Here is a 113,420-nt window from a genome sequence, read left to right on the forward strand (position 1 = left end):
CCGCGTGTTCGCGGGCCGAACAATACGGAGAGGTGGCAGAGTGGTTGAATGCGCCGGTCTCGAAAACCGGTAACGGGTTTTCCCCGTTCGAGGGTTCGAATCCCTCCCTCTCCGCCACTTTGAAAGTACAGCGTTGTGGCGTTTGAGACGGAGCTATTGCCCCTTCGGGATTCGAACCCGATCAAGAGGGATCGAACCGAGCCGAAGGCGAGCTCGCTGACGCGAAGCGTCAGCCCGAAGGGCAAGCCCGCGGAAGCGGGCGCAGCAATCCCTCCCTCTCCGCCACCCTTTACACGATCGTTCCACACCCGCAAGATGGCGCTATCGGGTCCGAACCAACGGGAGGCCGGCCGATCAGGCCCTGATGATATGCCGGACCAGTCACCATGAATCGGATCAAATGTGCCGTCATCGGCGTGGGCTACCTGGGCCGCTTCCACGCCCAGAAATACGCCGCGCTGGACAACGCGGAACTCGTTGCAGTCGTCGATATCGACGAACAGGCGGCGCAACAATCCGCTCGCGACTGTGACTGCCGCGCACTGACCGATTATCGCGACGTCATCGGCCAGGTCGAGGCCGTCTCGATCGCCGTTCCCACCGTTCGTCACTACGACATCGCCCGTGATTTTCTGGAAGCCGGTGTCCACGTGCTGCTGGAGAAACCGATCGCCAGTACCCTCGACGAGGCCCGTGCGCTGACGCGACTGGCAAGAGAGCGCGGCGTCGTATTCCAGATCGGTCATCTCGAGCGCTTCAATGCCGCCTTCCTCGATCTGGGTGGTTTCCAACTCAACCCGCTGTTCATCGAGTCGCACCGTGTCGCTCCCTTTAAGCCACGCTGCACCGACGTCAATGTGGTGCTCGACTTGATGATTCACGACATCGACCTGATCCTGGGCATGGTCAAGAGCCCCGTGCGCTCATTGGCAGCCAACGGCACCTCGGTGCTTTCCGACGAACTGGATATCGTCAATGCCCGGCTGGAGTTCGAGAACGGCTGCGTCGCCAACGTCACCTCCAGCCGCGTGAGCGTCAAGTCCGAAAGGCGCATGCGCATCTTTCAGCCCGAGGCCTATATTTCCATCGACTTCCAGAACTGCGGCCTGGCCGTGCACCGTATAGGCGACCGCGAGATGTTTCCGGGCGTTCCGGAGATTCTGCGCGAGGAATCGTCGTTCGAGGAAAACGATGCGCTCAAGCGTGAAATCGAGTCGTTCGTCTCGGCTGTCCGTGATGGCACTCCGGTGGTCGTGACCGGCGAGGACGGCCTGCGTGCGCTGGAGACGGCCATGCACATCAGTGCCATGGTTGACGGCGCGCCGGTGACCGGGGAAGTGCGTTCGGCATGAAGCCGATCCCCATGGTGGATCTCGGCGCGCAGTACGAGCGCCTCAAGCCACAGCTCGATGCCGCCATTGCCGAAGTCATGGCCGGAACGCGTTACATCCTGGGTCCGAATGTCCAGGCCCTGGAGGTCGAATTGGCCGAATACCTGGGTGTGCGTCATGCATTGAGTTGCGCCTCCGGCACCGATGCACTTCATCTGGCGCTGCGTGCGGCCGGGGTCGGCCCCGGCGACGAGGTGATTACGACGCCGTTTACCTTCATCGCTACAGCCGAGGCGATCTGCTACTGCGGCGCCGAGCCGGTATTCGTCGACATCGACCCGCGCAGCTTCAACATCGATCCCCGAGGCGTGGCCGCTGCTGTCACCGAGCGAAGCAGGGCAATCCTGCCCGTTCACTTGTTCGGCCAGCCGGCGGACATGGCGGCCCTGCGGTCCATCGCCGACGAACATGAGCTGGGGATCATCGAAGATTGTGCCCAGAGTTTTGGTGCGACCATCGACGGCCGGCAGACCGGGGCTTTCGGCCTGGCCGGCGCATTCAGCTTCTTTCCCAGCAAGAATCTCGGTGCCTGCGGCGATGCCGGGTTGGTCACGACCAGCGACGATAGGGTAGCCGACGACGTCCGCATGCTGCGCAATCACGGCCGGCGAGTGGATGGCTACGAGCACGAGGTGGTCGGCTACAACAGCCGCCTGGACGAAATCCAGGCCGCGATCCTGCGTGTCAAGCTCACCCACGTCGAGGAGTTCAATCGGCAACGTCGGCGCGTGGCGGCATACTATCGCGAGCAGCTGTCGGATTCCGGACTGGAGCTGCCCTTCGAAGAGGACCGCGGCCGACATGTCTATCACCAGTTCACCACCCTGGTGCCGGACGGCCGGCGCGATGCGATTCAGGCAGGGCTCAAGCAGGCCGGCATCGCCAGCGCCGTTTATTATCCGACACCGCTGCACCGTCAGCCGGCGTTTTCCGGCTACAGTCGAGCGGGTTCCCTCGCTCACAGCGAAGCGGTGGCCGCACGCTGCCTGTCGCTGCCAATCTTCCCGGAAATGACCGAGAAACAGATCGAGCGGGTGGCGGAGAGTTTGAAGGCCGCTCTCTGAAGCGCGTATTCTGCCCCTGAACCTTGAACCCTGAAACGTTGAAGCCCATGACCCCAAACGATTTCGTCCAGCAGCTCGGCCAGCTCCGAGCTTCCGCTATCCTTCGCACCGACGACGCCGATGCCGCGCAGAAAGCCATGGAAGCGGCCATTCGCGGCGGTTTCCGAATCTGCGAATTCACGCTTACCGTTCCCCGCGTCTACGAGTTGATCGCCGACTTTTCGAAGCGCTATCCGGATGTGGTGTTCGGAGCAGGGACGGTGTTGACGGTCGAGGAGGCCGAAAAGTCAGTGGAAGCCGGGGCGAAATTCCTGGTCTCGCCGGTCACCGACGAGGTGGTCATCGAGGCGGCGTCTCGCCTGGGCGTGGCAGCGATGCCGGGCACGCACACGCCGACCGAGATGCTGCGGGCACATCGCGCCGGCGCGGGCTTGCAGAAGCTGTTTCCAGCACCCGGCATCGGCCCGGATTTCGTGAAGGCCTGCCTGGGACCGATGCCGTTTCTCAATATCGTGCCCACGCACGGCGTTACGGAAGGCAATGCCGCCGACTGGCTGGCCGCCGGCGCGCACGCAATCGGCTTTGTGGCCCCGCTGTTCGACCCGCAGCTTGTGGCAGCGGGTGATTTCGAGGGGATCGAGGCGCGGGCCGGGCGCCTGCTGGCAGCGCTGGGCTAGCGGAGCCGATCGAGCGCCGCAACGAACGGCTCGACGGGTCGCGCCAGGCCTTCGTTGCGCTCTGCGATGCGGCCGTCCGGTCAGTTGTTCCAGTCGAAAATCATTGCCCGCCTGCGTGAGCCACTCGGCATCGAGATGAAACAGGGAGTGTCCGTGGGTCACGTCCCCGGCGTGTGGTTGGCGTGCGCATCGTGACCGCCATGTTCGGCATGCGGTTTTTCGGGAAGAAATTCGTCGCGTTCGAGGGGCTTGCGACGAGCAGACGGGAAAACTTGCCGGGACCGCGGATTGCGGCGCTCAATCCGCATCAGTCGGGATCAGTCGCCGGGCAGCACGTCGTCTCCATCCTGGCACAACGGCAGGTCGGGCCGGCGCTTGCGCTCGGGAAGCTGGCGGCGAATATCGTGGAGGGCGGTGCGCATGCCTTCCTCGAGTACGGGGTGATAGAAGGGCAGCTGCAGCGCCTCGATCACGTTCACTTGCTGCTGGACCAGCCAGGCCAGTTCGTGAGCCAGGTGCTCGGCGCCGGCACAGGCCATTTCGGTGCCGACCAGGCGGCCGTTGGGGTCAGCGTACACCTTCATCAGGCCGTGCTCGTAGCCCTTGATGATGGACCGGCCCTGACGGCTGAAGTCACACTCTCCGATGAGGTTGTCGTCGGAAAGATCGTCACGGCGCAGTCCCGCCCAGGCCACCTGGGGCTCGGTGAAGACGATGCCCATGGGGGTTCGCCGGCTCATGCACTCCGCGTCGGGGTGCAGGGCGTGCCAGGCTGCCAGTCGTCCCTCGTCGGCGGCCTCGTGCATGATCGGCCGGATGCCGTTGATGTCGCCGGCAAACCAGACCGGCGCGTCGCCGGCGCGCAGGCTGACGGGGTCGATCTGCGGCAGACCCTGGTCGTCTGTCGGTACATCGAGTCGGTCGAGTCCGAGCTCCTCGATCGGAGCGCGACGGCCGATGGCGGCGATCACGAGATCGACTTCGATCCGCTCCTCACCGAAGTGGATGGAAACCCCGTCCGGCGCGGGCTCAGGCTGGGCATCGTCGCCCAGGTGGAGATGCAGCTCACCGCTTAAAGCCTCGCGCATGACGTCGTTGATCTGGTGGTCCGCGATCCCCGCCAGGCGCCGATCACGGCCGAACAGGTGGACCTCCGAGCCGAGCATGGACAGGCCCTGTCCGATCTCGCAGCCGATGGCGCCGGCGCCGATCACGCCAACCCGCAGGGGAATGTCGGGCATCTCGAACAGATCGTCGCTGGTCAGCAGCCGATCACCCAGCGCTCGCCAGGGTTCCGGGACGAAGGGTTGGGTCCCGGCGGCCACGACGAAGGCCTCGGCGCTGTAGCGTGTGCCGTCGACCTCGAGGCCGTCGGGCGCTACAAAGCGCGCGGCGCCGCGAACGAAGCGTTCCCCCATCTTGTCCACAGCACGAACGGGACCGGCGGTAAAACGATCCCGCAGTTCGCGCACGCGTTGCATTACTGCCGTGCTGTCGAGTTCGCCGCATGCCCCGGTCAGCAGGCCGTCGCGGTGGAGATGGCGGGCGGCCCGGTGGTCGAGGGCGATCTGTAGCAGCGACTTCGACGGCATGCAGCCGACCCGGGCGCAGGTCGTCCCCAGCGGGCCGGGGTCGATCATCAGGATATCGTCGGTGAAATCGCGTGCCTGTTTCCAGGCGCTGAGGCCGGCGGTGCCGGCCCCGAGAATGATCAGTCGATGATGCGGCATGTCTGGTCCTCGAAACAGCAATCAGGAAACCAGATTACCGCGTTCAATGATGCCAGGTGAGGCTGAGCATTCCCCAGCGCCCCGGTTCGGCCAGCAGGGGCAGGGTCGGATCGTCGGGTGTGCGGCCCAGTACCTGGCCCGTGCGCCAGTACTGACGGTCGGACAGGTTGAACAGGCCCAGGCCGATTTCCAGGTCCCGGCGCGGGAACCAGCGCGTCAGCCAGTCGACCGTCGTGTAGCCCGGCGGGGAGAACAGCGGCTCGTCTTCCTCGTCGACCAGTTCGCGCTGGCCCCGTGTCGCCGTGGCAACAAGGCGGGTATCCAGACTGCCGTCGGGCGACTGCCAGCCGAGCTCGGCAATCAGGCTCGGCGGCGAAATGCCGGGCAAGTTGCGACCGGTGTCGCGGTCTTCGCCGCGCGACCATTCGCCGGCCAGCTCGGCGCTGAAACCGGCCCCGAGGCGCTGTCGCCAGCGCAGCTCTCCGCCTTCGATGCGAACGCGGTCCCGGTTGATCGACTGGAACAACAAGAAACCGGAAGCCGGGTCGAAGCCCAGCGGTGCCCGGGTCTGGATGAAGTTCTTGTAGTCGTTGCGATAAAGCGCCAGCTCCGTCAGCGTATCGGCACCGCGCCAGCGCAGGCCGGCTTCCAGCGTGCGCCCTTTCTCGGGGTCGAGGTCCGGGTTGGCGATCGCGCGGACCCGGAACTGCGGCAGCTCCAGGCCGATATTGACGTCCTCGAAAGGCGGGGCGCGCAGGCCGCGAGCGTACTGGGCGAAGAATTCCATGCGTTCGCCCATGGGCCAGACAAGTCCCAGCCTGGGCAGCCAGCTGCTGGTGCTCAGCTCGGTTGTCTCGGCGTCGGGAAACGACGATTCGAACAGCGGATCGTCGAGTACGGAGAGATCGTAGTACTCGTAGCGGATCCCGGGGCTGAGCGTGGGGCCGTCTTCCCACAGGCGGATTTCGTCATGCAGGTAGACGCCCAGTTCGGTGATCTCGCTGCGCGGAAAATCGCGCAGCGGGAAGCTTTCGCCAAGGACGGTGCGAGTCGATTCTCCGGTGGTCAGGTTGGTCTGCAGGCTGTCGCGCTTGCTGACGACTTCCGATCGACTCAGCTCGAAACCGTAACCCAGGCGCTGCGAAAGCCCCAGTGCGTTCAGGTCGGATTCCAGATCGGTACCGACGCCGGTCGTTTCCTGCCGGAATTCGAAGCGCCGAAATACGTCGACCGGCGGCTCGGCGCCGGGTCGTTGGTCATCCGTTCGCTGGAGAACGTCCGCCTCCTGGCGCCAGATCCGCCAGTGGCCGCGGCTTACCGGTCCGATGGGTGCCAGCTCCTGGTCAAGCAGGATGCGCCACTGGTGGCGCCGATCGTCGCCCAGCAGTGCTTCGGTCGCCGCAAATCTACCCTGGCCGATCATCGCCCGTATGTCGGCGTCGCGCGTCTCGCGCATGCCGTCAAGCGTCAGGCGGATGCGACCTTGATTGGTGTCCAGGCCGCTGCGCACGAGCACCGCGTGATGATCACGATCGAGGAGGTCCAGCGGAACGTCATTCGGTCGGCCGGCAACATCGGTCTCGGAGGAACGCTGGGCTGCGCCCGCGATGAGCATGTCGAAGTCGCCCTTGCGGAAGGCAGTGGCCGCCGTGAGCCGGGCGCGGTCGCTGTCGGTGGCGCCCCGCAACCCGATCCGGGTGCCGCGCCTGCCGTCGGTAATGATGTCGTCGGCGTCGATGGTCGTCACGGCCACGACACCGCCCAGTGCCTTCGAGCCGTAAAGCGTCGAGGCCGGGCCGCGCAGGATTTCGACGCGTCGGGCCATCCCGAGTTCGAGCAGGCCGCGCCCGGTGTTGGCGAAGTTGCCGATGTCGAACTGGTCGGAGACCGGTACGTTGTCGATCACGACGGCGGTGCGGTTGCCGCCGATGCCGCGGATGCGAAAACCGTTGAAGCCGAAGCGCGTGCCGCCCCCGTCGAGCGCCACGCCGGGCTCGTAGCGCACCAGGTCGGCGGCGTCGAACACCATGTCGCGGGACAGTCGTTCTTCACCGATGACGGTGACGGTGCCGGCCACCTCGGAAAGTTGGCGCGGCTGGCGGTGGGCGACGACGGTGATCGGATCCAGTTCGTACTTGTCTGTTTCCCTGTCAGCCTGCGCTTGCCCTTCGGGTTGGGCAAAGGCGTTCGGCGTGAACAACAGGGCGATCAGAATGAAGCTCGTTCGATGCATTTTTGCTCGTCTCTATATCGAAGCGCCCCGGAGGACCGGGGCGCTGGGTCAATGCATTGTGCAAGGCGGTTCGGTCAGTAGATTTCCTTGCGCGTGTTGTAGTTGTTGAACTTGCCGGTCGGCGTGACGATGCGCTCGCCCTTGATGACGTGCTTGAGCTCGCGCGTCTTGTCGTCGACGATGACGATCGCCGATTCCTCTTCCATGCCCGACCAGACTGAGAACCAGACCTCGTCGCCGCCCTTGTTGTACTCGGGCTGGACGATACGCTTCGGTCCGGGCCCCAGATCGGCCCATTCCGCGATCGGCAGAACCTCGTAGCCGGCATCCAGGTCGTTGATGTCGAACACTGCGATGCTCTGGGCCTTGTCTTCGTCCGGGTGCAGCGGGGTGTCGACCCACAGGTTGGTCGACTCCGGGTGCGTCTTGACGAACAGCGAGCCGCCGCCCTGGCCTTCGAGTACCTGCACGGCCTTGAAGGCGTGCTCCGGATGGTTCTCCGGATCCGTGCCGATGAGCGTGATGTCGGCGTTGCCCAGGGCGCTGGTGACCCAGACCGGCCCATACTCGGGATGGACGAAGTTGGCGCCGCGGCCCGGGTGGGGGATACGCTCGACATCGACCAGGGCTTCGAGCTCGCGATCCTTGGCGTCGACCACAGCGATCTTGTCGGACTCGTTGGCAGCGGTGAGGAAGTAGCGCCCGCTGGCGTCCCAGCCGCCGTCATGCAGGAAGGGGGCCGCGCCGATCGTGGTGACCTGCAGGCTGTCGATGTTCTCGTAATTGACCAGCAGGATCTGCCCCGTCTCCTTGACGTTGACGATGAACTCCGGGTGCTGGTGCGAGCCGACGATGGCGGCCACGCGCGGCTCCGGGTGGTACTCCTGCGTGTCGACCGTCATTCCGCGGGTGGAGACGATCTTCTTCGGCTCGAGCGTCTGGCCGTCCATCAGCACGTAATGCGGCGGCCAGTAGGCGCCGGCGATGGCGATCTTGTCCTCGTAGCCCTTATAGCGCGAGTTCTCGACCGAGCGTGCCTCCATGCCGATCTTGATCTCGGCAACGACCTGCGGCGGATCCATGTAGAGGTCGATCAGGTCGACCTTGGCGTCGCGGCCGATGGTGGTGAAGTAGCGGCCTGAACTCGAGGCGCGCGAGATGTGCACGGCATAGCCGGTCGGCACGAAGTTGACGACTTCCTTGCTGTCGCCGTCGATGATCGCGACCTCACCGGCATCGCGCAGCGTCACGGCGAAGAAGTTGTCGACGTCGTAGTCATGCTGCGGGGAGTCCGGGCGGTCTTCGGGTGCGACGTGGACGGTCCAGCTGTCGGTCATCTCCGGCATGCCCCATTCCGGCGGCTGCGGCGGATCGTGCTGCAGGAAGCGCGCGAGCATGTCGATCTCCTCGTCGCTGAGCTCGCCCGAGGTGCCCCAGTTGGGCATGCCCGCCGGCGAGCCGAAGTTGATCAGCGCCTTGAGGTAATCGGACCCCTTTTCCTGGGTGATGTCGGTGGTCAGCGGCTTGCCGGTCGCGCCCTTGCGCAGAACGCCGTGGCAGCCGGCGCAGCGTTCGAAGTAGATCTCCTGCGAGCGCTCGAACTCTACCTCGGTCATGTCCGGGGCGCCGGGCGTGACCACCTGCTTGCCCCCCTCGATGGGCGAGGGCGCGCCGCGGTAGGCCATTTCGCCTTCAGAGGCTCCGGAGTGGCGCTCGCCCTCGGCCCGGTCGGTCAGGCCCAGCTCGACTCGCTTGTTGGCGACCTGATCCGTGCTGACGCTGGCGTCGTCGTTGCCCCAGGTCTTCATCACGAAGGTGACGATGTCGGCCACTTCCTGGTCGGAGAGGTAGCTCATCGGCGGCATCACACCGTTGTAGGTCTCGCCGCCGACATCGATTTCACCGGAGCGCCCCGACAGGACGTTCTCGATCACCATGCCGGCGTTGTCGACGATATTGGGATTGTCGGCCAGCGGGGGGAAGGCGCCCGGCAGTCCGGACCCATCGGCCTGGTGACAGGACTGGCAGTGCGTCTTGTAGCCTTTCTCGCCGGCGTCCATGTCCCCTGCGGCCGCCTTGGCGACCTCGGCGGAATGCACCTCGGTATCGTCCTGAGAGGATGCGTTTGGTGACGTATCGGCACCGCAGGCCGTGGTCACGGCCAGCGATAAGCCGATCGCCCCGAGCCAGTGGGTGATGTAAATCGGTCTGTTCATGATGTCTGCCCTCCATGGGTGTCTCGGCAAGATGCCTGCGTCCATATTAAATGCGTCAGAAATACACCTTTTGAGCCAGATCAAAAACGCCCCTCTTTTCGTACTGGATTGATCTCGCGAAAATATGCCCCTGATACTCATATTGCCACAAAGCGAATTCGGCTATCGACCTTGACAGCGCCGACCCCGTTACCGATAATGCCCCGCTTCACAACGCGCCTGTAGCTCAGCTGGATAGAGTACCTGGCTACGAACCAGGCGGTCGGAGGTTCGAATCCTTCCAGGCGCGCCAAATAACGAAAAAGCCCCGCTTCGTGCGGGGTTTTTTCGTTATTTGGCGCACCTGGAAGGCCCCATTCGGTTCTCCCAGGTTCGAACCGAGCGGCGGGGCGCGTTAGCGGCCCGGCGCGAGTTCGCTGAAGTGCCAAGCGCTTCAGCCCGAAGGGCAAGCGGCCGCAGGCCGCGCAGCAACCGAGCCGCGCGAGCGGCGAGCTCAACGCAGCGAAGCGAAGTTAATCCTTCCAGGCGCGTCCCCCTCAGCCTGAAGGGGCAGTTGTAGTACCTTAAGTGGTGAATTCGAAACCGCACGGCGAAACGAACCAATGCCCTTCCTGCTCCGAACAATCCAGTCATTCGCGTTGGCACTGCTGCTGGTGCCGGCATGCTTGCCCGCTGCGCAAACCGAAGAACTCCGAAGCCCCGCCGGCCCCGACAGCCTGGCGCCGTCCTTCGCTTCACTCGGTGATGGCAGCCTGGTTCTGACCTGGCTCGAGCCCACGGGCGAGGGCCACGCTTTGAAGTTCTCCGTGCTCGACGGGGACGAATTCGGGCCCGCACGGACGATTGCCAGCGGGGAGAACTGGTTTGCCAACTGGGCCGACACGCCCGGCCTGTTCGTGCTTCCCAATGGCGATTGGGTGGCGCACTGGCTGGTCAAGTCCGGCCCGTCGACGTATGCCTATGACGTCGTTTCGGCGCGCTCTTCCGATGGCGGCGAGAGCTGGAGCAATCCGGTTTCGCCGCATCGCGATGGTACGCAGACCGAGCACGGGTTCGTCAGCTATTTCGCCGAATCCCCCGGTGCCGCCGGCATGGTCTGGCTGGACGGTCGCCGCATGGCCGATGAGGAGGGCGAGGGCGCGATGACCCTCCGCACGGCTGCCGTGTCGGCCGACGGGGGGCTGTCGGATGCGGCACGGCTCGACGAGCGGGTCTGTGACTGTTGCCAGACGGCTTCGGCCATGACGTCGCAAGGGCCGATCGTGGCCTATCGCGACCGAAGCGAGGACGAAATTCGCGACCACTACATTGTGCGGCGAACGTCGGACGGCTGGAGCGAGCCGCAGCTTCTGCACGCCGACAACTGGCGCATCGGCGGCTGCCCGGTCAACGGTCCGGCCATGATCGCCGACGGTGAGCGTGTGGCGGTGGCCTGGTTCACCATGCCGGAGGGGAAAGCGCGCGTTCATGTCGCCACTTCCGGCAACAGCGGTCAGAGCTTCGAGCTTGCCGACACCCTGGGGCAAGGTTCGGCGCTCGGGCGAGTGGATCTGGCACTGACGACGCGAGGCTTCGTGCTGGCCTGGGTTGACCAGGTGGATCGGTCCGGCGAGTTGGTCGTAATCGGGTATGGCTGGGGCGGTCAGGAACTCTGGCAGCATCGAATCGGGGGGGTCGACACCGGCCGTGCCATCGGCTTCCCGCGCCTGGGTCTGCTGCAAGGTTGCAACCCTGTGGTGGCCTGGACGGGCCGCGAAAAAGGTGTACAAAGGGTCCGCATTGCGCGCATTGATGCGGACCGGGCCTGCGAAGACGGTTCTAACGGTTGACCAGTTGGGGCCGAGTCCGTACCATTGACCGGCTTGGAATGTCGGGGTGTAGCGCAGCCTGGTAGCGCAACTGCTTTGGGAGCAGTAGGTCACAGGTTCAAATCCTGTCACCCCGACCAAGCTAAAGAAAGGCGCCCGTAGCTCAACCGGATAGAGCATCGGCCTTTGGGCGTGGCGGATGTATCCGCCACATGGAAGGAGCCCCTGTCGGAAAACAGGAACCGGCAGGGTGGACTGCACTGTAACGGGGAAACCTTAACGGCTGGAATTCCAGGCCGATGGCAATCCCGTGGAAACCAGCGGTCAACTCCTGCGGAGGTGTATACTTGTACAGTAGTTCACGAGGTTAGTGGAGTGCCGTGCATCACACCAAGCAGAAGGGTGACCTGGGAGTCTTGAAGGCTCAACTCGATCTTTTCGAGCAGGGGTTCACGATATTGAATCCCATGACGGAACACGCCCCGTTCGATTTGGTGGCGTATCGAGATGGAGTGTTTCATCGAGTTCAGGTGAAACACAGAAAGGTTGACTGCAACGGCAAGATCGAAATCAAGTTCTCGACTTGCTGGGCGGATCGGAATGGAACGCACTCTGTTCCGATCGACAAGGACGAAGTCGATCTGTTTTGTGTTTACTGTCCTGATACCGGTGAATGCTACTACCTTGATCCGAAGTGGTTCGAATCGAGTGCCAGTTTGAGGGTAGAGGCTCCCAAGAATGGTCAGCAAAAGGGCGTGCGACTCGCCGCTGACTTTCGCAGGGTTCCGTAGAGACTATACGTGCGGCGCCTGAGATGGCGAAGAGATAGTCCAGACCACAAACCCCGGGAATCCGGGGGCCGCGAAAGCGGTAGCTGGTACGCTAAGCCGACGGTTGCAGGTTCGAGTCCTGCCGGGCGCGCCACCCCGCTGCTGAACGGGTTATAATTCAGGATTGCCGGCCGCGGGTCGGTGGACAATTTGTTTGATGGTGGGCGTAGCTCAGTTGGTAGAGCACTGGATTGTGGCTCCAGAGGTCGCGGGTTCAATCCCCGTCGCTCACCCCACCCGAGGGCCGTTAGCTCAATTGGTAGAGCAGCTGACTCTTAATCAGTAGGTTCGGGGTTCGAGTCCCTGACGGCCCACCAATTCTGCAGCTGGCCGGGTTCACCGACCGGCTTCACTCAATACAGACTGACACTTCTAAAAGACACGAACATGCAGGTATCCGTAGAAAAGACCGGCGATCTCGAGCGGCGAATGACCGTTCAGGTGCCCGGCGACAGCATAGACAGCAAGGTTTCGGGACGTCTCAATGAGCTGCGTCGCCAGGTGCGGCTGAAGGGGTTTCGGCCGGGACGCGTGCCGATGAATATCATCCAGAAGCGTTACGGCGAACAGGTGCGCGACGAGATCCTGCAGGAAGTGATGCAGTCGAGCCTGCAGGAAGCGATCGGCGAGCAGCAAATGCGCGTCGCCGGCGTCAGTCGTATCGAACCCAAGCCGCGCGAGGACGAGGGTGACTTCGAGTTCACCGCCGAGCTGGAGGTGTTTCCCGAAATGCCCGAGATCGAGGTTGCCGATCTCGAAATTGAACGGCCGGACGTCGAGATTTCCGAGGAAGACATCGACAACATGATCGAAACGCTGCGCGAGCAGCGTCGTACCTGGAACGAAGTCAGTCGCGCTGCTGAAGAGGGCGATCGGGTGCGTCTGGGCTATGTGGCCGAGCTCGACGGCGAGACGATCCCGGATGTGGGCGAGCACGAAATCGCACCGGTGCTCGGCCAGTTGTCTTCCTTCCCGGAGCTCGAGGAGCTGCTGCGCGGCGCTCAGGTGGGCGACGAGAAGGAGGCCGATTTGACGTTTCCGGACTCGTATCGCCACGAAAGCCTGGCCGGCAAGACCGCCCCGGTGAAACTGCGTGTCAAGGCGGTCGAGGAATCCGAAGCACCGGAGATCGACGACGCTTTCGCCGAGAGTTTCGGTGTCGAAGGCGGCGTCGAGCAAATGCGCGCCGACGTCAAGAAGAACCTGGAGCGCGAAATGCGCCAGGCCGTTACCAATCGCGTCAAGCAGGCGGTGACGGATGGACTGGCGGAGCGTTACGGCGACCTCGGTCTGCCTGCCAGCGCAGTCGACCAGGAAGCGCGCCAGATGCAGGAGCAGCTGCAGCAGCAGACCGGCCAGCAGCCGCCGCCGGCCGATCAGTTCCGCGAAGGCGCCGAAAAGCGCGTTCGCCTGGGGCTGCTCCTGGCTGAAATCGCCCGCCAGCACGAGATTTCGATCGACCCGGCCAGAGTACAGGCCAAGATCGAGGAAATGGCCGAAACCTATGACCAGCCCGAGCAGGTGATCGAACTTTACCGCTCCGAACCGCGTCTGATGGATCAGGTCGAGAACATGGTGCTCGAGGAACAGGTGGTTGACTGGGTGCTTGAAAACGCCGAGGTCAGCAACAAGACCATGTCATTCAATGAGTTAATGGGTCAGGCATGAACGAGAAAGCGCTCAATCTGGTCCCGATGGTCGTCGAGCAGTCCGCTCGCGGCGAGCGGGCCTACGATATCTATTCCCGCCTCCTCAAGGAGCGGGTCATCTTCATCGTCGGCCCGATCGAGGACTATGCGGCCAACCTGATCGTCGCGCAGCTGCTCTACCTCGAGTCGGAGAATCCCGACAAGGACATCAACATCTACATCAACTCGCCCGGCGGATCGGTGACGGCCGGGCTGGCCATTTACGACACCATGCAGTTCGTCAAGCCCGACGTGGCCACGATGTGCATCGGCCAGGCTGCCAGCATGGGCGCTCTGTTGCTCGCCGCCGGGGCGAAGGACAAGCGCTATGCGCTGCCTCATTCGCGCGTGATGATTCACCAGCCGCTCGGCGGCTACCAGGGTCAGGCGTCGGATATTGATATTCACGCGCGCGAGATTCTCAAGATGAAGGACACGCTCAACCAGATCCTGGTCAAGCACACGGGGCAGGATATGGAGACGATCGAGCGCGATACCGACCGAGACAAGTTCATGTCGGCCGAGGACGCTCGCGAATATGGCCTGGTGGACGATGTTCTCAGTGATCGGCACTCACAGTAGCCGAAGGCATTTTCGGTTAAACTCGACTCTATGAGTGGAATCGGCAAAACGTACGCATCATGAGCGAATCCCCCAGCGACGGCAAAATTCTCTACTGTTCTTTCTGTGGAAAGAGCCAGCACGAGGTGCGCAAGCTGATTGCGGGTCCCAGCGTCTATATCTGTGACGAGTGCGTCGAGCTGTGCAACGACATCATCCGCGAGGAGCTCGAGGGCGCCGGCGAAGCCGAGCGCGAGGAGCTGCCGACGCCGCATGAAATCCATGATTTCCTCGATGGCTACGTCATCGGGCAGCAGCCGGCCAAGAAGGTGCTTTCGGTGGCGGTCTACAACCACTACAAGCGCCTGGAGTCCTACAAGCATCGCGAGGATGTCGAGCTGGCCAAGTCGAACATCCTGCTGATCGGCCCGACCGGCTCGGGCAAGACCCTGCTGGCCGAGACGCTGGCGCGCATGCTCAATGTGCCGTTCACGATCGCCGATGCCACGACTCTGACCGAAGCCGGCTACGTGGGCGAGGACGTCGAGAACATCATCCAGAAACTGCTGCAGAAGTGCGACTACGATGTCGACAAGGCGCAGCAGGGCATCGTCTACATCGACGAGATCGACAAGATTTCCAAGAAGGCCGAGAATCCCTCGATTACCCGGGATGTATCCGGCGAAGGCGTGCAGCAGGCGCTGCTCAAGCTGATCGAGGGCACCATGGCGTCCGTGCCCCCTCAGGGCGGGCGCAAGCATCCCCAGCAGGAATTCCTGCAGGTCGACACCCGCAATATCCTGTTCATCGTCGGCGGTGCCTTCGCCGGTCTGGACAAAGTCATCCAGGAGCGGTCACAGTCCGCCGGCATCGGGTTCCACGCAGAAGTTCGCAATCCCGAGACCGAGGATGTATCGAAAATCCTGACCGAGGTCGAGCCCGAGGACCTGATTCACTACGGCCTGATCCCCGAGTTCGTCGGCCGCCTGCCGGTGGTCGCTACCCTGACCGAGCTTGACGAGGAGGCGCTGGTGCGCATTCTGACCGAGCCGAAGAACGCCGTGGTCAAGCAGTTCCACAAGCTTTTCGAAATGGATCATTGCGAGCTCGAGGTTCGCGACGACGCCCTACACGCCATCGCTCGCAAGGCCATGGCCCGAAAGACAGGCGCACGCGGCCTCCGCACCATCATCGAGAACGTGCTCCTCGACGTCATGTACGACCTGCCGTCGACCCAGAATGTCGCCAAGGTTGTCGTCGACGAGGCCGTGATCAACGGCGAGTCCGCTCCCTACCTGATCTACGAAAACCAGCCCCAGCGCGCCGGCGCGGAATCCTGATTCCGTACCACCAAGGATTTGCCCGCCGGGTTGAATAGACCCGGTTCGGCGCCAATATCTGATACCAGTTCACACCAGGCTGGCCGGGTTGCCCGGCCCGCATCGAATCCAGAGAGACTCCATGGCCGACTACGACGTCAGCAATCCGAGTGCACCCCGTCAGCCCGTGCCAGTTCTGAGCCTGCGCGACGTGGTGGTTTATCCGCATATGGTCATTCCCCTGTTCGTGGGCCGCGACCGCTCGGTCAGCGCCCTCGAGGAGTGCATGAATGTCGACAAGCAGATCCTGCTGATCACCCAGAAGAACCCGGAAGTCGAAGAGCCGGGCCCGGAAGACTTGTTCGACTGCGGCACCATGGCCACGGTGCTGCAGATGCTTCGTCTGCCCGACGGCACCACCAAGGTCCTCGTCGAGGGCGGCCAGCGCGTGCGTGTCGATGAACTGGACGACAGCGGTGAATACCTTGCCGCTCGCTACTCCTCGCTGGAAGACGAAGAGGAGGATTCGCGGGCGCTCGAGGTGACCACGCGCAGTCTGACCAACCTGTTCGAGCAGTACGTCAAACTCAGCCGCAAGGTGCCGCCGGAACTGATGACCACGCTGTCGGGCATCGAAGACCCGAGCAGGCTGGCCGATACCATCGCCGCGCACCTCGCGGTGCGCATCGAGGACAAGCAGCGCGTGCTCGAGATTGCGCCGGTTTCCGATCGCATGGAGTTCCTGATGGGGCTCATCGAGGGCGAAATCGACGTCCTCAAGCTCGAAAAGCGGATTCGCGGTCGGGTCAAGAACCAGATGGAGAAGAGCCAGCGCGAGTACTATCTGAACGAGCAGATGAAGGCGATCCAGAAGGAGCTCGGCGATCTCGACGAGTCGGGCAACGACCTGGGCGATCTCGAGGCGAAGATCGAGAAAGCCGGTATGCCCAAGGAGGCGCTGGAGAAAGCCCGCACCGAATTCAACAAGCTCAAGATGATGTCGCCGATGTCGGCCGAAGCCACGGTGGTGCGCAACTACCTGGACTGGATGCTGATGCTGCCCTGGAAGAAGCGTAGCAAAATCAGCCACGACATCAAGGCTGCCTCGGACATTCTCGAGGCCGATCACTACGGGCTCGAGCGGGTCAAGGATCGTATTCTCGAATACCTGGCCGTGCAAAAGCGCGTCAAGAAGCTCAAGGGCCCGATTCTTTGCCTGGTCGGGCCGCCGGGCGTGGGCAAGACCTCGCTGGGTCGTTCCATCGCCAGGGCCACGGGCCGCAAGTTCATCCGCATGAGCCTGGGCGGCGTGCGCGACGAGGCCGAAATTCGTGGTCATCGCCGTACTTATATCGGCTCGCTGCCCGGCCGCGTGCTTCAGAGCCTGAGCAAGGTCGGCACCCGTAATCCCTTGTACATGCTCGATGAGCTCGACAAGATGTCGATGGACTTCCGAGGCGACCCTTCATCGGCATTGCTCGAAGTGCTCGACCCGGAGCAGAACAACACCTTCTCTGATCACTACCTGGAAGTCGATTTCGACCTGTCGGAAGTGATGTTCATTGCGACGGCCAACTCGCTGCACATTCCGGCGCCGTTGCTCGATCGCATGGAGATCATCCGGATTCCCGGCTACACGGAAGACGAGAAGCTCAACATCGCCACGCGCTATCTGCTGCCCAAGCAGCTTGAGCAGCACGGCCTCAAGGAAGGCGAACTGCAGATCAGCGAAGGCGCGATTACCGACATGATTCGCCATTACACGCGTGAGGCCGGCGTGCGTAATCTCGAGCGAGAGATCGCCAAGGTATGCCGCAAGGTGGTCAAGCAGCTGAGTATCGACGACAAGCTCAAGAAGCGCCATGTGACCGTCCAGAACCTCGACAAGTACCTTGGCGTGCGCCGCTTCCGATACGGTCGGGCAGAGGAGCAGAACGAAATCGGGCAGGTCACTGGCCTGGCCTGGACCGAGGTCGGCGGTGAACTGCTGCAGATCGAGGCGACGGCCTTGCCGGGCAAGGGCAAGCTGACGCACACGGGCCAGCTTGGCGACGTGATGAAGGAATCCGTGCAGGCGGCACTGTCGGTGGTACGATCCCGCGCGGCCGCGCTGGGCATCCCCGAGGACTTTCACCAGAATCGCGATTTGCACGTGCACGTTCCCGAGGGCGCCACGCCCAAGGACGGGCCCAGCGCCGGCATCGCGATGGTTACCGCTCTGGTTTCCGTACTGGCGAATATTCCGGTCAAGGCCGACGTGGCCATGACCGGAGAAATCACCCTCAGGGGCAAGGTGTTGCCCATAGGCGGGCTCAAGGAGAAATTACTGGCCGCGCTGCGTGGTGGTATCCGCCTGGTGCTGATTCCCGAAGAGAACATGAAGGATCTCGAAGAGATTCCCGACCGCATCAAGAAGGGTCTGGAAATCCGGCCGGTCAAGTGGATTGACGAGGTGCTCGAGCACGCGCTGGCTGGCATTCCGTCGGCCGATCAGGCGGCTGAAAACGAGGCTGCCAAGGGTGGACGTGATTCAACTACGGGTGTAAGAGCGCACTGAATGCCCATTTGACGGCCTTTTCGGGGGTTTTTCTCCCGCAGGCTATTGATGCAGGGGTGTGCGTGATATACCATCGTTGACCAACAGACGGTCGGTTGCTGCCCATGGGGGTCGACTCACGCAGCAGCGCGGGGACTGGCCGCTGCCACCCACTAATATAGATAATGTCTGGAGCGACAGTAATATGAATAAATCCGAACTGATTGAAGCAATCTCTGATTCTGCTGGACTGTCGAAGGCTGACTCCCAGCGCGCGCTGGATTCCACCATCGAGTCCATTACCAAGGCACTGAAGAAGGGAGACACGGTGTCGCTGGTTGGATTCGGCACTTTCTCTGTCAAGAAGCGCGCAGCTCGCACCGGCCGCAATCCGGCCACCGGGGAGACGATCAAGATCAAGGCGTCGAAGACTCCTGCATTCAAGGCTGGTAAAGGCTTCAAAGACGCGATAAAATAACGGGCTTGTGCCCGGGGTGCTTAGCTCAGCTGGGAGAGCATCGCCCTTACAAGGCGAGGGTCGGAGGTTCGAGCCCTCCAGCACCCACCAGGATTAGGAGTGGTAGTTCAGTTGGTTAGAATACCGGCCTGTCACGCCGGGGGTCGCGGGTTCGAGTCCCGTCCACTCCGCCAACTAATCTGCAGGGCGCCCGCTGGGCGCCCTGTTTGTTTCTGACAACCTAACTAGTGCGGTCGCTACTCGGCAGGCAAGCTGAGTGCCTGCCGAATAGCGACCGCATCAGTTAACCAACCGGGGTCTTTCAAGGATCATGCTTCAGGTCATTCGTGAACGCGTAACCGGGATCGTCGCCATTTTCGTGCTCGGCCTGCTGGCCATCCCCTTCCTGTTTTTCGGTCTCGATAGCTACATGGGGGGCGGCGTTTCGCAAAACGCCATTGCCACGGTCGGCGGCACCGATATTTCGGCCAGCGAATTCGAGACCAGTTTCGCCCAGTATCGTGCGCGCCTGCGCGACCAGCTCGGCGATCGGTACAGCGATATCGACACCAACCAGCCGGCTGTCCGACGCGAGCATCTGGAGCAAATGATCGATCAGGTTTTGCTGCGCCAGTACGCCGAGGACCTGGGGCTGCGGGTCAGTGATCGTGCCGTCGCCGAGATCATCCGGGGTATTCCGGCGTTTCAGATCGAGGGACAGTTCAACCCGGATGTCTATCAGCAAGCGCTTCGAGGCGCGGGCGAAACGCCCCGCAGTTTCGAGCGTGATCTGCGCGATGATATCCAGACCAGTCTCGTGCCTCAGGCCGTTTCGGAGTCGGCTGTGGTAACCGAGACCGAGATTGATCGCATGATCAGCCTGCAGGGGCAGACACGCCAGGTCAGTTTCATCCAGATCGATGCCGCCCAGTTCGAGCAGCAGGTGGAAGTGACCGAGGCAGACATCGAGACCTACTACGAGGAAAACCTCGACTCGTTCACGAGCGAAGAGCGCGTTCGGCTGGCCTACGTCGAGCTTCAGCCCGAGGCGCTTGTCGAGGAGGCTTCGCTCAGCGAAGAGGAACTGCGACAGCGTTATGAGGCGGCCAAACAGCGCTATATGACGCCCGAAGCGCGGCGTGCCTCGCACATCCTGATTGCGTCCGGGGAAGCCGGTGACGAGACCTCTGCCCAGGCCCGGGCCGAGGAGTTGCAGGAGCGCATTGCCGATGGCGAGTCATTCGAGGAACTGGCCGCCGAATATTCGGATGATCCTGTATCGGCCGAGCAGGGCGGCGATCTCGGCTGGATCGAGCCCGAGGATATGGTCGGCGCATTCGAAGATGCCCTTTATGACCTGAGTGATCCGGGTGATGTATCCGAGCCGGTCGAAACCCAGTTTGGCTGGCATCTGATCCGGCTCGACGAAATCCGGCCGCCGGAAGGCATGAGTTTTGAAGAGGCGCGCCAGGAGATCCTCGATGAACAGCTCCAGCGCCAGCGCGAGGAGCTCTATATCGAGCTGTCCGAACGCATGGTCGACCTCGTCTATGCCGACGACAGCAGCCTGGAGCCGCTGGCCGATGAGCTCGACCTGGAGATCAAGGAAACCGACTGGTTCAGCCGGTCCGGTGCCGAAGATGGTATCGCCTCGAACGAGGAAGTGGCCGAAGCTGCCTTCTCCGACCTCGTGCTGCTCGACGAGGCCGTCTCTGACCCGATCGAAATCGATCGCAATCACATGGTGGCCGTTCGGGTGATCGAGCACGAACCGGCCGAGCCGCGGCCGCTGGAAGAGGTTTCAGACCAGATCCGGCAGCGTCTGATCACTGAGCGTACTCGCGAGATGGCCCGGGAACGTGGCGAATCACTTCGCGAGCAGATTGTCTCGGGTGAGGCGACGCTCGAAAGCCTGGCCGAGGCCGAGGATCTGGAGCTCGTCTCGGTTGAGTCGCTGGGTCGGCGGGACTTCCAGCAAGGCCCGGGCTTCGTGCGGGAAGTGTTCCAACTGAGCGCGCCGGGCGAGGAGCCCTCGCTGCATGTTCTGGCCCGTCAGGGCGGGCAAGCACTGGTGCGCCTCGAGGGCGTCCAGCCGGGCAATCCCGCCGAAGCGGGCGAGTCGGAGCGTGAGATGGTACGCCGGCAGCTTCGCACGAGTCGTACGCAGGAGGCGATCGAGGGACTGCTGGCGCGGTTGCGCGAGGAGACCAGGATCAGCGTGGACGAAGAGCGGCTCTGACGTCCTGAAAGGGTTCAGGGTTCAGGGTTCAGGGTTCAGGGTTCAGGAGAAAGCCGGGCGATGCCCGGCTTTTTTTCGTTGCAGCTATCTGGTTTGCCGAAAGAAGCCCCTGAAAGAGCAGCGAGTGGGCAATAGCCGTTCAGCGACTTTTTTACTCAAGTCCGGCCATGCCGACGATGTTATAGCCCCCGTCGACATAGGTAATCTCGCCGGTGATGCCGGCGGCCAGGTCGGAGCACAGAAAGGCGGCGGCGTTGCCAACATCTTCCTTCGTGATATTGCGGCGGATGGGCGAGGTTTCCTCGACGTGGTCAAGCATGCTGCGCAGCTTGGAGACGCCCGAGGCGGCCAGGGTCTTGATCGGGCCGGCGGAGATGCCGTTGACCCGAATTCCCTCGCTGCCCAGGCCGTGGGCCAGGTAGCGCACCGACGCCTCGAGCGAGGCCTTGGCCAGGCCCATGACGTTATAGCTGGGCATCGCGCGTACCGCACCCAGATAGCTTAGCGTGAGCATGGCGCCGTTGCGGCCCTCCATGAGATGGCGCCCCGCGCGCGCCATGGCGGCAAAGCTGTAGCTGGAAATATCGTGCGCGATCCGGAATCCTTCGCGGTCGATGACGTCGGCGAACTCACCCTCGAGTTGTTCGCGCGGTGCGTAGCCGACGGCATGCACGATGATATCGAGTTCGCCCCATTCCTTTTCGATGGTTTCGAATACGGCCTGGATCTGCTCGTCGCTGCCGACATCCAGCGGCATGACCAGTTTCGATCCGGTCTGGTCGGCGATCTTCTGGACGCGCGACTGCAGCTTTTCGTTCTGGTAGGTGAATGCCAGTTTCGCGCCTTCGCGATGCATCGCTTCACCGATGCCCCAAGCGATCGATCGCGGGCTGGCGACACCCACGATCAGGGCCTTCTTGCCTTCGAGCATGCCCATAGATGGCAATCCTTGTGTCGTTGTTGGAGGGGGACGATTGTAACGGTCCCTGAAGGAACTGTCGCGACGGCGCAAGCAGCCTGTGTTAATATGCAGACCGATCGGTCGGTCGGGTCGGCGCCTGATGAGAGAACCCAAGCCCTTGTGAATTCGAAACTGCACGACTGTTCTGGATCAGACTCGGAGGATACGCCTGCGACCGGGCGAGACCGCCTGCTCGGCGCGGCCGAGACCGAGTTTGCCGAGCGTGGTTACTCGGGCGCCTCGATAGCCGGAATTGCCCGTCGCGCCGAGGTTGGCAAGTCGACGGTGTTTCATCACTTCGAGTCCAAGGAAGCGCTCTATCTGGCGGTCATATCACGAGCGGCGGCGGACTTCGCGCACACGCTCGAGCATGTGCTCTCCTCGTCGCAGAGCATCGGCGAGGGGCTTGCGCGGTTCCAGGCCGCCCATCTCGACCATATGCATCAGAATACCCAGGTTGCCCGCCTGATTCTGCGCGAACTGCAGGACGAGCGTTTCGGGCACGACCGCCCGCTGATTGCCGAAGTGCTGTCGGCCAATTACACGCGCCTGCTGCGATTTTTGCAGGCCGCCCAGTCCCGCGGCGAGATACGCGCCGACGCCGACTGTGAAGTGGCGGCCATCGCCATGTTCTCGGCCAATGTATTCCACTTCCAGTACGCTGAGGCGATGGCGCGCACCCCGGAGCTCGCCGCAGCCAGCGACGGCGCGCGTTTCACCCAGTCCATTTCCGATCTTGTCCTCAACGGCCTCAATGCCCCCGAATCAGGAAGCGTTTGACCATGCGTTCGAAGACCCAGTTTTCATTCCTCTGCATTCTCTCTCTCCTGGTTGTCGCCTGCGGGCAGGATGATTCGGACGGCGGTTCCGAGCGATCAACGCCGGTGACCGTCACCGAAGCCGTCGTCCAGCCCGTCGAATGGATCGAGCGATCCGTCGGTCGACTGCACGCCAATAGCGCGCCGCACGTGGCCGCCGAGACGGCCGGCCCGGTCGCCGCCGTCCATCACGATGCCGGTGATGTCGTCGAGGCTGGAGAGCGGCTGGCCGAACTCGATGACCAAGTTCAGACCATCGCGGTTAATTCGGCTCGCGCCGAGCTGCGTCGTCTCGAGGCCCTGCTGTCCAACGAGCGTCGCCGCGTACGGCGCCTGACCAACCTGCGCGAACAGCAGTCGGTTTCCCAGGATCAGCTCGATGAGGCCGAAACCAATGTTGAATCGCTGGAGGCGCAAATCGAGTCGGCGCGATCCGCACTGGACGATGCCGAGTACAACCTGGCGCGTACCCGAATCGTCAGCCCGGTCAGCGGCATTGTTCAGGAGCGCCTGGTTAGTGCCGGCGACTTCGTCAATCGGGGGCAGGTGATGTTTGAACTGGTCTCGCCGGCGGCGTTGCGTGCATTCGTTCCTTTGCCCGAACATCTGCAGAATCGCGTCGAGGTCGGCCAGCTGGTGCGGCTTTGGGTGCCTTCCCGGCCCGACGACGTTCACGAGTTCGAAGTGACGGAAATCCGCCCGCAGGTGGGCTCGGGCTCCAGGGCCATCGAGCTCATCGTGGATCTCGACAATCCCGGCGGCTGGCGGGTCGGCGGTTCGGTGTCCGCCGAAATCGTAATCGAGCGTCGTGACGGCCTGATCGTTCCGCCGGGAAGCGTGGTCCGCAGGCCGGATGGCCGCGTGGTCTACGTGGTCGAGGACTCGCGCGCCCGTGAAAGGCCGGTGGAAGTCGGCCTTCGTGATGCCGACTGGATCGAGATTCTCGAAGGCGTGAGCGAAGCCGAACGCGTGGTCGTCGACGGTGCCGGCTTCATGACCGATGATGCCAGGGTCACGGTCGAGGAAGGCGGAGAAGCACGATGACATTGCCGGAGCTATCCATTCGCCGGCACGTGCTGGCCTATATGGTTTCGGCGGTGATGGTGCTGTTCGGTATCCTCGGATTCCAGCGCATCGGCATCGACCAGTTCCCGGAAATCGAGTTTCCGCTGGTTTCGGTCACCACGGTGTTGCCCGGCGCCAGCCCGGAGATCGTCGAGGCCAGCATTACCAGCATCATCGAGGGGTCGGTCAACAGCGTTCCCGGCATCGACTATATCCAGTCCAGTTCCTCGCCGGGCGTTTCCAACGTCACGATCAACTTCCAGCTGTCGAAGGACATCGACGTCGCCTTCAACGAGGTCCAGGCCAAGGTCAACCAGATCGTGCGCCAGCTGCCCGAGGATGCCGACCCGCCGGTGGTCGCCAAGGTTGAGGTCGGCGCCAGCCCGGTCATGTGGCTGGCGCTGCAGGGCGATCGCACCATGCAACAGCTCAACCAGTATGCCGAGAACGTTATCAGCAAGCGGTTGGAGACGATCAATGGTGTGGGCGAGGTGCGCATCGGCGGCCGGCGCGAGCGCACCATCCGCGTGGAGGTCGATCTCGAGCGCATGAATGCCCTCGACATCACGCCACAGGACATCCGTCGGGCGTTTGCCTCCGAGCATGTCCAGTTCCCCGGCGGGTTCCTCGTGTCCGGCCGCACCGAGTCGCTGATCAAGCTGGACCTTGAATATCACAGCCCCGAGGCGCTTTCCGAAATGGTCGTGGCCCATCGCGACGGTGCGCCGGTCCGGCTCGACGATATCGCCGAGGTCGTCGACGGCCTGGCGGATTACCGCTCGGTCGCCCGCTTCAACGGCGAGCCGACGGTGGGATTGGGGATCGTCAAGATTTCCGGATCGAACACGGTGGCCATCGTTGACGAGGTCCAGCGCCGGCTCGAGGAAGAGATCATCCCGCAGCTGCCGCCGGGCATGAGCATCCAGGTCGCCTCCGATGACTCGGAACTCATTCGTGAGATCGTCCGCGCGCTGCAGGATCACTTGTGGGAAGGCGCGCTGCTTGCGGCCATCATCGTGCTGCTGTTCCTGCGCTCGTGGCGCGGCACCATCATCATCGCGCTGGCCATTCCCGTTTCGCTGCTTGCGGCGATGGCGGCAATCAACCTGATGGGTTACACGCTCAACACGATGACCCTTCTGGCGCTCCTGCTGCTCATCGGCGTCGTCGTCGACGATGCCATTGTCGTGCTCGAAAACATCTATCGACACCGACAGGAAGAAGAGCCCGATCCGGAGAAGGCGGCCATTGCCGGTTCCAACCAGGTCTTTTTCGCCATCATCGCGACCACTCTGACGCTGGTTTCCATTTTTGCGTCGGTGATCTTCCTCGGCGGCATCATCGGCCGGTTCTTCGAGTCGTTCGCGGTCACCGTGACGGTGGGAGTTCTGGCCTCCTCGATCGTTGCGCTGACGCTCACCCCCGTGCTGTGCGCGCGCTTTCTGCGCGTGCGCCGTCAGGACAGTGAGCACGGCCGTGTCTACCATCAAATGGACCGCTTCTTCGACGGCATGAACCGCGGCTATCGCCGCCTGCTCGACGGTTCGCTTAAGCGGCGCTGGACGGTCATCCTCGTGGCCCTGTTGGTGGTGGCCAGTTCCGGCTTTTTCTTCGCCGCCATCGACAAGGAGTTCGTTCCCGAGGAAGACGAGGGCCGGTTCCAGGTCTTCTTCCGCGCCCCGTTGGGTACCGGCATCGAGGCGAGCAACGAGTACATGAAGGAGATCGAGTCGGTACTCGCGTCCAAGGACGTCATCCGCAGCTACTTCACGGCCATCGGCCTGGGTGCCGCCGGAGAGGTCAACCGCGGCATTGCTTTTGCCCGCATGGTCGAGCGCTCCGAGCGCGACATCAAGCAGCAGGATTTCCTCGATGAGTTGCGCGGCGAACTGGCCGGTATTCCGGGCGTGATCGCTTTCGCCGCGCCGCCGTCGATCGTCAGCGGGCAGCGCGGCGACCCGCTGCAGTTTTCCATCACCGGTCCCGATCTCGACACCGCCGCCGAGCTGGGTGAAACCATGAAGTCCCGGCTGGAAGAGATCGAGGGCATGGGTCGCCTCGATCTCGATCTGCAGCTCAACCTGCCGCAGATCGACGTCGAGGTCGATCGGGTGCGTGCCGCCGACGCCGGCGTCAGCTCGGCCGACGTCGCCTTTGCCGTGAACATGCTCGTCGGGGGGTTCGACATCGCCCGCTACAATGATGAACCCGGTGACGGCGAGCGCTACGATATTCGCGTCAAGGCACGCGACGGCCAGTTCGACAGTCCGGACGACCTCAACCGCATCTATCTCCGGGGCAGAGACGGCTCGCTGGTGCGCTTCGACTCGATTGCCGAGGGCGTCGAGCGGCTGGGACCGGCGGTGATTACCCGCTTCGACCTGAACTACTCGGCCGATTTCTTCGGCAACCCCGAGATGCCCCTGGGCGAGGCCATTACCGCTATCGACGAGATTGCCGAAGATATCCTGCCCCTGGGTTACCGCGTGGCCTACAAGGCGCAGGCCCGGGAGTTCCAGCAGACGCAGCAATACGTGATGTTCGCCTTCGTGCTGGCCACGATCCTGGTGTTCATCGTGCTCGCGAGCCAGTTCAACTCGTTCATCCAGCCGCTGATCGTCATGGTCGCGCAGCCGCTGGCCGTCATCGGCGGCGTGCTGCTGCTGTGGCTCACCGGCAATTCACTCAATATTTATTCGATGATCGGTATGGTGCTGCTGGTCGGGTTGGTGGCCAAGAATTCCATCCTGCTGGTGGATCTGACCAACCAGTTCCGCGCTCAGGGACAGGGCGTCGACGAGGCGCTGAGTAACGCCTGTCCCATTCGCCTGCGCCCGGTGCTGATGACCTCCCTGACGGTCATCCTGGCGCTGACGCCGCCGGCGCTTGGCTTCGGGGCCGGTTCCGACACCAACGGCCCGCTGGCCATCGCCGTCATCGGCGGCATGCTCAGCTCGACGTTGCTGACACTGGTGGTGGTGCCGGCGGTCTATTCGCTGATCGAAAACAGCAATTTCCTGGGCTCGAGACAACAGGACGTGGAGTCGACATGAAACTGATCATCTTATCGGGAAGCCTGAGAAAGCGCTCGTTCAACACCCGGCTGGCCCGCCTGATGGCCGAACGGGTGCCCGAAGGCGTCACGGCCGAAGTGGCCACGCTGCACGGCATTCCCCTCTACGACGGCGACCTCGAGGAGGCCGACGGTATTCCGGAGACGGTCGAGTCGCTACGAAGCCATATCAAGACGGCCGAGGGCCTGGTTCTGGTGACACCCGAGTACAACGCGGGCATGCCCGGCGTGTTCAAGAATGCGCTGGACTGGCTGACGCGTCCGGGAGAGGAAATGAAGCCGACGTTCGGCGGCCGGCCCACCGCTCTGGCTGGCGCCACCCCGGGTGCCTGGGGCACGGGATTCGCCCAGGCCGGCGCGCTCATCAACCTGCGGCAGCTTGGCTGCCATCTGTTTCCGGACCACCTGCGCGTCTCGAAGGCGGGAGATCGTTTCGACGGTGAACGCGCCGACGATGAGTTGAAGGAGCAGGTGGCGAACTGGCTGGATAAATTCACCACCTTCGCCGGAGGCAGTTGAAGCAGGATTCTGTGATCTGTACTTAGCCTTCTGCTGTCTCAGACTTCAGTCCACAGACTGCTGATCACCGAAAGATGGCGCCCCGGGCAGGAGTGCTGCGCGGCCTGGCGGCCGCTTGGCCTTCGGCCTGAAGACGCTTCGCGCTTCAGCGAGCTCGCGCGTAGGGAGCCTCTGAACAACTCTGCGCGGAGCGCGTTTCAGTCGGAAATGCCGCAGATCGTGTGATGCGACCCGAGTGACAGTAGCCGTAGCTACGGCCGAGGGGCGCAACGCGCGAGATGCGGCATTTCCGGCGAAACCCGGAGGGCCGGCGCCTTTGCGGGGTCTCCGCTTCGTTTCGGCTCGCTCATTTGGAATGACCAAACCACGCTCGCCGAAGCCAAACCGGAGCCTCCCGCAAAGGCACCGTCGCGCCCGCGCAGAGCTGTTCAGAGGCTCCCGCCGGCGCTCGGTTCGAACCTTTGTTGTCATTTTGTCGCAGGTTCGAATTGTGCCACCGGCAAGTGATTCGGGTTACATTCTGAGCTTGCAGTGGCTTGTACTATTGGCGCCCCGGGCAGGATTCGAACCTGCGACCTGCCGCTTAGGAGGCGGCTGCTCTATCCTGCTGAGCTACCGGGGCGTTGCTGGAATCACGAGGCCGAAATACTAACAGACGCGCTCTCCAATCGCCCGTCGAGAATCCGGCCCCGCCAGCCGTTGAGCCAGTCGGGACGTTCGCCACGAATCAGGCGGGTCAGTTCCTTCTTGCTTGCGATGACGGCCGGTTCGACTTCCAGTTCTTCGGCAATCGTCCGGACCGACTGCTGAGCCTCTCGTAACTGATCACGCTGTTCGGGCGTAAGCGAATCCAGCCAGTTCGGGCGCATAAAATCTTCAGCTCGGACCTCGTCGAGCACACACTCGATGGCCTTGCCGAAACGTTTGCGTTGTCCACCCGGCATCCGGCTGATGGCCTGGTTCAGCCGGCCCTGACCGGCAGCCTGGGCGAGTTCGATCAGTGTGTCGTCGGCGATCACGAAACGACGCGGAAGGTCTTTTTCCTGAGCGGCTGTTTCGCGCCAGCGGGCGAGGGCGTCGAGGCGGGCGACGTCCGGTGTTTCCAGTCGGCCGGCACCCTTGACCCGGCTCAGCGGCGGCGTGATGTCGCCGGCGCGGGCGGCGTCCACGATCCGTGCGCAGTCTTCCCGGTGCCACTCGAGGCGGCCGGCTTCCTCGAGCAATTCCTCGAGCCGGTGCTTGAGTCGCGGCAGCCAGATGACGTCCTCGGCGGCATAATGCAGAAGCTCCCTGGCCAGCGGACGCCGGCACCAGTCGTTGCGCGCCTTGCCGCCGACCAGGTCGACATCGAGCGCGGCCTTGACCAGATGTTCGTAGCGAAGCTGGAGGGGCATGCCCAGAAGGGCGGCGGCGACCTGGGTGTCGAACAACGGTTCCGGCCAGCAGCCGCCAACCGCGTGCAGGATTTCCAGGTCTTCACCGACGCTGTGAAGGACCTTGACGATGCCGGAATCGGCCAGGAGGTCGCCCAGGGCAGCTGATTCGGGAGCCGCCACGGCATCGAGCAGCCACACCTCGCGGCCGTCGCTGAGCTGTATCAAGCCAGGGCGGGCGTGAAACGTACGCTCTCGTACGAACTCCGTATCCAGGCCGATGGTGTGCGTGGATGCGCAGCTTGAACACGCTTTTTCGATAGCGGTCTCGGATGCGAGAAGCGTAGCGTCCTCGACGGCTTTCTGTGCTGCGCGAATCTCTTCGTCTCCTGCGGCCTGGCAGGGCAGTTCCTTCGGCATGGGATTCGAGTCTCCGTTACTGGCGGTGGTTGTCGTGGGCGTCTCGATACGCTATTTTCACACATTCGATTGGTGTGCCTGTTGCCGCGAATGGGCCGGGGGAACCTGAAGGGAAGACGCCAATCCTTCGTTTTACCAGCAATGGGAGCTGAGATTTAGATGAGATATCTGCTGCTTGCAACGAGCGTTGTTTTCGCGTTTTCGCCCTGGGCGGCCATTGCCCAGGAAGATGCCGAGACGACGGAAGGGGCCGAAGCCGAGGCGCAGACCGAGGAAACTGAGGAGCAACGAAGTGTGAGGCGCCTCGGGGATGTCGTGGGTTCGGGAGATGAGTTCGATATCGATTTCGACAATCTGAACGTACCCGAGCAACCGGTCGAAGACGTCCCGGAAGTGAGTCTGCCCGATCCCGAGCAGGATGAGGAATTGCAGACGCTGCTGCGAAGGCGCGCATTCGTGCCTAACGATCAGGATACGCTCGATGCCCTGAGTGACTTGATCGACCAGGTCGAGGCCGACATCAGCGAAGCGCTGGGTCAAGGCGATCTGGCGACGGCGCAACAGCTCGCAGGCGTTGTGGCCGAAGTCGAGCCCGAGCGCGAAATCATTGGCGAGGTCGAGTCGGCGGTTGAGCAACGGAACTCGATCGGCCAGGCGCTCGAGCAGGCAGCGGCCGCACTGGAAGCCGGGCGCCTGACGCAACCGGCCGGAGACAATGCGGCTGAGTTGTTTGCCCGCGCCCTGGAACTCGATCCCGGAAACGAGACGGCTGAGGCCGGTCTTGTGGAAACGCACCAGGCCATCGTTGCCAGTGCCGTCAGCATGGCTCAAGAGGATCTGGACTTCGAAGGCGCCGAGGCCCGACTGGCCGAGGCAGAGGACGTTCATGAGTCGCCCGAAGTCATTGCCGAAGCCCGTGACAGCATCGCCGAGTTTCGGACGCGTCACATTGAGAACCTCCACGATGAAGCATTGACGCATATCGATGAAGGTCGCTACGACCAGGCCGACGAGACGATTACGGAACTGGTCGCGCTTGGACACGAGCGCGATAGCGTGGAATCACTTCAGGCATCGTTGGCCGATGCCCGCCTTTACGGCAGCTTCGAGCCGGGGCAGGCCTTCAACGATGAAATCGAAGGGCTGGGTAAGCCGGGGCCGGAAATGGTCGTGGTTCCCGCTGGCAGCTTCATGATGGGGTCGCCGGAGGATGAAGAAGATCGGATGGCCAACGAAGGGCCCCAGCACCGGGTCAGCTTCGACCGGGGATTCGCGCTATCCCGAACGGAGATCACCGTTGGTCAGTTTGGCGATTTCGTCGATGCGACGGGCTATCGGACCGATGCCGAGATTTCGGGTTCTTCCCGGATCTACAACCTGGAAACCGGGCGCATGGACGACCGTGATGACGTCAACTGGCGGCTGGACTTCGCCGGGGAGACGGCTGACGACGATCTGCCCGTGATTCATGTCTCCTGGCGCGACGTCACGGCTTATATCGACTGGCTATCCGAAGAGACCGGGCGCAACTACCGTCTGCCGTCGGAAGCCGAGTTCGAATATGCCTTGCGCGCCGGTAGCCAGAGTCCGTACTGGTGGGGCGAGGGCCCGCCGCCGGAAGACGATATGGAAAACGTCACCGGTGACGGGGATACCTCGCCAACGGGTGCTCGCTGGAACGTGGCGTTCCGTCGCTATTCCGACGGTCACTGGGGCCCTGCGCCGGTGGGTAGCCTCGTACGCAATCCTTTCGAACTCAACGACATGGGCGGCAACGTCATGGAATGGGTGGAAGACTGCTGGCATGACAGCTTCGTACGGGCGCCCGATGACGGTTCGGCCTGGGTGAACCCGGGCTGCGAGCGACACGTGATCAAGGGCGGCTCGTGGTCGAGCACGCCGGCCATGTCGCGGTCGGCGTTCCGCATTTCCAGCAGTGCGGAAAGCACCGACATGCGCGTCGGCTTCCGCATCGCGCGCGGCCTGTAACGCCTTTTAGCGCCGGGTCCGCGGGGCCCGGCGCGCCCATACATCATTCCGATTCGGGTCGCTCCCGGCCCCGCCTTTTTTCCTGCTTGCACAAGTATTAGCAAACCTTTATATTAGTTAAAAGCGATATAAAGGTGTGCTTGTTTACCATTTCGGGCAAGCGCCATGATGCAAGCAGGAGAAGACAATGGCCAGAATCGTCATCATCGGGGCAGGAATCGGCGGGGTTCCGGCCGCCTACGAATTGCGCGACACGCTCGGGGCCGACCATGAAATCACCATCGTGGGCGCCCAGCCGTATTTTCAGTTCGTGCCTTCCAATCCCTGGGTGGCCGTGGGTTGGCGTGATGCCGAAGCCATCACGGTCGACCTGGCCGGTCCGATGGAAAAGCGGGGTATCCGCTTCGTGCACGACACCGTTTCGGCCATCGATCCGGAAGGGCAGCAGGTGAGCCTGGCCGGCGGATCGTCCCTGGACTACGATTACCTGGTCATCACAACCGGCCCCGAACTGGCCTTTGACGCCATCGAGGGCCTGGGGCCGGAGTCCGGTCATACCCATTCGATCTGCACCCTGGATCACGCCCAGAAGGCCTGGGCAGACTACCAGCGCTTTCTTGAAAACCCCGGCCCCATCGTGATCGGCGCGGTGCAGGGCGCGAGCTGCTTCGGGCCAGCCTATGAATTCGCCATGATCGTTGATGCCGACTTGCGCAAGCGCAAGCTCCGCGACAAGGTGCCGATTACCTTCGTGACCAGCGAACCCTATATCGGGCATCTCGGGCTCGGCGGCGTGGGTGATTCCAAGAGCCTGATGGAGCACGAATTGCGCGAACGCCACATCCGATGGGTCACCAATGCCCGCGTGGATCGTATCGAGGCCGAAACCATCCACATCACCGAGGTCGACGACGAAGGCCAGGACCGGCGCAGCCAGGAACTCCCGTTCCACTTTTCCATGATGCTGCCCGCCTTTCGCGGGGTGCCTGCGGTGGCCAGCACCGAGGGTCTGTGCAATCCCAAGGGTTTCGTCAACATCGACGACTATCAGCGTAACCCCAACTATCCGAATATCTACTCGGCCGGGGTCTGCGTTGCGATTCCGCCGGTCGAGGAAACGCCGTTGCCGGTGGGTGCCCCCAAGACAGGCTACATGATCGAGTCGATGATCAGCGCCATTGTCCAGAATATCGCCGCGGACATCGAAGGCCAGCCGGTCGAAGCCCAAGCGACCTGGAATGCCATCTGCCTGGCCGATCTCGGCGATTCCGGCGTGGCATTCGTCGCGCTACCGCAAATCCCGCCGCGCAACGTCACCTGGGCCAAGCAGGGCAAGTGGGTGCACTGGGCCAAGATCGCCTTCGAGAAGTACTTTTTGCGCAAGGTGCGCAAGGGACACGCCGAGCCGGTCTATGAGCGCTATGTGCTCAAGGCGCTGGGTATCACCAGGCTGACCGGCAAATAAAATGTAGTTGGTGCCGAGGGCGGGAATCGAACCCGCACTGCCTTTCGGCAAACGGATTTTGAGTCCGTCGCGTCTACCAGTTCCGCCACCCCGGCGCGGATGCCTATTGTCTTTTCCCCGGTCGTGTTTGTCTAGTCCGCGTCCAGGCTGAGGGAGGTCGGTCGGGGCTCATACCAGTGGCCCTCGACGGGCTTGAAAACGCAACACTCGTCCATCACGCCGGAATAGATATGGATGGTGACTGCCGGCTCGTCCTTGCTGGGATTGGCGATGGTGTGGTGTTCATGCGGCGGAATCAGGCTGCCGGCACTGCCCACGCCCGAGCGCATGGTCGTACGCGGTTCGAACCTGAATTCGTCCTTGCCGCGCTCGACCAGCTCGTATTGCACCACCTCGATCTCGCCGTGCCAGACCGCCTCGACGCACCACATGCCGGCGTGGTCGTGCAGCGGCGTGCCCTGACCGGGCCCCCAGGTCATGGCCAGAACGGTGTAACCCAGTTCCGTGTCCTGGTGCAGCAGCCGGCGGCAGTAGTGATCCTCGCTGTGCTCGTACACGCACTCGGGCAAGCGGATGCGCTCGTCTGCCATGAGTTCGCACAGGCTCTGGCGTAGATTCCGGGTGATTTGTTCCGCGCTGTCAGCCGACACGGCGCGGTGAATGCATTCGATCATGTGAGACTTGCCGGGGAAATCCAGGCTCATTGCAACCACTCCCTGATCGGTTTTCCAAAAGTCGGGACGTCGGCCAGGAAGGCGTCGTGGCCCTGGACAGAGGGCAGCGCCTCATAGGTGACGTCGTTGCCGCTGCTCTCGAGCGCGGCGGCCAGTTCCTGTTGCTGGTTCAGCGGGAACAGGATATCGGTTTTTACACCCAGCACCAGTGCCTCGCCGGAGAAACAACGGTCGAACATTCGCTTGAGTGTTTCCTTGCTGTCGCAGAAATCGAAATTGTCCATTGCCCGAGACAGATAGAGGTAGCTGCAGGGGTCGAACTGGCCGACGAATTTTCGAGCGTGGGTCTCCAGATAGGACTCGACGGCAAAGCGCATGCCGAAGCGGGTGGGCGGAAAATAGTCCTGGCTCTGTCGACCGAAGCGTTGTTGCCATTCGGTGGCCGAACGGTAGGAAATCATCCCCAGCTTGCGCGCCAGACGCATGCCGACCTCGGGCCAGGCGTCCTCGGTGTACTGGCCGTCCTGGAAGTTACGGTCGGTGACGATGGCCTCTCGCTGCAGCGAGCGAATGGCAATCGCCATGGGCGTGGCCGAGCAGGCCGACGAGATCAGCGCCAGCTTGCGCGTACTCTGCGGGAACTGTTTGAGCCAGGCCAGGGCGGTCAGGCCGCCCATCGATGGGCCGATGACCGCGTGCAGGGTCTCGATGCCCAGGTGCTCGACCACAAGGCGTGTGGCGCGGGCGATGTCTTCAATGGCCAGTTCGGGGAACGTCAGGCGCCAGGGCTTGCCGGTCTCCGGGTTGATGCTGGCCGGCCCGGTCGAGCCCATGCACGAACCCAGCGAATTGACGCACAGGACGAAAAAGCGGTCGGTGTCGATGTAGCGCCCGGGGCCGATCATGTCTTCCCACCAGCCCGGATCGGGGTCCTGCGTGCTTGAAGCGGCGTGCGCTCCGGGTGACAGGCCGGTGAAGATCAGGATGGCATTGGACTTGTCGGCATCCAGTTTGCCCCAGGACTCCCAGGCCAGGCGCAGGCTGGGCAAATGGCCGCCGCGGTAGAGCGTAAACGGCTGATCGAGATCGAAATAATGTGTGGCCGGGCCCATGCGGGGTCTCGCGCTCGAAAACGTCCCATTCTATAACGCAATCGGTTTCCGGGCAGGCGGGTTGTTGAAGACGGGCCAGTCACTCGGGAAGTGGTAACTTCAAAATCGGCCCTGCAAGATAAGGAAACGCGATGGGAATCCGGCTCGGACTGATCTGTGGGGATCAGTTGCACTGGCCCAACCCGGTCTGCGCCGCGCTCGATCCGGCGCACGATCGACTGCTGATGGGAGAACTGGCCGCCGAGACCGGTTATGTCTGGCACCATGCCAAGAAGATCGTCCTGATCCTCTCGGCCATGCGTCATTTCGCCGGCAGGGCTCGCGAGTCCGGCTGGACGGTGGATTACCACCGATTCGATGCAACCGGCACGGTCGTCGGTTTTTCGGACCTGATCGAGCAGGCCTGCATGGCGCACGAGGTCGAAGAAATCGTTGTGACCTGGCCGGGTGAGTGGCGCATTCTCAAGGAAATCCAGGGCTGGTCGTCGCGCTTTGGCGTCGACGTGACGATCCTGCCGGATTCGCGCTTCGTCGGCTCGTTGGAGGAATTCAACGAATGGGCGGCCGAGCGGCGCCAGCTTCGCATGGAATTCTTCTACCGGCGCATGCGGCGCAAGACCGGCTACCTGATGGACGGCGACGCCCCGGTCGGCGGCGACTGGAACTTTGATCGTGACAACCGCAAGGCCTGGAAAGGCGATCCGCCGGCGGCCAGTCCGATGTCGTTCACCCCCGACCAAACCACCCGCGAGGTGATCGACACGGTTGCCGAAGACATCGATGCATTTGGTGAGCTGGATGGCTTCGATTACCCGGTCACTTCGGAGCAGGCGAGACGAGCGCTGGCCCATTTCATTCGCTCGGCGGCGGCCCATTTCGGCGACTACCAGGACGCCATGCACACAGACTCCGACTGGCTGTTCCACAGCCGGCTGTCGTCGAGTCTCAATGTCGGCCTGCTGACGCCGCGCGAAGTCTGCGGTGCCGTCGAATCGGCCTGGCGTGACGGCGACATGCCGCTCAACGCCGCCGAGGGCTTCATTCGCCAGATCATCGGCTGGCGCGAGTTCGTGCGCGGGATCTACTGGCGCGAGATGCCCGACTATGCCCGACGGAACAGCCTGGGCAACGATCGGAATCTTCCGGCCTTTTACTGGAGCGGTGAGACCGGCATGAACTGCCTGCGCGAGACCATCGACGCCACGCGTCGCAATGCCTACGCCCACCACATTCAGCGCCTGATGGTCACCGGAAATTTCGCGTTGCTGCTCGGTATTGTTCCCGAGCAGGTTTGCGAGTGGTACCTGGCCGTCTACGCCGACGCCTTCGACTGGGTCGAGCTGCCCAATACCCTGGGCATGGTGATGCACGCCGACGGCGGACTGCTGGGCTCCAAGCCCTACGCCGCCAGTGGCAAGTACATCGACCGCATGAGTAACTACTGCGCCGGCTGCCGCTACAACGTCAAGGAGACGACGGGTGAGAACGCCTGCCCTTTCAATGCGCTCTACTGGGACTTCCTGATGCGGCACCGAAAGCGTTTCGAGCCGAACGCGCGCATGAAGATGATGTACCGGCACGTCGACCGGATGAGCTCGGAGAGGCGGCGGGAGGTCACGGCTAGGGCCCGCTACATCAAGACCCGGGTCGAAGACCTGTAGAGGGCGGACGAAATCCCAGGGGGATCCAAGTAATCAGAACTGCAGCGGCTTGTCAGAGCGGTTCGGTGAACTGGGTGGTGCCGATACCGCGGTCGGGCAGCAGCACCGGAATGCCGTCGATGACCAGGTAGATCACCTTGTCGTCGCGGGTGATCAGCGCCTCGCGCGGCTTTTCTTCCACCGGGCTGTGATCCACGTACTGGACGTCACCGGCGGCGATGCGCTCGGCCAGTTTCTTCAGCCGGCTCTTTTCAAGCGGGCGCAGCGGTTGGTGGCTGACCGGGCAGCACAGGATGTCGAGAAGGGGATCTGCAATGGCCATGTGCCGATTGTATCCCGTCCGTGGATTGACGCAAAGCGCGTTCGCAAGACATGTCCCGGGCGCGTCAGAGCTTCCCTGAGGCCTGCGGCACTGCTAGTATTGCCTGTTTTCCCTTAGCGGAGGGACCGCAAAATGGCCGAAGCTCCCCTGATCGGCATCATCATGGGCTCGAAAAGCGACTGGGAGACGATGTCGCACGCCGCCGAAGTGCTGGATGAACTGGAAGTGGCATACGAGGTAAAAGTGGTTTCCGCCCACCGTACGCCGGATGCCATGTTCGAGTATGCCGAGAGCGCCGAGGCGCGCGGCATCGAGGTCATCGTTGCCGGTGCCGGCGGTGCGGCGCACCTTCCCGGCATGGTCGCGGCCAAGACCGTGCTGCCGGTCCTGGGCGTTCCCGTGCAATCGCGAACGCTCAATGGTCTGGATTCGCTCCTTTCGATTGCCCAGATGCCCGGCGGCGTGCCGGTCGGCACGCTGGCCATCGGCAAGGCCGGGGCGGTCAACGCCGGCCTGCTGGCCACCTCGATGGTCGGCCGTGCGCATCCCGAAATTCGCGAGCGCTATCGCCAGTGGCGCCGGGCTCAGACCGATCGGGTGCTGAGCGCCACCGATCCCCGCCAGTCATGAAGATCGGAATTCTCGGCGGCGGACAGCTTGCGCGGATGATGGCCCAGGCCGGTCAGCCACTGGGCGCGGAGTTCGTTTTTCTCGATCCCAAGGCCGACGCCTGCGCCGGCCAACTGGGCCGCTTGATCACCGCCGACTGGGCCGATGAAGCTGCCCTGGAAAAGCTCGCCGGCTGCGACCGCATCACCTGCGACTTCGAGAACGTACCGGCGGCCGTACTCGAGCGACTGGCCGAGTCGGGCCATCCGGTCCGCCCGGCCGCCAACGCCTTTGCCGCTGCCCAGGACCGCCTGACCGAAAAGCGGCTGTTCGAGTCGCTCGACATCGAGGTCGCGCCCTTTGCGCCGGTTTCGGGCCGAACCGACCTGCTCGAGGCGCTGGATCGCATCGGCTATCCCGCGGTGCTCAAGACCCGCCGGATGGGCTACGACGGCAAGGGGCAGTACCTGCTCCGCTCGCAGGAAGATCTCGAACCGGCCTGGTCCGAATTGGGTGACCACGAGTTGATTCTCGAGGGCTGGGTGGATTTCGACTTCGAGTGCGCCATTACCGTGGTGCGCAACGCCGCTGGCGAGATGCGATGCTACCCGCTCTCGCGCACCGTGCATTCCGACGGCATGCTGCGGCTGGCGGCCGCCCCCGCGCACGTCGATCCCGGTGTGCGTGAGCGTGCCGAGGCCTGCGGTCGGCTGCTCGCCGAGCACCTGGGATACGTGGGTTGTCTGACCCTGGAGCTGTTCGTCGCGGGCGATCGCATCCTGGGCAACGAGTATGCGCCGCGCGTGCACAATTCCGCGCACTGGACTATCGAAGGCGCCATCTGCTCGCAGTTCGAGAATCATATCCGTGCCGTCTGCGACATGCCGCTGGGCAGCACGGCGCTGCGCGCGCCGGCACTGATGTTCAACTGGATCGGCGCGATGCCGTCGGCGGAAAAGCTGCTGACGGTGCCCGACCTGCACTGGCACGATTACGGCAAGGAGGCCCGGCCCGGTCGCAAGGTAGGGCACGCCACGCTGTTGGCCGAGACCTGGCCGGCGCTGGTGCCCGTGGCGCTGGACATGCAGCGGTCATTGCCTGCGCCGCTCGACCGGCTGCTCGGCGAATTGGTTCAGATCTGATCGGGTTTCAGGTTTCGGCCTGCTTCGATCGCCATTCGGCAATCGTGCGGCCCGGAACCGGGAAATAACCGTTGGTGACGGCCGGTTCCCCGGCGGCAGGGTCGGCTTCGAGATGAATGTGCCAGTCGTCGGCACGGACCTCCAGAATATCGTCGACGTCGTACAGATCGTCGCGGTGGACGGAATCGCGGCCCACCAGCAGTTCTTTCCGGGCGCGCTTTTTGACCTCGGAGACCGATTGCCCCGCATACAGCGCGTAGGCATGACGCTCCCACAGTTCGCCCGGCGCATACCCGCCAATATTGACGAAGTACAGCCGTATGCCATTGTCCGCCGGCTTGTCCGACAAGAACACGCGGTAGCCCGGAACCTGCTCGACCCGCGTCCAGGCGTCGACGTGCAGGCCCTCCGGGTTGCCGAACCACTGATCGAGCAATTGCTCGTGCGTTGACTCGAGATCGCGGCCGACGGCGAATGCGATGTCGTGCAGTTCCACCTTGGAGCCGGGAGCACGCCCACCGAGGCAGACGACATACAGCGCCGGGGTGTTGCCCTTTTCAGTGGCCATTGGGGTTCGACGGGGTGATGAAGGATTCGGCCTGTGCCGTTGGGAACAACACCAGGTGGCGAGCGTCCAGCGTGACGCCGATGGTTTCGTCCACGGCGTAGTCGTCGTGACTGGGAAACAGCGCGGCGATCTCCTCGCCGGTGTCCAGCACCAGGCGATACAGGATCTGGGCGCCCTGGAACTGGCGCGCCATGACCCGGGCGCGGGGGCCGTTGGCGTCGGGCCGGATATCGTCGGGGCGGATCAGCAGCGCCAGCTCATCGCCCTCGGGACGGTCGGACGGTATCGGTGAGCGTCCGAGGCCGTGAACCAGTACCTCTTCCTCCACGCGCGCTTTCAGGTAGCTGCCGCGGCCGGTGAATGCGGCCACGTAGTGGCTCGCAGGGCGGTGATAGAGCTGGTAGGGCGAGTCCCACTGCAGCATGCGGCCGTCCTTGAGCAGGCCCACCTTGTCGGCCAGCGCAAAGGCTTCCTGCTGGTCATGCGTGACCATCAGGGTGGCCGTTCCGCGGGCCTTGAGAATGTTACGGACCTCCTCGCCCATGTGGCGCCGCAGCCGGGCGTCGAGGTTGGAGAACGGTTCGTCCATCAGCAAAACGGCCGGCTCCGGCGCCAGTGCCCGCGCCAGGGCGACGCGCTGCTGCTGGCCACCGGACAGTTCGTGCGGGTAGCGGTGGGCGTAGCCGTCGAGGCCGGTCAGAGCCAGCAGTTCGTCGATGCGCCCGGCTCGTTCTGTGCGCGACAGACGACGGAGGCCGAAGCCGACGTTGCCTGCAACGTCCAGGTGCGGAAAAAGCGCGTGATCCTGGAAGACCATGCCGACGCTGCGCTTCTCCGGCGCGAGCCGGAAGTCCGGCGTCGAGGCGACTTTCCCGCCGATGCGAATTTCGCCGGCTTGCAGCGGTTCGAAACCCGCTATGGCCCGCAATGCAGTGGTCTTGCCGCAGCCCGAGGCCCCGAGCAGGCAGCCGATCTCACCCTCGTCGAGTTCGAAGCTCAGGCCGCGAATGACGTTGCCCTCGCTGTAGCCGAGCCAGATGTCGTCGACTTCGAGAATCATGGGCAGTAGCGCTCGCGGATGCAGTGGACCACGACTTCCGCGATGCGGTCGATTTCTTTGTCGCTGACGATCAACGGCGGCAGAAGGCGGACGGTACGGCCGCGGGTGACATTGATGATCACGCCGGCGGCGAGCGCGTCGGCCTTGAGTTCAGCGCAGTCTCGGTCAAGCTCGATGCCCACCATCAGCCCGCGGCCGCGGATATCCCGGATTGGCGCGAGACCTTCGAGATGCTGGCGCAGGGTGTCGACAAGGCGGCGTCCCGCGCGCTCGGCACGCTCACCGATGGATTCCTCGCGCATGACATCGATGACCGTCAGCGCGGCTCGGCAGGCCAGCGGATTGCCGCCGAATGTCGTGCCGTGGCTGCCGGGCTTCATCAGCGCGGCGACCTCTTCACGCGCCAGGCATGCCGCGACCGGCACGCCGTTGCCGAGCGCCTTGGCGACGGTGACGACATCGGGTTGTAATGCGTCGTGGTGTTGATAAGCGAACCAGCGGCCGGTCCGGTTCATGCCGCTCTGGATTTCGTCGAGCATCAGGAGGGCGTCGTGCTTGTCACACAGGCGGCGCAGGCTCGGCAGATAATCCTCGAGCGGTACGTGCACGCCGCCTTCGCCCTGGATGGACTCGACCAGCACGGCGACAATGTTCGGGTTTTCCGCGAAGGCACGTTCAGCGGCCCCGGTGTCGCCGAAGGGCACGCGCACGAAGCCGTCGACCAAGGGCCCGTAGCCGGCCTGGATGGCCGCGTTGCCCGAGGCGCTGATGCCCGCGAGGGTACGGCCGTGAAAGCTGTGTTCGGCGACCAGAACTGCCGGAGTGTCGATTCCCTTGCCGTGGGCGTGAAGGCGCGAGAGCTTGAGGGCGCATTCGATCGCCTCGGCGCCGGAATTGGCGATAAACGCTCGGTCCAGCCCGCTGATGTCGGCCAGGGCGTCGCCGAGTTGTTCCTGCAACGGCAACTCGACAATGTTGGCGGTGTGGATGAGCTTGTGCGCCTGCTCGGCGATCGCCCGGGCCAGCTTCGGGTGAGCATGCCCCAGGCTGCACACGCCGATGCCGGAAATGGCGTCGAGGTAGCGCTGGCCCTTCTCGTCGATCAGCCAGGCGCCTTCACCGCGGACGATGCGCACCGGCATGCGCGCATAGGTATCGAACAGATGCGTCATCAAATCCGTCGAGGATCGAAAGATGCGGTCATTCTACCGCTGACCGGCGGCGTGAGCACGCCGCCGGTCGACGGATAGGCTTTCAATGGTCAGTCGCGCAGGCGTGAGGCGACGAAATCCCAATCGACAATTTCCAGGAAGGCTTCGACGTACTTGGGCCGTGCGTTGCGATAATCGATGTAGTAGGCGTGCTCCCACACGTCACAACCCAGCAGGGCGGTATTGTCGCTCAGCAGCGGATTCTCCGCGTTCGGCGTGGAGGTGATGTCCAGCTTGCCGTCCGGCGTCTGGACCAGCCAGCCCCAGCCGGAGCCGAAGCGTTTGACGCAGGCCTGCGTGAATGCATCGACGAAGCGGTTGTAGTCGCCGAAGTCGCGCTGGATCAGCTCGCCCAGCTTGCCTTCCGGTTCCTTGCCGCCGTTGGGCGTCATGCAGCGCCAGTAGAGGTTGTGGTTCCAGATCTGGCCGGCGTTGTTGAACATGGGGCCGGAGGACTTGCGCACGATGTCCTCGAGCTGCATGTCGGCGAACTCGGTGCCGTCGATCATGTCGTTGAGCGTGTTGACGTAGGTCTGGTGGTGCTTGCCGTAGTGATATTCCAGCGTCTCGGCCGAAATGTTCGGGGCCAGCGCGTCCATCGAGTAGGGCAGGTCGGGAAGCTCAAAAGCCATGGTGCGATCCTCCGTTGCGTGCGAATGAAGCAAACTCTTTCATGAAACTACATTGGAATGATAAACCCTTCCTTTCAAGGGCGTGAAAATTTGGTGCCGGAGCGTTAGCCGTTGTCTTCTTCCATTTCCTCGAGGTGACGCCAGCGGTTGACGATGTTGCAGAAAAGCGCTGCGGTGCGCTCGGTATCGTAGGCGGCCGAGTGTGCGCGACTTTTGTCCCAGTCCAGGCCGGCGGCCGCAACCGCCCGCGCCAGCACCGTCTGGCCATAGGCCAGGCCGCCAAGCGTGGCGGTGTCGAAGCAGCTGAACGGGTGGAAGGGGTTGCGCTTGTAGCCGGTGCGTTCGATCGCGGCATTGAGAAAGCCCAGGTCGAAATGCGCGTTGTGGCCGACCAGCACGGCCCGTTTGCAGCCGGTCTCGCGCAGGCTGTGGCGAACGGGAAGGAACAGGTGCTTGAGCGCGTCGCGTTCACTGACGGCCGGCCGGAGCGGATGATCGGGACGGATGCCGTTGAACTCCAGCGCGGCTTCCTCGATGTTGGCGCCCTCGAAGGGCTTGATATGCTGCATCATGACCTCGCCGGGCGAAAGCCAGCCGTCGTCGTCCATTTCGATGATGCAGATCGCGAGTTCGAGAAGGGCATCGGTACGCGAGTTGAAGCCGCCGGTTTCGACGTCGACGACCACGGGCTGGAAACCGCGAAAGCGGTTGACGATTGAAGGCATGAAGAATGAACGCAGGCAAAAGAGTCAGGATAATGCACCGTCTTCCGTTTGACCATAGACGGATCAGGACGTGGGCCATCCTCCTCGCCCTGGCACTCCTGCCGGCAGCGGCGCCGGCCCAGGTATTCTGGTCGGTGACCGACGACAACGGACGGCAGAACTGGCTGCTGGGGACGATGCATAGCGAGGATCCCCGGCTGCTCGAATGGCCGGAGCCGCTCGTTGATGCAATGGGGGACGCGGAGCGAATCGCGCTCGAGCTCGTGCCCGACAGCAGAATGCTCGAGCGCCTGCAGCGGGCCATGGCCTCCGAGCAGCCCCTGGACGAAGTGCTCGACGCCGAACTTCACGGGAAAGTCGTGGACATCCTGACCGACAAGTACGGTATGACCCGTTCGGCCGTCAACCGGCTCAGGCCCTGGGCCGTGGCGCTGACCCTGGCAACACCGCCGCCCGAGACGGGGATGTACATGGACCTGATGATCTCCTATCGTGCCCAGGGTGCCGGGCTCGACGTGGTGCCCCTGGAAACTGTCGACGAGCAGATCGATTTTCTCGCTGGCCTCTCGATGGAAGATCAGCTCAGCCTGATCCGCGAGACCGTTGATGACCACGGCGCACACGAGGCCGTTTTCGAGCAACTGGTATCGGCCTATCTCGACGGCGATCTCCAGCGGCTCGACCGCCTGGCCGAAAAGCAGATGGCGGGGCTGGACGAGCGCATCGTGCGTTACTTCGACGAGCGGGGCCTGGCAGCACGCAATCGGCGAATGCTCGAGCGGGCCGACCCCTGGCTGGAAGTCGGCGGGCTGATCATCGCCGTGGGTGCGCTGCACCTGCAAGGCGACGATGGGTTGGTCGAATTACTCAGGGAGCGTGGCTGGCAGGTCGAAGCGATCTATTGACTGGCGCTGGAACGCGAACCGAGTATGACTTCGCGCTCGCGCAACCGATCGAGCATGGAGCGGCCGGACTGCACGATTGCCTGCGGGTCGGGTGCCCGCATTTCACCGGCGATTTTCTCCAGGGCCGCCTGTCCCGACAGCTCGGGCTCCTGGTCGATGATTTCCAATAAGCGGGCAGTCACTGCGTTGAGCTTCATGAAACCAGTGCGATCGTTTCGCCGGCGCCAGGCCGCCAGGATCAGCGGCTGCTCGAGCGGCTGGCGGGGCTGGTTGTCCGGTGAGATTTCGTGCACCGGCCACTGGTACTGTGCCAGCCGCAGTGTCGGGTTGAGCTCAATGGGTGCTGGCAGCAGATCGCCTTCGGGGTCGCAGCTGACCCTGGTGGGATCGGCTTCGGCCAGTCGTACACAGGTCTCCAGGAATTCCCAGTGCGCCAGTTCCAGCGCGAATGGCGGCAGCCCATCGGGTTTGTCTTCCTCGAGAAAGCGCACGAACTCCCGGCCGATTTCGGTAAACATCGGCGTGGTCGAGCGGTGCTCGACCAGAAACTCCCGGATCAGGGACTGCCAGCGCTCGCGCTCGACAATCCTGTGGAGTACCGGGAAGTTCTTCGAGAACAGGTTGCTCAGGTTGCCGAAAAAAAGCCGTCGGTAGATTGCCAGGCGGCGATCCTCCGGGCCGTCCGGAGCCTGTATATGCTCGGGATCACGAATATGCCCTGCGAACTGTCGCTGCAGGGCGAGCAGACTTTCAGGAGGCGAATTGCTGTTGTTGTGCGGGGGCATGTTCGTGCTGCAAGTTGCGAATATGGGAAACCTCGGCGAGTAGTTCTTCGGCCGGGGGGAAATTGAAGTCACGCTCGAGCAAGGTCGGAACCGCGCCGAGCCGCTGGTAGGCCTCTGCAAGCAACTGCCAGACCGGGTCGATGACCGGGGCGCCGTGCGTGTCGACGATCAGGTCCTCGGCCTCATTGTGATGGCCGGCCACATGGATGTAGGCGATTCGGTCGGCGGGCAGCCCGGCCAGGAACTCATGCGGATCGTAACGGTGATTGACGCTGTTGACGTAGATGTTGTTGACGTCGAGAAGCAGCAGGCAATCGGCCTTCTCGAGCACGGCGTTGATGAATTCCAGCTCGCTCATCCGGGCGCCAACCGTTGCATAGTAGGAAATATTCTCCACCGCAATGCGCCGGCCGACGATGTCCTGGGTTTCACGAATTCGCGAAGCAACCCAGTCGACGGCTTCTTCCGTAAAGGGAATGGGCATCAGGTCGTAAAGATGGCCGTGCTCGGAACAGTAACTCAGGTGTTCGGAATAGCCCTTGATGTCGTGCTGGTCAAGGAAGCGGCGGACCCGCTCCAGGAAGCCGCGGTCCAGCGGTTCGGGCGCGCCAAGGGAGAGCGATAGCCCGTGACACACGAAAGGGAAGCGCTCGGTGTACTCGGCGAAGCGGCGGCCGAGGCGGCCGCCGACGCCGATCCAGTTTTCGGGAGCGACCTCCATGAAGCCGACCTCTGAGAGATCGGCCTGAAGGAGGGGTTCAAGCAGGCCGCGTCTGAGACCCAGCCCCGCTCCGTTCAGATTGAAAGTGGATGCGCTCGACATACTAAATCAAGGATCAAACGGTGCCGCAGGTTCCTTCACCGCAGCTGCCTTCTTCATCCTTGTCGTCGCCGGAGTCTTCACCACAGGAACCTTCACCGCAGCTGCCTTCTTCGTCCTTGTCTTCGCCGCAGGAACCTTCACCACAGCTGCCTTCCTTGTCCTTGTCTTCGCCGCAGCTTCCTTCACCACACTTGCCTTCCTTGTGGTCGTCGGCGGAGACCTGGAAACCGGCCGGAAGGTCTTCGGCCTGGAACGGGTTGGTGCCGGCATCCTGCGATGCCATCGCGCTCAGGGAAAACGAGGCGGCGGCAACGGTGCTGATGGCGGTTAGCAGATACTTTTTATCACTCATGACTGATCCTCCAGGGTTTGGAATAAGGGCAAACATCAGAACTTGATGTTCGTCAATACTCTAGCACTGGTACGTTAAATATGCGCTACGGGGATTTACGTAGCGTGATGGGCTCGCCGTGAAGGCCTGCTTCAGGCGCTTTCGGGCCGTGTGGCGTCGAAATGGCGCTGTTTCTGGCGCCAGCGGCACAGGTCATAGACCGGGCATTGCCCGCACAGCGGTTTTCGCGCCTTGCAGGTGTAGCGCCCGTGCAGGATCAGCCAGTGGTGGGCGTCCCTGAGATAGGCTTCGGGTACGCGTTTCAGCAGTGCCTTCTCGACCGCCAGCGGCGTCTTGCCGGGCGCGAGGCCGGTGCGGTTGGAAACGCGGAAGATGTGGGTATCCACGGCCATGGTGGGTTGGCCGAAGGCGGTGTTGAGAACGACATTGGCCGTCTTGCGACCCACGCCGGCCAGGGCCTCCAGTTCGGCTCTGTTGTCCGGAACCACGCCGCCGTGTTTGTCGACCAGGTCGCGGCAGGTCCGGATGATGTTCTTCGCCTTGGAATTGAACAGGCCGATGGTCCTGATGTAGTCCTTCAGCCCCTCTTCACCGAGCGCCAGAATGCGCTCGGGCGTATTGGCCACTGGGAACAGCCGGCGCGTGGCCTTGTTGACGCCCACGTCGGTGGCCTGGGCCGAGAGAATGACCGCCACCAGCAACTCGAAGGGTGTGTCGTACTCGAGCTCGGTGGTGGGGTGGGGGTCGAGTTCACGGAGTCGGCGGAAGAATTCTTCGCGGTCGGCCTTGTTCATGGGGCGGTGGGTGCGGCGGATGATGGGGAAGGGCGCGATTCTACGCCAGCCTGCCGCGGCCGGTTCACCAGGTATTGCCGCAGTGCGACCAGCAGCCCCAGGCCGATGAAGGCGCCCGGCGGCAGAACGGCCAGCAGCAGGCCCTGGTCGAAAGGCAGCATTGGAATCGTCCAGCCGGCCGCCGCCTCGCCGAAGAGCATGTCGGCGCCGGCCAGCAGGGTGCCCTGACCGACGATTTCACGGCCAGCACCAAGCACGATCAGCACGGCGGCGAAGCCGGCGCCCTGGGCCAGTGCATCGACCAGGCTGGCGCCCACCGGCTGTTTCGAGGCGAAAGCCTCGGCGCGGGCCAGGATGGTGCAGTTGGTCACGATCAGCGGCACGAAAATGCCAAGGGTGCGGCTGAGCTCGTGCAGCCAGGCCTGCATCGACAGATCGATGGCGGTCACTGTCGAGGCGATGATCAGCACGAAGGCGGGGATGCGCAGCTCGGGCTGCCAGGTCGAGCGCAGCGTGGAGACCAGGCCACTTGAAACCACCAGAACCAGCAGCGTTGCCAGGCCCAGCGCCAGGCCGTTGACGGCCGTGTTGGAGACCGCCAGCAGCGGGCACAGCCCCAGCAACTGCACCAGGCCCGGGTTGTTGTCCCAGAGCCCGTTGCGCCAGATGCGTTTTGATTCAGCTTTTGTCATTTGTCATTTTGAAAAAACATGGAACCACGGAACGCACGGAAATCGCACCAGCTTAAATTTTAGTCCGTGTCTTCCTTGTTTTCCGCGGTTTCAAACAGATTCCTCTTGCTGGATTCGAACGCCCGCAGAACGCGCTTGACCGCGTCGATGACGGCCGCCGAGGTGATTGTCGCGCTGGTGACCGTATCGAAGGCGCCGTCCCTGCGATCCGGAGCCCAGTCTTTCGCGGGTGGATTCTCCAGTGACGTGTCCTCGAACTGCTCGACCCAGTCGCTCTTGCCGCGCTCGATCTTGTCGCCCAGGCCGGGTGTTTCTCGATGCTCGAGTATGCGCACACCCAGCACCGTGCCCTCGATATCAGCGGCGACGAGCAGGCGGATATCGCCGCTGTAACCGGCCGGTGTGACCACGTCCATCACCGCCGCGACCGGCTGGCTGCGCAGCCGGGCTCGGTAGATCGTGACCGGGTCGGCCAGTTCGGGTACGGAAAGGCTCGTCGTGTCCTCGAGCAGATCATTGTCGTACTCGATCCCGCTCAACATTGCCGAAACCGCCGAGAGCGCGCGTTGCTTGCGTTCGTCAGCGATCCGTTCACGCGTAAGCTGGTCGAGCCCGGCGAGCAGTATTGCGGCCGCCAGACCGAGGCCGGCCAGGATGAGTGCGGGGCGCATGGTGCTAGTGTCCATAAGTCCTCGGCCGGGTCAGGCGGTCAACCAGCGGCGCGGCCATGTTCATCAGCAGTATGGCGAAGGCCACGCCGTCGGGGTAGCCGCCGAATCGGCGGATGGCCAGGGTGAGAATGGCCACGCCGGCGCCGAACATCAGCTTGCCGCGAATCGTGCTGCAGCCGCTGACGGGATCGGTGGCGATGAAGAAGGCGGCCAGCACGAGGGCGCCCGAGAAGATGTGCTGCAGCGGCGAGGGGTTCGTGTCGGGACCGAGCAGCCAAAGGGGCGCGGACACCATGATGGTGGTTGCGAGGACCGCCACGGGAACATGCCAGGAAATGACGCGCTTCCACAGCAGGTACAGGCCGCCAAGCGCGTAGAAATTGGCGATCCACTCCCAGCCCCGGCCGCCGAAGTCGCCGAAGATCGGAGCGTTGCGGATTTCAGCGACCAGCAGGTTCTCGCGCACCCCGGTTCGGAGTTGATCCAGCGGCGTGGCGCCGGTGACGGCGTCCCAATCCGTTTCGGCGGGCAGTCTGCCCGTAAAAATGGCTTGCGCAGTCTCGATCAGGCCCGGCAGGCCCGGCGAGAGGGAGCGGGGCAGTAGCCATTGGCTGAGCTCGAGCGGAAAGGCGATGATCACTGCGGCGAAGCCGACCATGGCCGGGTTGAAGAGGTTATAGCCGAGCCCGCCGTAGAGATGCTTGGCGACAACGATCGCGAACAGCATGCCGATGGCGGCGATCCACCACGGCGCCAGCGGCGGCATGCACAGCGCGAACAGCACACCGGTCACTACCGCACTGTAGTCGCACAGGAACAGCCCGACCGGGCGGTCGCGAAGCTTGAGCATGACCGCTTCGAAGGCCACGGCAAAACCGACGGCCAGAGCAATCTGGTACAGGATGCCGTAACCGAAGAACCACACGTGCGCGGTAACCGCCGGCACCAGCGCATAGAGTACCTGCCGCATGATCCCGCCTACGCTGGCGGCGGGCGGCTGATGAGGCGCACCGGCGAGCTCGAACTTCATCGTTGTTCTTGTCTGGAAAAATCGTCCACAGATGAACACAGATGAACACAGATAAAAGAACCTGTTTGATTGCGTTCAGGTGCTGCCGCGATGCTGGAGTCAATCTGACATAAGCAGGGGATGACAGAAGACCCAGTCAATAATCTGTGTTTATCTGTGTTCATCTGTGGACAAAGGTTTTCATGACTTTTTGTTGCGCTTCGCACGTTCGATGGCCGCCTGGATTTCGTCCTGGGCGTCCGTTTCCGAACGCTTGAGCTTCTCTTCGCGTTCACGGCGCTTCGCCTGGCGTGCTTCCTTTTCTCGCAGCAGTCGTTCCTCGCGCGCCTCGTAGCGTCGTTTTGCCAGTGCCGCCTGGCGCCGGTCGAGGCGGCGTCGCGTCAGTTCGTCCTTGCCGTGCCTGTAGTAGTCCACCAGCGGGATGTGACTTGGGCATACGGCGGCGCAGCAACCGCATTCGATGCAGTCGGGCAGGTCGTAGTCGGCCGCATCGTCGTAGTTTTCGGCCTCGATCAGCCTGAAAAGGGTCTGCGGCAGCAACCGGGCCGGGCAGACGCGTACGCATTCGCCACAGTTGATGCACGGCAGGGTTGGCTGCGTCGGTGCGGTTTCCTCGCGGGTCAGGGCGAGGATGCAGTTGCTGCCCTTGGTGACCGGGACATCGTCGTCGGCCAGGGCCGTGCCCGACATCGGGCCGCCGAGCACCAGCCGGGTGACATCGCCGTGGTAGCCGCCCGCGGCTTCGACCAGATGGCTGAAGGGCGTCCCGATCAGAGCGAGCAGGTTGCGCGGCTCGGCGATACCGGGCCCGGTGACGGTGACGATGCGCTCGACCAGCGGCTTCCCCTCGACAACAGCTTCGCATGCTGCTGCCGCGGTGCCGACGTTGTGAACAATGACGCCCAGATCCTGGGGCAGGCCGTCATGGGGCACTTCGCGGCCGGTCAGGGCCTGGATGATCTGGCGCTCCCCCCCTTCGGGATAGACGGTAAAGACCTTGCGAATGCGCACCTTCTTTTCGGCATCGAGCTCACGACGGGCGTCGCGCAGCTTCTCTTCGACCGCGCCCATGCGGTCTTCGATGGCGACGACGACCCTTTCGGCGCCGGCTGCGCGCGCCAGGATCAGGCCGCCTTCGATCACTTCCCGGGCGCGCTCGCGCATGAGCATTTCGTCGCAGGCAATCCAGGGCTCGCACTCGGCGCCGTTGAGAATGACGCTGTGGATATCGGGCCAGTCGCCGCGGAGCTTGGCGGCGGTGGGAAACATGGCGCCGCCGAGTCCGGCCAGGCCCGCTCGATGCAGGTGGTCGACGATGGCCGTCCCGGATGCATTGCGCCAGTCCGGAAGGGGGTTGCAGTCGATCCACTCGTCCCGGCCGTCGGGTACGAGCACGATGGCCTGTTGGGTGCCTGCCGGCGGGAAAGCGGCCGGGTGGTCGGCGACGGCCTCGATGGTGCCGGAGGTCGGCGCATGCTCGGGCACGATGAAATCGTCACCCGCCGCGGTCAACGGCTGGCCCTTGGCCACCCGTTCGCCGGGCTCGACCAGCAGTCGGCCTGACTCACCCTGGTGCTGCACGACCTGGATGAACAGCCTTCCTGGCATGGGCGGTCGTTCAACCGGTCGCTGGCAGGCAATCGCCTTGTGATGCGCCAGCTTCAGCCCGCCGGGAAAGCCATGGATCCGGTCGCCGGGAAGCAGGTCATCCATGCGCCGCCTCCCGGATCCGGATCGGGATCGGTTCCGGCCGCGGCCAGCGCCACGGCCGGGGCTCCTCGAATATGTCAATGCAGTCGACCGGGCAGGGCTCGATGCAAAGTTCACATCCGGTGCATTCGGCTTCGATAACGGTGTGCATTTGCCGTTGTGCGCCCAGAATGGCATCGACCGGGCAGGCCTGGATGCAAAGCGTGCAGCCGATGCAGCGGTCTTCGTCGATAACGGCGACCATCGGCGGTTTGTGCTCGCCGCAGGTCTCGTCGAGCGGTTTCGGCTCGACGTCGAGCAGCTCGGCCAGTTTCCTGACGCCTTCCTCGCCGCCGGGCGGGCACTGGTTGATGTCGGCTTCGCCGTCGGCGATGGCCTGCGCGTAGGGTCGGCAGCCCGGGTAGCCGCACTGTGCGCACTGGGTCTGGGGCAGGCGCTCGTTGATCTGCTCGACCAGGCTGTCCTCGTCGGGTGCCAGCCGGTGACTGATCCACAGCAGGGCGGCCCCGATGACGAGCACCATGGCCGTCAGTGTCAGGATGGCAGTGACCATGCCGTCATGATAGTGCGATTGAATCGGTTGCGTGGCCGTTGATATGAAGCAAATGCAACGTCGCTAATATGGGGCACAATAACAACCGTCATCTGAATCATGAGGACACACAATGAACGAGACGAACAGGACGACCCTGCCCATCATGCAACTGGCCAGGGACAACGACGAGTTCCGCAAGGTGATCTGGACCGGCGATAACAGCCAGCTGGTGCTGATGGCCATCCCCGAAGGCGACGAGATCGGCGGCGAGGTGCACGAAGGTCACGATCAGTTGCTGTGGTTTGTCGACGGCGAAGGCGTGGCCAAGATCGGCGATCGAGAAGAGAAGGTGCACGCCGGCGATGTCAGCATCGTGCCGTCGGGAACCTGGCACAACTTCAAAAACACGGGTTCGGGCATGCTGAAGCTCTATACCACCTACTCCCCGCCGGAACACGAACCCGGCACTGAGCATGAAACCAAGGAACAAGCTTCCTGAGGAGCCCCTGTAAAACTACTGCGCGTGCGCCTGACGGCGTCCGGCAGCGTAGGCAGCGAGCCTTGGCGGCTTTCCGCAGGAAAGGAGCCTAGGCGCAGCGCCGTGAAACGCGTGCTCGGAATCCTCATGTATTCCCACATACACTGCGGTTCCTGCGCTCCGGCGGCCACCGTCAGCCACCCGCTCGCTACGTTTTTCAGGGGCTCCTTAATCGCCAATCGTGGGCCACTGGCTGGCATCGACCGTGCGCCGGTAGGCGTGCCAGGTTGCATGGCCGATCAGGGGCAGCAGCACGATGAAGGCAAGCCAGGCTGTGGCCGCACCCACCACCACGCAACCCACGATGATGGCGGCCCACACCGCCATCGCCCCCTTGTTTCTCAATACGGCGTTGATCGAAGTGACAACGGCGGTGACCGTGTCGGTGCGGCGATCCATCAGCATCGGCAGCGAAAACGCACTGGCGGCGAAGACGATCGCGCTGAATACCGCCCCCACCGCCGTACCCACGGCCAGGAAGGGCAGCAGCTCCGACCAGCCGGGGTTCTCGGTGGGTGGGAAGAAGACGTGCACCATGGTCGCGGCCCGGGCCCAGACCAGGAACACGACGGTCAGGATGACGGCAAAGACGAGCGCGTTGCCGACCGCGCGCGCGGCATCGCCCAGGCTTCGTCCCAGGCTGACCCGCCGTCCCTCTTCCAGCCGGCGACTGATCGAGTAAAGCGTGAGCGCCAGCCAGGGGCCGACAAAGACGAACCCGGAAACCAGCCCCAGGTAGAGGCCGATATTGCCGAAAAACCAGGTGGCCGCGGTGATGAAATAACTCAGCGCCAGCATGATGGCGCCGTAGCACATGCTTTGCCGGGGCGCTGCCTTCAGGTCGGCCCAGCCGAGCCTCAGCCACCCGAACGGTTCGGTCGTGGACAGGCTTCGGCAAGGGGCGGCAAACGGCAGCTCATCGGTACTGCCGGCCGGGTCGTTCCGGTCGGACATCAGTCGCTGCGGCCTGCCAGGTTTTGTTCGATGCGCTTGAGGCTGTCGCGGATCTCGCCGAGCACTTCCAGGGATCCGGCTGTTGCCTCTTCGGATGTTTCGGCTTGCGGCTGCGCTGGTTTGTCATCCTCGTCCTGCCAGTCGCTGACGCGGTCGCGCTGGTCGAGAACGGCGTCGCGAAAGTCGTCCACACCGTCGATGCCGGTAATGGTGACCAGCGCACCTTCCGAGGACTGTCCGGCGGTTTCGACCTTCATGCCCTTGATGTTGAAAAGACGCATGATCGGCCCCTGGTTGAGCGCCAGGTCGGTGATCTTCTCAAGGGGCACGCTTTTCTCCTCCACGTTCCAGATACCGCGGCGGACCTTGAGATCGCGCCGGGTCAGGACGATCTCGAGCCGGGCGTAATAGCGCTTGGTGAAGAAGTAAACGATCGGCAGGATCAGGGGCATGAGCGGGATCGTGACCACCATACAGGTCATCAGGATGGCCGTTGCCCACATCTGGTAGCGAATGACCTCCGGCTTGATGCTGGCTTCGCGCAGCACCGGGCTGCGGTCTTTCATGATCGAGTTCCCTCGGTTGGAAAGCGGCCCGGCGATGAGGCCGGGCCGCCGCAGGATTTTAGCCGTTGTCGGGCACGATGCGCAGCACCTGGCCGTCGGATTCGTCGGTAACCAGATAGATGGCGCCGTCCGGGCCGGTCGTTACGTCGCGTACGCGGCTGCCGATTTCCAGCCACTCCTCGCCGACCACACGGTTGTCGTCCAGAACCAGGCGCGAGACCCGTTGTTCGCGCAGGCCGCCGACGAACAGGTCGCCCTGCCAGGCCGGAAAGGCTTCGCCAGTGTAGAAGTCCATGCCGGAAGGTGCGATGACCGGATCCCAGAAATACACCGGCTGCTCCATGCCTTCGGCTTCGGTGCGGCCCTCGTAGACGTCGCCCCCGCGGTACTCGACGCCGTAGGAGATGGTCGGCCAGCCATAGTTCTTCCCGGCTTCCGGGCGGTTGAGTTCGTCGCCGCCGCGCGGGCCGTGCTCGATGGTCCAGAGCTTGCCTCCGGCGTCTTTGGCTGCGGCCTGGATATTGCGGTGGCCGTACGAGAAGATTTCCGGGGCATTTTCCGCGTGATCCACAAAGGGGTTGTCTTCCGGCACGGAGCCGTCGAAATTCAGCCGCACGACGGTGCCGATGTGATTGGTCGGGTCCTGGGCGTTTTTCCGCACGGGATGGCCCTGGCGGTCACCCATGGTGAGCCAGAGCGTATCTTCGTCTTCAAACACGATGCGCGAGCCGTAATGGCCGGTCGATTCCACGGCCGGCTGCTGGCTGAAGATGACCTCGACGTCTTCGAGGCCGGAGTGATCTTCGCTCAGGCGTGCGCGGGCCAGCGCAGTATTGTTGGTGCCGTCTTCATGCGGCTCGGAAAAGCTCAGGAAGATCGTGCGGCTCGACTCGAAATCGGGCGCGATCGCCACGTCCAGCAGGCCGCCCTGGCTGCGGTTGTCCACCTCGGGTACGCCGGCGAGAGGCTCGGAGACGCTTCCGTCGGCGCTCACGTGACGCAGATGGCCCGGCCGTTCGGTGACCAGCATCGAGCCGTCGGGCAGAAACTCGATGGCCCAGGGGTGTTCGAGCCCCTCCGCCACGGTCTCCAGCGCCCAGTCTTCGCTCTCGTCAGGAATCGGTGCGCGCGTCTGGCCCGCGAAAGCCGGCTCCAGGTGCGGTGCCTCGCGGTCGCGTGTTTCCGCCGTTTCTGTCGTTTCTGAGGAGGCGGTGTTTTCCTCTTCGGGTTCGGTTGTGTCTGCCTGAGCATTTTCCGATGTGCTCTCTGTGGCGGTCGTGGTGTCGGTATCGGCCGACGTCGTCTCTTGATCGGTGCTGGTCGCCGTTTCGGAATTGCAGGCGGCCAGCAGGAAAATGCTGATCGATAACAGGATGGTTCTCATGGTGGTACTCCTCGCGTGAAGCGAAACCGGATAGACCCCTATCTTAGCAGTGCCTGTTTCAGAGAGCCTTCAGAAGAGCCTCATAACTTTGCAAACCCGGCAAAGCCCATGAAGGCCAGCGCCATCAGGCCGGCGGTGATCAGGCCGATGGGGGCGCCGCGAAAGCTTTCCGGTACGTCGGCCATGGCGATACGCTCGCGAGCGGCAGCCAGCGTGACCAGCACCATGCCAAAGCCCAGGGCGGCGCCGAAACCGTAAAAAGCCGACTCAAGCAAACTGTTCTGTTCGCGTACGTTGAGCAGCGCCACGCCGAGCACGGCGCAGTTGGAAGTGATCAGGGGCAGATAGATTCCCAGTACCCGATGCAGCAGCGGCGCGGCGTGGCGCATGTAGAGTTCGGTCAGCTGCACCAGCGCCGCGATCACCAGGATGAAGGCGATGATGCGCAGGTACGCCAGGTCCAGCGGTACGAGCAGCCATTCGGTCACCATGTAGCTGGCCACCGAGGCCAGGGTGAGCACGAAGGCGGTGGCCACCGACATGCCGAAGGCCGAAGAGACGCTGTTCGACACGCCCATGAAGGGGCACAGGCCAAGGAACTGGACCAGAACGAAGTTGTTGACCAGCGCGGCCGATATGACGATCAGCACCAGGTCCATGCGCTTCAGCTGTCAGCGGGGTTGTGTAAAAAACCTTGTAAACGCAAAGACGCGAAGACGCAAAGAAATAAAAAAGCAAAAGCAGATACTGGCTGGCTGCTGCTTTTTTGATCTCTTCGCGTCTTTGCGTCTTTGCGTTGAAAAGATTTTTCTTGCACGGCTTACCTTATTTGATGCGCATACCGGGTTCGGCGCCGCTGTCCGGAGAAAGCAGGTACGGCCGGCCGTCTCCGTCGCTGGCTGCCAACACCATGCCCTCGGAAGTGCCGAAGCGCATCTTGCGCGGTTCGAGGTTGGCCACCACGACCGTCAGGCGGCCGTCGAGTTCGCTCGGCTCGTAGTGGCCGCGGATGCCGGCCAGGACCTGGCGCTGCCCCATTTCGCCCAAGTCGAGCTGCAGGCGCAGTAGCTTGTCGGCGCCTTCGACTTCCTCGGCGCGCTCGATGCGGGCGATACGCAGGTCCACTTTCATGAATTCGTCGAACTGGATCATGTTGTCGTCTACTTTTGTCTGGTCGGATTCCGGTTTCTTGCCGTCTGACTTGGCCAGTGATTCGCGGCTTGCTTCGAGAAGCGCTTCGGTCTGCTTTTCCTCGACCCGCTGAAGCAACGGCTTGAATTTGTTGATCTCGTGATCGAGCAGCGGATCGCCGATCAGGTTGAAATCGTCGAGGCGCGTGTCAAGGAATTCGGCAGCCTTCCCGGCGGTTTGCGGAATGACTGGAGAAAGCCAGGTCATCAGCAGCCGGAACAGGTTGAGCGCCTGGGTGCAGATCGCCACGACCTCTTCTTCGCGACCTTCCTGCTTGGCCAGCTTCCACGGCTCGCGTTCGTTGATATAGACGTTGGCCTCGTCGGCCAGCGCCATGATGCGGCGAATGGCCGAATGGTAGTTGCGCTTCTCGAATTCCTCGGTGATGGCCAGGTGTTCGCCGACGAAGCGCTGGTGCAGTTCGGGGTCGGGCAGCTCGGCCGCCAGCTTGCCGCCGCCGAGCTTGTGGATGAATCCCGCCGAGCGGCTGGCGATGTTGACCAGCTTGCCGACCAGGTCGGAATTGACCCGGTAGCGGAAGTCCTCGAAATTGAGGTCGATGTCGACCAGGCCCGAGCCCAGTTTGGCGGCGAAGTAGTAGCGGAGGTAATCCGGGTGCAGGTGCTCCAGCCAGGTGCGCGCCATGATGAAAGTGCCGCGCGATTTCGACATCTTGGTGCCGTTGACGGTCAGAAAACCGTGGGCATAGACACCGGTGGGGCGCTTCAGTCCGGCGCCTTCGAGCATGGCCGGCCAGAACAGGCAGTGAAAGTAGATGATGTCTTTGCCGATGAAATGGTGCATCTCGGCATTGGAGCCGGGCCGCAGCCAGTCTTCGAAGTCCCAGCCGTGACGTTCGCACAGCTCCATGAAGCTGGCCAGGTAGCCGACCGGCGCGTCCATCCAGACGTAGAAGAACTTGTCCTCGGTATTGGGAATGCGAAAGCCGAAGTAGGGCGAGTCGCGGGTGACGTCCCAGTCGCGCAAGCCGTCGGTGAACCATTCCTCGAGCTTGTTGGCAACCTCCTCCTGCAGGGCGCCGGAGCGGATCCATTGCCTGAGGCTGTCGCTGAAGGCCGAAAGCGTGACGAAATAGTGCTCGGTCTCCTTCATGACCGGCGTGCTGCCGGAAACGACCGAGCGGGGATCGGCCAGTTCGGTCGGTTCGTAGGTCGCACCGCAGGATTCGCAGGAATCACCGTACTGGTCTTCCGCCCCGCATCGCGGGCAGTTGCCCTTGATGAAACGGTCGGGCAGGAACATGTTGCGTTCGGTGTCGAAGTACTGCTCGATCGTTTCAGTCCGTACGGCGTCGCGATCCTTGAGTGCCGACCAGATGCGCTCGACCAGTTTGCGGTTGGTGTCGGTGTGCGTCGAAGAGAAATTATCGAAGGACAGGGCGAAATCCTCGAAGTCCTTCAGATGCTCGGCGTGCATCCGCTCGATCAGCTCGTCGGGGCTGATGCCTTCCTTCTCGGCACGCAGCATGATCGGCGTGCCGTGGGCATCGTCGGCCCAGGCGAAGACGACTTCGTTGCCCATTGCGCGCTGGAACCGGGCCCAGATATCGGTCTGGATGTACTCGAGCATGTGCCCCATGTGAATCGAACCGTTGGCATAGGGCAGGGCGGCGGTGACCAGGAGGCGGCGCGGGGTGGTCATGGTGTCGGGTTTCGGCATGGATTGGAGCGTGCGCAAAATTATCGCATGCACTGGGAAGGTTTGCTTGTTGGCTGGTTGTCTCGTTGGCTGGTTCGGCAAGGAATTGCATTGGAGCGCGGCTTTGCCGCGAAAGGATCGGCGCCAGCATCACAATTGCCGAACCAGCGAACCAGCGAACCAGCGAACCAGCGAACCAGCGAACCAGCCAAACGAGTACAATATCGGTCCAGATTCAGTCAGGGCATTTCGGACATGGATAACGAGGAGTTCAAGTCACTCGTCGCTGCTATCGAGGATCCCAATACCGGCCGGCCGCTGGGCGATTCGGTTCGCGGTGTGGCGGTCAGCGATGGGCGCGCGGCGGTGGATATTCGCCTGGCCTACCCGGCGGCCGGCTGGCGCGACGAGCTTGCCGATGTGGTGACCGAGCGGCTGCGCGACGGCGGCGAGGTCAATGAAGTGACCGTCGATATCGATTGGCAGATTCCCCAGCACGCGGTCCAGGGCGGCCTTGATCCGGTCGAAGGCGTTCGCAACATCATCGCCGTGGCCTCCGGCAAGGGCGGCGTGGGCAAGTCCACGGTGAGCGCGAACCTGGCCCTGGCCCTGGTGGCCGAAGGTGCCCGTGTCGGCGTGCTCGACGCCGACATTTATGGCCCCAGCCAACCACGAATGCTGGGATTGAAAGGCGGTCCGAAAACGACCGAGAGTCGCCGGATACTGCCGATGCAGGCTCATGGCTTACAGGTCATGAGCATCGGTGTGCTGGTCGATACCGACCAGGCGATGATCTGGCGCGGGCCGATGGCCACGCAGGCGCTCCAGCAGATGGTTTCCGAGACCCTCTGGGAGGGGCTCGATTACCTCATCGTCGACCTGCCGCCGGGCACCGGAGATATCCAGCTCACGCTGGCACAGCGGATTCCGGTGGCCGGGGCGGTGACAGTCACGACGCCGCAGGAGGTTGCCGTCGACGACGTGCGCCGGGCCGTGGCCATGTTCAACAAGGTCAAGGTGCCGGTTCTGGGCGTGATTGAGAACATGAGCACGCATATCTGTTCCAACTGCGGCCACGAGGATGCCGTTTTCGGCAGTGGCGGCGGTGAGCGCATCGCCCGCGAGGTTGGTGTGCCCAACCTGGGCCAGTTGCCGCTCATCTCGGAGGTGGGGCGAACGACCGACGAGGGCACGCCCATCGTCGTTTCCCAGCCCGGGCACCCGGCCGCCCTTCGCTTTCGCGAAATCGCGCGCCGCGTCGCCGGCCGCTTGTCCACTCAATCGCGCGAAGCGAAGGTGCGGATGCCGAAGATCAAGATTACGGATTAGGCGTTTCCGGGATCAGAAAAACCGGCTAACCACGGAAAACACGGAATATAAAAACAGGCTTAGTTCGAATTTTTCGATCGAATCTCTTCTTGTTCTTCCGTGAATTCCGTGTCTTCCGTGGTTCCAAAGCTTTTGATGTTTCAGGCTTTGGGCAAGGTGACTCCGCGCTGGCCCATGTACTTGCCAGCCCGGTCGGCGTAGGAGGTCTCGCAGGCCTCGTCGGATTCCAGGAAAAGGAACTGGGCGACGCCTTCGTTGGCGTAGACCTTCGCCGGCAGCGGCGTGGTGTTGGAAAACTCCAGGGTGACGTGGCCCTCCCACTCCGGCTCCAGTGGGGTGACGTTGACGATGATGCCGCAGCGCGCGTAGGTCGATTTGCCCAGGCAGATGGTGAGCACGTTGCGCGGGATGCGGAAGTACTCGACCGTGCGCGCCAGGGCGAAGGAGTTGGGCGGGATGATGCAGACATCGCCGGTGAAGTCCACGAAGCTCTTGTCGTCGAAATTCTTGGGATCGACGATGGCGGTGTTGATGTTGGTGAAGATCTTGAATTCGCTGGCGCAGCGCCCGTCGTAGCCGTAGCTGGACGTCCCGTGGGAGATCCGCTTTTGCCCGTCCTCGGATTGCTTGATCTGGCCGGGCTCGAACGGCTCGATCATCCCGTGCTCTTCGGCCATTCGGCGAATCCAGCGGTCGGATTTGATGCTCATGTTCTCGGGTGGCTCCGGTTGCGGCGTGCGGGCGCCGGATTATCGCATGACTTCGGGCTGGGATTTGTTGGCTGGTTTGCTTGTTTGCTGGTTGGCTTGTTCGGCATCGTCACCCAGCGGTGGGCGGCATGGCCGCGTCTACCTAGCGGGTGCGTGAATCTGCACCCTGACTTCGCCGCGTAGCGGCCCCGCAATGCCTTCCGCGCCGAACCAGCCAACCAGCGAACAAGCGAACCAGCCAACCCCGGTCACTCCTGTGGCGGCGGCTGCTGCTTCAGCTCCACGCTCGTGGTGAACACCTGGTTGCCGCGCAGAACTTCCAGCTCCATTTCCGAGCCCGGCTCGGAGCCTGCAATCTGCTGCATCACCTCGCGTGCGCTCTGGACTTGCTGGCCGTCCGCGCTGACGAGCACGTCGCCGCGCTGCAGACCGGCCTGCCAGGCCGGGCTTTCACTCTGGATCTGGATGACGCGGGCGCCCGGCTGCAACGTTTCGGCCGACGTCAGCCGCAGGCTGACGTCGCTCAGCTCGACGCCTATCCAGCCCCGGGTGACGCGCCCGTACTCGATGATCTGTTCGGTCACGCGCCGCACCACCGTGGCGGGAATGGCGAAAGAAATGCCCTGTGCGCCGGTATCCTGCCCCATCGAGGCGCTGTTGATGCCGACGACTTCGCCATTGGGGTTGATCAGCGCGCCGCCGGAATTGCCGGCGTTGATGGCCGCGTCGGTCTGGATGAAGTCCTCGTGTGACGCCAGGCTGAGATGCCCGCGGCTGGTGGCGCTGACGATTCCCATGGTGACCGTGTGGCTCAGTCCGAACGCGTTGCCGATGGCCAGCACCACGTCGCCGGTGCGCAGGTCGTCGTCGCCGGCCAGCGTCGCCACGGGAAGGTCCTCCAGGTTCACGCGCAACAGGGCGAGATCCGTGGCGGGGTCGGAGCCGACCACGCTGGCGTCGGCGACGCGTCCGTCCCAAAGCGCGACCAGGATGTCATCGACATCGGAGATGACATGCTGGGTGGTCAAAATCAGGCCGTCGCTGGAAATGATCACACCCGAGCCCAGGCCGCGGCGTGGCCGGGTGACCGTGCGGTCGCGGTATAGTCGATTGAAAAGCGGGTCGGAAAATTCCAGTCCGAGCGGCTCGGTGACCATGGTGCGGGTATAGACGCTGACCACCGAAGGCGCCGTGCGGTTGACGGCATCGGCGTACGAAGTGGCGGGCGAGCCCGGCTCCTGCTGACGGCCGGCCGGGAGCAGTTCGGGCCACAGCCAGACGAGGACAAAGGCCACGGCCAAGCCGATAATCACGAACTGCACGGCGAAATGGATGATGCGCGTCATGGAATTGGCCAGGGCGGGTCTGTCAAGCTAAGTGACTGTATTGACGTAGGGAACCGCCGGGAATATCCCGGACGGTCTTGATGTGGTCTGGTATTTTCGTCCCGAATATCGAAGGATACCAGCGCGGAATTGAGTATTTGCTTAATTTTTCGCTAAAATAGTCGGCTGATTGCCTTCTCGTTCCGGAAATTCGGTAGTCGATACCTGGAATGGCCCCTGCCGGCGCTTTCGGGTGAAGCGTCGCCAGGCATTGCCAGGAGTAGACTTGTCCGGCGGTTATGAATGATCTTGCTATTGGGAGTGTTCCATGTCGGAAACTGATCTTGCTTCCACGCAGCCACCGGAGAATCCCGGGCGGCGTCGTCTGTTGACCTGGACGACGGGCGTGGTGGGCGCCGTCGGCGCCGGTCTGGCTATTTGGCCGTTTGCCGCGTCCTGGAAGCCGAGCGCCAAGGCCCGCCTCGTCGGCGCGCCGGTCGAAGTCAATATCGGCAACCTGGAGCCGGGCCAGATCATGCGCGTCGTGTGGCGCGGCCAGACGATCGGCATCATGCGCCGCAGCGAGCGCATGATCAGCGACCTGCCCGAGCTCAACGAAAAGCTGGCCGATCCAGAATCCGAGGTCGAGACACAGCAGCCGGGCTATGCGCAAAACGTGCATCGGTCGATCAAGCCCGAGTACCTGGTGGCCAATATTCACTGCACGCACCTGGGCTGCATCCCGCAGGTGCTGCCGGAAGTCGAGGCGCAGCCGTTCGACGCCGAGTGGCGCGGCGGCTTCTTCTGCCCCTGCCACCGGTCGAAGTTCGACCTGTCCGGGCGCGTCTATCGCGGGGTGCCGGCCCAGCTGAATCTCGTGATTCCCCCGTACCATTTCGTTGACGACAACACCGTCATGATCGGTGTCGGTCCTGAAGGAGCAGCGTGATCATGGCCAAGCCCGCGAGCAATCTCAGCAAGAACGTGCAGGCCGTCGGCGCCTGGGTTGACGAGCGTCTGCCGGTCAGCAAGACCTGGCGAGAGCACCTGACCGAGTATTACGCGCCCAAGAACTTCAACCTGTGGTATTTCTTCGGGTCGCTGGCGCTGCTGGTGCTGGTCAACCAGCTGGTCACCGGCATCTGGTTGACCATGTTCTACACGCCGCAGGCCGACCTGGCATTCGGGTCGGTCGAATACATCATGCGTGATGTCGAGTGGGGGTGGTTGATCCGCTACATGCATTCGACCGGCGCCTCGTTCTTCTTCATCGTCGTCTATCTGCACATGTTCCGCGCCCTGCTGTACGGTTCGTACCGCAAGCCGCGCGAACTGATCTGGATCCTCGGCGTATTCATTCTGCTGGTGCTGATGGCCGAGGCCTTCATGGGCTACGTACTGCCCTGGGGCCAGATGTCCTACTGGGGTGCCCAGGTGATCATCTCGCTGTTCGGGGCCATTCCCGAAGTCGGCGATGTCCTGGTCGAGTGGATCCGCGGCGATTACATGATCTCCAACGCCACGCTCAACCGCTTCTTCGCGCTGCACGTCGTGGCCCTGCCGCTGGCGCTGCTGGCCCTGGTCGTGCTGCACCTGGTAGCGCTGCACGAAGTCGGCTCCAACAACCCTGACGGCGTCGAAATCAAGAAGCACAAGGACGAGAAGGGCCGGCCGCTCGACGGCATTCCCTTCCATCCCTACTACACGGTCAAGGATCTGTTCGGGGCCGGGGTCTTCTTGATCCTGTTCGCCTTCGTGCTGTTCTACGCGCCGGAGATGGGCGGCCTGTTCCTCGAGCCGGACAACTTCGTGCCGGCCGATCCGCTGGTCACGCCCGAGCACATCGTGCCGGTGTGGTACTTCACGCCCTATTACGCCATGCTGCGGGCGATTCCCGACAAGTTCCTGGGCGTCGTGGTGATGGGAGGAGCCATCTTCGTGCTGTTCTTCCTGCCGTGGCTGGACCGCTCGAGGGTGCGTTCGATCCGTTACAAGGGCCTGCCGAGCAAGATCATGCTGGCGCTTTTCGTGGTCGGTTTCATTCGCCTCGGCATGCTTGCGCTGGGCGATGGCACGGCCATGCAGACGCTCGAGTCGCGTATCTGGACGGTTTACTACTTCGCGTACTTCGCGCTGCTGCCGTTCGTGACCAAATTCGAGACAACCAAACCGGAACCGGATCGGGTGACCAAGTGATGAGACTCAAATACATTCTTGCAGCCGCCGCCATGCTGGCTTCCGGCTTCGCTTTTGCCGCCGCCGGCGGCGAAGGCCTGGAAAATGCCAATGTCAACGTTCATGACAAGGCATCCCTCCAGCGCGGCGCGGCGATGTACGTCAACTATTGCCTGGGCTGTCATTCCATGCAGTACCTGCGCTACAACCGTCTGGTCGAGGATCTCGACTTGAGCGAGGAGCAAGTCCAGAAGTTCCTGCTCAGCGGAAACCAGGAAGTTGCCGATCCCTTGAACAGCGCGATGAACGCGGAAGAGGCCGAGGAGTGGTTCGGTATCGCTCCGCCGGATCTGACGCTGACCGCGCGCTCCCGCGGTGCGGACTGGATCTACAGCTATCTCAAGAGTTTCTACCTGACCGAAGACGGCTGGAACAACACCGTCATGCCCAACGCTTCCATGCCGCACGTGCTGTGGGAGCTGCAGGGCATCCAGCGGCCGATCACGGAGTCGCACACCGACGAAGAAGGTGTCGAGCATGTCGAGATCGTTGGCCTGGAGCTCGACGAAGAGGGCAAGTTGTCGCCCGAAGAGTATGACGATCACATGCGCGATCTCGTGGCATTCATGCGCTATGCCGCTGAGCCATCCGTGCTCAAACGCGAGAAGATGGGAATCTGGGTGCTGCTTTTCCTGGTTGTATTTACCTTCATCGCATGGCTGCTTTACCAGGAGTTCTGGAAGGACGTGAAAAAGTGATCTCGCGTGGAAGGAGACAGGCCGATCCACAGGTCACCGATCCACAGGTCAATGGAGTAGCTGGCTTATGATGGCTTTATATTCATCCGAGAACTGCCTGGATTGCCATCGAGTCAGGTTCGTCCTGGCCGAGAAAGGCATCAACGTGGAGATCATTCACGTCGAGCAGGATCGGGCCGCCTCGGCGGATCTCGCCGAGCTCAATCCATACGGCGAGACGCCGACACTGGTCGACAAGGATCTCAAGCTCTACGGCACCTGGGTGGTGACCGAGTATCTGGATGAGCGTTACCCGCATCCGCCCCTGATGCCGGTCGACCCCCTGTCTCGTGCTTACCTTCGCCTTGCGATGTATCGCATCAACCGCGACTGGATCGAGCCGGCCAAGATCATCGAAACCTCGAGCGGGCAAAAGAAGGTCGCCTCTGCCAAGAAGCAACTGCGCGAGAGCGTCATTGCCTCCGACGAACTCTTCGGGTTGCGCACCTTCCTGCTCAGTGACGAGCTGTCGCTGGTCGATTGTGCCCTGGTGCCGCTGTTGTGGCGCCTGCCGGCCTATGGCGTCGACCTGACGGCCAAGAAGGCGCCCAATACCCTGAAGTACATGGAGCGGATGTTCGCGCGCGACTCATTCAAGCGCAGCCTGACCGAGCCGGAGCGCATTGTGCGGGAGGGCGAGTAGTGCACCCCGCCACTCATTGTGTGACATTCAGAGCGTGCCTGAGCCGGCAATGCAAGGCGCGCCCCGCAGCGCAGGCAACGAAGGTCTGGCGGTTTTCGGCGCTAGCCGAAAGGAGCCGGACCGGAGTGCCGTCGCGCGTGTTATGTCTCTTGACAAGGAGGCTGCCCTTGCCTGCGAGCCATGCCTTGCAGCTAAGCGCTGTCCGACTCGCTGAAAGTTACACAATGAGTGGCGGGGTGCACTAATGCTGTCGAGTCGACCGTATCTGGTACGCGCCATTCACGAGTGGATCGTCGACAGCGGCCTGACGCCGCACCTGCTGGTCGACGCCGAGCAGCCCGGCCTCGAGGTGCCCGAGTCGAGTATCCAGGACGGCCGGGTCGTGCTCAATATCTCCTCGGGCGCGGTACGGGATCTACTGATCGACAGCGAGATGGTCACCTTCGTCGCGCGCTTCGGCGGCGTCTCGCAGGCGGTCACCGTGCCGATGGCCGCGGTCGAGGCCGTCTATGCACGCGAAAACGGCCGGGGCATGATGTTTCCGGTCGACGAAGATGAGGACGGTGCACCCGAGCCCGATTCGAGTGACGCTTCGGATGACCATTCCGGGCCGGCGCGGAAATCGAGGCCGAATCTGAAAGTGGTCAAATGAAGTGTAAAGTGTGAAGTGTGAAGTGGCGGGCGTTAGGCCGGTAGATCAGGTTTTATATCTCGGGGCTTGCGGCCGGCGGCATGGTTCGAATTAGGTGTTACGTACTAGGTGTTATCGCAAAGCCATCTCATTGATTCTTAACACTTTACACTGAACACTTCACACTTTCCCCTCTTCAATCACCACACCGCTCTCTTCGGTCTCTCCCCAGATACGAATCACCCGCCGCCCCATCAGGGTGAGTTCTCCTGCTCTCCGCCCCATGCCCTCGGGGCTGAAATCGAATCGATAGCGTCTTTGCCAGCGCACCCCGTCCGGCGTTCTCACCGGGCGCAGCGATCTCAGGGCAACGGTCTGGTCGAGCAATTGCCAACCCTGGCGCTGGCAGAAATTGCGCGCCAGTTCGCGTGCCCGGTCGCGGGCATTGACGGCGGACAGCCAGAACACCATCACCGCCGCGAGCGCCAGTAACGCGGCGAAGGGCCCTTCCAGGCCGCTCATCGTCGCGCACGCAACAGGACGTAGACCGCGCCCGTTCCGCCGTCGTGGGGCGGGGCGGAGGCGAAGGCGGCTACGCGGTCGTGGCGGCTCAGCAGCCTGGCGGTCAGCCGTTTGAGCTGCGGGCCGTCCGGCCCCGAGCGCAAGCCCTTGCCGTGGATGATTCGCACGCAGCTCATGCGGTCGCGATCGGCCTCGAGTAGAAAATGACGGATGGAGCCGGTGGCTGCAGCGATATTCATCTGGTGCAGGTCCAGTTCATCCTCCACCCGCCAGTGACCCCGCCGCAGGCGCGTGAGTACGCGCTTTTGCAGGCCCGGGCGAAGGTAGCTGATTTCCTCACCGGTTTCGACGCTGGAGAAATCGATCGGGCCGTGCGCCAGGTCGTCCATCACCTGGGCCTCGTCGCGCTCTCGCTGGCTCGGCCTTGGCGGCGGGGGCTCCGGGCGGGAGTGGTCGCGGTCGCTGCGGATCCGGCGGACTTCGCCGACCGCGGCGCGAAACAGGTCGGTATCGTCGTCGGAATCGCTCATCATCGCTTTTCTTCCCTGGTCTTCGTTTATAGTTATGCCTTTGACCTTCCGGTTCAAGCATGCATATTCTGATCGCCAACGATGACGGGCTTCACGCGCCCGGTATTCGCCTGTTGTCCGAACGCCTGGTCGAGCACTCCGACCAGGTTACCGTGGTCGCGCCCGACCGCGATCGTTCCGGCGCCAGCAATTCGCTCACGCTCGACCAGCCGATCCGCGTCGAGAAGCGACGTGACGGCGTGTTCAAGGTCTACGGCACGCCGACCGACTGCGTTCATATCGCCATTACCGGCCTGCTTGGCGACGAGCCTGACATGGTGGTCTCCGGCATCAACGCCGGTGCCAATCTCGGCGACGACGTGCTTTATTCCGGCACCGTCGCGGCGGCCATGGAAGGCCGCTTCCTCGGCCTGCCCGCCATGGCCGTGTCGCTGGTCTACGGCGAAGAGCAGAACCTTCACTACGAAACGGCCGCCGAGGCTGCCTGCCTGCTGATGGCGCAGCTGAAGGAAAAACCCCTGCCGGCCGATACCATTCTCAACGTCAACGTACCTGATCTGCCGTGGGAGGATATCAAGGGCTTCGAGACCACGCGCCTGGGCCACCGGCATCGCTCCGAGGACGTGATTCCCATCGAGGACCCTCGCGGCCGCCAGTTCTTCTGGATCGGTCCGGCCGGCACCGAGGAGGACAACGGGCCGGGCACCGACTTCCACGCGGTTCGCAATCACTACGTGTCGGTCACGCCGATTCATGTCGACCTCACGCGCTACCAGGCCCTGGACGATGTCAGCCAGTGGATCGACGAGCTCAACAGCGGGCGGTATCGCCAGGCGCAATGATGGTATCGAGCGCGAACAGCGGAATCGGCATGACGTCGGAGGGAACCCGCCAGCGGCTGGTGCGACGCCTGCGCGAGAAGGGGATTCGCGACGAGCGAGTGCTCGAGGCCATGCTCAACACGCCGCGCCATCTGTTTGTCGACGAAGCGTTGTCATCGCGTGCCTACGAGGACACGGCCCTGCCCATCGGCCGTGGACAGACCATCTCCCAACCCTTCGTCGTGGCCATGATGACCCAGGCGGTGATGCGCGATGAGCGGCTCGGCAAGGTGCTCGAGATCGGGACCGGCTCGGGCTACCAGGCGGCCATCCTGGCGCGGCTGGCCGACCGGGTTTTCACCACCGAGCGCATCGGAGAGCTGCAGCGAAGCGCGCGCCAGCGCTTCCATCGCATGGGCCTGCACAACGTCTATACCCGGCACGCCGACGGTATGGAGGGCTGGCCCTCGCAGGCGCCTTTCGATGCCATTCTTGTCACCGCGGGTGGGCATATCCCGGACGCGCTCTACGAGCAGCTCGATGTCGGCGGCGTGCTGGTCGCCCCCGAGCATGCCGGTCTGCATCAGCAGCTCGTGCGCGTGACCCGGACGAAAAAAGGGTTCGACCGCGAGGAACTGGGTGCGGTGAGCTTTGTGCCGCTGCTCGAAGGTCTGGACTAGTAGTGTACCCCGTCGCTATTCGTGTGATATTCAGAGTGCGCCTGAGCCGACAGTGCAAGGCGCGACCCGCAGTGAATGGCCAGCCCTTTACAAGGGGTGCAACGCCGCAATGTCGGCTCAGGCGCGCTCCCGAAGGGCGAGCCGGAAAGCGCTCATCCGCGGCGTTATGTCTCTTGGAAATGGCACCACCATTCCCTGCGAGCCATGCCTTGCGGCTAAGCGCTTTCCGACTCGCTGAATGCCACAGGAATAGCGACGGGGTACACTAGGATGTTTCGCCGCCTCTACGATCGCGTTCTCGTCTGGTCGCGTCATCGCCATGCACGGCGCTATCTGGCCGGCCTGAGTTTTGCCGAGGCCACGTTCTTTCCGGTTCCGCCCGATGTCATGCTCGCGCCCATGGTGCTGGCCGATCGCACATCGGCTTGGCGGCTGGCCTTCATAACGACGGCCGCCTCGGTCGTCGGCGGCCTGTTCGGCTATCTGATCGGCTGGCTGGCCATCGAGGCGATTCTGCCGCTGATCGAGGAGGTCGGCTATATCGACGCCTATGAATCGGCGGTCGAGGCTTTCGAGAACTATGGCGTCTGGTTCGTCATGCTGGCCGGTTTCACGCCTATTCCGTTCAAGATCATCACGATCGCCGGCGGTGCTTTGGGCACGCCGATGCTGGGCTTTATCCTCGGTTCCGTAGTCGGGCGGGGTGCCCGCTTCTACCTGGTTTCCGGCATTATCTGGGCGGGCGGTGAACGCGCTGCCGACTTGCTGAGAGAATGGGTCGACCTGCTCGGCTGGCTGGTCATCGCGGCGGCTGCCGTCGGGGGGCTGATCTGGTGGCTGTGGTAGCACCGGCCGGCCGATTTTCGATTCTGCTGGCAGTATTGCTGCTGGCGGCCTGCGCCCCCTGGCAACCGAGTCCGGACAGTCCCCGAAAACCTCAATCGAAGCCGGATGAACGCGTCATCCAGACACCGCCGGCCTGGTACCGGGTCGAGCGCGGCGACACGCTCTATTCGATTGCGTTCCGCTATGGCCTGGACTGGCGCAGGGTGGCCCGCTGGAATTCGATCGGGTCGCCATACACCATTCGGCCCGGACAGGAGCTGCGCATGACGGCGCCGCCTGCGCCGCCGCCCCGTCAGAGCGAATCGAGTAACCAGGGCGACTCGAGCGCTTCAAGCGCAGACGACAAGCGGCCGCCGCAGGATGAACCCGAGCCGGAGCGCGCCGAGCCGACCGAATCCCGGGCCGATCCGCCGTCGCCCGACCCGTCCCCGGCGCCGTCGGCTTCCGGCAACACCCGTAACGTCAGCGGCGTGGCCTGGCAGTGGCCGACCGACGGCCGAGTGGCGCGGTCCTTCGATCCGGCCGACACCCGCAAGGGCATCGGGGTGGCCGGCAAGGCGGGCCAGGCCGTGCTGGCCGCGGCGGCCGGGCAGGTCGTCTACAGCGGCACGGCTCTGATCGGCTACGGTGAGCTGATCATCATCAAGCATTCCGACAAGCTGCTTTCGGCCTACGGCCACAACCGCCGCCGCCTGGTTGGCGAGGGCGACAGCGTCAAGCGAGGGCAGGAAATTGCGGAAATGGGCCAGAACGACCGCCAGGAAAACATGCTGCACTTCGAGATCCGCCTCGACGGTGAGCCAGTCAATCCCCTCGACTACCTTCCACGCCGGTGAACGGCAAAGAATGGCTAACTGTCCGTCCCCAGAGTGGTGCGTATCTCTGACCTCAAGCAAGTGCCTTGATCGTCGCATTTGCTCAAGGGTCCGGGCACAGCGGCTGATTCAGCTAAAATGAGAAGATGCCTGATTGCCACCGCTGTTCGATTGCCCCGGTCCTCGGCTGTCTCGCCTCTCTGATGGTGGGGCAATTATTCGCCGCCGATGCTTCCGAGTTGTTCGCGTATTGTTCCGACGGCAGTTGCGTTACAAGCAATCAGCGGACTTTCAACCGCGTTCGCAGTGTGCCGATCGATACATTTTTTACGTGCACGGGCGATCGAGCCTATGCGCTGACTTTCGACGACGGGCCTTCGGCCAACATCCCGGATCTGCTGGAAGTTCTCGATAAGCACGGCGTTAAGGCCACGTTTTTCGTCGTCGGCGCCAACCTCGAGAAATCAAAGTCCCGACAGCGGTTGAAGGCCGTTCACGAATCCGGTCACTCCATCGCCAACCATACTTATTCACATGCGGATTTAACGAAACTGACGGCCGGGGAACTCGTCGATGAGGTCGAAAGAACCCGTGATCTGATCCTCGAGGTGCTCGGCTCATCCCCTCGTCTGCAAGAATCCACGCGCGTGGTCAGGCCGCCGTTCGGTTATCTGGACAAGTCCAGCCATCAAGCGCTTCGCCGGAACGGTTTCACGGCCGTGCTCTGGAACGGAGATCGATACGACTGGAAAATCGGCGAGGAGCAATTGATCTTCGATCGAATCGTTCAGCAGTTGGACTATATTGCCGATCAGCACCGTCGAGGAATCGGTGTGAGTCGCTCGATCCTGGATCTCAATCACGACGCCAACCTTGCCACGATTGCGGCGATCGATCGAGCCATACCGGTCATCGAACGCAATGGCTACGAATTCGTGACGCTGGAGCAGTGCCTCCGGTAACAGGCCGACGTCGCCGAAGCGGTGATTGGATCATTCGGCCATCCTCGAAGTGATTTGTCGAGGCGACAGCAGTCCGCCGGGAGCTGTGGAACAGTTTCACGTTCGGTGATACGATCCCGAATTCCAGAGGGAGGAATCAGTATGTCTCAGTCTCGCAAGCCGCGCATCAGGCTGCGCGGCTCCCGGATTGCGCCGATCGGCGCGGCCGTAGGGGTTGCCGTTGGCGGCGCCGTCAATTCCCAGACGCCACCAGTGGCCGTGGACGACGAATTCGAAGTCGTCAAGCGTGATGTCTGGCAGGTCGCCGGCAACATGTTCGACAACGACACCGCGGTCAATCCAGTTTTGCGCTCCATCAGCCAGCTCGATGTCTGGGATGGGAGCTACGGATTCAGTTCGTCCGGGGATGTAACCTTCCGCGGCTTGCTGGCGGGACGCTGCGCGGCGACGTCAGATCGGTTCGAATACGAAATGGAGGACGACAGCGGGATCAACGTGACTGCCGAAGTGCAGGTCAGCCTCCTTCCGCCGGTCCAGTCCGATACCTACCAGGTTCAGGCAGGCGAGACACTGGCCGAGGATGTCCAGGCCAACGATCCCATGCCGATCAACCCGATCAATGTTGTTGACCAACTCAATGTCACCGACTTCCTGGCGCCGGGCTTTGGTACCGTCAACCAATCGAACCCCGGCGTCGTCAACCAGACCGGGCAGTTCACCTACCAGCCCGATCCCGGTTTCAGCGGCAACGATTCCTTCGTCTACCTGACCGCCGATCCCGACACCGGTTGCGACTGGAACACGGAAGTCAATGTTCTGGTTCTGCCGACGGCCGTGAGCGACACGACGTCCACCCCGGGCGGTCAGGAAGTCTGCAACATCGACGTCCTCGGCAACGACCTGGGCAGTGGTCTGAGCCTGGTCAACGTGGTCCAGCCGGCGAATGGAACGGTATCGGTCAGCGGTGACGACACGCTCTGCTTCACGCCGGACCTGGCCTTTCTCGGGTTGGCCACGTTCGGCTACACAATCGAAGACGCGAACGGATCGCAAGTGGATGGCGTTGTCGAGGTCGACGTTTTCAACCTGCCGCCCGCGCCGGTTGACGACAACTACACGGTTTCGGCGGGGCAGTCACTGGACGGTAACGTCCTCGACAATGATGCCGATCCCAACAGTGATTCCCTGAGCGCCAGTCTGGCGACGCCGCCTGCTCACGGCGCCCTCGTGCTCAACCCCGACGGTTCATTTACGTACACGCCGGCCATGGGCTTCAGCGGTGCAGACTCGTTTGCCTATACGGCCAGCGACGGCAACGGCGGCAGTGAAACGGCCGAGGTTGTGATCGACGTGAGGCCGGTTGCCGTGGCGGATGCCGTCTCGACGCCGGGTGGTGAGCAGCTGTGCGATATCGATGTGTTGTCCAACGACCTCGGCACGGATCTCGATGTGGTCGGCGTTACCCAGCCGGCGAATGGAACGGTATCGGTCAGCGGCGACGATACGCTTTGCTTCTCGCCCGATCAGGGATTCCTGGGGCAGGCGAGCTTCGCCTACACCATCGAAGATGGTACCGGCTCTCAGGCTTCGGCGAATGTCGAGGTGGACGTATTCAACCTGCCTCCAGTGCTGGTCGACGATAGCTACCAGCTCCCTGCAGGCCAGGCGCTGAGCGGTAATGTGCTCGACAACGATTCCGACCTCAACGGCGATTCGCTCAGTGTTGCTGTCGCGATGCCGCCCGCAAACGGTGATGTCGTGCTCGATCCCGACGGATCGTTTACATACACCCCCGAGGCGGGCTTCAGCGGATCGGATGCCTTCAGCTATTCGGCGACTGAATCTCGCGGCGACGACAGCACTGCGGACGTGTCGATTCTGGTCGTGCCGGTGGTCGCCGACACAGTCGTTCAGGGCAGCACTGAGCGGGAGGTCAGCGGCAACCTGCTCGACGGATCGCTGGGCAGTGGATTGACGGTCATCGACTGGACCGAACCGCCGGTCGGGACACTTACCGTCAACCCTGACGGCAGCTATACATATGTGGCGCCGCCGGGATATCGGGGAACGATCGAGTTCCCGTTCACGGCAGAGGATGAGTCGGGCTCGGAGGCGCGGGGCTCGGTCACACTCGGCTTCGCGCTTGAACTGGCCGTTCCCGGGCCGGGGGGTGGCGCGTTGGGATTGCTTGCGATTCTGCTGGGCTGGCTCGGGTTCCGTCGCCTGCGGTAATTCGGATGGTTGGAGCATGACCGCGCCGTATGGTGTTCGTTATTACGGCGGGGGTGACCTGAGCGGCTACGGGCTGGCAGCCGTCTCCAACGTGCGTGCCCTGGTCAATGCCGACGTCCCGGTGCATTGGGTTCCGTTGAACTGGACGCCGGATCGCTTGGTGCCGGGGCATTGGCAAAATCATCGAGGTGTAGCAAAGCCCGTGCTGACGGCGGAGGGTTCGGCGCTCGCCGACGTGTCGAGCTTGGTCGAGCGAACCCGTCGCCCGATCGACCCGGAAGTGGTGATTGTCCATGCGCCGCCGGAGTCCTGGCCCGGACTTTTCCGAAAAAACGTTTTCAATATCGGTTGCACGGCCTGGGAGACCAGCCGAACGCCCGCGCACTGGCGACCGTTGATGAGACAGGCGGATGCCATCGCGGTGCCTAGCGAGTTCAACCGTCGCGTCTTTCAGACGGCCGTGCCGGAAGTGTCGGTTTCCGTGTTGCCGCATATCCGCCGGCACACCTGGAACGATTACCTTCCGACGGAAATCCGCCAGGCCAAGACCGAACTCGGCATTCCGGCGGAACATCGTGTCTTCTACACCATTTCCACCTGGGACCCGCGCAAGGATCTGCCGGAATTGATCCGCCTGTTCGGGCATGCGTTCGGAAGTGATGATTCGGCGACCCTGTTGATCAAGAGCAATGAACTCGGAGCCGACATCGGTCCGCACTTCCGGCAAAAGTCGACACGGACGCTTGCGGCCGAAGTAGTATCCGAACTCGGCCGTGAGCTCGGTCGTGCGCCGCCCAACATCATTCTCAATACCGACCGGCTCAGTTCGGCCGAGCTGGACATGATTCATGCGATCGGGGACGTCTACGTCACCGTCAGTCATGGGGAGGGATTTGCGCTCGGGGCTTTCGAGGCCGCCACCCGCGCAACGCCCGTGCTGGCCACGAACTGGGGCGGGCAGACCGATTTCCTCGGCGGCGAATGGCTGGGTGCGTTGCCCTGTCGAATGACGCAGGTTCCCTTGTGGCCGCCTCACAAGCCGAGCTATTTCCCGTCACAGCGTTGGGCCCGTGTCGAGCGGGCCGCGACCGTCGATCGCATGCGGGCGATCCTCGAGAACGCCGCGCCTTTCGAGCGGGAAGCCCGATGCATTCGCGAGAAGATCGTCGAGCGGTTCGCCGAGCCCGTGATCGTCCGCCGGTGGCTCGATTTGATCGAGGGCGGCCGGCCAGGGCGCGGCGCAGGCGGAGGCGCGTCGTGAGCATTCCACGCGTCTTTCACTTCGTCTTCGGGCTGCGTGAGCAGCGCGAGCCCTTTCACCTGCTGCACTATCTCTGCCTGGCGTCCTGCCTGGCGGTCAATCGTCCCGAGGCGGTCGTATTCCACTACCGGCACGAGCCGTTCGGCCCCTGGTGGGACCGAATCCGGCCGCGGCTCGAGTTGCGGAATATCGACGTGATCCCGGAGGGCTTCGATCCGGGCCGCTACGACGACAGCCAGGAAGGCCGGATGATCCGCCGGCTGGGCATCGACTACGCCCACGAGTCGGATTTCCTGAGAATGGACATCCTGCTGGCCGAAGGCGGCATCTACGCCGATATGGACACGCTTTTCGTCCGCCCCTACCCGGATGAGTGGCTGACCGACCGATTCGTTATCGGCGAAGAGTACGCGCCGCTCCAACCCGCAGAACCCCTGCGGCCTTCGCTATGCAATGCCGTGATGATTGCTTGCGCCGGTGATCCCTTCGCGCGGGCCTGGCGCGAGGGGATGGCGGCCGCCTTCGACGGCCGCTGGAACAGCCATTCCTGCCGCGAGGCCGGTCGTCTCTGGCGGGAGCATCCGGATTGGCTGCGCGTTCTGCCCAGCGTGTATTTCTATCGCTACGGCTCGACGCCTGAAGGGCTGGCGACCCTGTTCGAGGAATCCGACGACGATCATGCCGATCTCTACAGTGTCCACCTTTGGGCGCATCTCTGGTGGGAGGCCGCGCGTCGCGATATGAGTGAGATGCACGCGGGCCGGATTGACGAGTCCTGGATCATGCGATCGGACGCCACGCTGGCCGCGCTGGCCCGCCACTTCCTTGAGGATATCGCGTGACGCTTCACGATCGCCGTCGATCAGCTGCCCGGGCGCGCACCGCCAGGGGTCAGGCGGAAATCCGCAAGCGGCGGATCGTATTGCGCAAGCCGGGATTCGATCGTTGCCTGCGACTGCAGGAGGCGGGCAGCGCCCACGCCCTTGGATTGGGCGATCGCCCTGTGGTGCGCGACCGACCAGGCGTTGGCCTCGTGACAGGTATAGACGTAGGTCCACGCCCTGTCGGCGATGCGGGCAATCGCATGGCCCCGACGGAGGATTTCGCGGGCCACCGGTGTGTCTTCACCTCGCGGCAGCGACGGGTAGTCGGGCACCAGCGATCTTCTGGCCATCATGCTGCCCTGGATGAAGTTCATCGGATAGGCTTCGCCGTCCCAGTCGACCAGGAACATCTCGCCGGTGTCGGCAAAGAAGTGCATTTGCTGCTGGAGAAAGGAAAAGTCGGCACGGGCCTCGTGCAGGGCCTTCCATTGAGTGGCCAGTCTCTCGGGATGATAGCGATCGTCGTCGTCCCACTGGCAGACGAAATCGCCATCGGCTTCGGAGAGACAACGGTTGCGCAACGCGCCAAGCGTTTGATTCGGCCGTGTCCTCACGATGCGGATCGTGACCTCGCCGTGGCGCGCCGCCGCGGCTCTCAAGGTCTCGTCGAAGGCGGTGTCGGCGTCGTGAACGACGACCAGTTCTCGATCGCGATGCGTCTGCGAGACAAAATCGGCCATCGCTTCGAGGGCCGATTTCGCTCGGCCGGGCTGGGTTACCATCAGCGCGCTGATCATTCGGGATGGAGGTTCTCGTGCTAGAGCGGTTGGCTTGCATTCTCACCTACCGGGAGGGTGAAGACAAAGCGCGACGCCTCAACCTGGACGCGGTCCTGCGCAGCCTGGCCGTCCATCCCGAGCTGATGGTGGTCATCGTCGAGCAGGACGCTGTCCCGCAGCTTGAGGGAAACCTGCCCCATCCCCGGGCCCATCACGTGTTCGCCTACAACCCGGGCCCTTTCAACAAGAGCTGGGGCTTCAACCTGGGGGTGCGCGTGGCGCGCAAACCCTGGCTGATGTTCAGCGATGCGGACATTGTGCTCGGGCGGGCGCTGGCCGAGGCGGTCGAGTTGCTTGCCGCCGGTTACTCGGTGGTCAAGCCCTACGTCCGCATCCTGGACCTCGACGAGGCCGAAAGCCGTCGCGTCCGCGAGGGCGATTTCGACTGGCTGCCGGAGCGGGCCACGGAGCGGGCCGCCGATCGCGAGGTGCAGGGCGAATTCCCGCCGTTTGCCGGCGGTGCGGTGATGATGACGCGGCCCGTCTACGACCGAATGGGCGGCTGGGACGAGCGTTTTCTGGGATGGGGCGGGGAAGACGACGCCATGAGTTACCTGCTCGAGCGTGCCCGGGTACCGGGCACCCTGCTGGATGGGCGCCCCGCGGTGCATCTCCATCACCCGCGCAGCCGCTCGAATACCAGCGGCCAGCCGCATTACCGCGCCAACCTGGCCTTGCTTTCGGAGTACCAGAACCTCAGCGACGAGCAGCTGGATCGCTTTGCGGAAATCAGGCGACAGCTCAACGGCCATCGCGACAAGTACAGGCCGGCGTCATGAGTTTCATGATCGGCACGCCCGCCTACGGCGGCATGATGCACTGCAACATGGTCGACCAGTTGCTGCGCTACCAGCACGCCGGCCTGGCCTTTTCGCTGATGACCGTCGGCAACGAAAGCCTGATCACGCGGGCCAGGAACAGCATTGTTTCGGAGTTTCACGCCCGGTGCGAGCTTTCCCACCTGCTGTTCCTGGATGCCGATGTCGTGCTTCCGACCGAAGGGCTGCAGCGGATGCTGGCCGCCGGCGTCGACGTGGTCGGGGCAGCCGTTGCGCTCAAGGGGCGCAATTCGGACGGCAGCCGCAAGTTCAATCTCGGCCGAACCACGGGGGAAGCGGGGAGCCTGATCCGGGTCCAGCGAGTGGGAACGGCCGCCCTGCTGTTGTCCAGCGCTGCGGTGAATGCGCTGGTCGAAAAGGCCACCGCCGAGGGGCGCGTTTACCAGCGCTCGTCGAATCTTCGCGGCGAAGAGCAGCGCGCCACGGTGCACTACGACATCTTCCGCGTCGGCGTCGTCGGCGACGAGTACCTGTCGGAGGATTACTGGGTCTGCCATGAGCTGCGCGAACTCGGCTTCGAGATTCATGTCGATCCCACCCTCGTCACGCGGCATATCGGCATGGTCGAAGTATGAGCGGGGCACCGAAGCCGTCCGATCTGCAGTTGTTGACGGTACGCCCCGGCGCGGTGCCTGAGTTCAAATTGCTGGTGGCTTTCGGCGAGGATGAGTGCATTGCCCCCTGCCTGCGCGATCAGGGGGTCTGGGAGGAGCATGAGACTGTGCTCCTGCAGCGCATCCTGCGTCCCGGCATGAGCGTCGTCGACCTCGGTGCCCACGTCGGCTACTTCAGCGTCCTGATGTCGAAATGCGTGGGTCCGGAGGGTCGCGTCGTCGCTTTCGAGCCCGATCCGTCGCATTTTCGCCTGTTGTGCGCCAACCTGCTCGCCAACGCTTGTGACCAGGCCGAGGCGCGGCGCCTGGCGATCGCGGAGGGCAAGGGTGATGGACGACTCTTTCGCAGCGCCACCAATCCAGGAGACCAGCGCCTGAACCCGGTGCCCGGTCGGCCTTCAGTCGCGGTCAGATACGACAGCCTGGACAGCCAGCTGGGGCAGGCGGGTCTGGACCTGGTGAAGATGGACTGCCAGGGCAGCGAGTCGCGGATTCTCGACGGCATGGCGGGACTGATCGAGCGTAACCGCGAGAGACTGTCCCTGCTAATGGAGTTCGCGCCCGGATTGCTGCACCAGGGCGGTTGCTCCATCGATCGGTTCGCCGGCCAGCTCGGCCAGCTGGGAGCCTGCGTTTTTCTTGTCGCCCGTCAGGGCCGCACAGTCCGCCTGATGGAAGTGGAAGAGCTGGCGTCCGGGTTGCGTTCCATTGCTGAACGCATGGCGCAGGCCGGTGAGGAGGACGCCAGCGAGAATCTTTTCGTGGTTTTCGGGTCCAGGGCCCGGCAAGCTTGGCTGCAACGGGGTTCGCAGGGCGCTTAGCCGATAATCAGCGCGGCGAGCGCGCGGCGATTCTCGCTCATCAGGACATTGAAGGTTCGGGCGGCGGCGTCCAGTGTCATGCATTCGACGCCGATGCCCTGGCGAAAGAAGGCCCGTTGCATGGCGTGCGGCAGGAACTGCTGTGTCTGCCCGGCACCGAACACGACCAGTTCGGGCCCGAGTTCGATCAGCGGGCCGATATGTTCCTCGCCCAGTCCCGCCAGGCTGTCGACCGGCCAGTCGGGCTCCAGGTAGTGAGCGCCCACCAGCAGGCTCGAGGTATACCACTGGTCGGTCACGAAGACGCGGTGGGGTTCGATGCCGCGAATCTGGTGATAATTTCCGGCTGTGTGTTCGGTCAGATCCATGGCCGGTTCCGACTATTTGCGGGGCAGTTCGATCTTCGGTTTATCCGGGTGGCGACGGTACAGGCAGACCACCTGGCCGATCCGGTGTACCACTTGGGCACCGGTCGTTGTAACCAGCTGCTCGATCCAGGCACCGCGCTGCTCGCGCTCACCGCGGAGCTTGACCTTGATCAGCTCGTGGTGCTCGAGCGCCTGCTCGATTTCGGCAAGCACGTTTTCGCTCAGCCCCTTGTCGGCCACCATCACCACCGGATGAAGGTCGTGGCTGAGGCCGCGCAGGTGCTTGTTTTGGCTCTTGGTCAGGGGCATGGGATGCGCCGGTTTACGTGGATTATCAATGGTAACTTGGTTTCAGGTTTCAGGTTTCAGGTTTCAGGCAACATTGTCGCCCCGGAAATCGCGCCAGCGATTATCCGGGGCCTCGCACGGTCTGGATGGCAGTGAGTTTGGCCGTGCCGATGTAAGTGTGCGAGGTCCCGGCTCGGAGGCCGGGACGACGCTTCGCGTCGGTTCGGGGTTCGGGACATACCTGTCGGGAAGCCGTTACCATTTGCGAACCAGCGAACCAGCGAACCAGCGAACCAGCGAACCAGCGAACCAGGGATTTCCGTGGACTGGAAAAAACGCCAACAATCAGACCCTTACGTCAATCGGGCCCGAGAAGCCGGGTACCGGGCGCGGGCGGCGTTCAAGCTGCTGGAGCTCGACGAGAAGGATCGGCTGTTCCGTCCCGGCCAATTCGTGGTCGACCTGGGCGCAGCGCCCGGCAGCTGGTCTCAGGTGGCGCTCGAGAAGGTGGGCTCATCGGGACGGGTCGTCGCGCTCGATATCCTACCGATGGATTCCATCGACGGCGTGGTCTTCATCCAGGGCGATTTCCGCGAGGACGAGCCGCTCGCCACGCTGGAGACCGCCATGGAAGGGCGCCGCGCCGACCTTGTCCTGTCCGACATGGCCCCCAATATCTCTGGTATCGGTCCAGCCGACCAGGCGCGTAGCATGCACCTGGCCGAGTTGGCCGAAGCGTTTGCCGACGAATGGCTGGACGCGTCGGGTACTTTCGTGGTCAAGATCTTTCAGGGCGAGGGCTTCGATGCCTTCCTCGCGGGTCTGAAGCGGAAATACGCCGCCGTTCGCGTCCGCAAGCCCCGTGCATCGCGGGCCGAAAGCCGCGAGGTATATGTCGTGGCCAGTCAGCCGCGGGGTTGAACGCAGAGTTGATCGCATTGTCGTAGAATCGGGCCGCAGAAACGGTGTCCACCGGAGATAAGCATTTTGAGTGATTTTGCCAAGAACCTGGTGATGTGGATCATCATCGCCGTCGTGCTGATGAGCGTGTTCAATCACTACTCTCAGCCAGACGCGCAGCCGCGCGAGATGAACTATTCGGTCTTCCTCGAGGAAGTCGAGAGCGGTAACGTGACCAGCGTTGAAATCCAGGAAGGCAGCGGTGGCAAGACCATCACGGGCCAGACCGGCGACGGGCAGCAATTCCGCGTCATGGCGCCGCGTGACGACGGCCTGATCAAGGACCTGCTCGACAACGATGTCGAGATCGAGGCCAGGCCGCCCGAGGGCCGCTCGATCGTTCTCGATATCCTGATCAGCCTGCTGCCAGTACTGGTGCTGGTGGGCTTGTGGGTCTACTTCATGCGCCAGATGCAGGGCGGCGCCGGCGGCCGCGGCGGAGCGATGAGCTTTGGCAAGTCGCGCGCGAAGCTTCAGGGCGAAGATCAGGTCAAGGTCACCTTCAACGATGTGGCCGGTTGCGAGGAAGCGAAGGACGAGGTCACCGAGCTGGTCGACTTCCTGCGTGACCCGGGCAAGTTCCAGCGCCTGGGCGGGCATATTCCCAAGGGCATCCTGATGGTCGGCCCGCCGGGCACCGGCAAGACCCTGCTGGCCCGTGCCATCGCCGGTGAGGCCAAGGTGCCGTTCTTCTCGATTTCCGGCTCTGATTTTGTCGAAATGTTCGTCGGCGTCGGTGCCTCGCGCGTTCGCGACATGTTCGAGACGGCCAAGAAGCACGCCCCGTGCATCATCTTCATCGACGAACTCGATGCCGTCGGCCGCCAGCGCGGCGCCGGCCTCGGTGGCGGCCATGACGAACGCGAGCAGACGCTCAACCAGCTGCTGGTCGAAATGGACGGCTTCGAGGGCAACGAGGGCATCATCATGATCGCGGCCACCAACCGGCCCGACGTGCTCGACCAGGCCCTGTTGCGACCGGGGCGCTTCGACCGCCAGGTGGTCGTTCCGCTGCCCGACATCAAGGGGCGCGAGCAGATTCTCAAGGTGCACATGCGCAAGTTGCCGCTGGCGGACAAGGTCGATGCGCGCGTCATCGCCCGCGGCACGCCCGGTTTCTCGGGCGCCGACCTGGCCAACCTGGCCAACGAGGCGGCTCTTTTCGCCGCACGCGAGGACAACAAATCGGTGGAACAGCGCCACTTCGAACTGGCCAAGGACAAGATCATGATGGGCGCCGAACGCAAGTCCATGGTCATGTCCGAGGACAGCAAGCGCCTGACGGCCTATCACGAGGCAGGCCATGCCATCGTTGGCCGAATCGTGCCCGAGCACGACCCGGTCTACAAGGTCACGATCATCCCGCGCGGTCGTGCCCTCGGCGTGACCATGTTCCTGCCCGAGGAAGACAAGTACAGCCAGAACAAGACCGAACTCGATTCGCAGCTGGCGAGCCTGTTCGGTGGGCGCGTGGCCGAGGAACTGATCTACGGCAAGGAGAAGGTCACGACGGGCGCTTCGAACGATATCGAGCGGGCCACGGCGCTCGCGCGCAGCATGGTGTCCAAGTGGGGTCTCTCCGAAGAGCTCGGTCCGTTGTCTTACGACGAGAACGAGGACGAGGTGTTTCTGGGCCGTTCGGTCACCCAGCACAAGAATATCTCCGACGAGACGCATCGCAAGATCGACAAGGAAGTTCGGAAAATCATCGACACGGCCTACGCCCGGGCGACGCAGATCCTGAGCGAGCACGATAAGCAGCTGCACCTCATGGCCGAAGCGCTGATGCGTTACGAGACCATCGACTCCAGAATGATCGACCAGATCATGGACGGCCAGGAGCCCGATCCGCCCGAAGGCTGGAACGACGACAGCGAGCCGCCGAGCGGTGGTGATGGCGATAAGAAGGATGAAGAGCCGTCGGGAGAGCCGGCGCTCGGTTGACCCACGCCGTTGGCGGTTTGCTGGTTGGCTTGTTAGCGGGTGGGCTGGTTCGGCATCCGGGACGATTGAGGGTGGCGCTGCCGCTAAAGTGCGGATGGCAAATCGATGGGAATCCTTCTGCTTCGGTCTCGCGGCATAGCCGCCCCGCAGCGCTGCCAGTTGTCGAACTAGCTAACCAGCGAACCAGCAAACCAGCCAACATCCCAGTGCATTAGTCATTGGCTCTAGGCGTTGCGCTGCTCTTGTTTTAACAACGCCCGCTTACGCTCGATTCCCCATCGATACCCTCCTAACCCCCCGTCGGCGGCTACGACGCGATGGCAGGGTACGATCACTGCTGCCGGATTGGCGCCGCAGGCCTGCGCCACGGCCCGGGCGCCGTTCGGCAGGCCGACCTGCCGGGCCAGCTCACCGTAGGTTAGCGTCCGCCCGGCCGGAATCTGCTGCAGGGCCGTCCAGACCTTGCGCTGGAACAGCGTGCCACGCAGATCCAGGGGCAGTGCCTCGGCCGGCTGCGATCCTTGATCGATCAAGGTGACGACCGGTTCGAGCGCCTTGATGAATGCCGATCCGCCGGTGCGCCGGTTGGCCCTCGGGAAGCGGCGCGCCAGCTCCGATTCGAGCGCTTCATCCGATTCCCCCAGCAATACCGCACATAGCCCGCGTGCCGTGGAAGCCACCAGTACCCGGCCGAGGTGGCAGTCCGCCGTCGCGAAACGAATCGTTTCACCTTCGGCGCCGTTTCCCAGTTTCGAGGGGTTCATGCCCAGGCCGTCCTGCGCGGCCTGGTGGGCGCGACTGGAGGAGCCGAAGCCGACTTCCGCGGCGGCGTGCGTGACACCATGCCCGGATCGCAAAAGCTGCGCGAAGCGGTCGATGCGCGAGTGCCGCAAAAAGCGGCCCGGGCTGAGGCCGAAATGGCGGCGGAACAGCCGCTGGAAATGTCCCGGGCTGTAGCCCGCAAGTCCCGCCAGCCCGGCGACGTCGATATCGAAGTCCTCTTCCGCGGCGGTTCGCAAGGCCCGGGCCAGATTCTGCGCTTGTCGGTCGGCGTTGTGCATGATCGAAAGCATAGCCCCGCCGACGGTCCGGCGCATTCCGATTTCTGATCTGTTGCGGCGGGCAGTGCCGTGTCGGCGCAACACGATAAAATAACGGGCTGGATAGCAACTTCAAGGGATGTGCATGCCCGATAGCCTCGGACAACGCCTGCAACAGGCGCACCTGACCGGTGAGAAACTGGTCATGGGCGTGGTCAATGTCACCCCGGACTCCTTTTCCGACGGGGGCGAGTTCCTGGCGCCGGATCGCGCCGTGGCGCATGCGCTCGAACTGGTCGAGGGCGGTGCCGATATTCTCGATGTGGGCGGCGAGTCGACGCGCCCGGGCGCCGAACCAGTGGCAGAGGCCGAAGAACTCGATCGGATTTTGCCGGTGATCGAGGGGATTGTCTCGGCGACGCGGGTGCCGGTGTCGATCGACACGGCCAAGCCGGGCGTCATGCGGCGTGCCGTGGCGGCCGGTGCGGCCATGATCAACGATGTCAACGGCCTGCGCGCCGAGGGTGCACTGCAAACCGTGGCCGAGCTCGATGTGCCGGTCTGCATCATGCACATGCTCGGCGAACCGCGAACGATGCAGAAGAATCCGAGCTACGAATCGGTCGTCGACGATATCCGGGATTTTCTGCGCGAGCGCGTTCTGGCCTGCCGCGAGGCGGGGATCGACGAATCGCGCATCGTGCTCGATCCGGGCTTCGGTTTCGGCAAGACGCTCGAGCACAACCTGCAACTGCTCGCGCGGCTCGATGAACTGGTCGCTTTGGGCTTCCCGGTCCTGGCCGGCATGTCGCGCAAGGCGATGCTGGGGGCGATCACGGGACGTGACAAACCCGCCGACCGGGTGGCCGCCTCGGTGGCGGCGCACCTGATCGCGGCCCGGAAAGGCGCGGCGGTGGTGCGCGTGCACGATGTGGCCGAGACGGTCGATGCCCTGAAGGTTGCACGGGCCGTCGGGCAGGCGGAAAAAACCCGATAGAATGAGGAAATGGCAGCGATGAAGTACTTCGGAACCGACGGCATTCGGGGGCGGGTTGGTGAGCCGCCGATCACCGCCGATTTTATTCTCAAGCTCGGATGGGCCGCCGGCCGTGTGCTGGCCGAAGAGTTCGGCGAGGACACCACGGTGGTCATCGGCAAGGACACGCGCATTTCCGGCTATTTGTTCGAGTCGGCCCTCGAAGCCGGGTTCTCGGCCGCCGGTGTCGACATCCTGATACTCGGCCCCATGCCGACGCCGGCTATCGCGCACCTGACGCGCAGTATGCACGCGGCTGCCGGTGTCGTGATTTCGGCCTCGCACAATCCGTTCGAGGACAACGGCATCAAGTTCTTCTCGCGCGAAGGTCAGAAGTTGTCCGATGATCTGCAGACGGCCATCGAGGAACGCCTCGAGCAGCCGTTCGAGCAAGTCAGCCCGGAGTTCCTCGGCAAAGCCTGGCGCATGGACGATGCCGTGGGGCGCTATGTCGAGTACTGCAAGGGCACGGTGACCTGGGGAACGCGTCTGGACAGCCTCAGGATCGTGGTCGACTGTGCCAACGGCGCGACCTACCGTATCGCTCCGGAGGTCTTTCGAGAACTCGGCGCCGAGGTGATCAGCATCTTCGATCAGCCCGATGGTCTCAATATCAACCGTGAGTGCGGATCCACGCATCCCGGCAACCTGGCCCGGATGGTGACTGCCGAGCGGGCGGATCTGGGCGTGGCTTTCGACGGCGACGGCGACCGGGTGCTGATGGTCGATCACCGCGGCGACCTGGTCGACGGCGACCAGATCCTCTACGTACTGGCCGCCGCGCGCCAGGCCAACGGTGGGCTCGAGGGGGGCATCGTCGGCACGGTAATGAGCAATTTCGGGCTCGAGCAGGCGATGAAAGAGCAGGGCATCGAGTTCGTGCGCAGCGCCGTCGGCGATCGCAACGTCCACGATGCCCTGGTCGAACGCGGCTGGGTGCTGGGCGGCGAGTCCTCGGGGCATATTCTGTGCCTCGACCGGGCAACCACCGGATGCGGCATCGTCAGCGCGCTGCAGGTTCTGGAAGTGATTGCCAGGAGCGGCCGCAGGCTGGCCGAGCTGACCGACGGCATGACCAAATGCCCACAGGTCATGATCAACGTCCCCAGCGGTGGCAACGGCCGTGCGGTACTGGACGGTAATGAAGAAATCGGAGCGGCGGTGCGCCGGGTCGAAAATGAGCTCGGTGGAGAGGGGCGCGTCATCCTGCGCCCGTCCGGCACCGAACCACTCGTTCGGGTGACTGTCGAGGGTTTCGATGCGCAACAGGTTCAACGGCTGGCCGAGGAACTGGCCGGCTCGGTCAAACAGGTACTGACAGCATGACGACACACGATACCGGTATCCCCGTCCTTTCCCTGGCCGACTTCGATGGCCGCAAGGGGGAATTCAGCGACCGCCTCGGCGCGGCCTGGCGCGAGTTCGGCTTTGTCGGCATCACCGACCACGGCATTGAACAACAGGTCATCGACGATGCCTATGCGGCTTTCCGCGATTTCTTCGCCCTGCCCGAAGAAACCAAGATGGCGTATCACCAGCCCGGCAAGGGCGGCGCGCGTGGCTATACCGGTTTCGGCGTGGAGCACGCCAAGGGGCGCGAGGTGCCGGATCTCAAGGAGTTCTGGCACGTCGGCCGCGAAATCGCCGACGCCGAGAATCCGCACCCCGATATCCTCATGCCCAATCTCTGGCCCGAGGAAGTGCCGAGGTTCAGGGAGCGTGCGACAGCGGTCTACAACGCGCTGGAGTCGGTCGGCGACCGCGTGCTCTCGGCCGCTGCCTGCGATCTCGGCCTGGAACCGGACTGGTTCGCCGACAAGACCAACTACGGCAACTCCATCCTTCGGCCGCTGCACTATCCGCCGATCGAAAACGCGCCCGAAGGCGCGGTGCGCGCGGCCCAGCACGAGGACATCAACCTGATCACCCTGCTGGTCGGCTCACGCGAACAGGGCCTGGAGATTCTCACCCGGGACGAGCGCTGGATTGCAGTGACGACGCTGCCCGGCACGATCGTGGTCAACGTGGGCGACATGCTGCAGCGCCTGACCAACCACGTCTATCCGTCCACCACGCACCGGGTGGTGAATCCGCCGGGCGAGGCGGCCAGGCGCTCGCGCTATTCGCTCCCGTTCTTCCTGCACCCGAATCCTGATTTCGTCATCGAGACGCTGCCGGGGTGTGCCAGCGAGGACAATCCGAATCGCTACGAGCCCATCGCCTCGCACGATTATCTGCTCGAGCGGTTGCGCGAAATCGGCCTGATCAAGTAGGCAGCCCCGGCAAATCTACTGCGCGTGCGCCTGACGGCGTCCGGCGGTGCTCGGAATCCTCATGTATTCGCACATACACTGCGGTTCCTGCGCTCCGGCGGCCACCGTCAGCCACCCGCTCGCTACGATTTGCCGGGGCTCCCTTCCCTTTTTCACGTGCGGCGGTAGGCGTCGGCGTCGAAGCGCATTAGTCTGCGGCGGAAGTCGAGGACAAAGCCCGGCCAGATGGTCGTGTTGCGCCCGCTTTCGGGGTGCAGGTACCAGCTGCTGCAGCCGCCTGCGTTCCAGACCGAGTGCGCCAGGCGCTGTTCGATCCAGTCGTTCCAGGCCGTTTCCGCTTCGCGACTGACCTCCAGCGGCCCCTCGCCGGAGTCGAGGTGGTCGAGGGCCGAGAGCAGGTACCGAATCTGCGATTCGATCATCAACAGGACCGAGCTGTGTCCGAGGGCCGTGTTGGGGCCGAGCAGGATGAACAGGTTGGGAAAGCCGTGCACGGTCGTACCCTTGTAGGCGGCCGGGCCGTCGCGCCATTGCCGGGCCAGGTCGCGCTCGTTGCGACCGGTGATCATGCCTTGTGGAACCGGCTCCGTGGCGCGAAAACCGGTCGCCAGGATCAGCGTGTCGGCTTTGTGGTGCCTTCCGGCGGCGTCGACGACACCGGTTTCGGTCACGCGCGTGACGGCGTGGTCCACGAGGTCGGTGTTGTCGCGATTGAAGGTCGGGTAGAAATCGTCGGACAGAATGACGCGCTTGCAGCCGATGTCGTAATTCGGCTGCAATTTCCGGCGGGTCTCCGGGTCCCGGACCTGGCGCCGTCGGTGCCGGTCGGCCAGCCAGCGGTGGCCGGCGCCGAGCCAGTGCCAGCGCAGCAGGGCCGGCACCCGCATTTCGTTACGCGCGAAGATCAAAAATCGCGCCAGGCGTAGCAGGACGGGGAAGCGACGGAACAGCTGCCGACGCAGCGGGCCGATCGGCCGATCGTGGCGCGGGATGATCCAGGCCGGCGTGCGTTGGAAAACGGTCAAGTGCCCGGCCTGTTCGGCGACATGCGGGACGAACTGCGCCGCCGAGGCTCCCGTGCCGACGACCGCGACGCGTTTTCCATTCAGATCGAGCTCGCCGGGCCACTCCTGTGAATGAACAATTTCGCCGGAGAATTCGTCCAGTCCGGGGAAGTCCGGCCAGGCCGGCCGCGACAGGCCACCGATGGCGGTGACGAGTACGTCGGCGGTGTATTGCCGGCCGTGTGCGTCCTCCAGGTTCCACTGGCCGTTGGCGTCGATCCATCTGGCCTGAACGATTTCGGTGCCGGTCTGCAAGTGTTGTTGCAGCCCGTGTTCTTCGACCAGTCGTTCGAGATATTCCTGGATTTCGGCCCGCGGTGCGAAGTGCCGCGTCCAGTCCGGATTGGGCGCGAAGGAGAGCGAGTACAGCCGCGAGGGCACGTCACAGGCGCAGCCGGGATAGCGATTGACCCACCAGGTGCCGCCGACGCCCTCGGCCTTTTCAAAGATCCGGAAGTTCTTTTCGCCACGCTGGCGCAAACGGATGGCGGTACCGATACCGGCGAATCCGGCGCCAATGATGGCGATATGAAGGTGCTTGGCGTCGGGGGGCATCGTTTATTCAGTCTAGCTCAGGGTGGGGCGGCCGCGCGTAGTGGCTTGTCCGTTCCCACGGCTTGGCCAGCGGCTGATGCCGCTGGCTGCCCTGCAGTGCTCGCGGGGAGCGGCGCCGGCGGAACTCACTACGGCCCTGCGGGCCTTCGTTCAGACATCCGCCGGCTGTTTTCCGCTCCCCGCTCCGCGCTTCGGCTGCGCCGAGGTCACGGACAAGCCACTCCGCGCGGCCTTGGTGATTTTGTTTGGGTTGGTTCGCTTGTGTCGTTTGGTTTCGAGGCACCCGCATCAGCTGTCTTTCCAGCACCGTTCCTGTTTCGAACATTCAAATTTCGGTCATTAGAATTTGTTTGGTACTTGGTGCTTCGAATTTGAAAATTTTCAAGCCAGATCGAAAGCCGTAGCGCCACCAGTCGGCAGCCCCCGTTCAAACGGAGCCTAAATCCTCGCCACCCTCACCCTCCCCTTTGCAAGATCCCTCATGTAATCGCCAAAGGCAGCGCGGCTGACCGCCGGGATGGTCACGATCAGCGTGACGCCCTCACTGTCGTATTCCTCGTCGTGCTTGTCGCCCTCGAACTCGGACAGGGCGTGGTGAGCGGCGTCGACGAATTCGAAGGGCAGGGTCAGCCGCAGCCGAACCTTCGGCACGATGGGGGCGCTCTCGGCAGTCCGCAGTGCTTCGTTGGCCGTGCCGCCGTAGGCTCTTGCCAGGCCGCCGGTGCCCAGTTTGGTGCCGCCGAAGAAGCGGGTGACGACCACCACGGTGCGGTCGTAGCCCTGGTTCTCGATGGCCTGCAGGATCGGGCGGCCGGCGGTGCCGCCGGGTTCGCCGTCGTCGTCGAAACGGTAGTTGTCGCCGATCAACCAGGCCCAGCAGTTGTGGTTGGCGGCCGGGTCGCTGATTCGCTCGATGAATTCGCGGGCAGCTTTCTCGTCGTCGACGGGAGCGGCCTGGGCGATGAATCGGCTTTTCTTGACTTCCACCTCGTGCGTGACGGGCGCGAGCAGGCGATAACTCATTTCAGGCGAGCGTCCCGGGGCGCGTTCACGACCTCCGCGTCCACCTCAAACTGGTCCATCAGGATATTGATTCGGTTGCCCTTGTCGAATTGATTGCGCTGTGTCATCGCCTGGCCCTTCTCGTCCCGAACCACGGCGTAGCCGCGCTCGAGTACGGCCAGCGGACTGATGTTGTTGAGCGATCGGGCGACGGCGGCGAGTTGTTGCTGGCGGCCTTCCAGGGCGTGCGTGGCGGCGCGGTCCAGGCGTGCCCGGAGCATGCCGACTTGTCGCTGCAGTTGTTCGAGCTGGCGTTTCGGGTGGCGGGCGGCCAGGCGGCTTTCGAGGCCCTGAAGCTGCCGCTGGCGCGTATCCAGCTGTCGCTTGACGGCGAGTTCGCCGCGGCGAGCCAGTTCTTCCCGACGTCGGGACAATTCGTCCAGGCGTCGCTCGGGATGTTGCTGCCGGAGCCGGTTGTCGGCGTGGTCGAGGCGCTGAGCCTGCTGCATCAGTTTCTGGTCGAGCGCGCGTTGGAGGCGTGAGGCCTGCCGGTCCAGCTGGACGAGCAGTTCGGGGCCGTCGGGCGTGGCGGCGACCGCGGCCGCAGTCGGTGTGGGTGCGCGCTGGTCGGCGACGAAATCGGCGATGGTGAAGTCGGTCTCGTGGCCGACGCCCGATATCACCGGCGTGCGGCAGGCATGAATGGCGCGCGCCAGGTTTTCGTCGTTAAAGGCCCACAGGTCTTCCAGCGATCCGCCCCCGCGCGCGAGCAAAATGACCTGGCCGAAGCCGTGCCGGTCGGCGGCCTCGAGGGAGCGTACGAGCTCCGCCGGGGCGGTTTCGCCCTGGACCTGGCTGGGATAAATGCGCACTTTCGCCCGCGGCCAGCGGCGGCCCAGCGTCTGCAGGATGTCGCGAACGGCCGCGCCCGACGGGGAGGTTACAACGCTGATGCGCTCGGGCCATCTGGGCAGGGCCTTCTTGTGGGCTTCGTCGAACAGGCCTTCGCCCTCGAGTTTCTTCTTGAGCGCCTCGAAGGCCTGGGCCAGGGCACCGGCGCCGGCCTCCAGCAGGCCGTCGGCGATGAGCTGATAATCGCCGCGGGGTTCGTAGAGGCTCAAGCGTCCGCGCACGAGCACCTGCATGCCGTTCTCGGGCCGGAAGCCGACGCCGGCGGCGTTGCCGCGGAACAGGGCACAGCGAATCTGGGCGCGTTGGTCCTTGAGGGTGAAGTACAGGTGCCCCGAGGGTGGCCGCGCCAGGTTGGAAATCTCGCCCGAGAGCCAGAGCCTCGGGAAACCCGCCTCGATATGGAGGCGGACCTCCTTGTTCAGTTCGGCAGGCCGATAGACGCGGGTTTCGGGGCCGGGGGCAGTGAGTGACATGGTCGCCGATTATACCGGCCCGGCACGCCTTCATCTTCGACCGGCTGGAGTAGCGAAACGAAGCGCCGGGTACAGCGGTCCCAGGAGAAACCGGCCGCGAACTCGACACAGCAGTCGCCGTCGACTGACAGGGCCTGGAAGACGGCCTCGCGCAGGTCTTCGTCGAGCGCGCCGTTGCCGCCGTCGGTGATCAGGTCGGCCGGCCCGGGCACCGGGAAAGCGGCCACCGGCACGCCACAGGCCATGGATTCCAGGATCACCAGGCCGAGCGTGTCGGTGCGGCTGGGAAAGACGAAGACATCGGCCGAGCCCATCAACTCGGCGAGTTCCTCGCCGTGGCGATAGCCGAGAAAATGGGCGTCCGGATAACGCTCCCGAAGATCGGCCAAAGCGGGCCCGTCGCCGATGACGACCTTCGAGCCGGGAAGGTCGAGATCCAGGAAGGCTTCGAGGTTCTTCTCGACGGCCACGCGCCCGGCGTAAAGGCTGACCGGGCGCGGTAGCTGAAGCCGATCACGCTCGCCCGGACGAAACAATTGGGTGTCGACGCCGCCGGGCCATATGTGCAGGTTCTTCAGCCGCCGTTCGGTCAGCAGCGACTTCTGCGTCGGCGTACGCACGAAGGTCCGGCTTGCGCGTGAGTGGAACCAGCGCATCCAGGCATAGCCCCAGCTCAGCGGGATTGGCGCGCGCATGCGCAGGTACTCCGGGAAGCGCGTGTGATAGGAGGTCGTGAAGGGCAGGCGGTGTCGGCGGCACCAGCGGCTGGCCGCCAGGCCCAGCGGGCCTTCGGTGGCGATATGAACGGCGTCGAAGGGGCCGCCGGCCATGGCTTCGCGCATCAGCTTGCGGGGTCGCAGCGCCAGGCGGATTTCGGGATAGCCGGGGCAGGGGAAGGTGCGACCGGCGGGCGAGAGCACCGTGACGCGATGACCCAGTTCCATCAGGGCGTCGCGGGTTCTCTCGAGCGTACGGACCACACCGTTGACCTGGGGCGCCCAGGCGTCGGTCACGAGAAGGATGTTCATGCCGCCTTGACTGCGTCCGGGTTCGGTGAGCGCTTGCGCAGCGGCGGCAGGCGCTTGACCACTTCCTGCGTGTCGCTCGAACGGATCAGCTCGATCGTGCCGTCGTGATGTTCGATCAGCGCGGTGCAGCTCTCGACCCAGTCGCCGCAGTTGAGGTAGATGACTTCCTCGCCGACGGCAATCTCGGGACGGTGGATATGACCGCAGACCAGGCCGTCGACCTCGTTGGTCTGGGCAGACCGGCGAACGGCCTCCTCGAAGTTGGACATGAACTTGACCGCTTTCTTGACCCGCTGCTTGAGGTAGGCGGCCAGCGACCAGTGTTCGCGCCCCATCTTCGTCCGAACCCAGTTGACCAGGCGGTTGAGCTTGAGCAGGCCGTCGTAGAGTCGCGAACCGATCAGGCCCAGCAGGGGTGAGCTGACCACGGCTGCGTCGAACTGGTCGCCGTGCAGTACCAGCAGGCGCCGGCCGTCGGCGGTTTCATGGACGATTTCATTGATGACCTCGATATTGCCGATGGTCATGCCGTTGTACTGGCGCATGGCCTCGTCATGGTTGCCGGGCACGAACACCACGCGCGTGTCATGCTTGGCCTTGCCCAGCAGGGAGCGGATGACGTTGCTGTGGCTCTGCGGCCAGTGACGCTTTTTCTTCAGGTACCAGAAGTCGACGATGTCGCCGACCAGGTAGAGCGTCTCGCAACGCATCTCGCGGATGAAATCGAGCAGGTAGTCGGCGCTGCAGCCGGGGAAGCCCAGGTGGACGTCGGAAATCCAGATCGTTCGAACGTTGCGCTTGAAGGGGAACGGGTTGCGCTGTGTCATATCGCCACCTCACCGTGGATGTGACTGGCAGGCTAGAGCCGGCTTGTGGCTGTCCGGTGACGATCGCTTGACGAAACCGTGACGGCGTTGGAGACTGACCGGCATTTCCCTGACTGCCCATCGATTCTGCCATGTCCCGTAACTTTCTGCTCGTTTCGCTTTTGTTGCTGTCCTTCTCCGCTGTCGCCGGCCAGCCCGGCGCGGTCGTCAATGCCCGCATTCACACACTCAACGCCGATACGCCGCTCGTCGAGGCCATGGCCTGGAACGAGGCCGGCGAAATCGTGTTCCTGGGTGATGCCGAGGGGCTGGAATCCAGCCACCCCGATCTCGAAGCCGTCGATGCCGGCGGCCGGACGCTGCTGCCGGGCCTGATCGACGCCCACGGCCATGTCATGGGCCTGGGGCTGGCGCGGCTCCAGGCCGACCTGACCACGGCCGACAGTCTCGAGAAGGCGATCGAGACGCTCAAAGCGCATGCCGATACCCTGCCCGAAGGGGCCTGGCTGACCGGACGCGGCTGGGATCAGACGCGCTGGGAGGGGCAGGCGTTTCCATCCGCGGCCGACCTGGACGAGGCCTTTCCGGAACGCCCGGTCTGGCTGGTGCGCGTCGACGGCCATGCCGGGTGGGCCAACTCGGTCGCTCTGGAGCGGGCGACGAAGGATCTGTCGGGGGACTGGCAGCCGCAGGGCGGATCGGTTCACCGTGACGACGACGGCCGGCCCACCGGCATCCTGATCGATACCGCCATGCGCTTCGTCGAGGACGCCATGCCGGAACCCGGCGAAGCGGTGCGCGAACGCGCACTCGATCTGGCGCTGGCGGAAATGGCGCGCTACGGCCTGACCGGCGTGCACGACATGGGCGCCAGCCTGGCGGATTTTCGCCTTTACAGACGACTCGACCAGGCGGGCGACCTGTCGGTGCGCATCACGGCGTTCGCCGACGGTGACGAGGCCATGCTCGACTGGCTGTGCGAAAACGGCCCACACGCCGGTGAACGGCTCCAGGCACGCTCGGTCAAGTTCTACGCCGACGGCGCGCTGGGCAGCCGCGGCGCGGCCCTGCTCGACGATTACAGCGACGACCCGGGTAACAGCGGCTTGCTGTTCGAATCGGACGAGGCCATGCAGGCCCTTGTCGATCGGGCGATGGGCTGCGGCCTGCAGTTGGGCATCCACGCCATCGGTGATGCCGCCAATCGACAGGTGATCGATGCCATTGCCGCCGGCGAGGGCGATGATCCGGACAATCCGGGGCGTCACCGCATCGAGCACGTGCAGATCATCCATCCCGACGACATCCCGCGTCTGGCCGAACACGACATCATCGCCAGCATGCAGCCCATCCACGCCACCTCCGACATGCGCTGGGCCGGCGATCGCCTGGGCGAGGAGCGACTCGAGGGCGCCTACGCGTGGGCGACCATGCTCGAGCAAGGCATTCACCTGGCTCTCGGTTCGGACTTCCCGGTCGAACCGGTCAACCCCTGGCTGGGCGTGCATGCGGCCGTTACCCGCCAGCGTGACGGCCTGCCCCCCGGCGGATGGCGACCGCAGGAGGCCCTCACGCTCGAACAGGCGTTGAGCGGGTTCACCACTGACGCGGCTCATGCCGGGTTCGCCGAGGAAGAAGTCGGAAGCCTGGCGGTCGGCAAGCAGGCCGATTTCATCATCGTCGACGCCGATCCCTACGAAGTGGAAGCCTCCGACCTGGCCGATGTCGAAGTGTTGCAAACCGTCGTCGGCGGCGAGACGGTCTTCGAAAGTGGTGAATTCTGAGTCAACCTGATCTGCGTTAATCTGTGCACATGTGTCTACACTTTCATTATTCCAGAGCGTTTGAATCACGCACGTGAGCAGTACTGACAACAATTCCGAGTCCCACCGCCTGATCCTGCGTCCCTCGCGCAAGGAAGACTACGACGACATCGCCGAGATCATGGACCGGGTCTACAAGGGCCTGGACGGCGCCTGGGAGCGGGAACAGTTCGAGTCGCAGGTCACGCGCTTTCCCGAAGGCCAGATCTGCATCGAGGACAACGGCAAGGTCGTTGCCGCTGCGATCTCGATGATCGTCAAGTACAGCCGCTGGGGCCAGAGCCACCGTTACTGGGATATCGTCGGCAATGGCTACCTGACCACCCACGACCCGAAAGGCGACGTGCTCTACGGTGTCGATGTCTTCGTTCACCCCGACTACCGCGACCTGCGCCTGGGCCGCCGCCTCTACGATGCGCGTAAGGAGTTGTGCGAGAACCTCAATCTCAGGGGCATCGTGGTCGGCGGCCGGATTCCCGGCTATCGGCATTACGCCGATGAGATGACGCCGCAGCAGTACGTGGCCAAGGTCCGTGCACGCGAGCTGGTCGACCCCATCCTGACCTTCCAGCTGGCCAACGAATTCCAGGTTCGGCGCATCGTCCGCAACTACTTGCCCGACGACGAGGATTCGGCCGGTCACGCGGTGCTGCTCGAATGGGTCAATATCTACTTCGACGAGGGCTCGGAGAAGATGATCGGCGGCCGGCCGTCGGACGTGCGCGTCGGGGCCGTGCAGTGGCAGATGCGCCGGACCGATTCGCTCGAAGATCTATACAACCAGATCGAATACTTCGTTGATGCCGTTTCAGGCTACCAGGCCGATGTCGTCCTGTTCCCGGAATTCTTCAACGGCCCCATGATGGCGCCCTGGAACGATCAGGGGCCGGCAGAGGCGGTGCGGCAGCTGGCCGGTTACACCGAAGCGATCCGCGACCAGATGCTGAAATTCGCGGTGTCCTACAACATCAACATCATCGCCGGCTCCATGCCGGAGTACGACGGCGAGCGGTTGCGCAATGTCTGTTACCTGCTCCGGCGCGACGGCACCTGGGATCGCCAGTACAAGGTTCATGTCACGCCCGACGAGGTGAGCTACTGGGGCCTGAAGGGCGGCGACAAGGTCAAGGTCTTCGATACCGACTTCGGTCGTATCGGGATCCTGATCTGCTACGACGTGGAGTTTCCGGAGCTGCCGCGGCTGCTGGCCGACAGCGGCATGAATATCCTGTTCGTGCCTTACTGGGTCGATACCAAGAATTCCTACCTGCGTGTAAGACGCTGCGCCCAGGCGCGCGCGATCGAGAACGAGTGCTACGTCGTCATCACCGGCTCGGTCGGCAACCTGCCGCGGGTCGAGAACATGGACATGCAGTACTCCCAGGCGGCGGTGTTCACGCCTTCGGACTTTGCCTTTCCGCACGACGCCATCGCGCACGAGGCGACCCCCAATACCGAGACCATGCTGATCGCCGATCTCGACCTCGACAACCTGCGCGAGATCCGTTCGCACGGCTCGGTGCGCAATCTCGCCGACCGGCGCCACGACCTCTACGAACTGCGCTGGAAAGATGGAGACGAATAAACGGGGCGGTAACGACCGCACTGTTATGATGTGTGCAGGCTTGAAGGCAGGAGATCAATGTGAGCACTCTCGTATGGGCCATCATCGCACTGGTTGCCGGGGCCGCGCTCGGCGCTGGCGCTGTCTGGATGTTCGCCGTTCGCCGCGCCGGACCCATGTCCGTCAACGAAATGAAGAAGGAAAACGAGCGGTTTCGAGAGGAGGTCAACGCGCATTTCGTCCAGAGTGCCCAGCTGATCAACGAGCTCACCGACAGCTACAAGAAGGTTTTTGATCACCTCAGCGACGGTGCCGACCGGCTCGTCGACCGGGAAGCCGTGCGCGAGCGTATGCCCCAGGTCGGACATGCCGAAGTGCGCCTGCGCCATATCGGTGCGCCGAAGGATTTCGGCGCCGGTAATCGCGCAAGAGCGGACGACAAGGCTGGAAAGGCCGAAAAGCCGGCATCCGGGCGTCCCGACCCGAAAAGCGAGGGCACGAAGCCCAATGCGGATAAAGGCCCGACCGGCAAGAATTGACGGCGGCGATCAGAGCTTCCGGCTGTAGACGACCGCCCAGCTATTGATGCCCTGGTTGGGTTCTTCCAGGCCCGCATTGGAATAGTGAATGACCCGGAGCCGCAGCGCATCGCGTTCGCTCAGCTGCACCCCCACGGCCAGACGGTCCGCGAATTGCGCCCGCGAACCCAGACGGCGGTCGCCGACTTGTTCATCGCTGAAATACGCCGCGCCGATGCCGGCCTCGACGAAAGGCCGCCAGCCTTCGACATTGAAGTGATAGACGAACACCGGTGAAACCGACACCGACTGCTCGTCGCTGCCGAAGCGCCCGGCTTCCCACCAGGTGTAGGCGACGTTCCAGTAGCCGCCGAGATAACCGGTCTCGCTCTCGAACCAGCGCTTGTCCCAGTCGAACGACAGGCTGATATTCGCCGTAGCCTGCCCCTCGCTCGTCATACCCGGCGCAAGCATCAGCTCGGCAGCATGAGCCGAACTCGACAGAATCAGGATAAATAACAAGGAACGCAACACGGACCTGCCGGTCTTGTTCGTGATCAATTGCATGCGCGGACTCCTGCGCGGCGAGTTGGCAACGCCGGTAGATTACCCCAATAGCGGGTCATGACTGCATTCGGTTTCTACTTACTCGGCCATCTGGCTGTGCGTTGAATTGGCGACGCACAGTGACAAGATCTTGTGTCGTGCCATTAGCCAAAAAAATTATTGTCCACAGATGAACACGGATAAACACAGATACAAAGAATGAAACCCGCATTCGAGAGTCTGTCGACAAACTGGAAATCCGAACCAATGATCAAAGATTTCCTTGTTTCTTGTTCAGTCAGTATCTGTGTTCATCTGTGGACAAATAGTTTTTAAATCAAAGCGCCACCAGATACTGGCTACTGTCTACCGCCCAGAAACACCCGCCCGTCGCTCATTGAACTTCAGGATCGTCACCAGCAGTGCCGGCAGGAAGGTCAGCGTGACCACGGTCGCAAACAGCAGGCCGGCGAGCACGACCACGCCCACGCCCCGATAGAGCTCGGTGCCCTCGCCGGGGATGAACACCAGGGGAGCGAGGCCGAACAGGGTGGTGATCATCGACATCATGATCGGGCGGATACGGGTCGACACGGCTTCGCGTACCGCCTCGACGGCGTCGGTCATGCCCTCGCGCAGGTTGCGCAGGGTGCGATCGACGATCAGGATCGGGTTGTTGACCACCACGCCGAGCAGGATCAGGAAACCCAGCATCGTGATCATGTCGAACGGCTGGCTGATCGCCGGGCCGCCGACCAGGGGAAGCAGACTGCCCAGGCCGTTGAGCAGGGCCAGGCCGGCAATGCCGCCGGCGATGCCCAGCGGCACCGAGGTCAGGATCACGAAGGGCCAGCCCCAGTGCCCGAAGATGGCGACCATGACCAGCGCGCAGAGGATGATGGCGACGATGTAATTCCCGCCCAGCGCCGCGCGCGTTTCCATCAGCTGGTCGCTGGCGCCGGAAATGTCGAGGCTCATCTCTTCGCCCAGGTGGCCCTCGCGGGCGAGCCAGTCCACCACTTCGGTCTGTACCTCGCCCAGGGCGGTTTCGAGCGCGACCGAACGCGGCGGAATGATGTTGAGCGTGACGGTCCGCCGGCCGTTGAGCCGGCGAATGGCGTCGGTATCGACAGTCTCGATTATGTCGGCCAGACTGGCCAGTGGCACGACGCCGGCCTCGGGCACGTAGACCGGCAGTTCCTCCAGGCGATCCAGGCGCTGCTCGCTGCCGGCCTGGCTGAACAGGAAGATGTCGATCTTGTCGTCGCCGCGGAAGTATTCGTCGATGAAAGCGCCGTCGGTCAGGGCCGCCACCGAAAAGCCGAGGTCGGCCCCATCGATGCCCATCTCGGCGGCGCGTTCCCAGTCGGGGCGAATTTCGACCAGGGGCTGATCCAGCGAGAGCGAGGACGGCGAGGAGCCCAGGCGGGGATCGTCGAACAGGTTCTCGGCGCGATCGTAGGCCAGCCGCGCCACGCGGTAGATATCGGCCAGTTCGCGGCCGGTGATATCGAGATTGACGCTGCGTGTGCCGCCGTCGTTGCTCGAGATGATCGAGCCTCTGCTCACGAAGGCGCGCATCCCCGGATAGGTCTCGTAGTGCGCTTCCAGGGCGTCCATCAGCGGCTCGATGTGGCCCGGATCGACGGACTCGGCCAGTACCCAGATGTTGTCGGTGCTGATCGACAGGTTGAGGTAGGCGATGGCCGGCACCTCGCTTTCGCCGCGCTCGAAGCGCGCCGGGTCGTCACCGACGAAGGGCATCAGGTAGTCCTCGACCTGCTCGCCGATACGCCGCATCTCCTCGAGGTTGTAGCCCGGCGGGGCGATCATGGTCGCGAAGGTCTTGGGTTCTTCGCCTTCGGGCAGGTATTCGGCCGGTGGCGTGAGCGTGATGATGATCACGGCGACGCCGACGAAGACCGACGCAAGTGTCGCCCATCGCCGCCGGGTCGATTCGATCAGCCATCCCACACCGGAGAGAATGCGGTCGCGCAAGGCATGACCGTGCGCCCGGCCGGTATCACGTACGCCGAAGTTCATGCGTGCGCTCAGCGTCGGTACCACCGAGATGGCGACCAGCATGCTCGCCAGAATGGAGGCCGATATGGCCACGGCCACGTCGGAATAGAGCTGGCCGGCTTCCTGCCGGATGAAGAAGATCGGCGCGAACACCAGCACGGTCGTCATGGTCGATGCCAGCACCGCCGGCCAGACCTGCCTGACGCCATCCAGCGCGGCGGCCATGCGGTCCAGACCCTCGCGCCGCCGGCGTTCGATCGCCTCGAGCACGACGATGCTGTTGTCGAGCGTCATGCCGACGGCAAAGGCCACACCGGCGAGCGAGATGACGTTGATGGTCCGCCCGGCCGCCAGCAAGCCGAGAAAGGCGGCGATGGTGCAGATCGGTACGCCGATGACACCCACCAGGGTGGCGCCGAATGAGCGCAGGAACAAAAACATCACCGCGGTGGCGAGCAACGCGCCCAGGATCAGGTTCTGCCAGACATTGGCGACCGAGGCCTGCACGTAGCGCACGTCGTCGCTGGTCAGTCCCATCTGCATGCCGGCCGGTTCGAGTACTTCGGCGTTGATTCGCTCGACTTCCGGCAGGAGAGCCTGCTTGATGTCGATGACGTTGGAACCGGGTTCGCGGTCGACGGAGATGCTCATGCTCGGCTGCCCGCCAGCGAAGCTCAGGTCGCGCTGCTCGTAGTAGGAGGCCTCGACGTTGGCGACGTCTTCGAGTCGTACAAGGCTGTCATCCTGGCGATCGACGATCAGACGCTCCATTTCTTCGAGGCTTTCGAATCGCCCCACCGTGCGCAGCAGGTAGCGGCGCTTGCCCAGTTCGACGTCGCCGGCTGAAGTGTCGCGGTTGCGCCCGCGCACGGCGTCGCGCACCTGAGTGAGCGTGATGCCGCGTTCGGCCAGGGCGCCGGGGTCGACGAGAATGCGGATCTGGCGTTCGGCGCCGCCGCCGATGTTGATCCGCGACACGCCATCGACCCGCTCCAGGCGCGGGCGTACGTTGTCGTCGAGAAAGTCGTACATCAGCCGCATGTCCAGCTCGAAGGGGTTGTCCTCCAGCGGTGTGATGCGGAAGTACATGAAAGAATTCTGCGAAAACGAACTGGCTTCGAGCCGCGGCTCGTCGACGTTTTCCGGATAGGAGGGCACCTGACTGAGCGCGTTGTTGACCCGGATCAGCGCCTCGTTGATGTCGGTGCCAAAGGGAAACTCCAGCTCGATCTCGGCCCGCCCGTAGCTGGCCGTCGAGATCATGCGGTCCATGCTCGGGATGCTGCGCAGGTACTGCTCCTGCTCGATCAGGATTTCCTTCTCGATGTCCTGCGGTGTAGCCCCGGGCCAGCTCGTTTCCACGCCGATAACCCGGACTTCCAGGTCGGGAATCATCTGCACCGGGATGCGCAGGGCCGCAAGCACGCCCAGTACCGCAATGATCAACACGACCACGGTGAGGATGACGCCGTGGCGGATGATGCCCTCGAACATCAGTTTTCACCCTCGACAATGCGCACTGCCTCGCCCTCACTGAGCACCTCGTTACCGCGGGTAATTACCCGCGCATCCTTGGGCAGTTCGCCTTCGAGCTCGACGAGATCGCCGATATTCCGCTGAACGACGACTTCCCTTTCGGTGGCGCGGTTGCCGCCATCCTCGATGATCCACACCGTCGTGGTGCCATCGGGGTAGCGCAGGATCGCGTCGCGCGGTATGCGCACGGTGGTTTCGTCGCGCTCGATCATGAGCTCGACGCCGGCCGACATGCCCGGCGTGATGCGGCCGGAATCGTCATTGACCAGAAGCCGGAGCAGGAAAGTACGGGCGGTAGGGTCGCTGAGCGGTACGCGCGCGTGCACGCGGGCATCGAGTTCGCGCTCCGGATCCACATCGGCCCAGGCCCGGACAGTCACATTTTCCCGATCACGCAAGTCCTGCCAGTAACGTTGCGGCACGCGCACGTCCAGCCAAAGCTCGTCGACCTTGACCAGTTCGACCACCGCCGAGCCCGGATCCACCCATTCTCCCCGGTCGAAATGGCGCTGGCTGATGACGCCGTCGAACGGCGCGGAAAGGCGATGGCGATCGAGGCGTTCACGCTCGCGCGAGAGTTCACTTTCGGCCCGTGCAAGTGCCGCCTCGGCCAGTACGACGGCGGACTCGCGAGCTCGGCGCTCGGTTTCGGGAAAGAAACTGTCGTCGCCGAGCCGGCGAGCTTCCCCGGCCAGGCGCCGGGCTTCGGCGAGCGATGCCCTGGCTTCTTCCCGGGCGGCCTCGGCCCGGGCCACGTCCTGCTCGACCAGGCCGACGTCGAGTTCGACCAGTAGGTCGCCCCGCTCGACGGCATCGCCGGCATCGACGTGGATGGTCGAAATCAGCCCGGACTCCTGTGTCGACAGGCCCGAAACCTGGCGCGCGACCAGGTTGCCGGTCATACGCAGCGATTCCGTGCTGCGGCCCGTGGTCGGCTCGATGGCCTGCACCGGCGTCCGGGCCGCCCCGGTCATGGCTTGGCAGCCCAGGATGGCAACCAGCAGGAACTGCACTGCAAGACGCTTCATTGATCTGAATCCATCGAGTCGATCACTCGTTGCGAGTCCAAGCGGTTATCGTAGACGACTCGCAGTGAGACCGAGGACGGATTCGTCAAATGAAGCATCAAAGAGAAGGTGATCGAAGGGGATATGACGCGATGCGATCCGGTATGGGGGTGGCGGATTGAACAAGCACTTCACACTGTTCGCCACGGCGCCTCGTGGACTGCAGGATCTGCTGGCGACGGAACTCACGGCGCTCGGTCTCGAGGGTGTCCACGCGCAGCGCGGCGGCGTGCTGTTCGAAGGCACACTCGTCGATGCCTACCGCGCCTGCCTGTGGTCGCGGATTGCCAACCGGGTGTTGTTGCCGCTTGCCGAATTCGAGGCCGAGGACGACGACGGACTCTATCGCGGTGTCTCGACCATCGATTGGTCGATGCACCTCGGCCCGGACAACACGTTGGCGGTGGACTTCACCGGCATCAAGGCGGCCATCACCCACAGCCGCTTTGCCGCCCAGCGCGTCAAGGATGCCGTTGTCGACCAGATACGCGAGACGGTCGGTGGCCGGCCGTCCGTGGATATTCGGCAGCCTGACGTTCGCATCAATGTCCACATGCACGGCGAGCAGGTGACCGTGGCCATCGACCTGTCCGGCGATAGCCTCCACAAGCGCGGCTATCGCGAAACCGGTATTGCCGCCCCGCTGAAGGAAAATCTCGCCGCCGTCATGCTCTACCGGGCCGACTGGCCACGGATTGCCGCCGACAGGGGCGGTTTTGTCGACCCGATGTGCGGCACGGGAACCCTGGCCATCGAAGCCGCCTGGATGGCGTCCGACACCGCCCCGGGCTTACTGCGCACCGGGTTTGGTTTTCAGCATTGGCGCGGCCATGACGACAATGCCTGGAAGGACCTGGTCGACGAGGCCCTGGAGCGCCAGGAGAAGGGAATGGAACACCTGCCGCCGATGGTCGCGTTCGACCACGACCGCCAGGCGGTTCGCCTGGCCCTGGTCAATGTCGAGCGTGCCGGACTGGCAGGCCGTGTTCACGTCGAACGACGCGAGCTCGGGGAAGCCACCGCGCCGTCGGGCGTGCGGACCGGTCTGGTGGCCACCAATCCGCCCTACGGCGATCGCATCGGGGAACAGCACGAGTTGTTGCCGCTCTACCTCAAGCTGGGCGAGACACTGCGAAGCCATTTTCCCGGCTGGCGGGCGCTGGTACTCAACGGCGCCGGCTGTCGTATCGGCCTGCAGCCGGACAAGAGCTGGCAGTTCTTCAACGGGCCGCTCGAGTGTCGGCTGGAGCGTTTCGAGATCGGCGCCGATGCCGCCGCTTCGACCGGGGAGCAGGCGGCACCGGATCTGACGAATCGACTGCACAAGAACGAGCGCCAGCTCAGGAAATGGCGCAAGCGCGAAGGGATCACCTGCTACCGGCTCTACGACGCCGATATTCCCGAGTACGCCCTGGCCGTCGACGTTTACGGCAGCGAGTCCGGCGACTGGTTGCACGTGCAGGAGTACGAGCCGCCGGGCAGCGTCGATCCCGGTAAGGCGCAGAATCGCCTGCGTGCCGCTCTCAGCGCCATTCCGGCCGCTGCCGGCGTGCCGCCGGAGCGGATGGTCTTCAAGGTGCGGCGCCGGCAGCGCGGCAGCGAGCAGTACGAACGCATGAGCGAACAATCGCGCACGCTCATCGTGCGCGAGGGCCACTGCCGGCTGGAGGTCAACCTGACCGACTACCTCGATACCGGGCTGTTCCTGGATCACCGGCCGGTGCGACAGTGGCTGGCCGAACACGCCCACGGCAAGCGGTTATTGAACCTGTTCTGCTACACGGGCGCCGCGACGGTGCATGCTGCTCTCGGCGGTGCCCGGGCGACGACGAGCGTCGATCTTTCAAATACCTATCTCGACTGGCTGCGGCGCAACCTGGAACTGAACGGCTGCGACATGGACCGGCACCACGTGATTCACGCCGACGCCCGCGACTGGCTGGCCCGCTGCCGCAATCGTTTCGACCTGATCTTTCTCGATCCGCCCAGCTTCTCGAACTCCAAGCGCATGGACGGCGATCTCGATATCCAGCGCGACCATGCTGAACTGGTGGCCGAGGCGATGCGCTGCCTCGATCACGCGGGCACGCTGGTGTTTTCCACCAACCTGCGCAGTTTCTCGCTCGACGCGGCGATTGAACAGGCGTTCGAAGTCGAGGATCGGACGCGCTGGTCGATTCCGAAGGATTTCGAGCGTAACCGTCGCATTCACCAGTGCTGGTTCATTCGGCACCGCGAGGGCGCGGCCTCGGACGATCCCGGGCAATCAGGATTGGGGTGAACCCGCCTGCCCGGGCGCGAAGTAGAGTAGTCGCCAGTCGGCTTCCGCGGTGAATGCATGCTCGCTTGAGTACACCTGGAGTTTGCCGTCGGGAGAGACGCTGCCGATCAGCAGCCAGTCCTCGCCCGGTTCGCCCAGCCTTTCTTTCAGCTGGTCCAATTCGAAACGCTCGCTCAGGCGCGTCGTCTGGATCGTCCAGCCGTCGTCCAGTCGTTGGTCCAGCGAACGGGCGTCCACGGGCGGTTCGAAGGCAAAGTAGCCGCGCTGTTGCAGCGTCAGGCGTCGCTGCTCGTCGCTCGACTCGCTCGGGGGTGAGAGCTGGAATGTGCGGTGATGGCCGAACTCGCCGCCCAGCGCCTTGCACACCAGCGCGTTGTAGTAGTCGTTGTCGGTCGCACTCAGCAGGTAGCTGAGATGCTCGTCCTCGAGCTCGTGCTCGGCATGCTCGGACAACACTTCGCCGTAGTATGTGCGGATGCCGTCCATGCGCGCCGCTTTGAGCCGATGCCACGAGCCGTCGGCAATCAGGACATCGATGTGGAGGTCCTCGAGAACGTTGGCCAGCGCACGGGTCCAGTCGCTGGCGCCGACGATCAGCAGACCGTTTTCCTCTTCCGCGGCCAGTTTCAGCCTGCGGGCGAGCGGCCCGAGGGTCAGGCCGTGGATGACCACGGTCACCAGGATGACCAGGAAAACGAGCGGCATCAGGATTTCGGCTTCCGGGTAGCCGGCGGCAACCAGCGCGGGGCCGAAAATACTGGCGGTGGCCGCGGCCACGATCCCGCGCGGCGCGATCCAGGCCATCAAGAGCCTGTCCTGCCAGCGCATGGGTGCGCCGATGGTTGCCAGTGCAATCGTCAGCGGACGGACCACCAGGAGCACGGCCAGCACGAACAGCACCGAGGACATGCTGATCAATTGAAGATGCGAGGCGTCGAGCTGCGTGGGGATGACGATGAACAGCACCGACAGCAGGACGACGGTGAGATTTTCCTTGAAGTGCCGCAACGGTTCGCGTTCGACCAGCTGCATATTGCCGATCACGAGTCCCATCACGGTAACCGTCAGCAGGCCGGCTTCGTGCTGCACCTGGTTGCTGGCCCAGTACGCGGCCAGCACCAGCACCATCAGCATCGGCGGTTTGAGATGGGTCGGCACGGCACCACGGCGGTAGAACCAGCCGGTCAGCCAGCCGCCCAGCCCGCCGAGCAGAGCGGCGACGGCAACGGCCTTGCCCAGGCCGAGGAGCACCGATGTCCAGTCTTCGCCCGAGATCGTGAAGTACTGGAAGGCCAGGACAGCCAGCAAGACGCCGACGGGGTCGTTGACGATGCCCTCCCACTTGAGCAGGGAGGCGGATTCCTTGTTGAGGCGGGCCTGCCTGAGCAGCGGCAGGATGACGGTGGGTCCGGTGACGACCAGGATGGCGCCGAGTACGATGGCCACCGGCCAGGTCAGCCCCGCCACGAAATGGCCGGCCAGCGCACCCAGCAGCCAGGCCAGCAGTGGGCCGATGGTCGTGAGCCTCGCGACCCCGTGGCCGACCCGGCGGAACTCGCCCAGTTTGAGGTCCATCCCACCTTCGAAAAGGATGATGGCGACACCCAGGCCGATCAGCTCGGTCAGCTCTTCCGGCGCCATGGCGAAATCGATCACTCCGGTCACCGGGCCGAGCACGAGACCGCTGGCGATCAGAATCACGATCGCCGGCAGGCGGATCTGCCAGGCCAGCCACTGGCTGGCCAGACCGGCGCCCAGGATGATTAGAAGCAGAGTAGCCAGATGCATCGTTGCTGTCCCCGGCCGAGGATTCTCGGTAGCGATTGCGACCGGGGCATTCTAACCACTATGGATTTTGGCGGGGTAGATGGCGGAATCGGGTTGTCCAGAAACAACAAAGCCGGCGCAATGGCCGGCTCTGTCTCGGGGATCCTGGTGGAGGCGGGGTCTATCGAATGGTGCCGTTAATGCGCTGAACATAAAGATATTAATAGCCAGGCTATTGTTTCGTTGCCCCCAAAGTTGCCCCCAAGCATGATGCGCCAAGCCGGGTAAGATGATGGCTAGGTCAACTTGGTCAAAGCTCGTCCGCGCCTTTGGACACTTTGTAGCGCTTCACGAAATAGCGAGTTGCCTCAACCTGAATGCGATCAATGTGGTGAACTTCTACCGTTTCGGTGTCGATTCGCAATGCGCTTTCCCTGGAGTCCTCTTGTTGTGGCGATGAGACAAAATAAACCAGGCCGCCGTGCGAATTCTCGTATCCAATAAGACGTTCCGTCTTGACCGCGTACGGAGTGTCCTCCTTTATGGGGTCCGGAATTTTATCAAATACGGAGTAATCTGGTACTGGCTCGTTCTCGCTTATCTCCCACAGTTGGGCTGAGGTGCTTGTTCCTTCTGGCAGATTTAAGTTCTCCACACGTGAGGATTTGTGGAATAGCACGACATTACGACCTTCATCTCCTTTTTGAATAGACCGGTAAATAATGCCGTCAATTTTCGGCTCCTCTCTGCTGGCCAAGTAATCGGCAATCCCTTGTGTAACCAAGTAATCGTCAGATTCTCTTTCCGGCATTACTGGCATGGTGAGTTGATCGCTGAGTCGTCGGAGAAATTTCGCCTTCTGCAGCCTGCTGATATAAGACGTGTCAAAGATGCTTCCTTCGACATAGATTGACCGCAAGGCCTCGACGTCCAGCAGCTGAAGTGGTCGAATGATCTCGAACTGTGCGACTGCGACTCGACTACCTACCGGAGGTCGGACCTCAGCCAGAGCGACGTCTGGTTCGGTTGCCCCGTAAAAGACAGAAATTCCGCTCGCATTCATGCGCCCGGCATTGGCCGCAGAGAAAGGTGGTGGTCCGATTTCTTGGTCAGGACGCATGAGTGCGGATTCCAGTTTGTCACCGGACTGAAAAACTCTTGCACGATAGAGTTGAGCGATGTGACAAGTGGGGCCGACGCCCATAATTACGGGATCGGATTGGAGTGTGATGTGCTCGCCTAAGTCTTCAAATATGGAGTCAAGGATCGCCTCTGCTTCACGGTTGAAGACTCGTGTCTCGGTTTTCAGGGTTTGTTGAAAGTAAGCCCATCCTTCTTGGAGTTCATAATCTTCAACGCCTTTCTCATCGTAGTGGGCCTCGATATCATAAGGGTTCTCCTCTCCAGCCACGGCTGCATCGAAGTCATAGTGGCGCTCTTCTAGAACTTGCCGGACGTGCTCAGCGATCCTTTCATCGATATGAGCTGTTTCGCAGATGACCTCAGCTACGGGTTCTCCACGCCGCTCCCATTGGTAGAATATGTCCTTGTCGCGGTGCAAGGCATATTGCAAAGCGGTAGGCTCGTCCTGCGTACGCTCATAGTGGTCTACGAGAGCCGCGTCGACACGGTCCGCTAAATCGCAGATCGTGATGACTTTTTTTGTCTCACTGCAATAGGTGCAATCGCCCTTATCCCCGTTCCGCTCAACTTCAGCCTTTAGGTAGGCTTCACCGATGCAGCCCGAACAAATTAGGTAGTGCGCCAGTACTTCTGGTTCGATTTCGTCTTCACTCATTTGAGGTTTCGCTTCCGGTGTTTCTATCTAAGCTCACTGGCAAAGGCTTGCAGGTCGGTCGGTAGTAAAATCGATTGACAGCTTGTTTGGAAGTAATTCCTGGCTCCCTTCCTCCAAAATCCTTGTAGCGACACACTATAGAGCCGGTACACATCTGATTGGCGCTTCGAACTCAATTGCTAACTTTGACCAGACTGCCTCACGGCTCGTTATCACCCCTTATTATCGATCCTACCGCACGGGTACCTCAATCCCTTGGAAATCCCCTCTCCTCGATCACTTCAGCCCAGCGCCGGACGGCGGCCGGGCTGTATAGCTCGGGATCGTTTTGCTTGGCGATGAATTCGACAAGCTCTGAAGGATCAACGTGCAGGCCGTCACAGGCATCCTTCGCCATGCGGAAAAGGTCGGCTCGGCTGCCATCCGTGCCGTTCGCGCTTGTGTCCGTAGGTTGGCGGGAATGGCGCAAATGGGATTCGGGGTACCCCTGAAAGCCACTGTTTTTAGCATTTGCGCCATTCGCGCCATCTTTTTGGGGCGGGGGTTCAGAGACACGAATGCGCCACCGTGAACCTTGCCCGAATCCAGAACGGACACTTTCGACGCCTGCCTGCCTTCTGGCACGTTGTACTGTTCGCCAGGCCAGCCCTTCCTTGTTCGCCGCCTTCTTGATTTCGGCTGCCTTCATCGGACCGTGGGCGAGCATGTCCTGTAACCAGTCGACGGCCTCGTTTTTTTCGTCCCGTTCGTCGCTGTCGGGTTGCAATGCGTCGGATGCATCGACATCAACGGGGTCAGGGTCCCAATCCAAGACCGCGACCGGGCCGACTCGGGTATCGTTCGTAACGATCCGATAAGCGAGCCCGCCAATATCGGGAGCGATGTTCGAGCCACTGGGCAACAGCAGGCGGCGGTCTTCATCGTCCTGATCCTTGGCGACCAGCCAACACGCTCGGGCCGTTGCGGTAAACGCCAGGCTGCCGGAGACTCGATACAGGGCGTTGTTGCTCCCGCCCTTGTTGAGGTGGGATACCGCGATCACCGCCACGTCGTGTTTGCCGGCCAGCTTCGCCAAGGGGGCAAGCAGCTCGCGAATATCGCTGTTCTTATGGCTGTCTGTGCCGCCTAGGTAGGCCGTCACCGGGTCGATGATCACTGCCACCACATCACTAAGTGCAACCAGCTCGGAATCCAGCCGGGCCATATCCCGTTTCAGGTTGAACATCCGCTCTCTTACTTCGAGCGATTCCGGGTCGGCCTCTTGGACGGTTTCGAGGATATGGACGCGGGATATATCCGCTTGCGCCGCCTCTAGTCGTGGTCGGATGGTGTCGGCTGCATCATCCTCGGCACTGGCGAATATCACTGCACCGCGCGGTGGGTACGAACCATCAACCGGCCAAGGTTGCCCGGCTGTGATTCGGGCGGTTATGTCGGCGGTCAGTAGCGACTTGCCTAGTTTCGGATCACCGGCAATCAGGGTCAGTTTCCCCCGCGCTATGCGGTTCGGCCATAACCACCGGATTGGTTCGGGCTTGATCTCCGATAGAGGGCGGGTCATTCGTTCAGGCTGTGCGACCTGAGAAAACTTCATCTTGACCGCCTCCAATCTTTCGGCGGCGTGTAGGTCGTTAAAGTCTCCGGCGCGTCCGGGTTCGGCCACGATCCCGCCAACCTCTCGGGCCGCTTCGGTCGCCTTGGCGATACCGGGGTTGCCTTCCGTGTTGCGGTCATCGTCGGCAGCGATGATGATGCGGGCCTCGGATAGCTTCGCGCGGATTGCTTCGGCTACCGGCTTCAGGTTTCCGGCGTTGAGCGCCACCGCTACCGCGTAGCCGGTCGCCTGGTGGATACTGGCCGCCGTGGCGAATCCTTCGGCTACTATCACCAGCCCGTCAGGCTTGCCAATGGCGTAATAGTTGCCCGCGATCTCCCCGCCGGGGTGAAACCTCTTACTGCCTTGGGCGTCGATCCGTTGAAGGGATCGAATCTCCCCGGCTGCATTCCTGATCGGCACCAGTAGCCGGTCGGATTCGATACGGATGCCGTGCGGCTCGATACCTTTGGCGACCAGGTACGGGTGATCGGTCGGGGCCGGCTGAGCTTTGCGCCATGCTTCGGCGCATTCCTTCGCGGCTTCGTCCTGGGCGGACCTACGTTCCCGCTCGGCTTGCTCCCGGGCTTTGCTGATCTCGGCAGTCCACCGTTTGCGCTCGGCTTCGCTTGCAGGCTTGCGGGCCTGCCATGTTTCGTTCAGGCCGGTTGACCAGTCGCCAAACTGCCCGCCTTCCTCATCCTCGAACAGCTTGCACCAGCCGGCGCGGTTGCTGGCGGGCTTGCCATGGCCCGGGAAGCGCTGGAACTTTCCTGGCTCGACTGCCTCCGGGGGCTTCAACCCGGCGTCGCGAATGGCTTCTCGGAAATTAGATTTTGCGTCAGACATTGCCAAAGCCCCTCACCGCGCAGCCTGGCGACTGGCCTCAATCTGCTGCTCCAGCCAGTCATCCACTTCCGATTCGATCCAACCGACAGCACGGCCGCCGAGGGAGATGGGTTTGGGAAAGGTGCCTTCCGCGATGCGTAGATAGATCGTGGAACGTGACAGGCCGGTACGGGCCTTGACGTGGGGAAGTCTGAGGATTACTTCAGCCATGTTTGCGCCTCCTTGGGCGGTGATGAACATGGCTGGGATTCTGCGCAGCGAAAACTACGATGTCAGCGGGGAAATAGTTGAACAATTCCCCCGGCTTTAAGGTTTAGATTTTTTTCTTGCGCGCTCGTAGGTGCGTCGGACGGTATCAGGTGATTTGTGAAGTTCCTGAGCAAGTTGATCGTAAGCCTCTGTCGGCGAATACCCGAATCTGATCAATTCTTGGGTCTTCAGAATCATGTAGCCCTTTTGTCGTCGATCTTCCTGTCGGCCACGCTTCGGAGGTTTGATATGCAGTGAATCCACGGTTAGTTTTTTTTCCTCTATTTCCAAAATGGCATCAAGCACCACATGAGAATAAGCCGACCAGGCAGCCTCAGGAAGACGGCCTTTATCAAGTAGATACGAGGCCTTCAAGATTTCGTCGGTGCTTTTGAAAGAAATTTCTTCTGGAGCAAGTTTCGACCACTTCCTCCCCAGGGATTCAGCGCTTTCGATCCACTCCTCAGCTTTGGCCCTGTCTTCCGTTTTCTCTATCGCGTGGGCAATCGGGTCATTTGGATTCAGAATCTTCATGGGCTCACTGACGTCTACTGTTGAGGAATGTTAAGGGGCTCATTGGGGCAGGCTGACGACGATCTGCTCGCGAGGAAAGGAACGACGCATATATGCTCCGGCATCCCGGGAGGCCTTCTAGCTGCCCCGGAAGTTGGCTCCAGGCCGGTTGTTGCTTGTCGACTTCCTGCACACCCCTGGAGCCGATATCGGCGAGTCGCGCCGACTGTCCGGTCAAGCTCGGTGCGGTCGTTTTGGATCTTCCTCTCCAGCAAGGCGATTACCTCGCTGAGGCTGGCCGCGGGAGAGCGTGTATCGGATCCTGAGGGCATTGGCGGCAAGGAACCTCCTATTGCAGCAGGTCGCTCCAAGCAGTTGCAATTCCTTGGATTATAGTAGACGAATCGGTACAGTACGGGACTTGGGCGGCCAGCGAAACAAGGGCGGGCATGATCGACAAGAAAAACCTCTCGGAACGAGACATCTGTACGAAATTCATCACTCCTGCGCTGCGCAAGGCGGGCTGGGACGAGATGCTGCAGATCCGGGAGGAGGTCAGCTTCACCAGGGGGCGCCTGATCGTGCGCGGCAAGCTGGTCAGCCGGGGGAAGGCCAAGCGGGCCGACTACGTCCTCTACGTCAAGCCCAATATTCCAGTCGCGCTGATCGAGGCCAAGGACAACCGCCACAGCGTCGGGGACGGCATGCAGCAGGCCCTCGGATACGCCGAGACCCTGAATATTCCGTACGTGTTTTCGTCCAACGGGGACGGCTTCGTCTTCCACGACCGGACCGGCGCCAGCGACCAGCCCGAGGCCGATCTGAATCTGGACGACTTCCCCGCGCCCGAAGACCTATGGCAGCGCTACCGGGCCTGGAAGGGTCTGGACCCGGAGGCCGAGAAGGTGGTGCTGGAGGACTACCACGACGATGGCAGCGGAAAGACACCCCGCTACTACCAGGTCAACGCCATCAACGCCACCATCGAGGCCATCGCCAAAGGTCGAGACCGCATCCTGCTGGTTATGGCCACAGGCACAGGCAAAACCTACACGGCGTTCCAGATCATCTGGCGGCTCTGGAAATCGGGCCGGAAAAAGCGAATTCTGTTCCTGGCCGACCGGAACGTCCTGGTCGACCAGACCATGGTCAATGATTTCCGGCCATTCGGAGGCGCGATGGCCAAGCTCTCGACCCACTCGAAAACCATCGAGCGGGCCGACGGATCGGATACGGAGCTGCCCCTGGCCGTAGACCGCCAGCGGCGAATCGATACGTCGTACGAGGTGTACCTCGGACTGTACCAGGCCATCACCGGCCCTGAGGAGAGCCAGAAGCTTTTCCGGGAGTTCTCACGGGATTTCTTCGACCTGATCGTGATCGACGAATGCCACCGTGGCAGCGCGGCCGAGGATTCGGCCTGGCGCGAGATTCTGGAGTACTTCGAGTCGGCTACCCAAATCGGCATGACGGCAACACCCAAGGAGACCAAGTACGTCTCCAACATTGCCTATTTCGGGGATCCGATTTACAGCTATTCCCTCAAGCAGGGCATCCGGGACGGCTTTCTGGCCCCGTACAAGGTCGTCAAGGTGCACATTGACCGCGATGTGGAGGGTTACCGCCCCGAGAAGGGCCAGCTAGACCGGGTTGGGCAGCCGATCGAAGATCGGATCTACAACACCAGGGATTTCGATCGGCACCTGGTCCTGGACGAGCGCACCAAACTGGTAGCGAAGAAGGTGACCCAGTTTCTCAAGGAGGCTGGAGATCGCTATCAGAAGACCATCGTGTTCTGCGTCGATCAGGAGCATGCCGCTCGCATGCGACAGGCGCTCGTCAACGAAAACGACGATCTCGTGCTGGAGAACCCTCGCTACGTGATGCGGATCACCGGAAACGACCCGGAGGGACAGGCCCAGTTGGGCAACTTCATCGACCCGGAGTCCAAGTGGCCGGTGCTGGTGACGACCTCGCGGCTGCTCTCGACCGGGGTAGACGCCCAGACCTGCCGGCTGATCGTGCTCGATCGCGAGGTGGGCTCGATGACCGAATTCAAGCAGATTGTCGGCCGTGGAACCCGGGTGCACGAGGACACCGGCAAGTACTATTTCACGCTGATCGACTTCCGTGGCGCGACCAGCCACTTCGCCGACCCGGATTTCGATGGCGAGCCCGTGCAGATCTACGAACCCAGCGGCCCCGGTCCGATCGACCCACCTGAAGCGCCGCCGACCGACGAGGAAGGCGAAGATCTCCCCGAGGCGCCCGGCGAGGACGAAACGATTCTCGACGATCCGAACATGCCGGAGCCGCGCTCGGAACCGCGGCCGAAAGTCTACGTCGACGGCGTCTCCGCCGAGATCGTCGCCGAGCGAGTGGAATACCTAGATGGCAACGGCCAATTGGTGACAGAGTCGCTGCGGGATTTCACGAAGAAGGCGCTGCGCAAGCGCTTTGCCAGCCTGGACGACTTCCTTCGCCGCTGGAAAGCCGCAGAGCGCAAGCAGGCACTGCTCGAGGAGCTGGAAGCCGAGGGCTTGCCGCTCGATCCGATCCTGGACGAGCTCGGCAAGGACCTGGATCCATTCGATCTGATCTGTCACGTGGCGTTCGGCGCCAAGCCGCTGACGCGACGTGAGCGGGCCGATAACGTCAGGAAGCGCGATGTGTTCAACCGCCATGGTGAGCAGGCTCGAGCCGTTCTCCATGCGCTGCTCGAAAAATACGCCGATGAAGGCGTCCTGAACCTGGACGATACGAATGTGTTGCGAATTCCGCCCTTGGATCAGCTGGGTACGACGGTCGAACTTGTGCGTTCGTTTGGTGGCAAAGCCGCTTTTGAGAAAGCCGTGCATGAACTTCAGACCGAAATGTATAGAGATTCCGCCTGATGAAAACTATTGGACAATCTTCCCTAGAATCTTATTGCCCTGACGAAGCAAAATTTAAGGCACGCCGATGCGCTGACATAAGAAAAGGGAATGCTATCGAAGTATCTGATTTTCTGCACTTGTCCAGGCTTGTTGCCGAGTTGCAATATAGAAATCCTGGCCATGTTCTGATGATGCGGGGCCAAAGCGATGATTATTCGAACCGTAGAAAGAATTCTAGTCTGAAGCCCTCTATTTTCCGTGGTAAGAACGAGAATCCCGATTCGGAAACCCTGAAAGAGCGCTATGAGACCCTGGCAATCGCAGAGCAGTCGCTCGTGGAAGCTTATAGCAGGCATGGGTTTCCACGAGCGAAAGAGATTAAGAGACGCCAGGTTCTACGGTGGACTATCCTCCAGCACTATGAAATTTGTCTCACACCTCTCTTGGATGTAACGAATTCCCTTCGTGTTGCCGCATCGTTCGCTTCAGATCATAGTGGGGAAGTTGCTTATCTTATGGTGATTGGGATTCCAAATGTTGCCGGCGCTATTACCACTAGCATTGAGGCAGAGTTACAGGTCATTCGTCTTGCAAGCGTCTCTCCACCCCAAGCTCTAAGGCCCCATATCCAGGAGGGGTTCCTCGTTGGAGAGTATCCCGATATAGCCATGTATGGACAGAAGCAGCTATATGAACATCACGAAGTGGATTTCGGTCTGCGGCTAATGGCGAAGTTTGTTTTCAATAGAGATCCGTTTTGGAAGAATAAGGACTTCCCTCCAATTCCCCATTCAGCGTTGTACCCGAATGACAACGACGAGTTCTATAGGGTCGCGCAAGAGATCAAGGCCGATATAGGAGAAGATTGAGCATGTCTGTACGAGCACTCGTCAAATCCATCCAGGACATCATGCGCCAGGACACCGGCGTGGACGGCGATGCGCAGCGCATCAGCCAACTGTGCTGGATGTTCTTCCTCAAGATTATCGACGACCAAGATCAGGAGTTGGAACTGGTCAAGGACGACTATCGCTCCCCGATTCCCGAGCGTCTGCAGTGGTGCAGCTGGGCCGCAGATCCGGAAGGCATCACCGGTGACGAGCTAATGGACTTCATCAACGACGATCTGTTCCCGACCCTCAAGGGCCTGGCCCCTCGTACGCCTCGCGCCCGGACCGTCCGTGATGTGTTCGAGGACGCCTTCAATTTCATGAAGTCAGGACAGTTGATGCGCCAGGTCGTCAACAAGATCAACGGCATCGACTTCAACAATCTGTCCGAGCGCCAGCATTTCGGCGATATCTACGAACAAATCCTGAATGATTTGCAGTCGGCTGGAAATGCGGGCGAGTACTATACGCCTCGCGCCGTGACCGCCTTCATGGTCAAAATGACCGATCCGAAGCCCGGCGAAGTCCTGTTCGACCCGGCCTGTGGCACCGGCGGCTTCCTGACTTGCGCTATCCGCCACATGCGCGATCACTATGTCAGGCGACCAGAGGACGAGGCGACGATGGAATCCTCGCTCCGGGCGGTCGAGAAGAAACAGCTCCCCCACATGTTGGCCGTTACCAACATGCTGCTGCACGGCATCGAGGATCCCTCCTTCCTCCGCCACGACAACACGTTGGCCCGTCCCTATATTTCTTGGGGCAAGGACGAACGCGTCGATATCGTTCTCACCAATCCGCCCT

At 62.9% G+C, this 113,420-nt stretch carries 99 protein-coding genes and 9 tRNA genes (1 of these 108 running past the window's edge); 58 read left to right on the top strand and 50 right to left on the bottom strand.

Going from position 1 to position 113,420, the window contains the following annotated elements:
* The first annotated feature begins 26 nt into the window (after positions 1-26).
* From ACDC66_RS12910 to ACDC66_RS12925, 4 genes are all read left to right on the top strand, one after another.
* Positions 27-117 (top strand) — tRNA-Ser (locus ACDC66_RS12910).
* A 269-nt stretch (positions 118-386) separates the two neighbouring features.
* A complete protein-coding gene (locus ACDC66_RS12915) occupies positions 387-1,352 on the top strand; it encodes a Gfo/Idh/MocA family protein (RefSeq protein WP_376697148.1) in 966 nt (321 codons plus the stop codon).
* Entirely contained in the window at positions 1,349-2,455 is a 1,107-nt protein-coding gene (locus tag ACDC66_RS12920; RefSeq protein ID WP_376697149.1) for a DegT/DnrJ/EryC1/StrS family aminotransferase, read from the top strand. The genes ACDC66_RS12915 and ACDC66_RS12920 overlap by 4 nt, the downstream gene beginning before the upstream one ends.
* Positions 2,456-2,502: 47 nt before the next feature.
* Positions 2,503-3,132 carry a bifunctional 4-hydroxy-2-oxoglutarate aldolase/2-dehydro-3-deoxy-phosphogluconate aldolase gene (locus ACDC66_RS12925; protein ID WP_376697150.1) on the top strand — a complete coding sequence of 210 codons (630 nt, stop codon included), beginning with the start codon at positions 2,503-2,505 and terminating at the stop codon, positions 3,130-3,132.
* Positions 3,133-3,449: 317 nt separating this feature from the next.
* Here the strand turns inward: ACDC66_RS12925 and ACDC66_RS12930 are convergent, their stop codons facing one another.
* The 3 genes from ACDC66_RS12930 to ACDC66_RS12940 form a co-directional block, all read right to left on the bottom strand.
* Entirely contained in the window at positions 3,450-4,862 is a 1,413-nt protein-coding gene (locus ACDC66_RS12930) for a dihydrolipoyl dehydrogenase (RefSeq protein WP_376697151.1), read from the bottom strand.
* A gap of 43 nt (positions 4,863-4,905) precedes the next feature.
* Positions 4,906-7,095 carry a TonB-dependent receptor gene (locus ACDC66_RS12935; protein WP_376697152.1) on the bottom strand — a complete coding sequence of 730 codons (2,190 nt, stop codon included), beginning with the start codon at positions 7,093-7,095 and terminating at the stop codon, positions 4,906-4,908.
* A 74-nt stretch (positions 7,096-7,169) separates the two neighbouring features.
* Positions 7,170-9,311 (bottom strand): cytochrome D1 domain-containing protein, encoded by a 2,142-nt coding sequence (locus tag ACDC66_RS12940; protein ID WP_376697153.1) that lies wholly within the window; start codon positions 9,309-9,311, stop codon positions 7,170-7,172.
* A gap of 215 nt (positions 9,312-9,526) precedes the next feature.
* Between ACDC66_RS12940 and ACDC66_RS12945 the strand changes: the two genes are divergently transcribed.
* The 14 genes from ACDC66_RS12945 (at position 9,527) to ACDC66_RS13010 (ending at position 20,749) form a co-directional block, all read left to right on the top strand.
* A tRNA-Arg gene (locus tag ACDC66_RS12945) sits at positions 9,527-9,603 on the top strand.
* 310 nt (positions 9,604-9,913) lie between these two features.
* Positions 9,914-11,140: a hypothetical protein gene (locus ACDC66_RS12950; RefSeq protein ID WP_376697154.1), complete on the top strand. Its 1,227-nt coding sequence runs from the start codon at positions 9,914-9,916 to the stop codon at positions 11,138-11,140.
* Between the two features lie 42 nt (positions 11,141-11,182).
* Positions 11,183-11,259, top strand: a tRNA-Pro gene (locus tag ACDC66_RS12955).
* 240 nt (positions 11,260-11,499) lie between these two features.
* Positions 11,500-11,910, top strand: a complete 411-nt coding sequence (locus ACDC66_RS12960; RefSeq protein WP_376697155.1) for a group I intron-associated PD-(D/E)XK endonuclease — start codon at positions 11,500-11,502, stop codon at positions 11,908-11,910.
* A 199-nt stretch (positions 11,911-12,109) separates the two neighbouring features.
* A tRNA-His gene (locus tag ACDC66_RS12965) sits at positions 12,110-12,185 on the top strand.
* A 5-nt stretch (positions 12,186-12,190) separates the two neighbouring features.
* Positions 12,191-12,266: transfer RNA gene (locus ACDC66_RS12970), tRNA-Lys, on the top strand.
* 70 nt (positions 12,267-12,336) lie between these two features.
* Entirely contained in the window at positions 12,337-13,617 is a 1,281-nt protein-coding gene (tig, locus tag ACDC66_RS12975; RefSeq protein WP_376697156.1) for a trigger factor, read from the top strand.
* Positions 13,614-14,219: an ATP-dependent Clp endopeptidase proteolytic subunit ClpP gene (clpP, locus tag ACDC66_RS12980; RefSeq protein ID WP_376697157.1), complete on the top strand. Its 606-nt coding sequence runs from the start codon at positions 13,614-13,616 to the stop codon at positions 14,217-14,219. Before tig ends, clpP begins: the two co-directional genes overlap by 4 nt.
* Positions 14,220-14,278: 59 nt before the next feature.
* Positions 14,279-15,538, top strand: coding sequence for an ATP-dependent Clp protease ATP-binding subunit ClpX (gene clpX / locus ACDC66_RS12985; protein WP_376697158.1), 1,260 nt, complete (start codon positions 14,279-14,281; stop codon positions 15,536-15,538).
* A 121-nt stretch (positions 15,539-15,659) separates the two neighbouring features.
* Complete coding sequence (gene lon, locus ACDC66_RS12990; RefSeq protein WP_376697159.1) at positions 15,660-18,074, top strand: endopeptidase La; 2,415 nt, start codon at positions 15,660-15,662, stop codon at positions 18,072-18,074.
* Between the two features lie 184 nt (positions 18,075-18,258).
* Positions 18,259-18,531, top strand: coding sequence for an HU family DNA-binding protein (locus tag ACDC66_RS12995; protein ID WP_376697160.1), 273 nt, complete (start codon positions 18,259-18,261; stop codon positions 18,529-18,531).
* 14 nt (positions 18,532-18,545) lie between these two features.
* Positions 18,546-18,621: transfer RNA gene (locus ACDC66_RS13000), tRNA-Val, on the top strand.
* 6 nt (positions 18,622-18,627) lie between these two features.
* Positions 18,628-18,704, top strand: a tRNA-Asp gene (locus tag ACDC66_RS13005).
* A gap of 137 nt (positions 18,705-18,841) precedes the next feature.
* Positions 18,842-20,749, top strand: a complete 1,908-nt coding sequence (locus ACDC66_RS13010; protein WP_376697161.1) for a SurA N-terminal domain-containing protein — start codon at positions 18,842-18,844, stop codon at positions 20,747-20,749.
* Between the two features lie 151 nt (positions 20,750-20,900).
* On the opposite strand, the gene ACDC66_RS13015 is transcribed toward ACDC66_RS13010, so the two are convergent.
* Positions 20,901-21,686 carry an enoyl-ACP reductase FabI gene (locus ACDC66_RS13015; RefSeq protein ID WP_376697162.1) on the bottom strand — a complete coding sequence of 262 codons (786 nt, stop codon included), beginning with the start codon at positions 21,684-21,686 and terminating at the stop codon, positions 20,901-20,903.
* 144 nt (positions 21,687-21,830) lie between these two features.
* Between ACDC66_RS13015 and ACDC66_RS13020 the strand changes: the two genes are divergently transcribed.
* The 4 genes from ACDC66_RS13020 to ACDC66_RS13035 are packed head-to-tail and all read left to right on the top strand — an operon-like array spanning position 21,831 to position 27,185.
* Entirely contained in the window at positions 21,831-22,490 is a 660-nt protein-coding gene (locus tag ACDC66_RS13020; protein WP_376697163.1) for a TetR/AcrR family transcriptional regulator, read from the top strand.
* 2 nt (positions 22,491-22,492) lie between these two features.
* Positions 22,493-23,572, top strand: coding sequence for an efflux RND transporter periplasmic adaptor subunit (locus tag ACDC66_RS13025; RefSeq protein ID WP_376697164.1), 1,080 nt, complete (start codon positions 22,493-22,495; stop codon positions 23,570-23,572).
* Positions 23,569-26,646: an efflux RND transporter permease subunit gene (locus ACDC66_RS13030; protein WP_376697165.1), complete on the top strand. Its 3,078-nt coding sequence runs from the start codon at positions 23,569-23,571 to the stop codon at positions 26,644-26,646. The genes ACDC66_RS13025 and ACDC66_RS13030 overlap by 4 nt, the downstream gene beginning before the upstream one ends.
* Positions 26,643-27,185 carry an NADPH-dependent FMN reductase gene (locus ACDC66_RS13035; RefSeq protein WP_376697166.1) on the top strand — a complete coding sequence of 181 codons (543 nt, stop codon included), beginning with the start codon at positions 26,643-26,645 and terminating at the stop codon, positions 27,183-27,185. Before ACDC66_RS13030 ends, ACDC66_RS13035 begins: the two co-directional genes overlap by 4 nt.
* Before the next feature lie 545 nt (positions 27,186-27,730).
* Here ACDC66_RS13035 and ACDC66_RS13040 read toward each other — a convergent pair.
* Both ACDC66_RS13040 and ACDC66_RS13045 read right to left on the bottom strand, forming a co-directional pair.
* Positions 27,731-27,807, bottom strand: a tRNA-Arg gene (locus ACDC66_RS13040).
* 10 nt (positions 27,808-27,817) lie between these two features.
* The gene (locus tag ACDC66_RS13045) at positions 27,818-28,978 is read right to left on the bottom strand and encodes a ribonuclease D (RefSeq protein ID WP_376697167.1); all 1,161 of its coding nucleotides are present in this window, start codon (positions 28,976-28,978) and stop codon (positions 27,818-27,820) included.
* Between the two features lie 159 nt (positions 28,979-29,137).
* Between ACDC66_RS13045 and ACDC66_RS13050 the strand changes: the two genes are divergently transcribed.
* Both ACDC66_RS13050 and ACDC66_RS13055 read left to right on the top strand, forming a co-directional pair.
* Entirely contained in the window at positions 29,138-30,967 is a 1,830-nt protein-coding gene (locus tag ACDC66_RS13050; RefSeq protein ID WP_376697168.1) for an SUMF1/EgtB/PvdO family nonheme iron enzyme, read from the top strand.
* Positions 30,968-31,154: 187 nt separating this feature from the next.
* Positions 31,155-32,432, top strand: coding sequence for an NAD(P)/FAD-dependent oxidoreductase (locus tag ACDC66_RS13055; protein ID WP_376697169.1), 1,278 nt, complete (start codon positions 31,155-31,157; stop codon positions 32,430-32,432).
* A gap of 8 nt (positions 32,433-32,440) precedes the next feature.
* On the opposite strand, the gene ACDC66_RS13060 is transcribed toward ACDC66_RS13055, so the two are convergent.
* From ACDC66_RS13060 to metX, 3 genes are all read right to left on the bottom strand, one after another.
* A tRNA-Leu gene (locus ACDC66_RS13060) sits at positions 32,441-32,527 on the bottom strand.
* Between the two features lie 36 nt (positions 32,528-32,563).
* Positions 32,564-33,136: a cysteine dioxygenase family protein gene (locus tag ACDC66_RS13065; RefSeq protein ID WP_376697170.1), complete on the bottom strand. Its 573-nt coding sequence runs from the start codon at positions 33,134-33,136 to the stop codon at positions 32,564-32,566.
* On the bottom strand, positions 33,133-34,218 hold the full coding sequence (gene metX / locus ACDC66_RS13070) for a homoserine O-acetyltransferase MetX (RefSeq protein ID WP_376697171.1): 1,086 nt from the start codon (positions 34,216-34,218) through the stop codon (positions 33,133-33,135). The genes ACDC66_RS13065 and metX overlap by 4 nt, the downstream gene beginning before the upstream one ends.
* Before the next feature lie 131 nt (positions 34,219-34,349).
* On the opposite strand from metX, the gene ACDC66_RS13075 reads away from it, so the two are divergent.
* Positions 34,350-35,879, top strand: a complete 1,530-nt coding sequence (locus tag ACDC66_RS13075; RefSeq protein ID WP_376697172.1) for a cryptochrome/photolyase family protein — start codon at positions 34,350-34,352, stop codon at positions 35,877-35,879.
* Positions 35,880-35,931: 52 nt separating this feature from the next.
* Here the strand turns inward: ACDC66_RS13075 and ACDC66_RS13080 are convergent, their stop codons facing one another.
* Positions 35,932-36,201, bottom strand: coding sequence for a Trm112 family protein (locus ACDC66_RS13080; protein ID WP_376697173.1), 270 nt, complete (start codon positions 36,199-36,201; stop codon positions 35,932-35,934).
* Positions 36,202-36,333: 132 nt separating this feature from the next.
* On the opposite strand from ACDC66_RS13080, the gene purE reads away from it, so the two are divergent.
* Both purE and ACDC66_RS13090 read left to right on the top strand, forming a co-directional pair.
* A complete protein-coding gene (gene purE, locus ACDC66_RS13085) occupies positions 36,334-36,831 on the top strand; it encodes a 5-(carboxyamino)imidazole ribonucleotide mutase (protein ID WP_376697174.1) in 498 nt (165 codons plus the stop codon).
* Positions 36,828-37,952 (top strand): 5-(carboxyamino)imidazole ribonucleotide synthase, encoded by a 1,125-nt coding sequence (locus ACDC66_RS13090; RefSeq protein WP_376697175.1) that lies wholly within the window; start codon positions 36,828-36,830, stop codon positions 37,950-37,952. The genes purE and ACDC66_RS13090 overlap by 4 nt, the downstream gene beginning before the upstream one ends.
* 7 nt (positions 37,953-37,959) lie before the next feature.
* On the opposite strand, the gene ACDC66_RS13095 is transcribed toward ACDC66_RS13090, so the two are convergent.
* The 5 genes from ACDC66_RS13095 to rnt all read right to left on the bottom strand — a co-directional run bounded on the left by ACDC66_RS13095 (position 37,960) and on the right by rnt (position 42,148).
* Positions 37,960-38,520 (bottom strand): DUF1543 domain-containing protein, encoded by a 561-nt coding sequence (locus ACDC66_RS13095; protein WP_376697176.1) that lies wholly within the window; start codon positions 38,518-38,520, stop codon positions 37,960-37,962.
* Positions 38,510-39,580, bottom strand: a complete 1,071-nt coding sequence (locus ACDC66_RS13100; RefSeq protein WP_376697177.1) for an ABC transporter ATP-binding protein — start codon at positions 39,578-39,580, stop codon at positions 38,510-38,512. The genes ACDC66_RS13095 and ACDC66_RS13100 overlap by 11 nt, the downstream gene beginning before the upstream one ends.
* On the bottom strand, positions 39,577-40,752 hold the full coding sequence (locus tag ACDC66_RS13105; RefSeq protein WP_376697178.1) for an aspartate aminotransferase family protein: 1,176 nt from the start codon (positions 40,750-40,752) through the stop codon (positions 39,577-39,579). The genes ACDC66_RS13100 and ACDC66_RS13105 overlap by 4 nt, the downstream gene beginning before the upstream one ends.
* Before the next feature lie 89 nt (positions 40,753-40,841).
* On the bottom strand, positions 40,842-41,423 hold the full coding sequence (locus tag ACDC66_RS13110; RefSeq protein WP_376697179.1) for a superoxide dismutase: 582 nt from the start codon (positions 41,421-41,423) through the stop codon (positions 40,842-40,844).
* Between the two features lie 104 nt (positions 41,424-41,527).
* Positions 41,528-42,148 carry a ribonuclease T gene (rnt, locus tag ACDC66_RS13115; protein ID WP_376697180.1) on the bottom strand — a complete coding sequence of 207 codons (621 nt, stop codon included), beginning with the start codon at positions 42,146-42,148 and terminating at the stop codon, positions 41,528-41,530.
* A gap of 32 nt (positions 42,149-42,180) precedes the next feature.
* Between rnt and ACDC66_RS13120 the strand changes: the two genes are divergently transcribed.
* Positions 42,181-43,053: a TraB/GumN family protein gene (locus ACDC66_RS13120; protein WP_376697181.1), complete on the top strand. Its 873-nt coding sequence runs from the start codon at positions 42,181-42,183 to the stop codon at positions 43,051-43,053.
* On the opposite strand, the gene ACDC66_RS13125 is transcribed toward ACDC66_RS13120, so the two are convergent.
* The 9 genes from ACDC66_RS13125 to rsxB all read right to left on the bottom strand — a co-directional run bounded on the left by ACDC66_RS13125 (position 43,047) and on the right by rsxB (position 50,463).
* Positions 43,047-43,838 carry an HvfC family RiPP maturation protein gene (locus ACDC66_RS13125; RefSeq protein ID WP_376697182.1) on the bottom strand — a complete coding sequence of 264 codons (792 nt, stop codon included), beginning with the start codon at positions 43,836-43,838 and terminating at the stop codon, positions 43,047-43,049. The genes ACDC66_RS13120 and ACDC66_RS13125 overlap by 7 nt on opposite strands.
* Positions 43,804-44,661, bottom strand: coding sequence for an HvfB family MNIO-type RiPP peptide maturase (locus ACDC66_RS13130; protein WP_376697183.1), 858 nt, complete (start codon positions 44,659-44,661; stop codon positions 43,804-43,806). The genes ACDC66_RS13125 and ACDC66_RS13130 overlap by 35 nt, the downstream gene beginning before the upstream one ends.
* A 13-nt stretch (positions 44,662-44,674) precedes the next feature.
* A complete protein-coding gene (locus tag ACDC66_RS13135; RefSeq protein ID WP_376697184.1) occupies positions 44,675-45,013 on the bottom strand; it encodes an HvfA family oxazolone/thioamide-modified RiPP metallophore in 339 nt (112 codons plus the stop codon).
* A 131-nt stretch (positions 45,014-45,144) separates the two neighbouring features.
* Entirely contained in the window at positions 45,145-45,807 is a 663-nt protein-coding gene (gene nth, locus ACDC66_RS13140) for an endonuclease III (RefSeq protein WP_376697185.1), read from the bottom strand.
* A complete protein-coding gene (locus ACDC66_RS13145) occupies positions 45,804-46,499 on the bottom strand; it encodes an electron transport complex subunit E (RefSeq protein WP_376697186.1) in 696 nt (231 codons plus the stop codon). The genes nth and ACDC66_RS13145 overlap by 4 nt, the downstream gene beginning before the upstream one ends.
* Positions 46,500-46,558: 59 nt before the next feature.
* Positions 46,559-47,170, bottom strand: a complete 612-nt coding sequence (locus tag ACDC66_RS13150) for an RnfABCDGE type electron transport complex subunit G (RefSeq protein WP_376697187.1) — start codon at positions 47,168-47,170, stop codon at positions 46,559-46,561.
* 4 nt (positions 47,171-47,174) lie between these two features.
* Positions 47,175-48,200, bottom strand: coding sequence for an RnfABCDGE type electron transport complex subunit D (locus ACDC66_RS13155; protein ID WP_376697188.1), 1,026 nt, complete (start codon positions 48,198-48,200; stop codon positions 47,175-47,177).
* Positions 48,201-48,380: 180 nt separating this feature from the next.
* Positions 48,381-49,913, bottom strand: a complete 1,533-nt coding sequence (gene rsxC / locus ACDC66_RS13160; protein WP_376697189.1) for an electron transport complex subunit RsxC — start codon at positions 49,911-49,913, stop codon at positions 48,381-48,383.
* Positions 49,906-50,463: an electron transport complex subunit RsxB gene (rsxB, locus tag ACDC66_RS13165; RefSeq protein WP_376697190.1), complete on the bottom strand. Its 558-nt coding sequence runs from the start codon at positions 50,461-50,463 to the stop codon at positions 49,906-49,908. Before rsxB ends, rsxC begins: the two co-directional genes overlap by 8 nt.
* Before the next feature lie 112 nt (positions 50,464-50,575).
* Between rsxB and ACDC66_RS13170 the strand changes: the two genes are divergently transcribed.
* The gene (locus tag ACDC66_RS13170; RefSeq protein ID WP_376697191.1) at positions 50,576-50,944 is read left to right on the top strand and encodes a cupin domain-containing protein; all 369 of its coding nucleotides are present in this window, start codon (positions 50,576-50,578) and stop codon (positions 50,942-50,944) included.
* A 207-nt stretch (positions 50,945-51,151) separates the two neighbouring features.
* Here ACDC66_RS13170 and ACDC66_RS13175 read toward each other — a convergent pair whose 3' ends face one another.
* The 5 genes from ACDC66_RS13175 to metG form a co-directional block, all read right to left on the bottom strand.
* Positions 51,152-51,937, bottom strand: a complete 786-nt coding sequence (locus ACDC66_RS13175) for a DUF2189 domain-containing protein (RefSeq protein ID WP_376697192.1) — start codon at positions 51,935-51,937, stop codon at positions 51,152-51,154.
* Complete coding sequence (locus ACDC66_RS13180; RefSeq protein WP_376697193.1) at positions 51,937-52,503, bottom strand: PH domain-containing protein; 567 nt, start codon at positions 52,501-52,503, stop codon at positions 51,937-51,939. Before ACDC66_RS13180 ends, ACDC66_RS13175 begins: the two co-directional genes overlap by 1 nt.
* 58 nt (positions 52,504-52,561) lie before the next feature.
* Positions 52,562-53,887, bottom strand: coding sequence for a PQQ-dependent sugar dehydrogenase (locus ACDC66_RS13185; protein WP_376697194.1), 1,326 nt, complete (start codon positions 53,885-53,887; stop codon positions 52,562-52,564).
* An 80-nt stretch (positions 53,888-53,967) separates the two neighbouring features.
* On the bottom strand, positions 53,968-54,546 hold the full coding sequence (gene rsxA / locus ACDC66_RS13190) for an electron transport complex subunit RsxA (protein WP_376697195.1): 579 nt from the start codon (positions 54,544-54,546) through the stop codon (positions 53,968-53,970).
* A gap of 166 nt (positions 54,547-54,712) precedes the next feature.
* A complete protein-coding gene (gene metG / locus ACDC66_RS13195; RefSeq protein WP_376697196.1) occupies positions 54,713-56,758 on the bottom strand; it encodes a methionine--tRNA ligase in 2,046 nt (681 codons plus the stop codon).
* Between the two features lie 225 nt (positions 56,759-56,983).
* On the opposite strand from metG, the gene apbC reads away from it, so the two are divergent.
* Positions 56,984-58,066, top strand: coding sequence for an iron-sulfur cluster carrier protein ApbC (apbC, locus tag ACDC66_RS13200; protein WP_376697254.1), 1,083 nt, complete (start codon positions 56,984-56,986; stop codon positions 58,064-58,066).
* 140 nt (positions 58,067-58,206) lie between these two features.
* Here the strand turns inward: apbC and dcd are convergent, their stop codons facing one another.
* Together dcd and ACDC66_RS13210 are read right to left on the bottom strand one after the other, a co-directional pair.
* On the bottom strand, positions 58,207-58,776 hold the full coding sequence (dcd, locus tag ACDC66_RS13205) for a dCTP deaminase (protein WP_376697197.1): 570 nt from the start codon (positions 58,774-58,776) through the stop codon (positions 58,207-58,209).
* Between the two features lie 248 nt (positions 58,777-59,024).
* Positions 59,025-60,122: a S1C family serine protease gene (locus ACDC66_RS13210; protein WP_376697198.1), complete on the bottom strand. Its 1,098-nt coding sequence runs from the start codon at positions 60,120-60,122 to the stop codon at positions 59,025-59,027.
* A 307-nt stretch (positions 60,123-60,429) separates the two neighbouring features.
* Between ACDC66_RS13210 and petA the strand changes: the two genes are divergently transcribed.
* The 5 genes from petA (at position 60,430) to ACDC66_RS13235 (ending at position 64,368) form a co-directional block, all read left to right on the top strand.
* A complete protein-coding gene (petA, locus tag ACDC66_RS13215; protein WP_376697199.1) occupies positions 60,430-61,050 on the top strand; it encodes a ubiquinol-cytochrome c reductase iron-sulfur subunit in 621 nt (206 codons plus the stop codon).
* A 2-nt stretch (positions 61,051-61,052) separates the two neighbouring features.
* On the top strand, positions 61,053-62,297 hold the full coding sequence (locus tag ACDC66_RS13220; protein WP_376697200.1) for a cytochrome b: 1,245 nt from the start codon (positions 61,053-61,055) through the stop codon (positions 62,295-62,297).
* The gene (locus tag ACDC66_RS13225) at positions 62,297-63,034 is read left to right on the top strand and encodes a cytochrome c1 (RefSeq protein WP_376697201.1); all 738 of its coding nucleotides are present in this window, start codon (positions 62,297-62,299) and stop codon (positions 63,032-63,034) included. The genes ACDC66_RS13220 and ACDC66_RS13225 overlap by 1 nt, the downstream gene beginning before the upstream one ends.
* Before the next feature lie 67 nt (positions 63,035-63,101).
* Positions 63,102-63,716 carry a glutathione S-transferase N-terminal domain-containing protein gene (locus tag ACDC66_RS13230; RefSeq protein ID WP_376697202.1) on the top strand — a complete coding sequence of 205 codons (615 nt, stop codon included), beginning with the start codon at positions 63,102-63,104 and terminating at the stop codon, positions 63,714-63,716.
* 244 nt (positions 63,717-63,960) lie between these two features.
* Positions 63,961-64,368 (top strand): ClpXP protease specificity-enhancing factor, encoded by a 408-nt coding sequence (locus ACDC66_RS13235; protein WP_376697203.1) that lies wholly within the window; start codon positions 63,961-63,963, stop codon positions 64,366-64,368.
* Positions 64,369-64,527: 159 nt separating this feature from the next.
* Here ACDC66_RS13235 and ACDC66_RS13240 read toward each other — a convergent pair whose 3' ends face one another.
* Both ACDC66_RS13240 and ACDC66_RS13245 read right to left on the bottom strand, forming a co-directional pair.
* Entirely contained in the window at positions 64,528-64,869 is a 342-nt protein-coding gene (locus ACDC66_RS13240) for a DUF3301 domain-containing protein (RefSeq protein ID WP_376697204.1), read from the bottom strand.
* Positions 64,866-65,402, bottom strand: coding sequence for a Smr/MutS family protein (locus ACDC66_RS13245; RefSeq protein WP_376697205.1), 537 nt, complete (start codon positions 65,400-65,402; stop codon positions 64,866-64,868). Before ACDC66_RS13245 ends, ACDC66_RS13240 begins: the two co-directional genes overlap by 4 nt.
* Before the next feature lie 56 nt (positions 65,403-65,458).
* Here ACDC66_RS13245 and surE point away from each other — a divergent pair, with 56 nt between their 5' ends.
* From surE to ACDC66_RS13285, 8 genes are all read left to right on the top strand, one after another.
* A complete protein-coding gene (surE, locus tag ACDC66_RS13250; protein WP_376697206.1) occupies positions 65,459-66,241 on the top strand; it encodes a 5'/3'-nucleotidase SurE in 783 nt (260 codons plus the stop codon).
* The gene (locus ACDC66_RS13255; RefSeq protein ID WP_376697255.1) at positions 66,241-66,900 is read left to right on the top strand and encodes a protein-L-isoaspartate(D-aspartate) O-methyltransferase; all 660 of its coding nucleotides are present in this window, start codon (positions 66,241-66,243) and stop codon (positions 66,898-66,900) included. The genes surE and ACDC66_RS13255 overlap by 1 nt, the downstream gene beginning before the upstream one ends.
* Before the next feature lie 270 nt (positions 66,901-67,170).
* A complete protein-coding gene (locus tag ACDC66_RS13260; RefSeq protein ID WP_376697207.1) occupies positions 67,171-67,746 on the top strand; it encodes a YqaA family protein in 576 nt (191 codons plus the stop codon).
* Entirely contained in the window at positions 67,734-68,582 is an 849-nt protein-coding gene (locus ACDC66_RS13265) for a peptidoglycan DD-metalloendopeptidase family protein (protein ID WP_376697208.1), read from the top strand. The genes ACDC66_RS13260 and ACDC66_RS13265 overlap by 13 nt, the downstream gene beginning before the upstream one ends.
* Before the next feature lie 287 nt (positions 68,583-68,869).
* Complete coding sequence (locus ACDC66_RS13270) at positions 68,870-69,523, top strand: polysaccharide deacetylase family protein (protein ID WP_376697209.1); 654 nt, start codon at positions 68,870-68,872, stop codon at positions 69,521-69,523.
* 141 nt (positions 69,524-69,664) lie between these two features.
* A complete protein-coding gene (locus ACDC66_RS13275) occupies positions 69,665-71,755 on the top strand; it encodes an Ig-like domain-containing protein (RefSeq protein WP_376697210.1) in 2,091 nt (696 codons plus the stop codon).
* A 16-nt stretch (positions 71,756-71,771) separates the two neighbouring features.
* A complete protein-coding gene (locus tag ACDC66_RS13280) occupies positions 71,772-73,016 on the top strand; it encodes a glycosyltransferase family 4 protein (protein WP_376697211.1) in 1,245 nt (414 codons plus the stop codon).
* Positions 73,013-73,858 (top strand): glycosyltransferase, encoded by an 846-nt coding sequence (locus ACDC66_RS13285; protein WP_376697212.1) that lies wholly within the window; start codon positions 73,013-73,015, stop codon positions 73,856-73,858. The genes ACDC66_RS13280 and ACDC66_RS13285 overlap by 4 nt, the downstream gene beginning before the upstream one ends.
* A 20-nt stretch (positions 73,859-73,878) precedes the next feature.
* Here the strand turns inward: ACDC66_RS13285 and ACDC66_RS13290 are convergent, their stop codons facing one another.
* Entirely contained in the window at positions 73,879-74,637 is a 759-nt protein-coding gene (locus ACDC66_RS13290; RefSeq protein WP_376697213.1) for a glycosyltransferase family 2 protein, read from the bottom strand.
* Positions 74,638-74,654: 17 nt separating this feature from the next.
* Here ACDC66_RS13290 and ACDC66_RS13295 point away from each other — a divergent pair, with 17 nt between their 5' ends.
* From ACDC66_RS13295 to ACDC66_RS13305, 3 genes are read left to right on the top strand one after another with little or no spacing between them, the layout of a single operon-like run.
* Positions 74,655-75,458, top strand: a complete 804-nt coding sequence (locus ACDC66_RS13295; RefSeq protein WP_376697214.1) for a glycosyltransferase family 2 protein — start codon at positions 74,655-74,657, stop codon at positions 75,456-75,458.
* Entirely contained in the window at positions 75,455-76,093 is a 639-nt protein-coding gene (locus ACDC66_RS13300; protein WP_376697215.1) for a hypothetical protein, read from the top strand. The genes ACDC66_RS13295 and ACDC66_RS13300 overlap by 4 nt, the downstream gene beginning before the upstream one ends.
* Positions 76,090-76,953, top strand: a complete 864-nt coding sequence (locus ACDC66_RS13305; RefSeq protein WP_376697216.1) for an FkbM family methyltransferase — start codon at positions 76,090-76,092, stop codon at positions 76,951-76,953. Before ACDC66_RS13300 ends, ACDC66_RS13305 begins: the two co-directional genes overlap by 4 nt.
* Here the strand turns inward: ACDC66_RS13305 and ACDC66_RS13310 are convergent.
* Both ACDC66_RS13310 and yhbY read right to left on the bottom strand, forming a co-directional pair.
* On the bottom strand, positions 76,950-77,321 hold the full coding sequence (locus ACDC66_RS13310) for an Mth938-like domain-containing protein (protein ID WP_376697217.1): 372 nt from the start codon (positions 77,319-77,321) through the stop codon (positions 76,950-76,952). The genes ACDC66_RS13305 and ACDC66_RS13310 overlap by 4 nt on opposite strands.
* 12 nt (positions 77,322-77,333) lie before the next feature.
* Positions 77,334-77,630 (bottom strand): ribosome assembly RNA-binding protein YhbY, encoded by a 297-nt coding sequence (gene yhbY / locus ACDC66_RS13315; protein WP_376697218.1) that lies wholly within the window; start codon positions 77,628-77,630, stop codon positions 77,334-77,336.
* Between the two features lie 294 nt (positions 77,631-77,924).
* Between yhbY and ACDC66_RS13320 the strand changes: the two genes are divergently transcribed.
* Both ACDC66_RS13320 and ftsH read left to right on the top strand, forming a co-directional pair.
* Positions 77,925-78,530, top strand: a complete 606-nt coding sequence (locus tag ACDC66_RS13320) for an RlmE family RNA methyltransferase (RefSeq protein WP_376697256.1) — start codon at positions 77,925-77,927, stop codon at positions 78,528-78,530.
* Between the two features lie 66 nt (positions 78,531-78,596).
* Entirely contained in the window at positions 78,597-80,513 is a 1,917-nt protein-coding gene (ftsH, locus tag ACDC66_RS13325; protein WP_376697219.1) for an ATP-dependent zinc metalloprotease FtsH, read from the top strand.
* A 224-nt stretch (positions 80,514-80,737) separates the two neighbouring features.
* On the opposite strand, the gene ACDC66_RS13330 is transcribed toward ftsH, so the two are convergent.
* Entirely contained in the window at positions 80,738-81,610 is an 873-nt protein-coding gene (locus tag ACDC66_RS13330; protein WP_376697220.1) for a methylated-DNA--[protein]-cysteine S-methyltransferase, read from the bottom strand.
* A gap of 88 nt (positions 81,611-81,698) precedes the next feature.
* On the opposite strand from ACDC66_RS13330, the gene folP reads away from it, so the two are divergent.
* Genes folP through ACDC66_RS13345 form a run of 3 tightly spaced genes read left to right on the top strand, consistent with a single transcriptional unit; the run spans position 81,699 to position 84,862 of the window.
* Positions 81,699-82,550: a dihydropteroate synthase gene (gene folP / locus ACDC66_RS13335; protein WP_376697221.1), complete on the top strand. Its 852-nt coding sequence runs from the start codon at positions 81,699-81,701 to the stop codon at positions 82,548-82,550.
* Between the two features lie 18 nt (positions 82,551-82,568).
* Entirely contained in the window at positions 82,569-83,915 is a 1,347-nt protein-coding gene (gene glmM, locus ACDC66_RS13340) for a phosphoglucosamine mutase (protein ID WP_376697222.1), read from the top strand.
* On the top strand, positions 83,912-84,862 hold the full coding sequence (locus ACDC66_RS13345) for an isopenicillin N synthase family dioxygenase (RefSeq protein WP_376697223.1): 951 nt from the start codon (positions 83,912-83,914) through the stop codon (positions 84,860-84,862). The genes glmM and ACDC66_RS13345 overlap by 4 nt, the downstream gene beginning before the upstream one ends.
* Positions 84,863-85,014: 152 nt before the next feature.
* Here the strand turns inward: ACDC66_RS13345 and ACDC66_RS13350 are convergent, their stop codons facing one another.
* From ACDC66_RS13350 to ACDC66_RS13370, 5 genes are all read right to left on the bottom strand, one after another.
* Positions 85,015-86,481: a flavin-containing monooxygenase gene (locus ACDC66_RS13350; protein ID WP_376697224.1), complete on the bottom strand. Its 1,467-nt coding sequence runs from the start codon at positions 86,479-86,481 to the stop codon at positions 85,015-85,017.
* 438 nt (positions 86,482-86,919) lie between these two features.
* A complete protein-coding gene (locus tag ACDC66_RS13355; RefSeq protein WP_376697225.1) occupies positions 86,920-87,504 on the bottom strand; it encodes an IMPACT family protein in 585 nt (194 codons plus the stop codon).
* Positions 87,501-88,868: an exodeoxyribonuclease VII large subunit gene (xseA, locus tag ACDC66_RS13360; protein WP_376697226.1), complete on the bottom strand. Its 1,368-nt coding sequence runs from the start codon at positions 88,866-88,868 to the stop codon at positions 87,501-87,503. Before xseA ends, ACDC66_RS13355 begins: the two co-directional genes overlap by 4 nt.
* Complete coding sequence (locus ACDC66_RS13365; protein ID WP_376697227.1) at positions 88,814-89,896, bottom strand: glycosyltransferase family 4 protein; 1,083 nt, start codon at positions 89,894-89,896, stop codon at positions 88,814-88,816. The genes xseA and ACDC66_RS13365 overlap by 55 nt, the downstream gene beginning before the upstream one ends.
* The gene (locus ACDC66_RS13370) at positions 89,893-90,723 is read right to left on the bottom strand and encodes a UDP-2,3-diacylglucosamine diphosphatase (protein ID WP_376697228.1); all 831 of its coding nucleotides are present in this window, start codon (positions 90,721-90,723) and stop codon (positions 89,893-89,895) included. Before ACDC66_RS13370 ends, ACDC66_RS13365 begins: the two co-directional genes overlap by 4 nt.
* Positions 90,724-90,854: 131 nt before the next feature.
* Between ACDC66_RS13370 and ACDC66_RS13375 the strand changes: the two genes are divergently transcribed.
* The 3 genes from ACDC66_RS13375 to ACDC66_RS13385 all read left to right on the top strand — a co-directional run bounded on the left by ACDC66_RS13375 (position 90,855) and on the right by ACDC66_RS13385 (position 94,649).
* A complete protein-coding gene (locus ACDC66_RS13375; protein ID WP_376697229.1) occupies positions 90,855-92,507 on the top strand; it encodes an amidohydrolase in 1,653 nt (550 codons plus the stop codon).
* Positions 92,508-92,580: 73 nt separating this feature from the next.
* Positions 92,581-94,131 (top strand): GNAT family N-acetyltransferase, encoded by a 1,551-nt coding sequence (locus ACDC66_RS13380; RefSeq protein WP_376697230.1) that lies wholly within the window; start codon positions 92,581-92,583, stop codon positions 94,129-94,131.
* A gap of 59 nt (positions 94,132-94,190) precedes the next feature.
* Complete coding sequence (locus tag ACDC66_RS13385; RefSeq protein ID WP_376697231.1) at positions 94,191-94,649, top strand: ZapG family protein; 459 nt, start codon at positions 94,191-94,193, stop codon at positions 94,647-94,649.
* Positions 94,650-94,658: 9 nt separating this feature from the next.
* Here ACDC66_RS13385 and ACDC66_RS13390 read toward each other — a convergent pair whose 3' ends face one another.
* The 3 genes from ACDC66_RS13390 to ACDC66_RS13400 form a co-directional block, all read right to left on the bottom strand.
* Positions 94,659-95,195 carry an acyloxyacyl hydrolase gene (locus tag ACDC66_RS13390; protein WP_376697232.1) on the bottom strand — a complete coding sequence of 179 codons (537 nt, stop codon included), beginning with the start codon at positions 95,193-95,195 and terminating at the stop codon, positions 94,659-94,661.
* A gap of 345 nt (positions 95,196-95,540) precedes the next feature.
* Positions 95,541-98,690, bottom strand: a complete 3,150-nt coding sequence (locus tag ACDC66_RS13395) for an efflux RND transporter permease subunit (RefSeq protein ID WP_376697233.1) — start codon at positions 98,688-98,690, stop codon at positions 95,541-95,543.
* A complete protein-coding gene (locus ACDC66_RS13400; protein WP_376697234.1) occupies positions 98,690-99,760 on the bottom strand; it encodes an efflux RND transporter periplasmic adaptor subunit in 1,071 nt (356 codons plus the stop codon). The genes ACDC66_RS13395 and ACDC66_RS13400 overlap by 1 nt, the downstream gene beginning before the upstream one ends.
* A gap of 157 nt (positions 99,761-99,917) precedes the next feature.
* Here ACDC66_RS13400 and rlmKL point away from each other — a divergent pair, with 157 nt between their 5' ends.
* Positions 99,918-102,080, top strand: coding sequence for a bifunctional 23S rRNA (guanine(2069)-N(7))-methyltransferase RlmK/23S rRNA (guanine(2445)-N(2))-methyltransferase RlmL (gene rlmKL, locus ACDC66_RS13405; protein WP_376697235.1), 2,163 nt, complete (start codon positions 99,918-99,920; stop codon positions 102,078-102,080).
* On the opposite strand, the gene ACDC66_RS13410 is transcribed toward rlmKL, so the two are convergent.
* From ACDC66_RS13410 to ACDC66_RS13430, 5 genes are all read right to left on the bottom strand, one after another.
* Entirely contained in the window at positions 102,066-103,868 is a 1,803-nt protein-coding gene (locus ACDC66_RS13410; RefSeq protein ID WP_376697236.1) for a cation:proton antiporter, read from the bottom strand. The two genes, rlmKL and ACDC66_RS13410, sit on opposite strands and share 15 nt — an antisense overlap.
* A gap of 289 nt (positions 103,869-104,157) precedes the next feature.
* A complete protein-coding gene (locus ACDC66_RS13415; RefSeq protein ID WP_376697237.1) occupies positions 104,158-105,645 on the bottom strand; it encodes an RES family NAD+ phosphorylase in 1,488 nt (495 codons plus the stop codon).
* A gap of 247 nt (positions 105,646-105,892) precedes the next feature.
* Entirely contained in the window at positions 105,893-108,088 is a 2,196-nt protein-coding gene (locus ACDC66_RS13420; RefSeq protein WP_376697238.1) for an AAA family ATPase, read from the bottom strand.
* A gap of 12 nt (positions 108,089-108,100) precedes the next feature.
* Entirely contained in the window at positions 108,101-108,298 is a 198-nt protein-coding gene (locus tag ACDC66_RS13425) for a helix-turn-helix transcriptional regulator (RefSeq protein ID WP_376697239.1), read from the bottom strand.
* 96 nt (positions 108,299-108,394) lie between these two features.
* A complete protein-coding gene (locus ACDC66_RS13430; protein WP_376697240.1) occupies positions 108,395-108,871 on the bottom strand; it encodes a hypothetical protein in 477 nt (158 codons plus the stop codon).
* A gap of 431 nt (positions 108,872-109,302) precedes the next feature.
* Between ACDC66_RS13430 and hsdR the strand changes: the two genes are divergently transcribed.
* The 3 genes in view from hsdR to ACDC66_RS13445 are tightly spaced (at most 2 nt apart) and all read left to right on the top strand, a layout consistent with a single transcriptional unit that may run on beyond the window.
* Positions 109,303-111,744 (top strand): EcoAI/FtnUII family type I restriction enzme subunit R, encoded by a 2,442-nt coding sequence (gene hsdR / locus ACDC66_RS13435; protein ID WP_376697257.1) that lies wholly within the window; start codon positions 109,303-109,305, stop codon positions 111,742-111,744.
* The gene (locus ACDC66_RS13440; protein WP_376697241.1) at positions 111,744-112,595 is read left to right on the top strand and encodes an FRG domain-containing protein; all 852 of its coding nucleotides are present in this window, start codon (positions 111,744-111,746) and stop codon (positions 112,593-112,595) included. The genes hsdR and ACDC66_RS13440 overlap by 1 nt, the downstream gene beginning before the upstream one ends.
* A gap of 2 nt (positions 112,596-112,597) precedes the next feature.
* Positions 112,598-113,420: the 5' portion of an N-6 DNA methylase gene (locus ACDC66_RS13445; protein WP_376697242.1), read on the top strand. It continues 626 nt past the right edge of the window; 823 of the gene's 1,449 nt are visible here — the first part of the coding sequence; it begins with the start codon at positions 112,598-112,600; its stop codon lies off the right edge, out of view.

This window comes from Wenzhouxiangella psychrophila (assembly GCF_042310375.1).
GTDB lineage: Bacteria > Pseudomonadota > Gammaproteobacteria > Xanthomonadales > Wenzhouxiangellaceae > Wenzhouxiangella.

What these genes read in the sequence shown, in the direction of transcription:
- surE (WP_376697206.1), top strand. Translation starts at nt 65,459, where the DNA reads ATGCATATTCTGATCGCCAACGATGACGGGCTTCACGCGCCCGGTATT.
- ACDC66_RS13310 (WP_376697217.1), bottom strand. Translation starts at nt 77,321, where the DNA reads ATGGATCTGACCGAACACACAGCCGGAAATTATCACCAGATTCGCGGC.
- ACDC66_RS13235 (WP_376697203.1), top strand. Translation starts at nt 63,961, where the DNA reads ATGCTGTCGAGTCGACCGTATCTGGTACGCGCCATTCACGAGTGGATC.
- clpP (WP_376697157.1), top strand. Translation starts at nt 13,614, where the DNA reads ATGAACGAGAAAGCGCTCAATCTGGTCCCGATGGTCGTCGAGCAGTCC.
- rsxA (WP_376697195.1), bottom strand. Translation starts at nt 54,546, where the DNA reads ATGGACCTGGTGCTGATCGTCATATCGGCCGCGCTGGTCAACAACTTC.
- ACDC66_RS12920 (WP_376697149.1), top strand. Translation starts at nt 1,349, where the DNA reads ATGAAGCCGATCCCCATGGTGGATCTCGGCGCGCAGTACGAGCGCCTC.
- ACDC66_RS13120 (WP_376697181.1), top strand. Translation starts at nt 42,181, where the DNA reads ATGCACCGTCTTCCGTTTGACCATAGACGGATCAGGACGTGGGCCATC.
- ACDC66_RS13345 (WP_376697223.1), top strand. Translation starts at nt 83,912, where the DNA reads ATGACGACACACGATACCGGTATCCCCGTCCTTTCCCTGGCCGACTTC.
- ACDC66_RS13220 (WP_376697200.1), top strand. Translation starts at nt 61,053, where the DNA reads ATGGCCAAGCCCGCGAGCAATCTCAGCAAGAACGTGCAGGCCGTCGGC.
- ACDC66_RS13350 (WP_376697224.1), bottom strand. Translation starts at nt 86,481, where the DNA reads ATGCCCCCCGACGCCAAGCACCTTCATATCGCCATCATTGGCGCCGGA.
- ACDC66_RS13225 (WP_376697201.1), top strand. Translation starts at nt 62,297, where the DNA reads ATGAGACTCAAATACATTCTTGCAGCCGCCGCCATGCTGGCTTCCGGC.
- ACDC66_RS13440 (WP_376697241.1), top strand. Translation starts at nt 111,744, where the DNA reads ATGAAAACTATTGGACAATCTTCCCTAGAATCTTATTGCCCTGACGAA.
- ACDC66_RS13420 (WP_376697238.1), bottom strand. Translation starts at nt 108,088, where the DNA reads ATGTCTGACGCAAAATCTAATTTCCGAGAAGCCATTCGCGACGCCGGG.
- metX (WP_376697171.1), bottom strand. Translation starts at nt 34,218, where the DNA reads ATGGGCCCGGCCACACATTATTTCGATCTCGATCAGCCGTTTACGCTC.
- ACDC66_RS13375 (WP_376697229.1), top strand. Translation starts at nt 90,855, where the DNA reads ATGTCCCGTAACTTTCTGCTCGTTTCGCTTTTGTTGCTGTCCTTCTCC.
- yhbY (WP_376697218.1), bottom strand. Translation starts at nt 77,630, where the DNA reads ATGCCCCTGACCAAGAGCCAAAACAAGCACCTGCGCGGCCTCAGCCAC.
- ACDC66_RS13300 (WP_376697215.1), top strand. Translation starts at nt 75,455, where the DNA reads ATGAGTTTCATGATCGGCACGCCCGCCTACGGCGGCATGATGCACTGC.
- ACDC66_RS13410 (WP_376697236.1), bottom strand. Translation starts at nt 103,868, where the DNA reads ATGCATCTGGCTACTCTGCTTCTAATCATCCTGGGCGCCGGTCTGGCC.
- ACDC66_RS12995 (WP_376697160.1), top strand. Translation starts at nt 18,259, where the DNA reads ATGAATAAATCCGAACTGATTGAAGCAATCTCTGATTCTGCTGGACTG.
- lon (WP_376697159.1), top strand. Translation starts at nt 15,660, where the DNA reads ATGGCCGACTACGACGTCAGCAATCCGAGTGCACCCCGTCAGCCCGTG.
- ACDC66_RS13180 (WP_376697193.1), bottom strand. Translation starts at nt 52,503, where the DNA reads ATGAAAGACCGCAGCCCGGTGCTGCGCGAAGCCAGCATCAAGCCGGAG.
- ACDC66_RS13065 (WP_376697170.1), bottom strand. Translation starts at nt 33,136, where the DNA reads ATGAGCCTGGATTTCCCCGGCAAGTCTCACATGATCGAATGCATTCAC.
- ACDC66_RS13415 (WP_376697237.1), bottom strand. Translation starts at nt 105,645, where the DNA reads ATGAGTGAAGACGAAATCGAACCAGAAGTACTGGCGCACTACCTAATT.
- ACDC66_RS13425 (WP_376697239.1), bottom strand. Translation starts at nt 108,298, where the DNA reads ATGGCTGAAGTAATCCTCAGACTTCCCCACGTCAAGGCCCGTACCGGC.
- ACDC66_RS13365 (WP_376697227.1), bottom strand. Translation starts at nt 89,896, where the DNA reads ATGAACATCCTTCTCGTGACCGACGCCTGGGCGCCCCAGGTCAACGGT.
- petA (WP_376697199.1), top strand. Translation starts at nt 60,430, where the DNA reads ATGTCGGAAACTGATCTTGCTTCCACGCAGCCACCGGAGAATCCCGGG.
- ACDC66_RS13155 (WP_376697188.1), bottom strand. Translation starts at nt 48,200, where the DNA reads ATGAAGTTCGAGCTCGCCGGTGCGCCTCATCAGCCGCCCGCCGCCAGC.
- ACDC66_RS13025 (WP_376697164.1), top strand. Translation starts at nt 22,493, where the DNA reads ATGCGTTCGAAGACCCAGTTTTCATTCCTCTGCATTCTCTCTCTCCTG.
- ACDC66_RS13075 (WP_376697172.1), top strand. Translation starts at nt 34,350, where the DNA reads ATGGGAATCCGGCTCGGACTGATCTGTGGGGATCAGTTGCACTGGCCC.
- ACDC66_RS13100 (WP_376697177.1), bottom strand. Translation starts at nt 39,580, where the DNA reads ATGATTCTCGAAGTCGACGACATCTGGCTCGGCTACAGCGAGGGCAAC.
- ACDC66_RS13105 (WP_376697178.1), bottom strand. Translation starts at nt 40,752, where the DNA reads ATGACGCATCTGTTCGATACCTATGCGCGCATGCCGGTGCGCATCGTC.
- ACDC66_RS13240 (WP_376697204.1), bottom strand. Translation starts at nt 64,869, where the DNA reads ATGAGCGGCCTGGAAGGGCCCTTCGCCGCGTTACTGGCGCTCGCGGCG.
- ACDC66_RS13395 (WP_376697233.1), bottom strand. Translation starts at nt 98,690, where the DNA reads ATGTTCGAGGGCATCATCCGCCACGGCGTCATCCTCACCGTGGTCGTG.
- ACDC66_RS13290 (WP_376697213.1), bottom strand. Translation starts at nt 74,637, where the DNA reads ATGATCAGCGCGCTGATGGTAACCCAGCCCGGCCGAGCGAAATCGGCC.
- ACDC66_RS13330 (WP_376697220.1), bottom strand. Translation starts at nt 81,610, where the DNA reads ATGCGCCGGACCGTCGGCGGGGCTATGCTTTCGATCATGCACAACGCC.
- rnt (WP_376697180.1), bottom strand. Translation starts at nt 42,148, where the DNA reads ATGCCTTCAATCGTCAACCGCTTTCGCGGTTTCCAGCCCGTGGTCGTC.
- ACDC66_RS12915 (WP_376697148.1), top strand. Translation starts at nt 387, where the DNA reads ATGAATCGGATCAAATGTGCCGTCATCGGCGTGGGCTACCTGGGCCGC.
- ACDC66_RS13125 (WP_376697182.1), bottom strand. Translation starts at nt 43,838, where the DNA reads ATGCCCCCGCACAACAACAGCAATTCGCCTCCTGAAAGTCTGCTCGCC.
- ACDC66_RS13170 (WP_376697191.1), top strand. Translation starts at nt 50,576, where the DNA reads ATGAACGAGACGAACAGGACGACCCTGCCCATCATGCAACTGGCCAGG.
- clpX (WP_376697158.1), top strand. Translation starts at nt 14,279, where the DNA reads ATGAGCGAATCCCCCAGCGACGGCAAAATTCTCTACTGTTCTTTCTGT.
- rsxC (WP_376697189.1), bottom strand. Translation starts at nt 49,913, where the DNA reads ATGGATGACCTGCTTCCCGGCGACCGGATCCATGGCTTTCCCGGCGGG.
- ACDC66_RS12950 (WP_376697154.1), top strand. Translation starts at nt 9,914, where the DNA reads ATGCCCTTCCTGCTCCGAACAATCCAGTCATTCGCGTTGGCACTGCTG.
- ACDC66_RS13110 (WP_376697179.1), bottom strand. Translation starts at nt 41,423, where the DNA reads ATGGCTTTTGAGCTTCCCGACCTGCCCTACTCGATGGACGCGCTGGCC.
- ACDC66_RS13210 (WP_376697198.1), bottom strand. Translation starts at nt 60,122, where the DNA reads ATGACGCGCATCATCCATTTCGCCGTGCAGTTCGTGATTATCGGCTTG.
- ACDC66_RS12930 (WP_376697151.1), bottom strand. Translation starts at nt 4,862, where the DNA reads ATGCCGCATCATCGACTGATCATTCTCGGGGCCGGCACCGCCGGCCTC.
- ACDC66_RS12935 (WP_376697152.1), bottom strand. Translation starts at nt 7,095, where the DNA reads ATGCATCGAACGAGCTTCATTCTGATCGCCCTGTTGTTCACGCCGAAC.
- ACDC66_RS13080 (WP_376697173.1), bottom strand. Translation starts at nt 36,201, where the DNA reads ATGGCCATTGCAGATCCCCTTCTCGACATCCTGTGCTGCCCGGTCAGC.
- metG (WP_376697196.1), bottom strand. Translation starts at nt 56,758, where the DNA reads ATGCCGAAACCCGACACCATGACCACCCCGCGCCGCCTCCTGGTCACC.
- ACDC66_RS13015 (WP_376697162.1), bottom strand. Translation starts at nt 21,686, where the DNA reads ATGGGCATGCTCGAAGGCAAGAAGGCCCTGATCGTGGGTGTCGCCAGC.
- ACDC66_RS13255 (WP_376697255.1), top strand. Translation starts at nt 66,241, where the DNA reads ATGGTATCGAGCGCGAACAGCGGAATCGGCATGACGTCGGAGGGAACC.
- ACDC66_RS13355 (WP_376697225.1), bottom strand. Translation starts at nt 87,504, where the DNA reads ATGAGTTATCGCCTGCTCGCGCCCGTCACGCACGAGGTGGAAGTCAAG.
- ACDC66_RS13230 (WP_376697202.1), top strand. Translation starts at nt 63,102, where the DNA reads ATGATGGCTTTATATTCATCCGAGAACTGCCTGGATTGCCATCGAGTC.
- ACDC66_RS13430 (WP_376697240.1), bottom strand. Translation starts at nt 108,871, where the DNA reads ATGAAGATTCTGAATCCAAATGACCCGATTGCCCACGCGATAGAGAAA.
- ACDC66_RS13145 (WP_376697186.1), bottom strand. Translation starts at nt 46,499, where the DNA reads ATGACAAAAGCTGAATCAAAACGCATCTGGCGCAACGGGCTCTGGGAC.
- ACDC66_RS13185 (WP_376697194.1), bottom strand. Translation starts at nt 53,887, where the DNA reads ATGAGAACCATCCTGTTATCGATCAGCATTTTCCTGCTGGCCGCCTGC.
- ACDC66_RS13135 (WP_376697184.1), bottom strand. Translation starts at nt 45,013, where the DNA reads ATGAGTGATAAAAAGTATCTGCTAACCGCCATCAGCACCGTTGCCGCC.
- ACDC66_RS13175 (WP_376697192.1), bottom strand. Translation starts at nt 51,937, where the DNA reads ATGTCCGACCGGAACGACCCGGCCGGCAGTACCGATGAGCTGCCGTTT.
- ACDC66_RS13370 (WP_376697228.1), bottom strand. Translation starts at nt 90,723, where the DNA reads ATGACACAGCGCAACCCGTTCCCCTTCAAGCGCAACGTTCGAACGATC.
- ACDC66_RS13280 (WP_376697211.1), top strand. Translation starts at nt 71,772, where the DNA reads ATGACCGCGCCGTATGGTGTTCGTTATTACGGCGGGGGTGACCTGAGC.
- ACDC66_RS13390 (WP_376697232.1), bottom strand. Translation starts at nt 95,195, where the DNA reads ATGCAATTGATCACGAACAAGACCGGCAGGTCCGTGTTGCGTTCCTTG.
- rsxB (WP_376697190.1), bottom strand. Translation starts at nt 50,463, where the DNA reads ATGGTCACTGCCATCCTGACACTGACGGCCATGGTGCTCGTCATCGGG.
- ACDC66_RS13055 (WP_376697169.1), top strand. Translation starts at nt 31,155, where the DNA reads ATGGCCAGAATCGTCATCATCGGGGCAGGAATCGGCGGGGTTCCGGCC.
- ACDC66_RS13275 (WP_376697210.1), top strand. Translation starts at nt 69,665, where the DNA reads ATGTCTCAGTCTCGCAAGCCGCGCATCAGGCTGCGCGGCTCCCGGATT.
- ACDC66_RS13090 (WP_376697175.1), top strand. Translation starts at nt 36,828, where the DNA reads ATGAAGATCGGAATTCTCGGCGGCGGACAGCTTGCGCGGATGATGGCC.
- ACDC66_RS12940 (WP_376697153.1), bottom strand. Translation starts at nt 9,311, where the DNA reads ATGAACAGACCGATTTACATCACCCACTGGCTCGGGGCGATCGGCTTA.
- ACDC66_RS13130 (WP_376697183.1), bottom strand. Translation starts at nt 44,661, where the DNA reads ATGTCGAGCGCATCCACTTTCAATCTGAACGGAGCGGGGCTGGGTCTC.
- xseA (WP_376697226.1), bottom strand. Translation starts at nt 88,868, where the DNA reads ATGTCACTCACTGCCCCCGGCCCCGAAACCCGCGTCTATCGGCCTGCC.
- ACDC66_RS13045 (WP_376697167.1), bottom strand. Translation starts at nt 28,978, where the DNA reads ATGCCGAAGGAACTGCCCTGCCAGGCCGCAGGAGACGAAGAGATTCGC.
- nth (WP_376697185.1), bottom strand. Translation starts at nt 45,807, where the DNA reads ATGAACAAGGCCGACCGCGAAGAATTCTTCCGCCGACTCCGTGAACTC.
- tig (WP_376697156.1), top strand. Translation starts at nt 12,337, where the DNA reads ATGCAGGTATCCGTAGAAAAGACCGGCGATCTCGAGCGGCGAATGACC.
- folP (WP_376697221.1), top strand. Translation starts at nt 81,699, where the DNA reads ATGCCCGATAGCCTCGGACAACGCCTGCAACAGGCGCACCTGACCGGT.
- dcd (WP_376697197.1), bottom strand. Translation starts at nt 58,776, where the DNA reads ATGAGCATCAAATCCGACCGCTGGATTCGCCGAATGGCCGAAGAGCAC.
- ACDC66_RS13305 (WP_376697216.1), top strand. Translation starts at nt 76,090, where the DNA reads ATGAGCGGGGCACCGAAGCCGTCCGATCTGCAGTTGTTGACGGTACGC.
- ACDC66_RS13035 (WP_376697166.1), top strand. Translation starts at nt 26,643, where the DNA reads ATGAAACTGATCATCTTATCGGGAAGCCTGAGAAAGCGCTCGTTCAAC.
- ACDC66_RS13260 (WP_376697207.1), top strand. Translation starts at nt 67,171, where the DNA reads ATGTTTCGCCGCCTCTACGATCGCGTTCTCGTCTGGTCGCGTCATCGC.
- ACDC66_RS13095 (WP_376697176.1), bottom strand. Translation starts at nt 38,520, where the DNA reads ATGGCCACTGAAAAGGGCAACACCCCGGCGCTGTATGTCGTCTGCCTC.
- ACDC66_RS13010 (WP_376697161.1), top strand. Translation starts at nt 18,842, where the DNA reads ATGCTTCAGGTCATTCGTGAACGCGTAACCGGGATCGTCGCCATTTTC.
- ACDC66_RS13245 (WP_376697205.1), bottom strand. Translation starts at nt 65,402, where the DNA reads ATGATGAGCGATTCCGACGACGATACCGACCTGTTTCGCGCCGCGGTC.
- ACDC66_RS12925 (WP_376697150.1), top strand. Translation starts at nt 2,503, where the DNA reads ATGACCCCAAACGATTTCGTCCAGCAGCTCGGCCAGCTCCGAGCTTCC.
- ACDC66_RS13400 (WP_376697234.1), bottom strand. Translation starts at nt 99,760, where the DNA reads ATGAAGCGTCTTGCAGTGCAGTTCCTGCTGGTTGCCATCCTGGGCTGC.
- ACDC66_RS13030 (WP_376697165.1), top strand. Translation starts at nt 23,569, where the DNA reads ATGACATTGCCGGAGCTATCCATTCGCCGGCACGTGCTGGCCTATATG.
- purE (WP_376697174.1), top strand. Translation starts at nt 36,334, where the DNA reads ATGGCCGAAGCTCCCCTGATCGGCATCATCATGGGCTCGAAAAGCGAC.
- glmM (WP_376697222.1), top strand. Translation starts at nt 82,569, where the DNA reads ATGAAGTACTTCGGAACCGACGGCATTCGGGGGCGGGTTGGTGAGCCG.
- ACDC66_RS13050 (WP_376697168.1), top strand. Translation starts at nt 29,138, where the DNA reads ATGAGATATCTGCTGCTTGCAACGAGCGTTGTTTTCGCGTTTTCGCCC.
- ACDC66_RS13150 (WP_376697187.1), bottom strand. Translation starts at nt 47,170, where the DNA reads ATGCGCCCCGCACTCATCCTGGCCGGCCTCGGTCTGGCGGCCGCAATA.